Origin of the sequence: Actinoplanes sp. NPDC051513 (assembly GCF_044454685.1) — a bacterium.
Classification (GTDB): Bacteria; Actinomycetota; Actinomycetes; order Mycobacteriales; family Micromonosporaceae; genus Actinoplanes.
In genome coordinates this window covers 1-111,561 of the sequence record NZ_JBITDW010000003.1, presented here as the reverse complement: position 1 = coordinate 111,561, position 111,561 = coordinate 1, and the positions used below count along the sequence as shown (strand labels likewise).

The window sequence follows — 111,561 nt, the reverse complement described above, 5'->3', positions numbered from 1 at the left end:
CCAATGGGAGCGGACTGTAAATCCGTCGCGAAAGCTTCGAAGGTTCGAATCCTTCACCCGCCACCACTGGGACGGCAAGGCCCCTCATGCGCTTTCCGAAGCGGAGGGGCCTTCTTCGTTCACGCGTCCAGCCGCAGGATGGTCTCCTCGATCTTCGTTCCGCGCGCGGCGGCGTACGCGATCTCGGTTCCTTGGGGCTGGAAACCCGCCTTGCGCAACACGTGCAGAGAGCCGGCGTTGTCGCTCGCCGCTCGTGCGTGCAGCGGGCGCACGGTCACCATCTGCAGAAACATCGCCAAGGCCTGGCTGGCTATACCGCGGCCCCAGAGGGCGCGGTCGATCCAGTACGTGATCTCGGTGTCGCCCTCCATGACGAAGCAGGCGATGCTCCCGGCGAACCGGCCGTCGTAGGTGATCACCCGATTGGTGGTCGTGGGGTCGGTGCGGATGCGAGCGAGGTGGGCGTCGAAGCGGGCTCGATCCGACGGGTCCTCGGGGGTGAAGGCGGCCATCCGGACCGACTCGGGGTCCTGCATCATCCGGAAGAGGTCGTCGGCGTCGTCGTCGACCAGGGGGCGCAGCGCGATCACAGCCATGCGGGGCACGCTAGCGCGCCTTCAGCGAACTCACAGCCCGCGACGGATGAAAACGCAGGCCAGGAGCGTTTTGAAGGGTGCGAGCCCGAGAGGGCCGCAGACCAAGGAGCTCCTGTGCACAGCCATCACAACGGCCTCAAGACGGCCGCCCTGCTGGGTCTGCTGACCGCGATCATTCTCGCCGTCGGTTACTGGCTCGGTGGAAGCGCCGGCCTGGTGTTCGCGGTGATCCTCTCGCTGGGGATGAACGCCTTCAGCTACTTCTACTCCGACAAGCTCGCGCTGCGGGCGATGCGGGCCCGGCCGGTCAGCGAGGCCGAGTCCCCGGCGCTGCACCAGATGGTGCGGGAGCTGTCGGCGGCCGCGGGGCAGCCGATGCCGCGGCTCTACGTCTCACCCACCGCGCAGCCGAACGCGTTCGCGACCGGGCGTAACCCGCAGCACGCGGCGGTGGCCGTGACCGCGGGCATCACGCAGCTGCTCGACCGGCGCGAGCTGCGGGCGGTGATCGGGCACGAGCTGTCGCACGTCTACAACCGCGACATCCTGATCTCCAGCGTGGCGGGCGCTCTGGCCGGCATCGTCACCGCCTTCGCGCAGCTGGCGATCTTCCTGCCGCTGGGCGGCGGGTCGGACGACGACGACAGCCCGAACCCGGCGGCACTGCTGCTGATGCTGATCCTCGGCCCGCTGGCCGCGACGATCATCCAGCTGGCGATCAGCCGGAACCGCGAGTTCCAGGCGGACGCCTCCGGCGCCGAGCTCACCGGCGACCCGCTGGCCCTGGCCAGCGCGCTCGAGAAGATCCAGTACGGCGCGCAGCGCCTGCCGCTGCCGGCCGACGGGCAGCTCACCAGCGCCGCCCACCTGATGATCGCCAACCCGTTCCGGAGCGGCGGCATCTCGGCCCTGTTCTCCACGCACCCGCCGATGGAGCAGCGCATCGCCCGCCTGCGCCAGCAGGCCGGCGCCATCCAGTACCGCTGAGTCCCTCGTCACCAAGGGCCGCCCCCGGAGATCGGGGGCGGCCCTCCGCGTGTTGAGTGACGAGTCATTACCGAAGGGAACAGCGGTGCGTCAGTACCTTGGCGTTTGGCGAATGCCGGGCGGAAGGATCCTGCTCAGCGTGGGCATCCTGGCCCGCCTCGGCATCGGCATGACCCCGCTGGCACTTCTCCTGCTCGTCCAGCAGACCACCGGCCACTACTCGTCGGCGGGCCTGGCCGGCGGCCTCTACGCGCTGGCCGGCGCGGCCGTGAGCCCGATCGCCGGTCGCCTGGCCGACCGGATCGGACCGGCCCCGATCCTGCTCACCACGGCCGTGCTGCACCCGGTCGCGCTGATCGCGCTGGTGCTGGTCAGCCGGGGCGGCGAGCCGGCCCTCCCCTGGATCTTCGTGGCCTCGGCGGCCGCCGGCGCCACCTATCCCCCGCTGACCGCCGCGATCCGGCGCGGCTGGAACGACATGACCGAGATCGGCAGCGGGCAGCACCACCTGCGCGGCGCCGCGCTGGCCGCCGAGACATCGCTGTTCGAGCTGGTCTTCGTGCTCGGCCCGATGCTCGTTTCGGCGTTGGTCGTCCTTACCCACCAGCCCGAGACCGCCCTGATCGGCGCGGCGGGCGCCACCTTCGTCGGCACGGCGTGGATCGCCCGGCTGCCGATGATGCGCCGCTGGCACCGGCTGCGCGCCGAGCACGTGGCCAAGGGGCTCGGCCCGCTCCGCTCGGGCGGCTTCCCGGCCCTGCTGATCTGCGTGGTCGCGCTGGGCATGGCGTTCGGCGCGGCCGGCGTGATCGTCCCGGCGTACGCGAACCAGCACGGCGGCGGCGACGGGCTGGGCGGCGTGCTGCTCGGCGTGTGGGGCGTGGGCAGCGCGATCGGCGGCATCTGGTTCGGCACCCGGCGGCCGGCGATGCCGCTGTCGAAGCAGTTCGCCTGGCTGCTCGGCGCGGTCGCGGCCAGCTTCCTGATCCTGACCGTGATGCCGAGCCCGCTCTGGCTGGGCATGGCCCTGGTGCTCGGCGGCGCGACGATCGCCCCGGCGCTGACGGTGGAGAGCACGCTGGTGGGCCGGCTCGCCCCGGCCGCGCAGCTGAACGAGGCGTACACCTGGATGGTGACCGTCTCGGTGGGCGGCAGCGCGGCGGGCGGCGCGGTGGCCGGCGCCATCGTCGACCAGCCGGGCGGCCTGCCCTGGTCGTTCGTGTTCGCGGGCGGCGTGCTGATGATCGCGGCGTTGGTGGCGGCGGTGCCGCGCGGGTCGATCGCCCGGGCGGATCAGCGTGCCGAGGACCGGCTGCGGAAGGCGATGGCCGCGGCGGTCTAGGGGTATTTCCCCCTCCCTGGAACACGGTCCGCATGGGTAGCCTGACGGCGTGAAAGAGACCCGGGCCGAGGTCGAGCAGATGCGGGCTGCCGATGCCGACCGGCAGAAGGTCGCCGACCAGCTCAAGATCGCCCTCGACGAGGGCCGCCTCTCGCTGCACGAATACGACGATCGTGTGCGCCTCGCCTACGCGTCGAAGACGTACCAGGAGCTTCTGCTGCTCGTCACCGACCTGCCGCGGCCGGGCCTGAACGCGACCGATGTGGCCTCCCGCCGCCAGGCCGAGGAACGCCGCGCGGCGCGCCGCCTGCCGACCGCGCTGCTCGTCCTCTGGACTATCTGGGCCGCGTTCACGGTGGCCAACCTGGTGGTCTTCGGCCTGGTCAGCGCGACCACCGGCGGCGGGGTCTACCCGTGGCCGGTGTGGCTGCTGGTCCCGGGCGCGGCGCTCGGCGTGGTCACCGTCGGCACGCAGGCGATCCGGCATCAGCAGCGGTCGCGTTAGCGCCTGCGACGCGGGCGCTATGGTCGGGGGGTGACAGGCTCCACCCGTGTCCCGCTCTCCGTGCTCGACCTGGCAACGGTTCGCGAGGGACACACCAGCGCCGACGCGCTGCGCGGCACCATCGAGATCGCCAGGACGGCCGACGAGCTGGGCTACGCCCGGTTCTGGGTGGCCGAACACCACAACATGCCGGCCGTGGCGTCGACCGCGCCGCCGGTGCTGATCGCCTCGGTGGCGGCACATACCGGCCGCATCCGGGTCGGCTCGGGCGGCGTGATGCTGCCCAATCACATGCCGTTCGTGGTCGCCGAGCAGTTCGCGATTCTCGAGGCGCTGCACCCCGGCCGCATCGACCTGGGCATCGGCCGGGCGCCCGGCACCGATCAGGCGACCGCGGCCGCGCTGCGCGGCATCTCGCCGTACCTCACGGTCGAGAGATTCCCCGAGCACCTGCAGACGCTGATGGCGCTGCTGGGCGACGAGCGGATCGACGCGGGCGACGCGGCGCGGCTGCACGCCACGCCGGCCGCCACCAGCTACCCCGAGGTGTGGATGCTGGGCTCCTCGACGTACGGGGCCCAGGTCGCCGCCGCGCTCGGGCTGCCGTTCTGCTACGCGTACCACTTCGCGGCGAGCTCCGATGTGGACGGCGCCCTGCATCTGTACCGGTCGGGGTTCAAGCCGTCGCCGCGCTTCCCGTCGCCGCACGTCATGGTCAGCGCATCGGTGATCGCGGCCGAGACGGCCGAGGAGGCTCACTACCTCGCCGGGCCCAGCCGGATCATGGCGCTCAGCCTGCGCACCGGCCGCCTCGGACCGATCGTCTCGCCCGCGCACGCCGCCACCGTCGAGCTCTCCGACCTCGATCGGGCGATGCTCGACTCGTTGCCGGGCACCCAGTTCGCGGGCACCGCCGACGACGTGGTGGCTGCCCTCGACGAGCTGGTCACGCGCACCGGCGCCGACGAGCTGATCCTGGCGGGCACCGTCTTCGACCCCGCAACCCGGCAGGACACGCTCATCCGCGTCGCCAAGGCCTGGGGGCTTTAATCGGGTGCGTCCCGGCCCGGTGACGACAAGGATGAGGGCATGGTGTGGGAGCTGACCGACGACGTCGAGGCCTTCGCCTCGACGTCCGATGACTTCCTGAGATCACGGCCGGTCGAGCACACCGTCTTTCTTACGCTGGTCGACACCTTGCGCCGCCGGGGCTTGCACGCGTACGGGTCGGGAGCGCCGATTTTCGGCCAATGGCGCACGGATGACGGGGCCGTCGACGGGGTGCTGCTGCAGACCCCGCCGCACCCGATGATGTTCTCCCGCCTCCCCGGCGGCGCCGTCGCCGCGGCGCTCGACGCGCTCGCCGGCCGATCCCTGCCGGGGGTGAACATGCTGGTCGACGACGCCGCCACGTTCGTGGCCGACTGGCCCGCCCCGGCCGCGGCCGAGAAGATGCGCGTCCGCCTCTACCGCCTCGGCGAGCTGACCCCACCGTCCCCGCCCGCCGGGACGGCACGCATCGCCGGTCCCGGCGACCGCGACCTGCTGGTGCGGTGGTTCTCGGAATTCGCCGAGGCGATCAACGACGTCGCCGAGGAATCCCCGGGCCCCGTCGTCGACGACCGGCTCGCCTACGGCGGCATCACGCTCTGGGAGGTCGACGGCTCGCCGGTCTCCACGGCGGCCCGCTCCCGGCCCGAGGCCGGCATGGTGCGCATCCAGATGGTCTACACCCCCACCGTCCACCGTGGGCACGGCTACGGCGGCGCGGCCACCTCGGCCGCCAGCCGCGCCGCGCTCGACGAGGGCGCCTCCGAGGTCGTGCTCTTCACCGACCTGTCCAATCCGACGAGCAACGGGCTGTATCAACGACTCGGCTACCGTCCGGTGCTCGACCGCGTGGTGATGGAGTTCTCGTCATGACCGATGGCAAGGTTCTGCAGGTGAACGTCGGGGTGCCTCGCTCCAACCCGGCGAAGAAGCTGGCAATGACCGGCATCGACAAGCGGCCGGTCGACCACCCGGTCTACGTGCGCGCGCCCGGGCCCAAGACGACGGGGTTGCACAGCGGCCTGGTCGGCGACCCGATCGGCGACGTCGAGAGTCACGGCGGCGACGACCAGGCGGTCTACGTGTACGCCCGGGAGGACTACGACTGGTGGGAGCAGGAGCTCGGCCGTCAGCTGGCCGGCGGCGCCTTCGGCGAGAACCTCACCACCGCCGGGATGGACGTGAACGGCGCGCTGATCGGGGAGATCTGGCGGGTCGGCGACGAGCTGGAGATCCAGCCCACGTTCGGGCGCATCCCGTGCGCCACGTTCCAGGCCCGGATGGGTGAGCGGCAGTGGCTGAAGAGGTTCACCCGCGAGAACCGCACCGGCGCGTACCTGCGGGTGATCACGCCGGGCCACGTGCGGGCCGGCGACGAGATCTCGGTGGTGTACCGGCCGGCCAAGAGCGTGAGCATCGCCGAGGCGTTCGGTATCTACATGTTGGATCCGGCGTCGCTGGCGCGGCTGCTCGACGCCGAGAGCCTGCCCGACGATCTGCGCCAAGAGGTAGAGGACAGACTCACCCGCATGTGACAGTGTGCTGGGCATGGACGCGACGGGCGATCGGTCGGTCAGCGTCGGCGTCAACCTGGGGATCATTCAGACCGGCGACCGGGCGCGCGCCTTCCTGGGGCAACCGGTGCCGCTGGGACGGCCGCAAGAGGTGTCGGCGCCCGTTCCCGCGCTGGTGGGGCTGCCGAAACGTCCCGTGCGGACGTTCGTGGGGCGCGGCGATGAGCTCGCCCGGCTCGAGACGCTCGTCGCGGCGGGAACCGGGGTCGTGGCGCAGTCGCATGCGGTGCACGGGCTCGGCGGCGTCGGCAAGAGCGAGCTGGCGCTGCAGTTCGCCTATGCGCGGCGCGACCGGTACTCGCTGGTCTGGTGGGTGACGGCGGACGGGCCGGAGGCGATCGAGTCGGGGCTCGCCGAGCTGACCTACCGGCTGCACCCGGACGGGCAGATCGTCGCCACCGATCAGGAGGCGGCCGGCTGGGCGCTGACCTGGCTGCAGACCCACCCGGGCTGGCTGCTGGTGCTGGACAATGTGGAGCGGCGTGGCGACATCGAACCCGTTCTGGGCCAGCTCACCACCGGAAGCATCATCGTCACGACTCGTCGCGACGTCGGCTGGGACGAGATCACCGACGACACCCTGCGGCTCGACGTCCTGCCCCGCCGGGCCGCCGTCGACCTGCTGCTGCGTCTGTCGGGCCTGCCTGACGCCGAGACGGCGGCGGTGTTGGCGGAGGAGCTCGGCCACCTGCCGCTGGCGCTGCAGCAGGCGGGCGCGTATCTGCGCGAGACCCGGACTGACCTGCCGACCTATGTGGAGTGTCTGCGTACCGACCCGGCCGGGACGCTGGAGACCGTGGCCGCGGACGACGCCGCCGAACGGGCGGTGGCCAAGGTGTGGTCGCTGACGCTGACCCGGATCACCGAGCTGGATCCGCTCGCGATCGCGGTTCTCGCCGTGCTGTCCTGCCTGGCCCCGGACGACCTGCCCCGTGACGTGCTGCACCACCTCGGCGAGCCGCGGTCCCGTGTGGACAGGGCGCTCGGGGTGCTGGCGTCGTACCACATGATCACGTTGACCGGTACGACGGTGGCGGTCCACCGGCTTGTGCAGTCCGTCGTGGCCGCCGGTCAGCAAGACGACGCCGCGGCCTGGCACGAGACGTTGCACGCCGCCATGCAGGCGCTGGCGGAGACCAGGCCCGCGGGCGACGCTAGCGTGCAGCCGGAGACGTGGCCGACGTGGGCAGCGCTGAGCCCGCACGTCAACGCCCTCGCCGTAACCTGCCCGGACGACGTCGGCGGCGCCGATCTCGCCGCGCTCCTCGGTGAGCACGCCCTGTTCGACCAGTCCCAGGGCCGGTACCGCGCGAAATTCGAGGCGGAGGCCCGCGCCCTGCGGATCGAGGAGGCGGTGTTCGGCCCGGATCATCCCGTCGTCGCCGTCCGGCTCAACAACCTCGCGAACACGGTGGTCGCCCTCGGCTACCCGGCCGAGGCCGAGCCGCTCCAGCGGAGGTCACTCGCCATCAGCGAGACGGCGTTCGGCCCGGACCATCCCGACGTCGCCATCCGGCTCAACAACCTGGCTCTCACGCTGATCGACCTGGGCCGGTCGGCGGAGGCCGAGCCGCTGCAACGACGGGCCCTCGCCGTCACCGAGCATGCCGTCGGTCCCGAGCACCCGGCCGTCGCCATCCGCCTCGGAAACCTGGCCATCACCCTCAACGATCTCGGCCGGCCGGCGGAGGCCGAGCAGTTGCAGCGGCGAGCGCTGGCGATAGCCGAGAACGCGCTCGGCCCCGACCATCCCAACGTCGCGCTCCGGCTCACCAATCTCGCCGCCTGTCTCGACGCGCTGGACCGGCCGGCCGAGTCGGAGCCGCTGCTGCGCCGGGCGGTCCACGTCGTGGAGACGACGTACGGACCGGAGCACCCGCACGTCGCGATCACGATGGGCAGCCTCGGGGTCGTCCTGCTTCGACTCGGTCGCCCGGAGGAGGCGGAGCCGTTGCTTCGCGCCGCTCTCGCGGTCGGCGAGGCGGCGTTCGGCCCCGATCACCCGGAGACCGCCACCCAGCTGGCCAACCTTGCGGCCGCGCTGGAGATGCGGGGAGATCCGGCGGACGCCGTGCCGCTGCAGCGACGGGCGCTGGCGATCCTGGAGGCGCTGCACGGCACCGATCATCCCGCCGTCGGGCGTCTGACCAGCAACATCGCGCTGACCCTGGCCAAGCTGGAACGCTTCGACGAGGCCGAGGCCCTGCAACGGCGGGCCCTTGCCATCGCCGAAGCGACCCGCGACCCGGCGCACCCCGAGATCCGCCGCCGGCTTCTCCACCTCGCGGCAATCGTCGACCAGCGGAGGCGCCTAGCTCAAGGCGTCGAAGAGTAGCTGCGGGGCGAAACCCAGCACGACGGCGGCCGCGGCCGCGACGATCAGGGCCGCCGCCACCGGGCGGGCCACCGGCAGACGCGGGTGGGTGGCGGACTCCAGCAGGTTCGGGTCCACAATCTGGATGCCGGGCCGGGGCGGGGTGGCGTAGAGGTTCGCGGTGGCCCGCACGTAGTAGGCCAGACCGATCACCGCGTTCAGGGCGACCACGCCGGCCAGCCAGCCCCAGCCGTCGTCGATCAGGGCGTCGACGATGGTGACCTTGGCGAACAGGCCCGCCAGGCCCGGTGGAAGACCCGCGAGGCCGGCGAAGGCGAGCACCAGAGCCGCGCCCAGCCACGGCGAGCGGCGGCCCGCGCCCCGGTAGGCGAGCAGATCGCCGCCGTCGGAGGCGACCGGGCGCAGGGCCACGACCGCGGCGAACGCGATGAACTCGAGGATCATGAAGAAGACCGCGTAGACGATCGCGGCCTCCACCCCGGCGCCGCCGATGGCCAGGGCCGCCAGGACGTAGCCGGCCTGGGCGATCGAGGACCAGGCGAGCAGGCGCACCATCCGGGTCTGGCGGAGGGCGACCAAGTTGCCGACCGTCATCGTCAGCACGGCCAGCGCCGCGGTGATCGCGGAGGCGTCCAGGCGGGACACGATCGCGGCCAGGGCCAGCACGCCGCCCAGCTTGGAGGCGGTCGACAGGTACGCCGCTATCGGGAGCGGCGCGCCCTCGTACGTCGGTGCCGCCCACGCGTGCAGCGGCACCGCCGCGACCTTGAACGCGAAGCCGATCACCAGCAGCGCGACGCCGACCTGCGCGACCGGCTCGAGCGGGCCGAAGCCCTCGATCAGGCGGTCGAGGTGCAGGGCACCGGTCGCGGCGTAGTTGAGCGCCGCCCCGAGCAGCGCGATCGCCGTCGATACCACGCTGATCAGGAAGAACGTGATCGACGCGGAGGCGCCGGCGGTCGAGACCTTCTCCCGCGGGGCGAAGCGGCGCAGGCCGACCAGGATGTACAACGGCAGCGTGAGCGTCTCGAGCCCGACGATCAGCGAGATCAGGTCGCCCGAGTAGCCGATCACGACGCCGCCGGTCATCGAGGCGGCCAGCAGGAAGCAGAACTCCCCGGCCGGCGCGGCGCCCTCGCGCAACGCCGGGATCGAGAGCGCCAGCACGCCGACGGTCAGGCCGGCGAACAGGACCGCGGTGACCACCGCGACCGGGCTGGGCACCCATGAGCACTCGTCGCCGGCGCAGAAAGTCGCGGCGCGCGAGCCGCCCACCACGATCGCGCAGATCGCGGTGGCTGTCCCGCCGAGAGCGAACGCGCCGAAGGTCGCCGCGCGCCGGGCCACGATCAGGTCGGCCAGCAACACGAGGATCGCGGCGCCGGAGGCGGCGTAGAGCGGCAGCAGCGCGATGTGGTCGATCGTCATCGGATCGCTCCCGTCAGCGCCTCGACCGGCGCCGAGGTGGCGACGAGCACGAGCGCCGGCGCCAGCCCGACCGCGAGGGTCAGAGCGACCAGCGGCGACCAGGCGAACCATTCCGCCCCGGCGATCCCCGCCGGCACCGGCGTGCCGACCGGCCCGTGCGTCACCTTGCGCAACAACCTCAGGAAGTACGCCGCCGTCAGCGCGCCGCCGATCGCGGCCAGGACCGCGAGCGTCGTCCACAGCCCACCGCCGCGCTCCACGGCCGCGATCACCGCGAACGCCTCGCCCCAGAACCCGGCCAGGCCGGGCAGGCCGAGCGACGCGATCGCCGCGAACCCGAGGATGCCGGCCAGGCGCGGCGCGGTCTCCCGCAGGCCGCCGAGGTCGGCGAGGTCGCCGGTGTGCGCCCGGTCCTTGATCGCGCCGGCCAGGAAGAACAGCAGGCCGGTGATGAGCCCGTGCGCCACGTTCCCGATCAGCGCCGCCTGGATGCCGGTCGCGGTGAGCGTGGCGATGCCGAGCAGCACGAACCCCATGTGGCCGACGCTGGAGTAGGCGATCAGCCGCTTGAGCTCGGTCTGCCGCAGGCAGATCAGCGCGCCGGCGAGGATCGCGGCGGCGGAGAGGATGCCGAGCACGGGGGCGGCCCAGCGGGCGCCGAGGGGGGCGACGCCGACGCCGACCCGGATCAGGCCGTAGGTGCCCATCTTCAGCAGCACGCCGGCCAGGATCACCGAGCCGACCGTGGGCGCCTGGGTGTGCGCGTCGGGCAGCCAGGTGTGCAGCGGCCAGAGCGGGGCCTTCACCGCGAACGCGACGGCGAACAGCGCGAACGCCGCGTACTGCGTGTTACGGCCGAGGCCGGCGCCGCCGGTGAGGGCGGCCAGGTCGCCGGTGCCGGCTGTGACGGTGACCGTGATGACGCCCAGCAGCAGGAGCACCGAGCCGAACAGCGTGTAGAGGACGAACTTGCGGGCCGCGCGCCGGCGGTCCTCGCCGCCCCAGCCGGCGATCACCGCGTACATCGGCAGGAGGACAACCTCGAAGAACAGGAAGAACAGAACCAGGTCGAGGGCGAGGAAGGTGCCGAGGATGCCGGCCTCGAGGACCAGCAGAAGAGCGAGCAGCGTGCGCGCCGAGCCGCCCTCGGGGACCTTCCACATCGTGTACGCGCAGCAGAGCAGCGTGAGCAGCCCGGTCAGCGCGACCAGGGGGTAGGAGACGCCGTCGACGCCGAGGTGGAAGTCGAGGTGCAGGGCCGGGACCCAGGAGACGTCGAGGTCGGCCCAGGGCTTCAGCATCCCGGGCCCGGCCGGTCTCGGGGGGAACGCCAGCACGACGATCGGCACGAGCGTGACCGCGGCGACGGCCGTGGCGAAGACTTTGGCCATGCGGGCCGGCAACACGGCCAGCGCGGCGGCGCCGGCGGCCGGCAGCGCGAGGGTCGCGACAAGCATCACCTGGTAAGCGGTCACGAGGCGGCTCCGAACCAGAGGGTCAGCACCAGGGCGCCGCCGAGGACCAGGGTCGCGGCCCACGGCAGGGAGATCCGGTGCGCGGCGGCCAGCAGCTCGCCGAGCCGGGTCGTGGTCGTGCCGGCGCCCTCGACGGTGGCGTCGACCACCCGCTCGTCGGCGGTCTTGACCAGGCCGGCGAGCGCGCGGACCGGGCGGACGACCAGCCGGTCCTGCACCGCGTCGAGACGGAATCCGGCGGCCAGGAACGGCCGGGCCGGGCCGAGCGCGCCGGCCGGGTCGGCCTCGGGCGTCTCGCGCCACAGCCACCAGGCGGATGCCGCGCCGAGCGCGAGCAGCACCATCGGCAGCAGGATCGCGATGCCCAGGTGCGGCTCCTCCAGCTCGAGCGCGGTGCGGAAGCCCGGGGCGTACGCGGCCAGGCCGAGCAGCGCGGCCGGCACCGCCAGCAGGACGATCGGCCAGCGCATCGCGCCGGGCGGGTCGTGCGGGATCAGCGGGCGTGTGTAGCGGGCGTCGTCGAAGCCGATCTCCCAGTCCGGACCGTCGGGGCCGTGCTCGCGGGAAACGCCGAAGAACGCGCAGAGCAGCAGGCGCGTCGCATACCAGGCCGTGATCGCCACCGCGAACAGGGCGGCCAGCCAGACCAGCCAGCCCACCCAGACCGGCGCCGGGCCGCCGCCGTCGGTGGCGTGGGCGGCCGCGGTCAGGATGTTCTCCTTCGACCAGAAGCCGGCCAGCGGAGGCAACCCGGCCAGCGCGCCGAGGCCGATCACGAACGACCAGAAGGTCACCGGCATGTGCTCGCGCAGGCCGCCCATCCGGGACAGATAGTTCGTGCCGACCGCGTGGATCACCGCGCCCGCCGCGAGGAACAGCAGCGCCTTGAACGCGGCGTGGGTGAGCAGGTGGAACAGCGCCGCCGCGGGCGAGCCGACCGCGAGGGCCCCGGTCATGTAGCCGATCTGGCTCACCGTGGACCAGGCGAGGACCCGCTTCAGGTCGTCCTGGGCGGTCGCGCTCAAGGCGCCCAGGAGGATGGTGATCGACGCGATCACGCCGAGCACCGCGAGCGCGGCCGCGGACTGCTCATAGAGCGGGTACATCCGGAACACCACGTACACGCCGGCCGCGACCATGGTGGCGGCGTGGATCAGCGCCGAGATCGGGGTGGGGCCGGCCATCGCGTCGGGCAGCCAGGTGTGCAGCGGGAACTGCGCGCTCTTGCCGGCCACGCCGGCGAGCAACAGCAGCAGCGCGGCAGTGAGCGTGCCGGACGAGTAGTGGTGGGCGAGCACGTCGGCGATGCGGGCGGTGCCGGCCTCGACGACCAGCAGCGCGATGCCGAGCAGGAAGCCGACGTCGCCGACCCGGGTGACCAGGAACGCCTTCACCGCGGCGGCGGGCGCCTCGGGCAGCCGCCGGTCGTGGCCGATCAGCAGGTAGGAGCAGGCGCCCATCACCTCCCAGCCGACCAGCATGCCGATGAGGTCACCGGACGTGACGACCAGCAGCATCGCGCCGGTGAACAGGCTCACCTGGGCCGCGTACGGCGCGTAGCGGGGGTCGTCGTGCAGGTAGGCGGTCGAGTAGATCTGCACGAACAGGGCCACCACGCAGACCGCGAGCGCGATGTAGAGGGCCGCGTCGCCGACCGAGATGCCGAGCGTGATGTCGATGTCGCCGAAACTGACCCAGCTGTTGTTCGCCTCGATCGGCTTCGTTGTAAAGATCAACAACGCGAGGGTCACGGCGAGCGAGATGGCCGCGCCGGCGATGCCGAGCGCCGCGGCGGCCCGGCGAGGCGTGTGGTCGCCATCGTCGTCCCCCGCGCGCAGGGCGAGACCACCAAGACCGAACAGCAGGGGTACGCCCGGAACGAGCGCCCCGATAAGGCCCGCGGTCACCCGGCCACCTGCCCGGTTCCGGCGCGGCTATCGGTCTCGGTGCGGCTCTCGGTCTCGGCGCGGCTCTCGGCCTCGTGGTCGTGCTCGTGCAGCGAGACATCGTCGAGAATGACGTCCCGGCGCAGGCGGTAGTACTGCAGGACGATCGCGAGGCCGACGCCCACCTCGGCGGCGGCCAGCACGATCACGAAGAGCGCGAAGATCGCCCCGGCCCGCGGTTCGGGAATCGGATGCGCCCACGCCTCGGGCTGCACGCCGGTCAGCGTGGCCCGCACCGTGGAGTCGGCGGCCACCAGGATCAGGTTGACCGCGTTGAGCATGAGCTCGACGGCCATCAGCACCAGGATCGCGTTGCGCCGGCGCAGCACGCCGTAGACGCCGAGGCCGAAGAGCAGGGCGGCGATGACGTACGGGATGATCGCGTGCATCAGGCCTCCCCGTCGCCGTCATCGCTCGTGCGGCCGGGCAGCTCCCGCTTGGGGCCCTCGATGGCGCGGCTGTCGTCGACGATGTAGCTCTCGGCGTCGATGACGTCGGGCTCCTCGAACTTCGGCGACCTGGCCGGCTCGGGCCGGTGCTCGCCGACCCGGGGGCGGGCCTCGTGCGCGCCGAAGATGATGTCGTGGGCCTGGTCGCGCAGCGGGTCGTCCGGTTCCGGCTCGGGCTCGGCCACGGCGACCGTGCCTTCCGCCTCTTTCCCTGCGGCGTGTGCCTTGCGGACCCGGGCCTGGGCGGCGGCCTGCCGTGCGGCTATCCGTTCCAGACGGGCGACGACCGCGGCGGTCTCGTCGACCGGGTCGTGCGGCGGCTCGGCCGCGACGGCGGCCGCGTCGGGATCGGGGCGGGCGCCGAGGTCGGGGCGGGACAGCACGATCGCGCCGACCAGGGCGGCCAGCAGCAGGATCGAGAGCACCTCGAACGGCAGCACCCAGGCGCCGAAGACCTGCTCGCCGACCCGCTGGGCGGTGCCGGGCGGTGGCAGCTCGAACCTGGTCCAGCGGAACGCGTCGGCCAGCAGCGCGGCGAGTCCGAAGCCGACACCGGCGCCGATGATCGCGGCGGGCAGGGCGGGACGATCGAGATCGGGCGACGGGCCGATGGGTGCGCGGGTCAGCATCACCGCGAACAGGAGGAGGACCACGACGGCGCCGACGTAGACGAGCACCTGCACCCAGGCCACCAGCTCGGCGCCCATGACGAGGTAGAGGCCGGCGATCGCGCCCAGGCTCACCACCAGGAAGAAGCCGGCGCGGACGAGGTGGTCGGAGGTGACGACGAGCGCGCCGGAGCCGACCGCGATCACGCCGAGAGCCAGCATGAGCGCGTCCACGACGGTCACTTCGGCTGCTCCCGGTTTACCTCAGGCCCCGGAGGGGCTGGGGGACTGCCCGCATCGGGCTGCTCTGCCTCTTGCGCACGTGGGGCTGGGCGCTCTGCGGTTGTGGACGCGGATCGCCGTACGTTAGTCCTCGCCTGGGTCGCCGCCCCCGGACCCGCAGCTTTACGCGCGGCCGTCGCCTCTTCTTTCGAAGGCTCGCCGAGCACGTCGTGAGCCGGCGGCGGAGGCACCGTGCGCATCCACTCACCCAGCCGGTTCTTGTCGTGCAGCAGGTCGAGGACGTCGGTCTCGGCGTACTCGAACTCGGGCGTCCAATGCAGCGCGTCGAACGGGCAGACATCGATGCAGATGCCGCAGTACATGCAGAGAGAGAAGTCGATGTCGAAGCGGTCGAGCACGTTGCGCTGCCGGGCCCGTGCGGCGCCCGGAACGACGACCTCTTCCTTGTGCGAGTCGATGTAGATGCACCAGTCGGGGCACTCGCGGGCGCACAGCATGCAGACCGTGCAGTTCTCCTCGAGCAGGGCGATCACGCCACGGCTGCGCGGGGGAAGCTCGGGCTCGACGTCGGGATACTGCCTCGTCGTCGACCGCTTGGTCATCGTCTTGAGCGTGACGGCAAGCCCTTGCACCAGGCCCTTGCCGGGCGCGCCACGCTCCCCGTCGTCACTCACAAGGCCATATCCTGCCCCGTCGGGCGCTGCGGCGCGAGCACACCCCCCGGGTTACATCGCCAGCTTGACGCCGGCGGTCAGTACGAGCTGGGCCAGGGCCACCGGAACCAGGACCAGCCAGCAGAGACGCTGGAGTTGGTCTTCGCGCAGGCGAGGGTACGAGACGCGCAGCCAGATGATCACGAAGGACACGGCAAAGACCTTCACCAGCGTCCACAGCCAGCCGAGCTGGTCGGCGAACGGGCCGTGCCAGCCGCCCAGGAACAGGACCGTGGTGAGCGCGGCGATGACGACGATGCCGACGTACTCGGCGAGCAGGAAGAACGCGAAGCGCAGGCCCGTGTACTCGGTCATGTAGCCGAAGACCAGCTCGGAGTCGGCGATCGGCATGTCGAACGGCGGGCGGCGGATCTCGGCGAGCCCGGCGACGAAGAAGATGATCGCGGCGGGGGCCTGCCACAGCAGCCACCAGGGCTTCCACGCCTCGACGATGCCGGGGAGGCTCAGCGTGCCGGCGGCCATCGCGACGCTGGCGGCGGCCAGCACCAGGGGAAGCTCGTAGCCGAGCAGCTGGGCGGCGCCGCGCAGGCCACCGAGCAGGCTGTACTTGTTGGCGCTCGCCCACGCGGACATGAGCACGGCCAGCACGCCCACGCCGAGAACGGCGAGGACGAAGAACAAACCGATGTCCAACGGCTGGGCGACGAGGTTTCCCGGTCCGAGCGGAATGGCCAGGAGCACCAGCAGGTACGGGAAGAGGGCGACGATCGGCGCGAGCCGGAACACCCGGCGATCGGCTTCGCGCGGGGTGACGTCCTCCTTCTGCACGAACTTCACGCCGTCGGCGACCAGCTGTGCCCAGCCGTGGTAGGCGCCCGCGTACATGGGGCCGAGGCGGCCCTGCATGTGGGCCATGACCTTGTGCTCGGCCTGCCCCACCAGCAGCGGGAGCACGAGGAAGCCGACGACGACCGCGACCACCCGGATCAGCAGGTCGAGCCAGAGGGGCATCTACTCGGCCTCTTTCGCGTGGTCGGCGGTCGCCTGGTCGGCGTCAGCTCTGTTCGCGTGTGGGCCCCACTCCTGCGGGTCGGGGACGCCGGGCGGGCGCATGGGGGCACGCTTGGCGGTGCCGTGCTCGGACTCGCCGGGCTCCTTGGCCCCGGGCCAGGCCTTGGCGACGCGGGCGGCGAGGATGAACTCTTTGCGCAGGGGGTGGCCTTCGAAGCCGGGCGGGAGCAGCAGCGGCTTGAGGTCGGGGTGGCGGGCGAAGATGATGCCGAACATCTCGTACGTCTCGCGCTCGTGCCACGTGGCGCCGGGGAACAGCTCGACCACCGACTCGACGGTGGGGTCTTCGCGGGGGACCCGGGTGCGGATCAGGAGCGAGTGCTTACGGCGGGTCGAATAGAGGTGGCAGAGAACGGAGAAGCCGTCATCGAGCTCGTCGACGGCCGAGAGCCAGTCGAAGTAGTCGCAGCCCAGGGCGCCGTTGTGTTTCGCGGTGCCGATCGCCTCCCACCAGCGGGCGACCGGCACGTCGACGACGGCGCGCTCGTGGCCTTCGCCGCCGCCGGTGACGCTCGCTTCCGCGCCGACGACACCGTCGGTATCGGCCGTCAGGAGGGCCACCATGCGCTCGCCGACCTCTTCGGGAGTCATGGCAGCCATCCTATGGTCATGCCGGTCTTTACAGGCCGGGGAGCCTGCCGTTGCGGAAGAGGTCGACGAAGTCCTGGTGGTCTTCCCGGGCCTGGTCGCCGTAGCGGTGGGCGAACTCGACCAGGCGCTGCACGAAGCCCGCTTCGTCTTTGTCGACGGCCGTGACGATCGATTCCTCGGTGGAGAAGTCGACCAGGTCGTGGCTGGACTCGTCGTCGGCGACCGAGTGCATGCGGGCGACGGCGCGGCCGAGGTCGGTGATGACGCCGTCGAGCTCGTCGGGTTCGTTGACGTCGGACCAGTCGAGGTCGGCCGCGTAGGGCGAGACCTCGGCGACGAGCTGGCCGACCCCGTTGAGCGAGGTGTAGCCGAGCCATGGGTCGGCGTGCGCCTGCAGGGCCCGCTGCGACTCGGCGGTGCGGTGGCCCTGGTGCAGGAAGTAGGACCGGACCCGCTCGTCGTCGACCCAGCGTGCCACGGCCGGCACCTGCGCCTGCTTCATGTAGATGATCACGTCGTTCTCGAGCGCCTGGGTGTGGCCCTCGAGCAGCAGGTTGTAGGACGGCAGGCCGGCCGAGCCGATGCCGACGCCCTTACGCAGCTTGATGTCCTTGATGTTGGTGGCGATCGGGCGGGTCGCGTCGGGCAGCGTCGCGAGGTATTGCTCGAAGGCGGTCATCACCTGGCCGGCGGTGGCGTCGTCGACGTCGTAGACGCCGTCGAACAGGGCGAAGCGGCGCTCGTAGTCGTCGATCGTGGTCTGGCCGCCGAGCAGGTCGACCCGCGTGTTGAGCCGCGCCTCCTGCAGCACCCGGCGCAGCACGCCGTCGGCGTTCTCGAGGGTGATCGAGCCGATCGCGTCGTCGCCGCCGGCCGCGATGGCCCGCAGCTCGGTCAGGTAGGACCGGGCGAACGCGGTGACCAGCGCCGAGATGTTGTCGTCGGACAGTGCCTTCTGGTAGCCGATCAGGGCGACGCTGGCCGCGAACCGCTTGAGATCCCACGAGAAGGGCCCGACGTAGGCCTCGTCGAAGTCGTTGACGTTGAACACCAGCACGCCGGACGAGTTCATGTAGGTGCCGAAGTTCTCGGCGTGCAGGTCACCGTGGATCCACACCCGGCTGGTCCGCTCGTCGAGGAAGCTGTCGTCGCGGTAGGCCCCGGTCTGGTCGGCGTAGAACAGGGACGCGCTCCCCCGGTAGAACGCGAACGGCGACGCCGCCATCTTGCGGAACTTGCGCCGGAACGCGGCCGGGTCGAGCGCCATGAGCTCGCCGAATTCCCTGGTCAGAACGTCGGTGATGAAGTCGGCGCGGGACTGTTCACTCATAAGGCGGAGATTAGTCGCCGGAGGCCACCGGCGGGGCGACCATCGGGGCAGTCAACGAGGAAGCGTCCCGCAGCGGGTCGGGGCGGTTGACGCCGCCGGGACCGGCCTGCTCGGCGGCGATCTTCTCCTGCAGGCGCAGGATGCCGTGCAACAGGGCCTCGGGGCGGGGCGGGCAGCCCGGCACGTAGACGTCGACCGGGATGAGCTGATCGACGCCCTTGGTGACCGAGTAGGAGTCCCAGTACGGCCCGCCGCAGTTGGAGCAGGAGCCGAACGAGATCACGTACTTCGGCTCGGGCATCTGGTCGTAGAGCCGCTTGATGGCGGGGGCCATCTTGTCGGTGACCGTGCCGGAGACGACCATCAGGTCGGCCTGCCGCGGACCGTGCGCGAACGGGATGACCCCGAGCCGCATGAAGTCGTGCCGGCTCATGCTCGACGCGATGAACTCGATCGCGCAGCACGCCAGCCCGAAGTTGAAGACCCAGAGCGAATAGCGCCTCCCCCAGTTCAGCACGAACCGGATGGGCTCCCCGAGAACTCCTGGCAGACCGGCCACGACGTCAACCTACTCCGTGGCCGTCGCCGGCCGCCGCGGCAGGCTCGGTCGCGGGGCGCTGCAGCAGGCTGAGGAACCCGGTCAGCAGCGCCTCGCGCAGCGCGGGCGGCGTGACGTCGAGCAGCGAGTTGACCGCGGCCATCTGGGTGAAGTCGCCCCCGCCGAGACCGAGCCCCTCGGCCAGCCCGGCGACCAGCTCGGGCGTGACCATCTCGGGCGTGAGCGCCCCGGCCGCGGCGACGAGCGCCTCGGGGAGAAGCACCGGGCCGCGGGCGCGGGCCGCCGCCACGGCGTCGGCCAGGCCGGCGGCGAACTCGTCGGCGGTCGCCCGCACCGCCGCTGTCACGGTGAGGTGGATGGTCGCGGGCAGATCGCCGAACGCCATCTGCGGCTGGGTGTGCCACCCGCGGGCGGCCAACTCGTCGGCCAGGACGAAGAGGTCGACCGGGCCTGCCGTGTTGACCGTTGCGGTGTCGTTGTCTGCCGTCAGGCAGACGACGGTGGTCTCGGGCGGGGCGAACAGCCTGACCCCGTCGGTGGCGGTGACGGCGGCGGCGAGGATGGCGACCGCCTCGCGGGTGCGCTCGGCCAGCTCGAGGTAGCCGGCATCGCCGATGGCGCGCAGGGTGGCGACGGCCGCGGCGATCGGGCCGCCCGAGCGGGTGGAGGAGATGACCGGGTTGATCATCGTGTAGCCGGGCCAGCCGGCGTAGGCGAAGTATTGCGGGAGGCGCAGCGCCTCGTCGCGGTGGAGCAGGACCGAGACGCCCTTGGGGGCGTAGGCGTACTTGTGCAGGTCGACCGAGATGCTCGTGACGCCGGGGACCGCGAAGTCGAACTCGGGCAGGCCGGCGCCGAGGCGTCGCAGGTAGGGCAGCACCCAGCCGCCGAAGCAGGCATCGACATGGAAGCGGACGCCGCGCTCGGCGGCGACCGCGGCGAGCTCGGGAATCGGGTCGACCACGCCGTGCGCGTAGGACGGCGCCGAGGCCGCCACGAGGACGGTGTCAGGCGTGATGGCGGCCGCCATGGCCGCCGGGTCGGCCCGCAGGTCGTCGCCGACCGGCACGACATCGAGCGCGACGCGCAGGTAGTGGGCCGCCTTGGCGAACGCGGCATGCCCGGTCGACGGGATGACCAGGCGCGGGCCGGACAGCTCGGGGCGGCTGTCGCGGGCCGCCTTGACCGCCAGGATCAGCGACTCGGTGCCGCCGTTGGTGACGCTGCCGACCGCCTCGGCGCCCCCGCGCAACAGCTTGACCGCCGCCCCGACGAGGGCGTTTTCCATCGCGAGCAGCGACGGGAACGCGGTCGGGTCGAGGCCGTTGACGTGTGCGGAGATCGCATGCGCCGCCCGGGCCAGGTCGTCGAGCCCGTCGAGCGCGGGGTCGTAGACGTAGGCGAACAGGCGGCCGCCGTGCGTCGGCAGATCGGCCCGCCGGAGCTCGCGGAGCTCGTCGAGGATCTGCTCGCCGGGAACGCCCTTGCCGGGCAGCGCTTGGAACATGCGACGACGCTATCGGACCGGCGCGGGGCAGCACCGGTCAGCGCGAGATGTCGCGATAGGCCCGCAGCAGCAGCACGGCGCCGCCGACCAGCACGGCCGGCACCAGCGTGAAGCCGAGCAGCACGCCCAGGCGGGCCGTGTCGTCCTGTGCCGCCGCCTCGCCGGTCGACGAGGAGACGTAACCGAAGACCTGGAGGATCAACGCGTAGATGCCCGGCCCGAGGGCCAGACCGAGGGTCTCCCCCGCCGTCCACACCCCCGTGAAGACGCCGGCCTGGCGGCGGCCGGTCCGCTCGGTGTCGTAGGCGATGCAGTCCGGCAGCATCGCCATGGCGAAGACCTGCTGACCGGCGTAACCGCAGCCGATGAGCGCCACGACCAGATAGATCGGCGCCGCGGGCAGGGTGGGCGCGGCGAGCAGCGCCAGTGCGCCCACCGCGAACAGCAGTGACGCCGCGACGAGGGCGCGTGGCTTGCCGATCCGGGCGCCCACGCGGCTCCAGAGCGGCATGACCAGCAGGGCCGGGCCGACGAAGGCGGCGAACAGGAACGTCGCCCCCGACTCGGCGCCGACCACATGGTCGGCGAAGTACTGGACGCCGGCGAGCATCGTGCCGATGCCGACGGCTTGGAGCACCCAGCAGAGGAGGAGAGCGCGGAAGGGACGGTTGGCGGCGGCGACGCGCAGTTGGGCGCGCAGGTCGGGCTCGGATTCGCCGGCGGTGTGGGTTTCCGCGTTGCGGGTACCTATGTAGACGCCGAGCGTGCCCACCACGATGAGCGCCCCGACGAACACACCGGCCCACCGGTGTCCGGCGATACCGCCGCCGGTCTGGTCGACCACCAGCGGGGCGAGCGCGCCGGAGATGAGGATCGCCAGCGCGAGCACGGCGACCCGCCAGGTCATCAGCCGGGTGCGCTCGTCGTACCCGTCGGTGAGCTCGGCCGGCATGGCGACGTAGGGCACCTGGAAGAAGGCGTACGCGGTGGCGGCCGCGAGGAAGGCGAAGGCCACGTACGCCCCGGCGCCCCCGCCGCTGCGAATCGGGCCCGCGAAGATGGCGGCGAAGAGAACGCCCAGCGTGAGGCCGGAACCGAGCAGGAACGGCCGCCGGTCACCGCGGCGGTCGGAGACCCGGCCGGCCACGGGATTCACCAGGACGTCCCAGGCCTTCGGGAGCAACACCAGCAATCCCGCCGCACCCGCCGCAACACCTAAGGTATCGGTCAGATAAGGCAGCAAGAGCAAACCGGGCACGGTGCCGAACGCGCCCGTGACCAGCGAACCCAGCGAGTAACCGGCAAGGACCCGGCGCGGCAACACGCCGGTCGGCCGTACTTCCGGAGAGGGACCGGCGGTCGTCATGGACGCGCATGCTAACCACGATCATGCCCCTGCGCCTACGCTTCGCCGCATGAAAAGCGTTGCGGCCGGGGTCGCCGCCAGCCATCCGGCGACCGCACGGGCCGGCCTGCGGGTGCTGCGGGACGGTGGCACGGCGGCGGATGCGGCGGTGGCGGCGGTTCTGGCCTGCTGCGTCGCCGAGACGATCTTCACGGGGCTGGGCGGCGGCGGGTTCGCCACCTACTTCGAAGCGGCTACCGGCCAGGTGACCTGCCTCGACTTCTTCGTGGCGGTACCGGGCACCGACGGCGACCGCGAGCCGGGCCCGATGATCAAGATTGACGTGTTCTTCGGCGGGCTGCCCCAGGTCTACTCGATCGGCGGCGCGAGCGTGGCGGTGCCGGGCGTCCCGGCCGGGTGCGGCGAAGTGCACCGGCGCTGGGGACGACTGCCCTGGGGCGACGTGGTGGCGCCGGCGATCGAGCTGGCCAAGACCGGGGTGCCGATCCCCGCCGCGCACGCCCGCACCCTCGACTCCTGCGCGCCGGCGCTGGCGTGGGGCGATGGCGCCGAGATCTACACGCCGGGCGGGCGCCAGCTGGTCGACGGAGAGCTGCTTTTCCACCCCGGATTGGCGACCGCCCTCGACGCGCTGGCCGTGGTCGGGCCGTCGATCTTCTACACCGGGGACTTCGCTCCGGTCCTGGTCGAATCGGTGCGCGCAGCGGGCGGTTCGCTCGGGCCGCGCGATCTGGCCGGCTACCGGGTGCTCGAGACCCACGTCGACCGGGCACGGCTGGCCGGGTACGAGGTGCGCGCCCGGCACGACCTGAACCGGGTGGTCGACACGATCGGCCGGTTGCCCGCCGATCTGTCCCGGCCGGGCCGCGCCATCGGGCTGGCGGAAGCGCTGCGCGACCGGGGACGGCAGAAGATCGGTGACACCACGAACGTGTCCGTGGTGGACACCGAGGGCAACGCCTGCGTCATCACCACGACGCTCGGGCTGGGCTCCGGGGTCTGGCTGCCCGGCCTCGGCATCAACCTCAACTCGATGCTCGGCGAGGGCGAGCTGATCACCGACGACCTGGCGCCGGGGCGCCGGATGTCGTCCAACATGTGCCCGCTGGTGGTGATCGACCCCGACGGCCGGCTGGCGGTGGCGGCCGGCTCGGCGGGCGCGTCCCGCATCCGCACCGCCCTGATCGACACCCTGCTCGGCGTCCTGGTCGACGGGGTCGACATGGCTACCGCGATCGGCCGCCCCCGGTTCCACATCGTCGACGACACGGTGCACGTCGAGCCCGGCTACCCCCGCGACGAGCTCGCCGCGCTGGCCGGCGCCGGCTACCACATCAAGCAGTGGCCCGACCTCAACCACTACTTCGGCGGCGCGAACGCGGTCGGCCAGGCCGGCGCCGCCGGCGACCCCCGCCGCGGCGGCGTAGGCATGCTGCTCTGACGAACAGCACGGCACAGCACGCGGGCCGGCGCCATGAGGCGCCGGCCCGGAGCGGTGGAGCGCCGGCCCGGAGCGGTGGAGTGCCGGCCCGGAGCGGTGGGGTCAGTTCATGCGGCGGGCCTGGGTGGCGTTGGCCGAGGCGGCGGTCTCGTGCAGGGGGACGTCCAGGCTGGTCGGCTTCAGGCCGAAGGTCTGCTCGGTCAGCGTGCTGTCGAGGCGGAACGGGGCGTAGAACTGGTAGTCCATCTCGGCCAGCTCGCGGGCCATGGGGACGACCAGGCCCGCCGTGCGCATCACGAAACGCGGGAGGGCGCGCAGCTTGAGGCGGGGCCGGCCCGTCATGTCCGTGTAGCGGTTGGTCAGGTCGCGGATGGTGACGGCGGGGTTGGTCGGCGCGTGCCAGGCCTTGCCGTAGGCGCGCTCCTCGCCGGCCAGGGCGACCATCGTGCGGGCCATGTCGCCGGTGTAGGTGAAGCTGTGCGGCAGGTCGGGGTTGCCCGGAGCCCACGCGGTGCGGCCCTTCTCGATCGCGGGCAGCAGCACCGAGGAGAAGATGCCCACCGCGCCGGCGCCAAGGTAGTCGGAGCCGCGGACCTCCAGGGTGCGGACGCCGCTGTTCAACGCGTCCTGCCACATCTTGATACGGACCTTGCCCTTGCGGCCCACGGCGGCCATCGGGGTGTTCTCGTTCATGTGGCCGCCGGGCTGCGGGCCGTAAACATAGAGGTTTCCGGTGATCACGTAGACCGCGTCCGTCGCCTTCGCCGCGGCGATCATCGCGTCGTTCATCGGGAACCAGAGCTTCTCCCATTGCGTGTACTTGGGATTCGCGCAGTTGAAGACCGTCTCGGCGCCCTCGGCCAGGGTGGTCAGGCGGCGCGCGTCCGAGGCGTCGGCGGCGGCCAGCGTGATCTGCGGGTGCGAAGGGCCGCGGCCGCTGCGCGTGACCATCGTGACCGTGTCGCCCCGGTCGACCAGGAGGCCGGCGACCGCGCTGCCGATGGGACCCGAGCCGATGATGACGTGGTTCGACATTGCTGTTCTCCTTCGCGAGCAGTGCTCTCTGTTGAGAACAACGATTACACGAATGCCTTGCGATTGCAAGAGCAGTGCTCTCGTTATGGCACACTGGTCCGTATGAGCGCCTCAGGAGTACGCGCCCGGGTGCGGGCCGAGATGACGGAAGAGATCAAGACGGTGGCCCGCCGGCACCTCGCCACCGACGGGGCCAACCTGTCGCTGCGCGCGGTCGCGCGGGACATGGGGATGGCCTCGTCCGCCGTCTACCGGTACTTCGCGAGCCGCGACGACCTGCTCACGGCGCTGATCATCGAGGCGTACGACTCGGTGGGCGACGCCGCCGAGCGGGCGGCCGCCGCGGCGGGGGACGCCGGCTTCCCCGATCAACTGGTGGCGGTCGGGCACGCCGTACGCGAATGGGCCCTTGCCGAGCCGCACCAGTGGGCGCTGATCTACGGAAGCCCGGTGCCCGGCTATCAGGCGCCGCAGGACACGGTCGGGCCGGCCACCCGGGTGATCTTCCAGATCGCGGCGATCGTGCGCGACGCCCACGCGGCCGGGCGGATCGGCCCGCAGCCCGAGATCAGCGGGCGGTACAGCGAGGAGCTCGCCGCGGTCGCCGAGCAAGTCGGGCCGAACATCCCCCCGCGGCTGGTGGGTACCGCGATGGCGGCGTTCATCCAGCTCTGCGGCGCGGTCAGCGCCGAGCTGTTCGGCCAGCTCAACAACTCCGTCGACGAGGACCGCCGCGGCTTCCTGGAGTTCCAGATGCGCGGCGCGGCGGCCTTCATCGGGCTTACCTGACGGCTCGCAGCAGGTGGCCGCCGGGAGTGTCCGGCGGCAGGTCGTGGCGGTTGAAGAAGCGGGCCGCGAGCTGGGCCGGCCCGAGGTCCTCGATCTCGCGGAAGCCCAGCCCCGTGAGCAGGCCCGCAATCTCGGGAGGCTCGAAGTAGGTGAGCCAGGGCTCCCCGATCTTGGCCACCCGCGCGGCGCGCTCCTCGAGAGCGGCCCGCCGCGCCGGGGGCATCGCCGACGGGGACTGGGCGTAGTCGAACACCACCTCATTGCCCGGCAAATCAGAAATATACGAGAGTGTCGTGTTAAAGCCGTCGAGCGTCAGGTAGGGCACCACGCCGAGCCAGACGAAGAAGGCCGGCTCCTCCAGCTTCACGACATCGCCCAGCGTGTCCTTTTCGAAGTTCACACCCGCATAGGACACGGACGAGGGAATCGCGATGCCGGTCTCCGCAAGCCGCTCCCGCTTCCAGGCCTGGGTGTCGGGGTGGTCCACCTCGATGACCCGCACACCCTCGAAGCCGTTGCGGTAGGCGAAGGTGTCGAGCCCCGCGCCCAGGACCACGACCTGCCGCACCCCGCGCGACACGGCCGCGGCCAGGGCGTCCTCCGCGAACCGGTGCCGGGCCGCGATGAAGACGCGCATGGCCCGCCGCGGGGCGTCGGCGACCAGTTCGTCCGGGGGAACGCCCAATATCCGTACGGCGAAAGGGTCTTGAAAAATCGCGCCGTGCTCGATGAGCTGGTGCGCCGCCCGGTAACGTGCCGCACTCCACGCCGTGCGGCTCGGCTGTCCGGTCTCCATCACGGCATCCAGGACGCGCGCGACATGTCCACGTGATCACCCTTCAGGGGGACGCCCTCGCTCAGCAACTGCTGGCGGGCCTCCTGCTCGTGCCCGGGCGGCATGCGCCCGGAGCTGGTCACCACCCGATGCCAGGGCACGCCGCCACCGTGCCGCGCCATGATCGTGCCGACCTGGCGGGCCGAGTTGCGCCCGGACATCTCGGCGAGAGTGTCGGCGATCGCGCCGTACGACATGACCCTGCCCTCCGGGATGCGCTCGACGAGCGAGAGCACCTCTTCGACGTACTCCTGCGGTGTCACCCGGGCCACGATATGGGATCTCGGCGCGGTTCGGACGCCCCACCCGAGCAGAATGGGCCAGGTGCGCGAAGTGGTGACCGGCGCCCGCCGCATCGTGGTCAAGGTGGGCTCGTCCTCGCTGACCACCGCGGCCGGCGGCATCGACGAGCAGCGCGTCGACTCCCTCGTCGACGTGCTCGGCGGCCTGGCGACGAGCGGGCGCGAGGTGGTGCTGGTCTCGAGCGGCGCGATCGCCGCCGGTCTCGCGCCGTTGCGGCTGCGCCGCCGGCCGCGCGACCTGGCGACCCAGCAGGCCGCGGCGTCGGTGGGGCAAGGGCTCTTGATCGGGCGGTACGCGACGGGTTTCGCGCGTCATGGCCTCACGGTGGGCCAGGTGCTGCTGACCGTCGACGACGTGACCCGGCGCGCGCATTACCGGAACGCGTACCGGACGCTGCGCAAGCTGCTCGACCTCGGCGCGCTGCCGATCGTGAACGAGAACGACACGGTCGCCACCGAGGAGATCCGCTTCGGCGACAACGACCGGCTGGCGGCGCTGGTGGCCGCCCTGGTCGACGCCGACCTGCTCGTTCTCCTGTCCGACGTGGACGCCCTGTACACCGGCAGCCCGTCCGATCCGTCCTCCCGGAAAATCACCTACGTGGGTGACGAATCAGATTTGTCGGGAATAACCGTTTCCAAGCCGGGCAAATCCGGCGTCGGCACGGGCGGCATGGTCACCAAGGTCGAAGCGGCCCGCATAGCGACCGGCTTCGGCATCCCCGTGGTGCTGACCGCGGCCCCGATGGCCGCTCACGCGCTCGCCGGTGACGAGGTGGGCACGCTCTTCAAGAACGCGGCGAAGAGGCCGGCCGCCCGCCTCTTCTGGCTCGCCCACGCCACCAGCCCGCGCGGCCGCCTCCACCTCGACCCCGGCGCGGTCACCGCCGTGGTGGCCCGGCGCAAATCGCTGCTGCCCGCCGGCATCACCGCGGTCGACGGCTCGTTCGCCGCCGGCGACCCGGTCGACCTGGTCGACAGCGACGGCGCGCCGGTCGCCCGTGGCCTGGTCAACTACGATGCGGTAGAGCTGCCCGCGCTGCTCGGACGCTCCACACCCGAGTTGGCCGCGGCCCTGGGCCCGGGATATGAACGAGAGGTCGTCCACCGGGACGATCTGGTTCTTCTCTGATACGAGGTGCACCGATGACGACCGTCCTGCAGCAGGCCGCCGACGCCCGCGGCGCCTCGATCGACCTGGCCGCCGCCACCCGCGGCGAGAAAGACCAGGCGCTGCTGCTGATGGCCGACCGCCTGGTCGAGCGCGCCGAGGACATCGTCGCCGCGAACGCCGTGGACGTGAACAACGCCCGCGACGCCGGGCAGAGCGAGGCCATGATCGACCGGCTCACGCTGACCCCGTCCCGGATCGAGGGGATGGCCGCGGGCCTGCGCCAGCTCGCCGCGCTGCCCGACCCGGTCGGCGACGTGGTGCGCGGCTCCACCCTGGCCAACGGGCTCGAGCTGCGGCAGGTCCGGGTGCCGTTCGGGGTGGTCGGCATCGTCTACGAGGGCCGGCCCAACGTCACCGCCGACGCCGCCGGCATCTGCCTCAAGTCGGGCAACGCGGCGCTGCTGCGCGGCTCCGGCTCGGCGTACAGCTCGAACGCGGCGATCGTCTCGGTGCTGCGCAAGGCGGTGGCCGACGCGGGCCTGCCGGCCGACTCGATCCAGCTGCTCGATGCCACCACGCGCGACTCGGTCAAGGAGCTGATGCGCGCCCGCGGCCTGGTCGACGTGCTGATCCCGCGCGGCGGCGCCGATCTGATCAAGACGGTCGTCGAGGAGTCCACGGTTCCGGTGATCGAGACCGGGGTGGGCAACTGCCATGTGTACGTGGATCAGTCCGCCGACCTGGAGAAGGCGCTGGCCGTCACGATCAACTCGAAGACCCAGCGGCTGTCCACCTGCAACACCGCCGAGTCGCTGCTGGTGCACATCGACATCGCCGACTCGTTCCTGCCGCTGGTGATCGAGGAGCTGGTCTCGGCCGGGGTCACCGTGCACGGCGACCCGCGGGTGGCCGCGTACAGCAACGACGTCGTTCCCGCCAACCACGAGGACTGGGGCAAGGAATACCTCTCGGCCGACATCGCGGTGGCGATAGTCGACTCGATGGACGACGCCCTCGACCACATCCGCCGCTACGGCACCGGCCACACCGAGGCCATCGTCAGCGAGTCGGTGACCGCGACCCGCCGGTTCGCGGCCCGGGTCGACGCGGCCGCCGTGATGATCAACGCCTCGACCCGTTTCACCGACGGCGGCGAGTTCGGCTTCGGCGCCGAGATCGGCATCAGCACGCAGAAGCTGCACGCCCGCGGCCCGATGGGCCTGCCCGAGCTGACCTCGACGAAGTACATCGTCAGCGGCAACGGCCACACCCGCTGACGGCCACACCCGCTAACGGCAGGCGCGCAGCACCGTCAGGGTCGTGTTCACGTCGAAGTTCGGGCCTTCCGCGCTGTCCCAGCCGCCGTCGGTGCGCTGGGTCGCGGCCAGCCGTTTGCGTGCGGCCTGCAGCAGCCAGTCGTCGCCGAGGTTGACCCGGCGCAGCGCGGCCCCCATCGACGCCACATCGGCGGGCGCCATGTCGTGCAGCCGGTCGCCGAGCACCAGCTGCACCCGCGCCGACTCGTAGAAGTACTGCTCGGCGTGCAGCAGGCCGGCCGCGTGCCAGCCGGCCGCGAGGAACGACGGCCAGGTGCCGTCGGGGCGCAGCTGCGAGTTGACGAACCCGGCCGCGGCGGCGAGCGTCTGACCGTAGCGGGCCGGGAGGTCGAGGTGCGGATGGAGCTCGACCTCGGCGACCGTGAACCAGAAGCCGGCCAGCGCGGTCAGGTAGAGGGTGGCCTCGGGGTCGCCGGGCATCGCCCAGGCGGGGGCCTCGGCGGCGAGCGACTCGTTCTCCTGCCAGGTGCCGTCGGGGCGCTGCACCGACGCGAGCCAGCCGAGCGCCCGGTCGACGACGTCGCCGTGCAGGCCGCCCAGGTCGTCGAGCTCGTTGAGCCGGAAGCAGGTCGCGTCGATCGACGGGATCACCCCGTCGGTGGACGCGGGCCAGCCGCCCGCGGCGGTCTGCCCGGTCGCGATCCGGTCGACAACCTCCGGCGGCGGGGGCTGACCGGTACGCAGGTACAACAGCCGGGCACGCTCGACCGGGTCGCCGTGCGCAACCACGTACCCGATCGCAGCGTCTATATCGACCACGACGGTGACGCTACAACGCGCGGCGCAAAATCGCTCCCGCGTCTCGACGCTGGGGAGCCATATCGGCTCCCCAGCGTGACGAGTCAGTAGGACGGAAGGGACGGATCGACCGTGTTGACCCAGGAGACGATGCCACCCTGGACGTGCACGGCGTCTTTGAAGCCGGCCGCCTTGAGGGCCGCCAGCGCCTCGGCCGAGCGCACGCCCGACTTGCAGTGCAGCACGATCTGCTGGTCTTGCGGGAAGCGGGACAGCGCCTCGCCCGAGAGGATCTCGCCCTTGGGGATCAGCGTGGCGCCGGGGATACGGTTGATCTCCCACTCGGCGGGCTCGCGCACGTCGACGAGGAAGAGATCTTTGCCCGAGTCCTGCCAGTCCTTGAGCTCACGAGCGGTGATGGTCGAGTTGGCGGTCGCCTCCTCGGCCTCGACGGAGATCGCGCCGCAGAAGTCGTCGTAGTCTTCCATCAGCTCGGTGAGCGTCGGGTTCTCCCCGCAGAGCACGCAGTTCGGGTCCTTCCGGACCTTGATCTTGCGGTACTCCATCTCGAGGGCGTCGTAGACCATCAGCCGGCCGACCAGCGGCTCGCCGATGCCGGTGATCAGCTTGATCGCCTCGTTGACCTGGATCGAGCCGATCGACGCGCAGAGCACGCCGAGGACGCCGCCCTCGGCGCAGCTCGGCACCATGCCGGGCGGCGGGGGCTCGGGGTAGAGGCAGCGGTAGCAGGGACCGTGCTCCTCCCAGAACACCGACGCCTGACCGTCGAAGCGGTAGATCGAACCCCACACGTACGGCTTGCCGAGCAGCACCGCGGCGTCGTTGACCATGTACCGCGTCGCGAAGTTGTCGGTGCCGTCGACGATCAGGTCGTACTGGCTGAAGATCTCCATGACGTTGTCGCGGTCGAGCGCGGTGTTGTGGATGACCACGTTCACCAGCGGGTTGATCTCGCGGATGCTGTCGGCCGCGGACTCGGCCTTGGGCCGGCCGACGTCGGAGACGCCGTGGATGACCTGGCGCTGCAGGTTGGACTCGTCGACCGTGTCGAAGTCGATGATGCCGAGCGTGCCCACCCCGGCGGCAGCCAGGTAGAGCAACGCCGGCGAGCCCAGGCCACCCGCGCCGACGGCGAGCACCTTGGCGTTCTTCAGCCGCTTCTGGCCATCCATCCCGACGTCCGGGATGATCAGGTGGCGCGAGTAGCGGCGGATCTCGTCGATGGTCAGCTCAGCGGCCGGCTCGACGAGCGGGGGCAATGCCACGGTTCACTCCCCGGGTTGGTAGTAAGGATCGCCTGCCATTGTTGCTCGTTCATCGTCGCCGTAGCCATGACGTTGCCCACCGGCCCGACATGCGGGACACGGGAATTTTCTCGCGGTCACGGCGCGGGCGGGCCGGAATAGCGCCTGCCGCCCGGATAGGGCCAGGAGTTGGCCGTGCAGCCCTTGAGGCCGAACGTCTGCTGCATCATCACCGGCGCGGGACGCCCCTTGCCCGGGCAGGCCTCGTGCCCGTGTCCGAGCTGGTGGCCCACCTCGTGGTTGATCGCGTAGGCGCGGTAGGTGGTCAGCGGCGCCCCGTACCCACGCACCGAGCGCTCCCAGCGGTCGTCATTGATGATCACCTTTCCCGGGAGGCGGCAGGAGGTGTACGCCCCGGTCTCCAGCCCGCCGCCGTGGCACATCTTCTCCGAAGTGCGCGCGGAGGCCAGGTAGATCGTGAACTCGGCGCGGGCGCCCGGCGGGACCCGTTGGAGGCGGAACCGGCCGGCGGCGATCCAGCTGCGGCGGTCGCCGAGGGTGCGGTCGACCACGGCCGCGAACGCGGTGGGCGCCAGGGACGCGGCCGGCTTCTCGACCGCGATGCGGAAGCGGCGGATCGGTCCGGCGCCGCCGAGGACCTGGCCGTAGCCGGTGACGTAGGCGAACGTGCCGCTGGCGCCCACGGCACGGCCCGTGGTCGTGACTTTCGAGGGAAACGGCGCCGTCGACGGCCGGGCGACGACCACCGGGACCACGATGCGATCGGCGGCGCTGTCGTCGGCGCGGAGGTAGCGGCCGAGGAACACCACGGCCGCGGCGAGCAGCAGGTAGGCGAACACAGTGAGGACCCGGCGGCGCCGCCGGCTGCCGCGCGTCTCCTCGTCGAAGTCCGGGAAGAGGTCCGGCGGGGACGGGGGCGCGGGCCGGGCGAGCGGGGCCTGGCTCATCGCCGGCGGGTTCCGAGAGGGATCCCAGACGGGCGTACGGGGTCCGGCCTGGCGCGTCATGACATAGCCGAGACTGCCACGCCGCTACGGGCGATATGTGACGTTTGCTCGGCTACAGAGTGGGGCCGCTGAGGAAGCCGTTTCCCCGGCGCGGCCACGGGTAGGGCGTGCAGCCGCGGGTCGTGAGCGTCTGCTGCACCATCACCGGCGCCGGGCCGCCCGCCCGCGGGCACCCCTCGTGCCGGTGGCCGAGCTCGTGCCCGACCTCATGGTTGATCACGTACTCGCGGTAGGTGGCGAGCGGGATCCTGGCGTACAGGTAGGGCTTCGCCGAGAGCCGCCAGCGGTCCAGGTTGATGATCGCCTTGCCGGTGGTCCGGCAGGACGTGTACGGGACGCCGTTGATCCGGATGTTCGTGCCGCCGCGCTCACACAGCCTGCCGGCCGTCTCGCGGGTGGCCAGATACACCGTGAAGTCGGCCGCCTCGCCGCCGGGCACCATCTGCAGGCGCACCTGGCCGCCGCCGATCCAGCTGCGCGCGTCGCCGAGCGTCGACACCACCTGCTCGGCGAACGCGGTCACGTCCTCGTTGCTGCCCTTCTCGACGGCCACGTGGAAACGGCGCAGCGGGCCCGCGCTGCCGAGAACCGGGCCGCGCGTGGTCGCGTACGCGAAATCGCCGGAACCACGCGCCGGGACCGCGCCCGGGAGACTCAGCTGATCCCGGGTCATCGAGGGCGCCGGCTCGGCGCTTTCCAAGATCGGCGAAGGGGATGCGGACGGCGACGCCGACAACGACGGCGCGGGAACCGGGACCTGGGCGGCATCCGACTTGATCGTCCGGCCGAGCAGCAGGCCCGACGCCACGACGATGGTCAGCACGAACAGCGCCAGCCACCATCGGCGCCAGGCATCGCGCGACTTGACTTCCTCGATCATCGGCCGCCAGCGTTCCATACGCCGCGATCGCTGTCTCCCCGGGCGGATCTTGGGTGAGCGGGGTCGCTAACCAGCGACCGGCGCCGGTGTCTCCTCGAGCATGCCGACGATGGCCCGCGCCACCAGCCGCGGGACCTCCATCTGCGCCACATGGCCGACGCCCGGCAGCATCAGCAGGCGGCTGTCCGGGATCGCCCGGGCCACCTGCGCGTTCACCCGCGGATCGACGAGCTTGTCGTTCAGGCCGCCGATGACCAGCGTCGGCGCGGTGATCTCGGTGGCCAGCCGCCACTGCGAGTTGCGCCCGGGCAGGTAGGCGCGCAGGAAGCTGGAGACCAGGCCGCGCAGGGTGGCCAGGTAGGCGCGCGGATAGTGCGACACCGTGTAGCGCAGGCGGATCTCCTCGAGTGCCTCGGCCCGGCGCTGCTCGGTCGCCTTGCGGCTGTCGCCGAAGCACGCCTCGAGCACCTGGTCGGCCATCTCCTCGACGGTCAGCCGGGACATCCCCCACGCGAAGATCCGGTCGGCCCGGGGAAGCGCCAGAATCGGCAGATAAGGGCCATGCGCCGTCCGGCGGGGATCAAGGAAGGGCATCGCGGGCGAGATCAGCGTGAGCGTGCGGATCAGGTCGGGGCGCAAGGCGGCTACGCGTACGGCGATGGAGCCGCCCAACGAGTTGCCCACGAGGTGGACCGCGCCGCGGCCGGCATGATCCAGGTAACCGATCAGGGTCGCCGCGAACGACGCGATCGAGTAGCGCGGGCTCGGGTCGCTGTACCCGAAGCCGGGCAGGTCGACCGCCTGCCCGTCGAAGCGGTCGGTGAGCAGGCCCGCGACGTCGGTGAAGTTCTGCGAGGAGCCGCCCAGGCCATGCACGTACACGGCCGGCTCGGCGCCCGGCGCGGTGGCCGGGGTGTCGCGGACATGCAGCATCGCCCCGCCGATCACGACCCGGCGCGCGGGCCACGGGGATGGTGCTTCGCCGTCCGGAAGCAAGAGGCCGTCGTCGGCCAGGAGGGCGCCCTTCATCGGGACAAGAGTGCCTCAAGCCGCCGGTTGACAGCCGCCAAAGTGGCCCGAACCATCGCATGCCGGTCGTCACCGGTCACGACGGCCGAGCCGGCCAGCTGCTCCACCCAACCGTTGCAGGACAACAGCATCACGACCACCGCGACCTGCGAATTTCCGAAGGGGACGGCGGCCGCGTGCTCGACGAAGCAGCGGGCCGGGCCATCGGGGTGCTGCGAGGTGGCGAGCAACTGGTCGACGGCGCCGGCGGTGGCCGACGCGCACAGGCGCAGCAGGTAGCCGTCGACGGACGGGCCGCTGGCCGAGCCCGAGGCGGAGCGGCCACCGACGGCGAGGCGCACCTCGACCGTGGCGTCCGTGCCGAACGTGTTGACGTGCACGTTCTCGATGACGACGCGGGGATAGGGGTGCTCGCCGGGGTAGAGCGGGCGGGGCGGGCCGGGCTCGTCGACCGGGACGACTTCGCCGACATGCTCGGTGGCGGCCTCCTGGGGACGCTCGGGCTCCTTGTGATGTTCCGGCTCGGGCTGCGGCGGGGCGATCGGCGCCGGCTCGGTGACCCGCTCGGCATCGGGCGCGGCGCGGTGGCGCTCCTCCGGCGGTGACGGAGAGACCGGGGCCGGGGCCGGCGGTGCGCTCTGCGGCCGGGGCGGCGGTGCGCTCTGCGGCCGGGGCGGGGGGGCGCTCTGCGGGCGAGGCGGGGGGGCGCTCTGCGGGCGAGGCGGGGGGGCGCTCTGCGGGCGAGGCGGGGGGGCGCTCTGCGGCCGGGGCGGCGGCAAGGTCTGCGGGCGGGGCGGCGGCAAGGTCTGCGGGCGGGCCGGCGGCAAGGTCTGCGGGCGGGCCGGGGACAAGGGTGCCGGGGCCGGCGGGGCTATCGGCGCGTCGCCCTTCATCGCCGCGTCCAGGCCCATTCTCTCCTGGAGCAGCCGGGCCACGCGCCGGCTCACCTCGGCCGGGTCGGCGCCCTCGGCGAGGTCCAGCCGCAGGCTGTGCGCGCCGGACGGGGTCGAGCGCAGCGACGCGTCGCGCACGCCGTCCACCCCTCGCACGGCCGCCAGGATCGCCTGCACGTCGAAGCCCTCCTGCCGCTCGCGCGGCTGCACATCGCCGCGGCGCAGATGCGTCGCGATCCGGGCCAGCGCCGGCGTCTCGGCCGTGGGCTCCGTCAACGGAGGCTCCGGAACTCTCGACACGTCCGGCTGGGCCGGCACGCGCTGCGGCAGTACCCGCGAGCCGGGGTCAGCCGGTCCGCTCGTCCCGCCACCGGCCGGTGGCCGGTTGCCGAAGGCCGCGTACGCCGCGGGCGGGGTGTAGCCGGGCGGGTCGGCGGGCGGCGGCGCCGGTTCGTACGAGATCCGGCGCGGGAAGCTCGACGGATCGTACGACGGGCGGGCCGGTTTCGGTTCATCCGTGGTGGAGGGCTCGGGCGCGGTCCAGTCGGCGCGGGGCGCGGCCGGGCGCACGAGCGGGACCGCGGCGCGCTGCTGCGGGAGCGGCGGTTCCTCGAGGTCACCCTCGTACGGGTACGGCGGCGCGCTGTTCGGCGCCGGCAGGTCGTAGGCGCGCAGGCCGGGGCGGGTGGGCTCGGCCGAGCGCAGGCCGGGGCTGGTGGGCTCGACCGAGCGCAGGCCGGGGCTGGTGGGCTCGGTCGGACGCAGGCCGGGGCTGGTGGGCTCGGTCGGACGCAGGCCGGGGCTGGTCGGCTCGGCCGAGCGCAGGCTGGTGGGGCGGCCCGCGCGCGAGGTCAGCCCCGCCTCCCGGCCGATCGACCCGGTGGTCTCGCCGGGGGGCGGCTCGAAGGGAGCCGGCTCGAAGAGGGCCGGCTCGAAGGGGGCCGGCTCGAGGCGCGGCGCCGGTGGGCGGGCCTGCTCGGCGCCGGGCGGGGTCAGGTGGGCCAGCAGGTCGGAGTAGCGCGGGCGGGCCTCGGCCCGGCGGGAGGGCGCCTCGTCCCCGGAAGGGGGAATTTCACCCGGCTGCCTGGCATCGGCGAAGCCGGACGGCTTGGCATCGGCGAAGCCGGCGGGCCTGGGATCGGCGAAGCTGGACGGCCTGGCATCGGCGAAGCCGGCGGGCCTGGGATCGGCGAAGCTGGACGGCCTGGCATCGACGAAGCCGGACGGCCTGGCATCGACGAAGCCGGACGGCTTGACGTCGTAGCCCGGCTGCCTCTCGCCGACGAAGCCGGGCGGCGCGGGCGCCGGGACGGGCGGGGCCGAGGCGGGCTGGGCGGTCGAGGGCTGGGCCGGGGCGGGCTGGACCGGGCCGTACGGGCGCTCGACGGGGGGATATGCCTGATTGCGCGGAAACGGTGTGGGCCGGCGCCACGCCGGGATGTCGGTGTCGGTGTCGAGCGCGGCGCCGGTATTGGACCAAGGACTATCCTGCGTCGCCCAGCCGTTCACCCGAGTGCGCTCACGCGATTCGGCACTGTTGCCACCCTCGGCAGCCCCAGTGTCACCGGAATGCCCTGATTCATCCACCGCGTGCTCCTCGCTCGCCCGTGCTGAGGCTACCGTGTGGGTGCAGTGGCGATAAGTTGCAGCGTCGCGACAATTGACTGAGCGGCTGCGAGACCGCGGGGACAGACCGAACCCCCTGGAGGGTAGAGAGACATGACCGCTGCGTCCGGCGGGGCACAGACCACCCGGCCCACCCGTCTGCCCCGCTCCGCGCGCCGCAAGCAGTTGCTGGCCGCGGCCCAGCAGATCTTCGTGGCGCACGGCTATCACGCCGCCGCGATGGACGACATCGCCGAGCGGGCCGGCGTCTCCAAGCCGGTGCTCTATCAACACTTCCCCGGCAAGCTCGAGCTCTACCTGGCTCTGCTCGACACGCATTGCGACGCGATAATCGCCAAGGTTCGCGACGCGATGCTGGGCACGCACGACAACAAGGAACGGGTCAAGGGCGCCGTCCAGGCGTACTTCGACTTCGTCGACCACGAGAGCGAGGCGTTCCGCCTGGTCTTCGAGTCCGATCTGCGCAACGACCCGCAGGTGCGGCAGCGGGTCGAGCGGGTCGAGCAGGGCTGCATCGCCGCCGTCACCGACACGATCATCTCGGACACGGCGCTCAGCACCGAGGCCGCCGAGTTGCTCGCCTCGGGCCTCGTCGGGGCGGCCGGACAGTCGGCCCAGTTCTGGCTGGCGAACGGACGGCGTACGCCTAAAGCTGAAGCCGAAGCGCTCGTAGCTGCTCTTATCTGGCGCGGGATCGCCAGCTTCCCCCTCCAGGACGGCGCAACCAGCGGTTCGACCACCGAAATCGGATAGCCTTGCCCGCGTAAGACCCGTACAGAGGGAGGGCCCCGTGGAGGTCAAGATCGGCGTGCAGCACACGCCGCGCGAGCTGGTGCTCGAGAGCGCTCAGACCCCGGCGGAGGTCGAGCAGGCCGTGACCGAGGCGATGGCCAAGGACAGCGTGCTGACGCTTCAGGATGAGAAGGGCCGCAAGGTGATCATCCCGATCGCCAAGGTTGCCTACGTGGAGATCGCCGAGTCGTCCAACCGGCCGTTCGGCTTCACCACGCGCTGAGGTTCCGTACCGGAGGGCACCCTCGTATCGATGGTGCCCTCCCGTAACTCTGCTCTGAGGTGCACGATCTCTCAGTCGGGTAGACTGGGTTGGTCGCCCGTCGACGTCGATCCGGTTCGTTCGCGATTCACCCCGCGAATCCGTTTCGCCGCGGGCGACCCGCGCGCGTGCGGCCCGCTTTACAGCGTGTGGCCCGCGCCCTACCCAAAGCGCGCCCAGCACTACGACGGGCGCACCACGAGAGGCACCCGTAAAACTTCATGACAGACATCGAAAACTCCGAACCCGCACTCGTACCAGTCGTGAATCGCGCCCCCGTCCGCCCGGACAGCCCGACTTTCGCCGAGTTGGGCGTCCGCGCCGAGACCGTGGAGGCGCTGGCGAAGGCCGGTATCACCCGGGCCTTCGCGATCCAGGAGTACGCGCTGCCCATCGCCCTGCGCGGCACCGACCTCATCGGCCAGGCCCCGACCGGCACCGGCAAGACCCTCGGCTTCGGCCTCCCCCTGCTCGAGCGCGTCCTCGCCCCCTCCGAGGGCGCCGACGGCAAGCCGCAGGCCCTGGTCGTCGTTCCCACCCGTGAGCTGGGCCTTCAGGTCGCGCGCGACCTCGCGGCCGCGGGCAGCACTCGCGGGGTCCGGGTGCTGCCGATCTACGGCGGCGTCGCCTACGAGCCGCAGGTCGACGCGCTCAAGAAGGGCATCGAGATCCTGGTCGGCACCCCCGGCCGGCTGCTCGACCTGGCCAAGCAGAAGCAGCTCAAGCTCAACTCGATCAAGGCGCTCGTGCTCGACGAGGCCGACCGCATGCTCGACCTGGGCTTCCTCGACGACGTCGAGAAGATCCTCGCGATGCTGCCCGAGCAGCGGCAGACCATGCTGTTCTCGGCGACCATGCCCGACCCGATCGTGGCGCTCTCCCGCCGGTTCCTGACCCACCCGGTCACCATCCACGCCGGTCACACCGCCGACACGGGCCCGTCGCCGCTCACCAAGCAGGTCGTCTACCGCACCCACCCGCTGAACAAGCTGGAGATGGTGGCCCGCATCCTGCAGGCCCGCGGCCGTGGCCTCACCATGGTCTTCTGCCGCACCAAGCGGGCCGCCGACCGCGTCGCCGAAGACCTCGACTTCCGCGGGTTCGCGGTCGCCGCGGTGCACGGCGACCTGGGCCAGGGCGCTCGCGAGCGGGCACTGCGGGCGTTCCGCACCGGCAAGATCGACGTACTGGTCGCCACCGACGTCGCCGCTCGCGGCCTCGACGTGTCCGGCGTCACCCACGTGATCAACTACGACTGCCCCGAGGACCCCGACACTTACACGCACCGCATCGGCCGCACTGGCCGGGCGGGAGCGACGGGTGTCGCGGTGACCTTCGTCGACTGGGAGGACATGCCGCGCTGGGTGCTCATCGACAAGTCGATGGGTCTGTCCATGCCGCAGCCGCCCGAGACGTACCACACGAGCCCGGCGCTCTACTCCGATCTGGACATTCCGACCGACGTGTCGGGCACGCTGCCGACCGCCGAGCGCAACCGGGCCGGCCTGGCCGCCGAAGTCGAGGAAGATCTCGGTGGCGGGCGTCGCCGCCGCGAGACGGGGCGTGGGCGTGAGCGTGAGCGCCGTCCGCGTGGCGGGGTTCCGCGGTCCGGCTCGTCCCCGTCGCCGGCCTCCGATGGCGCCGGCGCCTCCAACGCTCCCGATGCCTCCGATGACGGAGCTGAGCGGCCCAAGCGCCAGCGTCGCCGCCGCCGGGTCGAGGATGAGGATTCAAGCCTTTCCCGTACGCCGTCAGCAGACGTTCCCGCGTCCGCACCCGAGGCGGCGCTGACCGATGCTCCGGCCGGCACGCTGACCGATGCTCCGGCCGGCACCTCGTCCGACGCTCCTTCCGGCGCGCCGGAAGAGGCCGCGCCGAAGCGGACCCGCTCCCGTCGTCGCGCCGCTCCCACGACGCTGCAGTTCTCCGACACCGAGTCCGCCTCGTCCTCTGCCTCCGCCGGCTCCTCCGCGGGCTCCTCCTCCGCCGGCTCGTCCGCCGGCTCGTCCGCCGGTTCCTCCGCCGCCGACTCCTCCTCCGCCGGTTCCTCGTCCGTCGCCGAGATCGACACCGCGTCCGACGTGGCCGCGGATTCGGATTCGGATTCCGACGACGCCGGCGCTACGCCGCGCCGTCGTCGCCGTGGCGCCCGGGGCAGCCGCGGTTCCGGCAGTTCGTCCTCGCCTTCCGCCGAGACCGGCGAGGGCACGGCCGACATGTCCGGCGGGTCGGAGGCCGGCGTAGGCACCACCGCCGAAGCCTGATCTTTGATCGCAGCGCCCGGCCGTCCCGGCCGGGCGCGGTGGGCCGGCGGCCGCCGACGGCCTCGCCTCGCACTCAGCCGGGGCGCCGCGGCGGGTGCTCGTCGTTCCTCGTACGTCGAAAGATGCGTGACCGAACCACCGGGAGTTAGTGGCTCGGGGTTACACCGAGTGCCGCGCAGGCGTCGCGATACATGCGGACCGCCTCGGCGCGGACCTGACGGCGCCCGGCCAGCCGCTCGCTGAACGGAATGCGGACCGGCACCTCGATGCCGTCGACGACCGCGGCGAATTCCATGGCGTCGGCGTCCATGCCGGACATGCGGGCGGCCGTCGCCGCTGGAATGCCGCCCAGAGCGCGAACGATGAGGACATTGTCGTCGCTGTGGTCGTCGTTCATGTGGCGGGCGATCTGCTCGACCACCTCGGGCGAAAATGGGTCGGTCATGAGTCCTCAGATCCAGCGACGGGCCAACTCGTCCAATACCGCGACGTTCAGGCGATAGGCCTCGATCACCTCGGTCACGAATTCGTCCTGCTCCTCCGGTGACCAGGGAAGCGTGTCGAGGAGCCGGCGGTAATAGCTTTTGAAGGCGGCGATGTCGATGCTCGGGAACACGAAGAAGCGGTTGCCGTCGCCGTTCAGGCCATAGACGCGAGCCACCGCGTCGCCCAGGTATTGCCCGCCGGAGAGGTCGCCGAGGTAGCGCGTGTAGTGGTGGGCGATGAAACCGACCGGGTGCGAGTTGGCGGCGTACCGCACGCGGGTGCAGTACGTGGTCGTTGCGGGCAGCGCGGCGATGCGGTCCGGCCAGCGCGGGCCGTGCAGGAATCGCAGATCGGCCTCGATCGAGGGCAGCCGCACCAACTCGGGAAAGACGAACGCGCGGGCGACCGGATCGTCGGCCATCGTGTGCCCGGCCAGTTCCAGCGTCTCATAGAGAAACCAATGCTGGGCGGCCAGGTCGGCGTAGGCCACCCAGGAGAGGCGGCCCGCGGCGAGAGCGTCCAGGAATCCACTCGCCTGGGCGGCGTCGTGCGCGGCGCGGGTGTCCCGGCGCAGCCGGGCGGAGAGCCGGTCCGCCCCGGGTGGGTCGGCCATCAAGGACATCGGTGGCGCACCTCGCTTCTCGCGCCGACAGCGTATCTATAGATCCACTTCTCGGCCCAGTAGTTGAGCGGAGTGTGTTGGGCCACCGGTCGGTTCCATGCGCCGGTCGGTCGCCCGGCGCGCGGCACAATTGAGGGATGCCACAGCCGCTTACCGACGTTCTCGCCGAGGTCCGCACCCTTTTGCTCGAGCCCGGCCTCACCCGGGCCGTCGCCGCCGGCCGCCGCCGGGGCCAGACACCCTCGGTGACCAGGGCGGAGTTACGGCCGGTGGCGTTGAAGGGTGGCCCACACCTACAGATCGTGACCGACGATGGCGCGCGGCCTTTCACCAGGAATGTCGCTCGCGGCGCGGAGGCGGAGGCAGCGATCGACTCGCTGCTCGCCGAGCCGTTCGGCAACTGGCACGTCGAGACCTCGACGGCGACGGTGCAGGTGCGAATCACCAAGAAGGGTGACGCCCAGGTGCATCGCGGCGCCCCGGTCGGCGCCGCTGCTGCCGCCGCCGGTCACGATCGCGAGAAGCAGTGGCTGCTCGATCCCGGCGATCCGCTGTTCCAGGTTGTCGGGGGCACGGCGGCCAAGCGGCGGCAGGTGGATGCCTTCTTGCGCGCTCTGGCCGCGACGCTGCCCTCGTCGTTGCCGTCGCCGCTGCGTGTGGTCGACCTGGGCTGCGGCAACGCTTATCTGACCTTCGCCGCCTATCGGTATCTGGCCGCGCAGGGCGTGGAGGTCCAGGTCGTGGGCGTCGATGTCCGAGAAGACCAACGCGTACGCAACACGGCCGTCGCTTCGGCGCTCGGCTGCTCCGACGACGTGACCTTCGTGGCCGGCACGATCTCGTCGGCGTCGCTGCCCTTCACACCCGACCTGGTGCTGGCCCTGCACGCCTGCGACACGGCCACCGACGAGGCCCTGGCGCGGGCTGTGCAGTGGTCGGCCCGCTGGGTGCTGGCGGCGCCGTGCTGCCACCACGACATCGCCGCCCAGCTCAAGGGCAACACGGCGCCGTCACCGTTCGGCGAGCTGACCCGCCACCCCATCATGCGGGAGCGCTTCGCCGACGTCCTGACCGACACCCTGCGGGCATCGCTGCTGCGCCTGCACGGCTACAAGGTGGATGTGGTCGAGTTCATCGACTCGGCACACACTCCGCGCAACCTGCTGCTGCGAGCCCGCCGCACGGACAGCGCCCCCACCCCCGCCCAGCGCGACGAGTACGAGTCCCTGACCACTCAATGGTCGGTGACGCCCGCGCTGGCGAAGCTTCTCTAACCGACCCGCAGCTTTCCCCTAGTCGACCCGCATGGTCCAGGCGGCGGTGTGGACCATGCCGGCGACCTGGAAGTCGAAGAACATGCGATAGACGCCGCTGCTAGGAACCGATAGCCAGAACTTCACTTTGCCGTCGACCAGCGTGGCCTCGGGGTGGACGTGCACGTAGGCAAGGTCGCCGTCGCGGAGCACGACCAGGTGACCGTAGGCGCCAAGGTACGGCTCGAGCATGGCCGGCCGCCGGTCGGGCCCGGCCACGCTGACCAGGATCGGCTGGGTGGACTGGATGCTGGGCGTCCCCTCGTACCCCACCGCGAACCCATCCGTCGCAACGGCATGCGCCGGCGCCGGCAGGGCCGCCGGCGCGTAGCTGCCCGCGACCGTGAGATCGCTGCCCAGCGTGGTCGCCACCGGCTTGCCGCCGACGAGGGCGGTGAAGTCCGCGATCATCCGATAGATCCCCGGCTGCGCCAGGGTGAGGTCGATCCCCCAGGTGCCGGCCGCGTCCATGGACGGGTGCAGGTGCTGGAACCCGCTCAGGTCCCGCCGGATGACCACGAGATGCAGAAGCTTGTCGTGCACGACCGCGTAGCTCGTGACCGGTGCCCCGCCCGCCCCCGTGATCCGGAACGCGAGCCGCTGCCGCTGGCCGGCCACGAAGGTCGTCCGCAACGGCACCAGCGTGAGCCCGCCCGAGCTCAGCGAGAGCCCCCCGACGGATGCTCCCACCGAGGTCGCGGCCGCCCCACTCTGACTGACCGTGCCATCGTTGTTGTGCGCGTGCGGTTGGCTCTCATCCATGACCATGCCCGGCATGGCTCCGCCTGTAGTTCCCCCGTCCGCAGCTCCCCGGTCCGTGGCTCCCCCGTCCGTGGCTTCCCCGTCCGTGGCTTCCCCGTCCGTGGCTTCCCCGTCCGTGGCTTCCCCGTCCGTGGCTTCCCCACCAATGGCTCTCCCACCAGTGGCCGCCCCATTGGTGGCCGCCGCCGTGGGCGGCGCCGACGCCGAGGTGGTCCCGTTGTTGAGACGCCCGATCCCGTATCCCGCGAAGAGCACCACGACGAGCACCGCTCCGAACGCGGCGAGCCGGAACCCGGCCCGATCCCCCACCACGGTTGTCTCCTGGATGCCCACGTCAGTGAGGTCATGCTCCCGCCCCGCGACGGCTTCGTCGTTCCCACCGCCGGATTTGGCCGCCGGCCCGATTCGCCCGCCCTCGCCGCCCTCGCCGCTCTCGGCAGTCGGGCCGCTCCGCTCCACGTTCCCGCCGGACTCCGCGGTCGGCTTGCTCGGCCCGGCGCCTGAGCTGCCCTCGGCGGTGGGCGCGCCCGAGCCCGACCCGCGTTCGCCGTCGGCGGCTTTGGGATTGGTCCAGCCCTGATAGGTCCAGCCGCCGGTCCGCTCACCGCCGGCCCGGCCGCCGCCGGTCCCGCCGGGTGTTGCGGCCGGCTGGTTCCACAGGTGGTTGAGGTCGGTGGTCGGTTGGTCGGGGGCAGTCGCCGAGCCGTCGGCCGGGGAGCCGTCAGGCATGCGCGAGCTCGTAGCCGGCCTCGTCGACCGCCGCCCGCACGTCGTCGTCGGCGAGAGGGGTCTCGCTGGTCACCGTGACCGCGCCGGAGGCGAGGTCGACCCGCACGTCCGCCACACCCGGCAGGGTGGAGAGCTCCCCGGTCACGGCCTGGACGCAGTGCGAGCAGGTCATCCCGGTCACGGTGTAGGTGCTGGTCACAGCCATGGCATTGCCTTTCAGGAGCGTTCGTCAGGACTTGACGAGCCGGGCGATCGCGTCGGACGCCTCTTTGACCTTGGCAGTCGGGTCCCCCGCGCGGGCCGCGTCGACGACGCAGTGCGCAAGGTGGTCCTCGAGGAGACCGACCGCCACCGCCTGCAGAGCACTCTTGGCGGCAGAGATCTGCGTCAGGACGTCGATGCAGTAGGTGTCCTCGTCGACCATCCGCTGAAGCCCGCGGATCTGCCCTTCAATGCGACGCAGTCGCCCAAGCAGGGCGGCTTTGTCACCGGAATACCCATGCGGACCGTGCTGCGGAGTCGACTCTTCGGACATGACGTGAGCATACCCCCTCCCCGTATACGGCCATCCCGCCGGGTGAGCCATCTCCCTGACCCATTCTGTCCGTTACATGCGCCTTTGTCACCACCGTGCACCCGCCCGCGCGACCGGAAACCCTCGACCGCGCCCGACCTGAGGCCGCAAAGCCGCAGGATCGCGCGGGCGCGGACGGCGAGGAACAGACGGCGATCACGCGGAGACGGCCAAGGCCAGCGGCAGCACCCCCTCGGCGCCGGCCTGGCGGAGTGCCCGCCCGGCCAGCGACATCGTCCAGCCGGAGTCGACCAGGTCGTCGACCAGCAGGACCGGGCCGTTCAGGGTGGGCAGCGCCTCAGCCACCTCGGGCGGCACCTCGAACGCGTCGTGCAGCGCCCGCACCCGCTGGGCGCTGTTGCCCCGCGACGCGGTGGTCGTCGGCCCGGCCGAGGTCACGGTGCCGAGCAGGGGCAGCCGGCCGACTCGGGCGATGTGCTCGGCCAGGGTGTGGATGAGCTGTGGATGACGCTGCGAACCGACCTCCACAACGGCGGCCGGGCGTTGCGGCCACGCGTCGTCGCCGTGTGCCCAGGCCTTGAGAATCTCGACTACCGCGCCGGCCAGATCGTCGGAGATCGGGCTGTCGGGCGACTCGGGGGAGACCACGGCCCGCAGCCGGCCGCCCCAGCCGAGGTCGGAGAGCCGGCCGACAGCGCGGCCCGAGGTGATCTGCTCGGATGGGCCGATTTTGCCCTTCAGGGAAATGCCGACCGCCGCCATGCCGGTGGGCCACATCTTCTTCGGGGCGATCTCGACGCCGGGCCGGCCGAGGAACGCGTCGGCCGCGGCGAGCGCGGCGGGCGACACCTCAGCGTCGAACAGCGGCTCGGCGCAGTTGTCGCAGCGGCCGCACGGGGTCGCCTCGGGATCGTCCAGGCAACGGCGAAGGAACTCCATGCGGCAGGAGCTGCTCTCGGCGTACTCGATCATGGCCTTCTGCTCTGCCGAACGCGCCTCGGCAACGCGACGCAGGCGGGCGGTGTCGTAGGCCCATGGCTCGCCGGTGGCCAGCCAGCCGCCGCGGGCACGCCGGACCGCGCCGTCGACGTCGAGGACCTTGAGCATCATCTCGAGCCGGGTGCGACGCAGGTCGACCAGCGGCTCGAGCGCCTGCGTCGACATCGGACGGTCGGACGCGAGGTTGGCCAGCACCAATCGGACCTGATCTTCGGGCGGGAAGGCCAGCGACGCGAAGTATCGCCAGATCGCCGCGTCTTCCCGGCCGGGAAGCAGAACCACCTCGGCGTGCTCGACCGCGCGACCGGCCCGGCCGACCTGCTGGTAGTAGGCGATCGGCGAGGGTGGCGCGCCCAGGTGGACAACGAAGCCGAGGTCGGGCTTGTCGAAGCCCATGCCGAGCGCCGAGGTCGCGACCAGCGCCTTGATCTTGTTGTCGAGCAGGGCCTGCTCGGCGGCGCGGCGGTCGGCGTCTTCGACCTGGCCGGTGTAGGAGGCGACCGGGTAGCCGCGGGACCGCAGGAAATCGGCGGTCTCGGTGGCCCCGGCGACGGTGAGCGTGTAAATGATTCCCGAGCCGGGCAGCCGGTCGAGGTGGTCGGCGAGCCAGGCCAGGCGGTGCGCGGGGTTGGGCAGGTCGAGCACGGCCAGGCGCAGCGAGTCACGGTCGAGCGGGCCGCGCAGGACCAGCGCGTCGCCGAGCTGCTCGGCGACATCGGCGGTCACCCGGGCGTTGGCGGTCGCGGTGGTGGCCAAGACCGGCGTACGACCCGGAAGGCCGGCCAGGAAGGTGCGGAGCCGGCGGTAGTCGGGGCGGAAATCGTGCCCCCAGTCGGAGACACAGTGCGCCTCGTCGACCACGAGCAACCCGGTGCTCGCGGCCAGGCCGGGGAGCACGTTGTCGCGGAAGTCGGGGTTGTTGAGCCGCTCGGGACTGATCAGCAGCACGTCGATCGCGCCGGCCCGGATCTCGGACTCGATCTCGGACCACTCGTCGAGGTTGGCCGAGTTGATCGTGCGCGCGGTGATGCCGGCCCGGGCGGCTGCCTCCACCTGGTTGCGCATGAGGGCCAGCAGCGGCGACACGATGACGGTCGGGCCGGCCGGCGGCTCGCCCGGCTGCGCCGTGACGCCGCCGCGCAACAGGGCGGTGGCGACGAAGTAGACCGCCGACTTTCCCCATCCCGTACGTTGGACGCAGAGCACCCGCCGCCGGTCGACGGTGAGCGCCTCGATCGCTCGCCATTGATCGTCACGCAGGGTCGCGTGGTCGCCGGCCAGCCGGCGCAGCACCCCCTCGGCGCGCTCGCGCACGGCTGCCCGCTCGGCTTCGTCGGCCCTCATCCGCGTCGTCTCGGTCACCCGGCATGTCTATCAGCCCGCACCGACAAAACCCGGAGTTATCCACAGGGCGATGGTTGTCCACAGGCGGGTAAAAAGTTGGGCACGGCGCGGTCGGCGGGGTCCAGAATCGGGGTCTCTCGACGGCGGAAGGAGCCAGTCTTGTCGCTTCAGTCCAGGTCAGCGCTTCAGCAGGTTCTCGATCCGGTCGCCCGTCCGCGCGAGGCGATCCGCATTCGGCCCGCCTCTCCGCCGGGCGCGAGGGAGGAAGGCGGCGGCCCGCGCGTTCGCGGGCAGCGCGATGTTGGTGTCCTGACTGGTGGCGGCGCCGAGGGTGTCGTGTTCCGCGTCGGCATTGCCGCCGCGCGGGGGCTTGCCGTCGCCGAACTGCGGAAACGTCGTCGCTAGGCCGGCGTTGTCGAAGCCGATCGCCGTTGATCTCGTTGCCGTCGAGGTGCGGCAAGTTCCTTGACAACTTTATTTGTCGGTGACACGCTCGGGTCATGTCGAAGACGATTGCCGAGAAGCTCCTGATCAAGCCCAACTCGACGGTGTGGTTGTCCGACCCGGCCCGGCTGCCGCTGCTGACGCCGATGCCCGACGGGGTGCGCGAGGTGGAGACGCTCGCCACCGCCAGCACCGCGGTGGTCTTCGCCGAGGACGGCGCGAGCGCCCGCAAGCTGCTCGAGGAGCACGTCGCCGATCTGGCGAAGCCCGGGGTGTTCTGGGTGGCCTATCCGAAGGGCAACAAGGCCGACATCAACCGGGACACCCTGTGGCCGATCGTCGCCGACTTCGACATGCGTCCGTGCGGCCAGGTCGCGATCGACGATCGCTGGTCGGGCTTGCGCTTCCGCCCCAACCGCGAGGGCGAGGGCCGCTTCACCGGCGGAGCCAAATAGCTGCGGCGGGTCAAGCCAGCCGCGGCGGGTCAAGCCCGGCGGTGGGTCAAGCCGGCTGCGGCGAGGGTCAAGCCCGCGGCGGGCTGAACAGCTGGCGGCGAGGTCAGCGGCCGAGCACCGAGCCGCCGTTGACGTTGATTATCTGGGCGGTTACGTAGGCGCCGCCGGGGCCGGTCAGCCAACGGACCGCTTCGGCTATGTCTTGGGGCTCGCCAGGGCGTTTGAGCAAGGTGGCGTCAACGCGGGTTTGGTGGCCCTCGGGGGTCATGCGGTCGGCGAAGAACTCGCTGTCGGTCACGTAGCCGGGCGAGATGACGTTCACCGTGACGCCTTCGTCGCCCAGGTCGACCGCCAGGTCGAGGGCGTAGCCGTGCAGGGCCGCCTTGGCCGCGGAATAAGGGCCGCATCCACCCTTCTGGGCGGCTATCGAGCTGGTCAAGATGATGCGGCCGCCGGGGCGGCGCAGGGACGGGAGCAGGGCCGTCGTCAAGAGCACGGCGGTCAGGACGTTGGAGTCGAAATTGGCCCGCCAGTGCTCGGCCACCCGGTCGAGTGTGGAGTCGGCCCCGGGCGGGGAGTCGGCGCTAGGGACGTAGGCTCCGGCGTTGTTGACCAGGACGTCCAGCGGGCGGGCGCCCACCGCCTCGACCACGGCGGGGATCTGGGTGGGGTCGGCGACGTCCGCGGTCACGGCGGTGGCCTGGGGGCCGATCCACTTCACGGCGTCGGCGAGCACGTCGGCTCGCCTGCCCACAATGATGACGTCGTAGCCCTCGCCCGCCAGCATGCCCGCTGTCGACCGGCCGATGCCGGTCCCGCCACCGCTGACCACCGCAAGCCTCGACATGTCCCGACCATAACGATGAGGGCGGATGCTCGCAGCCCACTTCGCCTCGCCGCCCACCTCGCTTCGCCACCCACTTCACCTCGCCACCCACTTCACCTCGCCACCCACTTCACCTCGCCACCCACTTCACCTCGCCACCCACTTCACCTCGCCACCCACTGCTCCCGGCCACCGCGACCCCGGGGCCGAGGTCGCCGTGGTGATCGGGCTCCCGAGCCGGCGAAGGCGTTGCGGAGCGTTCAGAGGTCCAGGGAGAAGCCGGGAGCCTTGCGGGACTTGGGCGGGGGCGGCAGCGAGGGCTCGGCGGGCGCCGTTGTGGTGGGCTTCGCGCGGTGGAACTGCTTTCGCGGGGAGTTGCTCTTTCGAGGCGGGCGGTTCCGCTTCGAGTCTTGGCCGCGGACGCTTCGGGCGGGGGGATCCTTCTGGGCGGCGTCGCTGATCGGCTCACTGCCGGCCTCGCTGCCGGCCTCGCTGCCGGCCTCGCTGCCGGCCTCGCTGCCGGCCTCGCTGCCGGCCTCGCTGCCGGGCTCGGTGACGGTGCTGCCCAGGACCTCGGCCCGGCACTTGCGGCCGTCCAGGGTGAAGGAGAGCGGCAACGGGTTGTAGCCGCGGTAGGCGCCGCGCAGGGTGAAGGTCTTCCGGGTGCCGTGGCCCTTGGCGACCACCTTCCGGCCGTGCTGGGAGACCGCCTTGGGAGCGTCGGTCAGGCGCTGGGAACCGGGATAGGCGAACATCACCCGCCAGGAGGAGCGGCCCGCCTCGTCGGTCGTCACCACCGTCAGCAGGGCCTCGTATTCACGGCCCGAATCGCGCCTCAGCTGGTAGCGGACGGCACAGACGGAATTCGTGGAGCCGATCGCGCCGGGGGCGGCGCCGGCGGCCTGTGCCTGCTCCACGTCCGGGGACTCGCGGGTCGTGGCCCAGCCGACGCCGGCCACGGCCACAAGGGCCGCGGTGACGAGGGCGGCGTGGAGCCGGTGGCGGCCGGCCAGGGCGCCTCGGACCAGACCTCCGCCGGTGAAGAGGCCGCCGCCCAGCGGGCGCACACCGCCCAGGCGCAGCCAGCCGGCCAGCTTGAGGCTCGCCCGCAACCGGAAGGCAGCCAGCCCCGCCCGGTCGCCGAGAGACTGGTCACTGCGCGACCGGCCACCGCGGAACTGGCCACCGCGGAACTGGCCACCGCGGAACTGGCCGCTACGGAACAGGCCGCTACGGAACAGGCCGCTACGGAACAGGCCGCTACGGAACAGGCCATTGCGCGACCGGCCGCTACGGAACACGCGGCCGCGAAACCGACGGCGGCCCGACAACCCCGGGCCGCCCGAGATCGGCGCGGCATCGCGGTGAGAGCCCAGAACGGCATCGCGGTGAGAACCCGGAGCAGCCTCGAGGTCAGGCGCAGAACAGGGCTCGCGATCAGAAGAGCGCCCGCCATCAGAAGAGGGCCCGCCATCAGAAGAGGGCCCGCCATCAGGAAGGGAAGCCCCGGGAGCGATCGGAGTGATCAGGCACCGGCGGCCGGGAGCGGGCACCGCGGCCCGCACCGGTGGCGGTGCGTCGTCGGGGAGTTCCCGCAGCGGCGGCAGGATCGGCTGGATGCCTACCGCCTCGGCCAGGGCTCGGGCCACCGAAGCGGCGTCGGGACGGTCTGCGGGGGTCTTGGCGAGGCAGAGCCGGCACAGTTCGGCCACCGAGGGCGGCATCGACGGCTGCGGCGGGAGCGGGTCGGGGTCCGCGTACAGATGGGCGCGCAACGCCTCGGCGGTGGTCTCCGCCGGCCAGGGCAGCCGGCCAGTCAGCAGGCGAAAGAGGAGCAGGCCCAGCGCGTACACATCGGTGGCGGCCGAGACCTGGCCGCCGGCCAGGCGTTCGGGGGCCAGGTAGGCCGGCGTTCCCAGCAGGCTGCCGTCGGGAGCCGCGTCCCGCTCGCCGACGATCGCCGAGATGCCGAAGTCGACCACCTTCGCGCCGGCCGCCGTCAGCATCACGTTCGCGGGGGTGACGTCGCGGTGCACCACCCCGCGTGCGTGGGCCGTGGCCAGGGCCGACGCCACCTCGGTCGCGATCGTCACCGCCTCCCGCCACGGGAGCGGGCCGCGGCGGGTCAGGCGGGCCGCCACCGACTCGCCGTCGTTGAGCTCCATCACCACGTACGGGACGGTCAGGTGCTCGTTCAGCGGTGACTCGCCGAAGTCGAAGATGCCGGTGATGTGCGGATGGCTCAGCCGGGCCGCGGCCAGCGCCTCCTGCCGCAACCGGTCCCGGAAGCTCTGGTCGTCGGCCAGCCGGGGAGACAACACTTTGACGGCCACCGAGCGGCCCAGAGTCTCGTCGTAGCCGCGCCAGACGACCGACATGCCGCCCGTGCCGAGCTTCTCGACGAGGCGGTACCGTCCCCCGATCCGGGGCGGGGCATCCTGACCGTTTCGCTCCGTCCGCCCCATGTGCCGATTGTGACCCGAGGTGCGGCCCGCCCGACGCCGCACGGAGAAACCCGGGAGATTCAACGGGACAAAAGCTGATCCACCGGGGCAAAGTCGTCGGTAAGGACCCGGGCGCCGGCGGCGAAGGACGCGGAGGGCTGCAGGGTCACCGGCTCGGGCAGGCCGACCAGGCGGGAACGGATCGCGTCCAGCGGAAGCGGCGCATGGGAAGCGACGATCACGAAGTTGGCGCCGACCTCGCCGGCGAGCGCCTTGGGCGGGGCGATCAGCGCCACGTACGGGAACACCGCCGCCACCGTGGCCAGCTCGGACCGGATGAAGCGGTCCGGCGGATAGTCGATCACGTTCTGGGCGTACACGCCGCCCGGACGCAGCACCCGCGAGATGTCCGCCATCATCTCCTTGGTGGCCAGGTGCCACGGCACCACGAGGTAACCGAACGCGTCCCCCACCACCAGGTCGAACGCGGCAGAAGGCTGAGCTGCCAGCCCGACCCGGGCGTCGCCCACCCGGACCCGCAGGTCGGGCCCGGTCACCAACCCGAGCTTCTGCCTGTCGAGCTCGACCAGCCCGCCGTCGAGCTCCACCACCTGCTGCCGGCTCCCCGGCCGGGTCGACCGCAGATAACCCGGCAGGGTGAACCCTCCCCCACCCAGGTGCAGCGCGTCGATCGCGCCGGCCGGGAGGGAGTCGGCCACCGCCGCGATCCACTGCACGTAGGCGAACTCCAGGAACCGCGGGTCTTGCAGGTCGACATACGAATGCCGGGCCGAGTTCAAGATGAGCGTCCGCCCACCCGGCACCGCGGGATCCGGCGAGATCCGCGCGCAGTGATAGGCCGTCTCGATGTCGCACGGGTTCGGCCCGACCGCCCCGAGCCCCGCCCCGGCCATCCCCAGCGCCGCGAGCGCCGCCCGCGTCTTGGGCCGGCCCGGCAGCGTGGGTCGCCGCAACCACAGGTGCAGCGCTGTTCCGCCCGCCGCCAGCAGCCCGGCGAGCGTCAGCACGATCCAGCTGGTCGGCATCGCCGCCACGAAGACGAACCCGGTCGCCAGCGTCGCCGTGATGGCGCCGAGCGTGCCGATGCTGGACAGCCGTCCCACCACCGACCCGGTCCGGTCGAGGTCGCTGAGCTGGAGCTTCACCACCATCGGGGTGATCGTGGAGAGCAGGAACGCCGGCAGGAAGACGGCCATGGCGGCGAGCAGGAGCACGGCGGGAGCGGCGCCGCCGCGCAGCAGCGAACCGCCGTAGCGGACCAGCGGCAGGGTCACGGCCGTGCCGATCGCCCCGAGGAGCAGGGCCGGCGCGAGCAGCAGGCGCGGGTTGAAGCGGTCCGCGAGGCGGCCGCCCAGCCACGTCCCGTACGCGATGGCGGCCAGCGAGATTCCGATGACCGAGCTGCTCACCTGGAGGGTCACGCCGACGTACGGCCCGACGAGGCGCAACGCCACGATCTCCAGAACCAGGACAGCGCCGCTTGCGGAGAAGACCAGCGCGGTCGCGAGGCCCGACGGCAGAGCGCGTGGGGTCACAGAATCGACAGATGGACGTGGTTCGTGTGCACTACCGACGGTCCTCCACTGGCGCTGTACGCCTTCCACCCGGTGCCCGGCATCCAGATCTGGCGATACCAGATTACGTACATCACGCCGAGCCGATCGGCGTTCTTCACCAGGAACGCCGCCAGGTTGCTGCCGTACGTCTTGTCGCTGCCGGAGGCCGCCACGTTCTGGAAGCCGGACTTGTTGGCGGAGAAGTCGCAGGCCCGGCCCTTGGGGTGCTCGCCGGAGGAGCGCTCGCTGAAGCAGGACGTGTAATGGGTGAAGCCGGCCGCCCGCGCTTGCTGATAGGCGTTGAGCAGGCGCGGCGTGATGCACCCGGAGGTGGTCGGGTCGTCGACCGTGCACGACTCCTTGGGCCACGAGCCGTCCGAGTTGCGCGGCGCGGGCTTGGCGAGCGGCGAGTTCGCGCTGACGAAGCCGCCGGCCGCGCCTCCGCCGCCGACGCTGCCGAGGGCGAGCTCGGCTTCCTTCTTCTTCTTGGTGAGCGCCGTGACCTGCTTCTGCTGCTCGACGATCTCTCGGTCGACGGCGGCCTTCGCGGCCTTGGCCCGGGCCAGGTCGGCCTGGTACTGCGCCAGGATCTGGCCGTCGAGCTGGGCGAGCATGTCGATCTGCTGGATGCGCTCGAGGAACGAGTCGGGCGAGGTCGCGTTGAGCAGCAGGCTCATCGTGCTGGTGCGGCCGAGCCGGTAGGAGCGGTTGGCGATCTCGCCGACCGAGCTCGCCAGCGTCTTGGCCGAGGCCTCGGACTGCTTGACCGTGGCCTGGAGCTGGATCTGCCGCTTCTTCGACGCGTTGAGCTTCTGGATCGCGTCGGCCTGGCCCTTGGCCGCGGACTCCAGCGCGTTGCGCAGCGTCTTGGAGCCGCCCTCGTCGGGGTCGGCCATCGCAGGCGTCGCCCAGAGCACGGATGCGGCAATGAGCAGCGCGATGACAGCGCTGAGCCGCCGCAGGAAAACCGCCGCCACGGATACCTCCCAAGAGTCAGCGCGGGAGACTTTACCGCGCCTGTCCAGGGATCGGCAGATCGATCAAGTTGCCGAGTATCCGCCGTCGACGAAGAGTGTTTGACCGGTTACCGCGACGGCAGCGTCACTGGCCAGAAAGACCGCACAAGCACCAAAATCTTCCGGTACGCCGTTTCTGCCGATCATCGTGCGCGCCGCGTGACCGGCCACCTTGGCCTGATCGGCGAAGACCGCCTCGGTGAGCGGGGTGTGCACGACGCCCGGGGCGATCGCGTTGCAGCAGACGCCGCGCCGCGACCAGGCCTCGGCCTGCGACCGGGTGAGCCCGACCAGTCCCGCCTTCGCCGCGCCGTATGCACCACTGTTCCCATATGCCCGGAAGGCTTGCTGGGAGACCACGTTGATGATCCGGCCCCAGCCGCGGACGGCCATCCGCGGGCCGAACGCCTGCCCGAGCAGGAACGGCGCGGTGAGGTTGGCCGCGAGCGTCACATCCCAGTCGTCCTCGGTGAGGTGATCCATCGGCGGGCGACGGTTGACGCCGGCCGAGTTCACGAGCACGTCGGGTTCGCCGTACCCATCAAGGATCTTCTCGATGACCTGCGCGACGGCCGCGCGGTCGGCGAGATCGGCTGAGATCGCGTGCCCTTGGGCGCCGTGTTTCTCCAGCTCGGCGACCACCTCGGCCATCGGCGCCGCGCGCCGGGCCACCAGCACGATCCGGGCGCCCGCACGGCCCAGCGCGATCGCCATGGCCCGGCCGATGCCCGAGCTTCCCCCGGTCACCACGGCGGTGCGGCCGTCAAGACCGAAGACCTCTTGCAGGTACGACGACACGCGCGGCCCCTAAAGAATCGAGGAATCCGGGAACAGCGTGTCGCGGACCGTGTGCCACACGTCGTCGTTGGGCGCCACGAGCAGGCCGCGTTCGCTGTCGGTGGGACGGTAGGGCGTGCCGTCGAGATGCAGCGCGGTGCCACCCGCCTCTCGGATGATCAGCGAGCCGGGCGCGTGGTCCCAGGGCAGGATCCGCCAGAACATCGCGAACTGCTGCTCGTCGGTGGCCACGGCCGGGTATTCGTACCCGGCGCAGTGATGCCCGTTGGTGACCTCGCCGAGCTTGCCGAAGTTGGCGTTGGCGACCTCTCGCAGGCGTGGCGGCAGGTAATGCCGCGCGACGACGCCGCGCAGACGGGCCGCGCCCGGATCATCGGTGCGGGTCTTGACGCGTACGCCGTCGCGATAGGCGCCCGCGCCCGCCTCCGCCACCGTCAGGTGGTCCCCCGGAACGTCGAGGATCCACGACGCCGCGAGCTCCCCGCTCTGCACCAGCGCTACCATCACGGCGAACGGCGTCTTGCCGGCGGCGAAGTTGTTGGTGCCGTCGACCGGGTCGACGATCCACACCGCGCCGTCGTCGCCGACCCGCTCGAGCACCCGCGGATCGGCGGCGACGGCCTCCTCGCCGACCACGGCCGAGCCGGGCAGCAGCGCGGTGAGCCCGCGGGTCAGCGCCCGCTCGGATTCCTGGTCGGCGATCGTGACCATGTCGCCCGGCGACTTCTGGTGGATGTCGGCAGCGGCGAGATGACGGAAGCGCGGCAGCACGATGGTCGCCGCGACCTCCCGGATGAGATCCGCGACCTGATCAAGCACGCGGCGGCAACTTCACGACGCTGACGAAGAACTCGTCGATCTGCCGGATCACCGTGATGAACTGCTCGAAGTCGACCGGCTTGGTCACGTACGCGTTCGCGTGCAGCTGGTAGCTGCGCAGGATGTCCTCGTCGGCGGCCGAGGTGGTGAGCACGACGACCGGGATGCGACCCAGCTCGTCGTCCTTCTTGATCTCCTCGAGCACCTCGCGGCCGTCGCGCTTCGGCAGGTTCAGATCCAACAAGATCAAATCGGGGCGTACGGAGTCCGCGTACTGGCCCTCGCGGCGCAGGTAGGCCAGCGCCTCGGCGCCGTCGGAGACGACGTTGAGCCGGTTGCGGACCTTGTGCTCCTCGAAGGCCTCCTGCGTCATCAGCACATCGCCCGGATCGTCCTCGACCAGCAGCACCTCGATCGGTGTGCCATCGGCCCTTACCGCTTCAGTCACGCGTTGACCTCCGTCTTCGCTGTGCCGTTACCGGCGCCCGGTCCTTCGGACGGCGCCGAGAACCCGGGCTCGACAGAATCGGCGGCCGACGGTGCGCCCGGCAACACCGGCAGGGTGAAGTTGATCGAAGTGCCTTCCTCGACGTCGAGGTCAAGCCAGATTCGGCCGCCATGGTATTCGACGATCTTTTTCACGATAGCCAGTCCGATGCCGGTGCCCTCGTACGCGTCGCGGGCGTGCAGCCGCTGGAAGATCACGAAGACCTTGTCGGCGAACTCGGCCTCGATGCCGATGCCGTTGTCCCGGACGTTGATCGCCCACTCGTCGCCGTCGCGCTGCGCGCTCACCCGGACCACCGGCGGGACGTCGGGGCGGCGGAACTTGAGCGAGTTGCCGATCAGGTTGACGAAGAGCGTGGTGATCAGCGGTTCCTCGCCCTCGACCGTGGGCAGGTCGGTCCAGCTGATCTCGGCATCCTCCCCGGCTCGGACCTCGAGCTGGGAGCTGACGTCGGTGAGCACCCGGTCGAGGTCGACCTCGGTGAAGCCGGCGGTGATCCGGCCGATCCGGGAGAACGCGAGCAGGTCGTTGATCAGCCGCTGCATGCGCTGGGCGCCGTCGACCGCGAACGCGATGTATTGATCGGCGCGCTCGTCGAGCTGACCGGAGTAGCGCCGCTGCAGCAGCTGGCAGAAGCTGGCCACCTTGCGCAGCGGCTCCTGCAGGTCGTGCGAGGCCACGTAGGCGAACTGCTCGAGGTCGCGGTTGGACCGGGTGAGCTCCTCGGCCTGGGCCTTGAGCTGCTCGTTCACCCACTCGATCTGGCTGCGGGCCTCGCGTACTTCGGCCAGCTCGGCCGCGATCTTCTGCCGCATGCCGTCGACGTCGGCCGCGAGGCTGGTCAGCTCGGGCGAGCCGGCGCTCTCGATGCGCCTGCCGTAGGCGCCCGCCGCGACCTCGCGCACCTGCTCGGCCAGTTCGACCACCGGGCGGCTGACCAGGCGGTCGAGCAGCAGGAGCAGGCCGGCCCCGGCCAGGATGATGATCGCGGCGGCGGCGATCTGGATGGCCACCATGGTCTGGCTCGAGTCGCGCGCCGCGGTCGCCGACTTGGTGCGCAGCACCTGGATGTCGTCCTGCATGTCGCCGATGGCCTGGCGTAGCGCGTCGAACTCGGTGGTCGGGCCCGCGATGATCAGTTGCTGTCCGGCCGCGGTGCCCTTGGTGTCCACCGCCTCGATCACCGGTTCGGCGACCTTGGCGTGCCAGGCCTGCGCCCGCTGCTGCACCAGTTGGAGCGACGCGCGGATGTCGGTGTCGCCGGGGTGCAGCAACGCCTCGATCCGGGAGACCTGCGCCTTCTCGTCGGCGAGTCCCTGGTTGTACGGGCCGAGCGAGCCCTGCTGGCCGGTGATCGCGTAGCCGCGGACGCCGGTCTCCTGGTCGACGTACGCCGTGTTCAGCGACTCGCCGGCGGCCCGCATCGGGCTGGCCCGGTTGAGCACGTCGTCGAGATGCCGGTTGTTCTGCGCCGCGGTCAGCGCCGCGAACACGGCCAGCGCGCCGAGCACGATGCCGGTCGCGACGCACAGCGCGGCTATCCGGGCCCGCAGGGTCCAGCCGCCCCAGCTCAGCAGCCTCATCGTCCGCTCCCGTGGGAGATCAGCAGCATGGCCACGTCGTCGGCGAGCGGGCCGCCGTTGGCCTGCTCGGCCTGCCCCACCAGCCAGGCCGGCAGCGCCGGCAGCGGCACCCCGCGGGCGGGTGGCTCGTCGAGCAGCGAGCACAGCCCGTCGACGTCGAGACGCTCGGCGCCCACGCCGGTGTGCCCCTCGATCAGGCCGTCGGTGTACATCAGCAGCGACCAGTCGTCGCCGGCCAGTTCCAGCTCGGTCGCGGGGGCCGGTTTGGGGCGCACGCCGAGGACGATGCCGGGCCGGGCCGCGACCGGCTCGGCCCGCCCGCCGGAGAGCAGCACCGGCGGCGGGTGGCCGGCGAGGCGCACGGTCGCGCGGTTGGCCGGGATGTCGAGCGTCACCGTGGCGGCCGTCGCGAACACCTCGCGGGCCCGGCGCTCGCTCATCAGCACCTGCTCGAGCGAACCGAGCACCTGATCTTCGGGCACACCGGCCAGCACCAGCGCCCGCCAGGCGACCCGGAGCTCGACGCCCAGCGCCGCCTCGTCGACGCCGTGCCCGCACACGTCGCCGACGATCACGTGCAGCCGGTCGTCGCCCACCTGGACGACGTCGAAGAAGTCGCCGCCGAGCAGGCCCATGGCCCGGCCCGAGCGGTAGAACGTGTGCACCTGCACGGCCTCGGTCGACATCAGCGGCTGGGGCAGCAGGCCGCGCTCGAGGCGGGCCGACTCGGCCTGGCGCAGCTCGACCTCGCGCAGCCGCTGCGCGTTCTCGTCGGCGCGCTTGCGCTCGACCGCGTAGCGCAGCGACCGGGTCAGCAGCACGCCGTCGACCTGGCCCTTGACCAGGTAGTCCTGGGCGCCCTCGGCGACCGCCGCGACGCCCAGGTGCTCGTCGGAGCGGCCGGTGAGCACGCAGACCGCGGCGCTGCCGGCCACCGCGAGCAGCTTGCGCAGCCCATCGATGCCCTCGGCGTCGGGCAGCCCCAGGTCGAGCAGGATGCACTGGACGCCGCGCATCTTGGTCTTGGCCTCGCGCAGCGTGGTCGCCACCGCGAGGTCGAACGGGGCCTCGGCCTCGTTCAGCAGCTCACGGACGAGGAAGGCGTCGCCCTCGTCGTCCTCGACGAGCAGGACACGCAACCGCTCCACGGCGGCCGCGGAACTCGTCCGGGCGCGGGGCGCGACCGACCGCTCAGTCATGCCGTTACCCCACTCGCCTTCACCCGACCGGACTGGACGATCGTGTACCACTCCCGGCGAGCGCACAACTCCGCGAGTATCACGTGTGATCCTCGGCGGGCACCGAATCGTGGGCGGCCACGCGGCGGGCGTGCTCGGCGATGACCTGCCCGAGGATGCCGTGCAGGCGCCCGCAGTCGGGACAGTGCAGGTTCTCGTCGAGGCGACGGCTGCCGCATTCCGCGCAGGTGCCGCGGTCCTCCGGATCGTGGTACTGCTCCAAGGCCCGGCACATCGCGCGGATCACGTGGTCGTTGACCGCGAACACGCCCTCGCCCAGGGCGGTGCGAACGCCCACCATGGCAACCGGGTCGGCCTCGGGATTCGGGTCAAAAGGGGCAACGTTGTCGATGAACTTCGCGATCACGGCGGCGGGATCGAACGGCGTGCTCACGCCGACAACGCTATGCCACGCCAGAAACGATCTTCGGGCTACCCGGTGTCATACGCCTCCGCTTAGATATCACCCATGAGTGACGTGGCTCTCGTACGCGGGGCGAGTCGGCTGGTGGCCGCCCTGGCCATCGTGATCGTCCTGGGCCTGGTCGGGTTCGCGGCGGTCTGGTCGGTGCGCCCGCCCGCCGCCCGCGACGCGGGCGCTTCCGGGTTCAGCGCGCAACGCGCGTTCGAGCAGGTCGAGGCGATCGCGACCGAGCCGCATCCGGTGGGCAGCGCCGCGCAGGGCAGGGTGCGCGATCACTTGGTGAGCGCGCTTCGCGGGCTCGGGCTGTCGCCCGAGATCCAGGACACGGTGTCGATCGAGGGCGGCGAGCTGTCGTCCAGCGCGGGCGGGGCCGCACTGGCACACGTACGCAATGTGGTGACGCTCATCCCCGGCAGCGATTCCACCGGCCGCATCTTCCTGGTGGCACACACCGACTCGGTGCAGATCGGCCCGGGCGCCAACGACGACGCGGCCGGCACCGCCGCGATCCTCGAGATCGCCCGAGCGCTGGCCGGCGGCCCCCGCCTGCGCAACGACGTCGTGCTGGTGCTCACCGACGGTGAGGAGGCCTGCCTCTGCGGCGCCAAGGCGTTCGTCGACCAGCACCCGCTGGCGCAGAGCTTGCCCAACCAGCGAAGCGGCATCGCGCTCAACCTCGAGGCCCGCGGCAGCAGCGGCCCGGCGATCATGTTCGAGACCGCGGCCGACAACCGCGCGCTCGTCGACGTGTACGCGCACGCCCCCAAGCCGGTCGGCACGTCGTTCGCGGTCGAGATCTACCGCCTGCTTCCCAACGACACCGACTTCACCGCGTTCCGCGAGGCCGGCTTCACCGGGCTGAACGCGGCGTACATCGACGGCGCCGCCGTCTACCACGCCCCCACCGACCTGCCCTCGGCGATGGATCTCGACAGCCTTCAGCATCACGGCGACAACGCGCTGGCGGTGACCCGCGATCTCGGCGGTCGCGACCTGTCCGCGCTGACCTCCTCCGACGACGCCACGTATTTCCCCGCGCCCGGCCTGCTGGTGCGTTACCCCGGCGAGCTGGTCTGGCCGTTGGCCGGGCTCGCGCTGGTGGCGGTGATCGTGCTCGGCTGGCTGGCCCGGCGGCAGGGCCGCACCACCGGACGCAAGCTGGCCGGGGCGTCGATCGTCACGCTGCTGCCGATCATCGTGGCGCCGGTGCTGGCCCAGCTGTTCTGGCCGCTGCTCGAAGCAATTCGCCCCGAGTACGCCGCGATGCCGATCGACCCCTACCGCCCAGGCTGGTACCGCCTGGCCGTCCTCGCGCTGACCGCCACCGTCGTGTTCGCCTGGTACGCGTGGTTCCACCGCTCCCGCCGGGCCGGCCCGGTCGCGCTCGCCGTCGCCGGCCTCGGCTGGCTGGCCGTTCTCGGCCTGGCCCTGGCCGGCACCATGCCCGGCGGCTCCTACCTGGGCGCCCTGCCCGCGCTGGCCGGCGCGGTCGCCGGCATCGTGGCGCTGCTCGTACGCGGCCGGTGGCCGGTGCTCGCGATCGCGGCCGGCGGCGCGATCGCGGTGATCATCCTGCTGCCCACGGTGATCATGCTGTTCCCGGCGCTCGGCATGCCGACGGCCGGCGCCGGCGCGTTCCTGGCCGTGCTGCTCGGGCTCGCCCTGCTCCCGGTGATCGAGCTGCTCCACCCGGTAGCCGCCGGCCAGCGCGGGCTCGACGCGCTGCGTGCCCGGCGCCGCGCCACCGCGCCCACCCTCGCGGCGCTGCTCGCGACCGTTCTCTGCACGGCCGTCGGCCTGTCGGTCGACCGCTTCGACGCCGAGCACCCGGCGCTCACCCAGCTGATGTACGCGCTCGACACCGACAGCAACACGGCCCAGTGGCTCAGCGACGAGCCCAGCGTGCAGAAGTGGACCTCGCAGTACGTCTCCGGCGACCCGCACACGGTCAACGCGACGCTGCCGGCCTTCGGCCCCGAGAAGATGCGCACCGGCCAGGCGCAGGCCGCCTCGGTCCCGGCCCCGAACCTCACCCTGGAGTCGGACACCCGATCGGGTGACCGCCGAGTGCTGAAGCTGCGGCTGCAGCCGCGGCGGCAGGTCCGGCTCACCACGCTGCACGTCGAGTCCGGCGTCACCGTCACCGCGGCTACCGTCGGCGGGCGCGAGCTCCCCGCCGACAAGCTGGAGGTGAAGGAGAAGGACGGCCCGTGGGGTTTCGGGATCGTCTTCCACGCTCCCCCGGCCGAGGGAGTTGAGGTCACCCTGACGGTGAAGGCGAGCGGCCCGGTGAAGTTCCGGGCCATGGACGGCAGCGACGGCCTGACCGCCCTGCCCGGCTTCCAGTCCCGGCCGGCCGCCGTCGGCATCGCCGCATCGCACACCAGCGAGTTGCTGGCGGTCGCCAAGACCTACACGCTGTGACTCATGGCAAAGGTGCTGTACTCCGCGACCATGTCCCTCGACGGCTTCATGGCCGGTCCGAGCGGCGACATGTCCTGGCTGGCCGACTATCTCGGCCCCAACGAGCTGGCCGAGAGCCTGGTCGACCAGATCGGCGCGCTGCTGGTGGGCCGGCGGACCTTCGAGGGTGACGACCCCAACCGCGGCACCGAGAAGGAGGGCGCGCTCGAGGGCGCGTGGCACGGCCCGCAGTTCGTGCTCACCCACCGGCCGACGGTCCCGCCGCCCCCGGGCACGACCTTCGTCACCGACGTGGCCAGCGGTGTCGCGGCGGCGAGCGCGGCCGCCGGCGACAAGTACGTGAACATCCTCGGCGCCGAGGTCGCCCGGCAGGCCCTGGCCGAGGGCCTGGTCGACGAGATCCTGGTGTTCATCGCCCCGCTCCTGCTCGGCGACGGCACCCGGCTGTTCGCCTGGCCGGGCGGCGCCAAGATGCGGCTGGAAAGACTCAGTCAGTCGGAGTTCCCGCTGGCCACCGGCATCTGGTACCGCGTGATCAGGCCGTGAGGGTCGTCGGCGACGCGGCGCCGCGCTGACTCACCGGCCGCGACCCCGGCGGCCGGTGGGGGCGGCGTGACGGAAGTGGACGAACAAGCGGCCCCAGTTGTCGCCGTCCTTCTCCACGCGGTGGTAGAGCTGTTTGATCTCGCGCTGGTCCAGGAAGCGCAGCACCTTCTTCTTCAACGCGCCGCTGCCCTTGCCGGGGATGATCTCGACCATCGAGGCCTTCTTCTCGATGGCCTCGTCGATGATGCCGCGCAGGGCCCGGTCGATCTCCTGGCCCCTGTTGAAGATGTCGTGCAGGTCGAGCTTGAGTTTCACCTGATGCTGCCTTTCAGCCGGCTCGGCCTATTCTTGCTCGGATTTGCCGAGCCATTCCTCGACCCGGTGGACGGCCTCGTCGTAGTCGGCGTGCTGCTTCATCGCCGCCGCCAGCCGCAGGTGCGGCAGGGCCTCACGAAAGCGGCCGGCCCGCTCCAGGGTCCGGCCGAGCACGTGGTGCGCGTAGTGATCCGATGGATCATGCTCGATCAGCGCTCTGAGCTGCGCTTCGGCGCGCGCTAACTGGGCCGAGTTGAAATACGCGCGGGCCAGCAGCTGGCGGACGGCGGCGTTGTGCGGCTCGGCCTCGACGATGGGCTCGAGCAGGCGGGATGCGCCGAGCGGGTCGCCGGACTCGAAGAAAAAGGTGGCCCTGCGGTATTCCTCGAGAAGATCCACGTGCACGCTCCCCACGTCCTCGCGCCCGACACCAGACAACGCTGGCACAACATCGAGCGAACGGCGAGTGTTCCGATGATCCAAGCTTCCCGACAAATCACCGCATACGGCAACTCGCACGTCGGACAATGCCTGCGTGGGGGACTTTCCGAGTCATGTGGTGTCCGTTCCGGCCCGTCCACGATTCGGGCGGGCCCGTGCCGGCGCGATCGGGGTGTTCACCCTCGTGCTGTGCCTGATGATGGCGGGCGGCAGCTCGTCGCCGGCGCTGCGCTCACCGGCCTACCTGATCGCGGGGATGAAGGACATCCCGTCCCCGCCGTCGGGCCGGCCATGGACGCCGGCGCCGATCGACGCGGACGGCCTGGCGATGGTGGCGAGCGCCGACGGGCAACGGTTCGTGCTGCACACCACGGCCGGTGACCAGACGTTCCTGCCGGGGGTCGACCTGGGCGACACCACGCCGGGACACGTGCCGGGCGACCCGTCGATCTCGGCGGCGCAGTACCGGGCCTGGTTCGCGGCGATGAGCATGCTGGGCATCCGGGTGGTGCGGACGTACACGATCCACCGGCCGGCCTTCTACCAGCAGCTGGCGCAGTACAACGGGGAGAACCCGGATCGCCCGCTCTACCTGATGCAGGGGGTCGCGCTGCCGACGTCGTACGTCATCCGGCGGAACCTCTACGACAAGCAGGTCACCGAGGCCTTCACCGGCGAGCTGCGGGACGCGGCGAACGCGGTCTCGGGCAAGCTCACCACCACCGACGGGGACTGGGACGCCGACGTCACGCCCTGGCTGTGCGGGTGGATCATCGGCGCCGAGCTCGACCCGTACGCGTCAAAGGCCTCTGACCAGCGCAACCGGAACGCCAAGCCGGTCTCCGGCAGGTTCTTTCGCAGCGCCACGGGCGCCAATGCGACCGAGAAGTGGCTGGCGGCGCGGATGAACGAGCTCGCCGGATTTCAGGCGGCGAAAGGGCTGAGCGAGCCGATCGCGTTCGTGAACTGGCCGACCACCGACCCGCTGCGGCACCCGGAGGAGCCGCTCGCGCAGGAGGACATGTACCAGCTCGACGCGAACCACGTGCTGCCGACCGCGAACTGGCCGGCCGGCACGTTCGCCAGCTATCACGCGTTCCCCTACTACCCCGACTTCCTGCGGCGGGAGCCAGGACTGCAAAAGGCCGGTGATCCGTACGCGTCCTACCTCGGCGCCTTGCACAAGCACCACGCCACGATGCCGACGATGATCACCGAGTTCGGCGTGCCCTCGTCGCTCGGCTCGGCGCACGCCGGACCGCTCGGCCGCGACCAGGGCGGGCACAGCGAGACCGATGCGATGCGGATCGACGCCGAGCTGCTCCGGCTGATCAAGGATCAGGGGCTGGCCGGCGGGTTCCTCTTCGAGTGGGCCGACGAGTGGTACCGGCTCGCCTGGAACACGATCACCCACCAGGACGCGAGCCGCCGCCAGCTGTGGCACGACCCGCTCACCAACGAGCAGCACTTCGGCCTGCTGGCGACCGACCCGGCCGGGGCCTCCGAGCCGAAGTCCCTGATCGACGCCGATGGCGGATGGCCGGCCCGCGACGTCACGGCGTACACCGACGAGGCCTGCCTGCACCTGGACGTCCGATTGGGCGACTCGCCGCCGGGCTCGCTGCAGCTGGGGTTCGACGTGCTGCCGAGCCTGACCGGCACGCCGATGGCCGGCAGCGCCGACCGGCGGCCGGACGCGGTGTTCGCGCTGAATCTCGTGGGGAGAACTGGGCAGGCGTACGTGCGGGAGCAGCTCGACCCCATGCCGCTGGACCAGGCCGTGCCCGAGGCGCAGCGCGGGCCGGCGCCGAGCGGCTGGCGGGCGTACGAGCTGCTGGCCGACCGCAAGCCGGTCGAGCTGCAGAACGCGGGCCTGCTGCGGGAGGGCACCCTGTGGCGCTTGAACAAAGACCGGCTCACCGTGCGCGTGCCATGGGCGATGCTGGGTATCGCCGATCCGTCGTCGCACGAGGTCGGGGTGCCGAGGGCGGGAAAGCTGACCTTCCAGACCAGTCCGGGGGTGAGCGTCTCGCTGGCGGCGTCGGGCCGGGATCAGGTGGTCGGGCAGGTCGCCTGGGACGGGTGGGCCACGCCGTCGTACACCGAGCGGCTCAAGCAGGGGGCTTCGGCGTTTCGCGACGCCGCGCTGTCGGTGACGGCCGGCTGAGCATCAGCAGCGTGGTGCCGGCGGCGACCAGCAGCGCGCCGACCGTGATCAGCAGGAGGGGGTTGCGGGCGGGCACGTGCGGGTCCGGGTAGTCCGCGCTCCAGCAGTAGACATCGCCATTCTCGGTGAGGGCGCAGGTGCTCTCCCCGTCGGCGACCAGCTGGACGACGCGGCCCTGGAGGCCGACCCGGCAGAAGCCCTCGCACCCGTCCGCCCGAGCCGGCGCGGGCGCGACCAGGAAGAGCGACGCGACCACGGCCAAGATCGCCAATACCCGACGGGTGATCCACATGCAACCATTATGAGCGTTTTGTACGCTTTAGGGGTTTCGACACGCTTTCATGCCGCGGCCACCCCGTCCAGAATCCCGTGCCTGGTGATCGTGTCGGCGGCCGAGACCGTCGCATAGCCCGCCAGATCGCTGGTGGCGCCGAGCCGGGTCGTCGCCAGCGTTTCCGGGCCTAGGATCGCCGCCACCGCGACGACGGCGCCGAGCACCGCCAGGCCGCTGCGCCGCCGCCAACCGAGCATCTGGTGCTTCATCGTCTGCGTCATGACCACCACATTCGGGGCGTACGGTGTCATGCGGCTGTGCGAAATCCTTGCGTTTCCTGTGGGTGCCTTGCACAGGTGCTACACAGGAATCGGAAAGGCGGCGCAAAGCGTGACCCGTGACAGTAGGGGCATGACGATGGCGAACCAAGAATCCGGCACCGAGCTCCGCCGCCCCGACGGTGGCCCGGTTCGAGTCCTCGTGGTCGACGACGAGCCGACGCTGGCCGAGCTGCTCTCGATGGCCCTGCGCTACGAGGGCTGGGACGTGAAGAGCGCCGGCGACGGCCAGACCGCCGTGCGCACGGCCCGCGATTTCCGGCCCGACGCCGTCGTCCTCGACATGATGCTCCCCGACATCGACGGGCTCGAGGTGCTGCGCCGGCTGCGCGGCGAGTCGCCCGAGGTGCCGGTGCTGTTCCTGACCGCCAAGGACTCGGTGGAAGACCGGATCACCGGCCTCACCGCCGGCGGCGACGACTACGTCACCAAGCCGTTCAGCCTCGAGGAGGTCGTGGCCCGGCTGCGCGGGCTCATGCGCCGGATGGGGCACTCGCCGATGCGTACGGAGTCGCAGCTCGTCGTCGGCGACCTGACGCTCGACGAGGACAGCCACGAGGTCCGCCGCGGCGGCGACCTGGTCACGCTCACCGCGACCGAGTTCGAGCTGCTGCGCTACCTCATGCGCAACCCGCGCCGGGTGCTCAGCAAGAGCCAGATCCTCGACCGGGTGTGGAACTACGACTTCGGCGGCCAGGCCAACGTCGTCGAGCTCTACATCTCGTACCTGCGCAAGAAGATCGACGCGGGACGCGCACCTATGATCCACACCATGCGCGGGGCCGGCTATGTCCTCAAGCCCGCTGACTGACGCCCCCGTCGACCGCCCCGCCCGCTGGCGCAGCCCGGCGGGCTGGCCCCTGCGTACCCGCATCGTGGCGACCATGATCGTCCTGCTGACCGTACTGGGCCTCGCGGTCGGCGGCACGGCCGAGATCTTCCTGCGCAAGCAGCTGTACGACCAGATCGACACCCGGGTCAACGACGCGCAGAACCGCTCCCACTTCATCTTCAACCAGCAGCAGGATCCGGGCGGCGACCCGCGCGGCCCGGGCGGCGGCAACTTCCCCGGCGGCACCCCGCCCACCGGCGTCCAGTCCCGGACGATCATCGTGCAGCTCTCGCCCACCGACAAATCGGTCCTGTACGGCGGCATCCTGCGCGACTCGAGCACCGACTTCAACCTGAAGACCGACCCCCTCCCGGACGACGCGCAGAGCGTGCTGAAGACCATGTCCCTGGACCGACATCCCCGCGACGTCGACCTCGGATCGCTCGGCGACTATCGCCTGGTGGCCGGCGTCGACAAGGACGGCAAGATCGTCGTCACCGGCCTGCCGCTCACCGAGTTGCACACCACGCTGTTGCGGGTCGCCCTCGTCACCGGCGGCGCGACGCTCATCGCGCTGGTCATCGCCGGATGGGCCGGCGCGCTGACCGTCCGCGGCACCCTGCGCCCGCTCGGACGCGTGGCGTCCACCGCCACCCGGGTCTCCGAGCTGCGGCTCGACCGCGGCGAGGTGCAGCTGGCCCAGCGGGTCCCCGACGCCGACACCGACCCGCGCACCGAGGCCGGCCAGGTCGGCGCGGCCCTCAACCGGCTGCTCGACCACGTCGGCAACGCCCTCGAGGCCCGGCACGCCAGCGAGATGCAGGTACGCCAGTTCGTCGCCGACGCCAGCCACGAGCTGCGCACGCCGCTCGCCGCCATCCGCGGGTACGCCGAGCTCAGCCGCCGCAGCCGGGCGCCGATCTCGGAGGAGATCGCCCACGTGCTCAACCGGGTCGAGTCCGAGGCCAAGCGGATGACGCTGCTCGTCGAGGACCTGCTGCTGCTCGCCCGCCTCGACGCCGGGCGGCCGCTCGCCCACGACCCGGTCGACCTGACCATGCTGGTCGTCGACGCGGTCAGCGACGCGCACGCGGCCGGCCCGCGCCACTACTGGCAGCTCGACCTGCCCGAGGAGCCGGTCACCGTGATCGGCGACGGGGCACGGCTGCACCAGGTGCTCGCCAATCTGCTGGCCAACGCGCGTACGCACACACCCGACGGCACGGCCGTGACCGTCTCGGTGCGCGCCACCGACGAGGCGGCCGTGGTGCACGTCATCGACGGCGGGCCGGGCATCCCGGCCGAGCTGCAGCCGCACATCTTCGAGCGGTTCGCCCGCGGCGACAGCTCGCGCTCCCGCGCGGCCGGCAGCACCGGCCTCGGCTTGTCGATCGTGCACGCCGTCGTGACCGCCCATCGCGGGAACGTCTCGGTGCAGAGCGTCCCCGGCCAGACCGTGTTCACCGTGGTCCTGCCGTTGGTGCCACCCGGCCTCGTCCCAACAGCTGGTCCCCAACTGGCTCAGCGGGCCCGATGACGCGTTATGCTTGCCGACGTGTCCAGGAGCTATCGGTGGTTTACCGGGCCGGCCTACGCCGGTGCCTCGGTTGTCACCGCATGACCTGAGACACCAGCCAGAGCCGGCCCGAGGCAGCGACGACGTCGCTGCCTTTTTGTTTGCCACCCAGTGTTTTGCCCACCAGCAAAGCCGGCTCTCGCCCCGGGCGCCGGCCCGAAGGAGATGAACCACCGTGACCATCCCCGAGGTGCAGCGCGTCCGCGATCAGCGTATCGCCGCCGTCGTGCCGCTGATGAGCCCCGCGCTGCTGCACCACGAGCTGCCGCTGACCGCCGACCTGCACGACAACGTGCTCGACGGCCGCCGCCAGGTCGAGGACGTGCTCAACGGCCGAGATCCACGGCTGCTCGTCGTGGTCGGCCCGTGCTCGGTGCACGACCCGGTCGCCGCCGGCGAGTACGCGGGGCTGCTGCGCGAGCAGGCCGACCGGCTCGCCGACGACCTGCTGGTCGTGATGCGGGTGTACTTCGAGAAGCCGCGCTCGACGGTCGGCTGGAAGGGCCTGATCAACGACCCCAAGCTGGACGGCACCGGCGACGTCGGCGCCGGCCTGCGGATCGCCCGCAAGCTGCTCCTCGAGATCGTGGGCAAGGGCCTGCCGACGGCCGTGGAGTTCCTCGACCCGATCACGCCGCAGTACATCGCCGACACCGTGGCGTGGGGCGCGATCGGCGCCCGTACGGTCGAATCGCAGGTCCATCGGCAGCTGGCCTCCGGTCTTTCCATGCCGATCGGCATGAAGAACCGCCCGGACGGGAGCATCAGCACCGCGGTCGACGCCATTCAGGCCGCCGCCGTGCCGCACGTCTTCCCCGGCATCGACTACTCCGGGACGCCGGCGATCCTGCACACCACCGGCAACCCCGACACCCACCTGGTGCTGCGCGGTGGCGGCGGCCGTCCGAACTACAGCGCCGTGGACGTCGAGGCGGCTCTGCAGCTGCTGCGCAAGGCGGAACTGCAGGAGCGCCTGGTGATCGACTGCTCGCACGGCAACAGCAACAAGGACCACCTGCGCCAGCCGCTGGTCGCCGACGACGTGGCGGGGCAGGTCGCCGAGGGGCAGCGCGGGATCAGCGGGGTGATGCTGGAGAGCTTCCTCGTGCCGGGGCGTCAGGAACTCGGCGGCTCGCTGACCTACGGCCAGTCGGTGACGGACGCCTGCATGGGCTGGGACACGACCGTCGACGTGCTTTCGAAGCTCGCGTCGGCAGCTCACAGCAGGCGCACAGTGCGGGCATAAAGACGAGACAGCGGGCGCGTCGAAGGTTGGTTCATGACCTCGACGCTGCCCGCTCCTCCGGTGGTGGTTCCGCCGCCGGCTCCTTCGGAACCAGCCAGGACCCGGTGGCGCCTGCTGCGGGGACGCCCGGGTGATCCCGTCTGGGCCCGGCCCGCGCTTTACGTCCTTCTGCTGCTGACCGGTGTCCTCTACATCTGGGGACTGAACGAATCGGGCTGGGCGAACGCGTTCTACTCCGCCGCTGCCCAGGCCGGCTCGGCGAGCTGGAAGGCCTTCTTTTACGGCTCCTCCGACGCCGCCAACTCGATCACCGTGGACAAGACGCCCGCCTCGCTGTGGTTCATGGCGCTCTCCGCACGGATCTTCGGGGTCAACTCCTGGAGCATCCTCGTGCCGCAGGCGCTCATGGGCGTGGCCAGCGTCGGGCTGCTCTACACCACGGTCAAGCGCTGGTTCGGCCCGGCGGCCGGTCTGATCGCGGGTGCGACGCTGGCGCTCACCCCGATCGCGGTGCTGATGTTCCGCTTCAACAACCCGGACGCGCTGCTCGTGCTGATGATGGTCGCGGGCGCCTGGGCGACCACGCGGGCCATCGAGAACGGCTCGACGAAGTGGCTCGCATTGGCCGGGGCGTTCGTCGGGTTCGGCTTCCTGGCCAAGATGCTGCAGGCGCTGCTGGTGGTGCCGGCGTTCGCGCTCGCGTACCTGATCGCCGGTCCGCCCAAGCTCGGCAAGCGGACCGTGCAGTTGCTGATCTCGGGGCTCGCGCTGGTCGTCTCGGCCGGGTGGTACATCGCGATCGTCGAGCTGGTGCCGGCCTCGATGCGGCCGTACATCGGCGGATCGCAGAACAACAGCATTCTCGAGCTTGCCCTCGGCTACAACGGGCTCGGCCGGCTCTCCGGCGACGAGACCGGCAGTGTGGGCGGTGGCGGCGGAGGCGGCGGCTGGGGCGAGACCGGGCTGCTGCGGATGTTCGACAGCTCGCAGGGCGGGCAGATCTCCTGGCTGCTGCCGGGGGCGCTGATCGTGCTGGTCGCGGGGCTGGTTCTGACCGCGCCCCGGATGCGGACCGACCGGGCCCGGGCGGCGCTGGTGCTGTGGGGCGGCTGGCTGGTCGGGACCGGGCTGGTCTTCAGCTACATGCAGGGGATCTTCCACGCCTACTACACGGTGGCGCTCGCGCCGGCCATCGGCGCGGTGGTGGGCATCGGGTCGGCGCTGCTGTGGCGCGAACGCCGCAACATCGTGGCGGCCTCGGCACTGGCGGTGGCGATCGCGGTGACGGCCTGGTGGAGCTATCACCTGCTGGGCCGCAGCGCGGACTTCCTGCCGTGGCTGCGCTGGGTGGTGCTGATCCTGGGGCTGGCCGCCGCGGTCGCGGTGGTGACGGTGGTGGCGGCGACCCAGCGCCTGGCGGCGCGGCTCGCGGTGGTGGCGGCCGGGGTTGCGCTGGTCGCGGTGCTTGCTGGTCCTGCTGCGTACGCGGTGCAGACCGCGTCCGAACCGCACACCGGGTCGATCCCGTCCGCGGGGCCGGCGACGACCACCGGGTTCGGCGGGCCGGGCGGCGGCCGTGGCGCCTTCGGCGGCGGCAACCCGGGTGGAGGCTTCGGGGGTGGCGGCTTCCCGGGCGGCAACCAGAACGGCGGCACCACCCAGAACGGCGGCCTCCCCGGCGGTGGCGGTGGCGGCGGGATGCGCGGGGGCGGCGGCATGGGCGGCCTCCTCGACGGCGTGACCGTCAGCGACGAGATGAAGGCTCTGCTCCAGGCCGACGCCGACAAATACACCTGGGTCGCGGCCACCGCCGGCTCGCAGAACGCCTCGAGCTACCAGCTGGCCACCGAGGACCCGGTGATGGCGATCGGCGGGTTCAACGGCACCGACCCCTCCCCCACGCTCGCCCAGTTCAAGGAGTACGTGGCGGCAGGAAAGATCCACTACTTCATCGGCGGTGGCAGCCTCGGCGGCGGCAGCAACACGGGCGGGAGCAACGCCAGCTCGGGGATAGCCCAGTGGGTGGCCGACAACTTCACGGCCACGACGGTCGGCAACACCACTGTCTACGACCTGGCCTCGTAGGTTCTCTCCGCTTGTGGGCGGCATCCCCTCACCGGGGGTGCCGCCCACTTCGTCGTTCACGCACCCGAAAACACACTCACAGCGCGGACACAGGGTGGCCTAACGTATCCCCCAGTTGTGTGGCCGAACTTTGACGGCATGAGCCTTGAGACGCTGCCATCGCACGCCGCCGACCCGTCCCGGATCGACGCTCCGGTGCTCGATGTGGTCGTCCCCGTCCACAACGAGGAGATCGACCTCGAGCCGTGCGTAAAGCGCCTGCACGCGTACCTGTCGGCGCATTTCCCCTATCGGTTCCGGATCACCATCGCCGACAATGCGAGCACCGACTCCACGGCCGACGTGGCCCGCCGGATCACCGAGGAGCTGCCCGGCATCGCGTCGGTGCACCTGAGCGAGAAGGGCCGGGGCCGCGCCCTCAAGCACGTCTGGACCCACTCCGACGCCGCCGTCCTCGCGTACATGGACGTGGATCTCTCCACCGACCTCGGCGCCCTGCTCCCCCTGGTCGCACCGCTGATCTCGGGCCACTCCGACCTGGCGATCGGCTCCCGCCTGGCCCGCGGCTCCCGGGTGGTCCGCGGCGCGAAGCGCGAGTTCATCTCCCGCAGCTACAACCTGATCCTGCGCGGCACCCTCTCGGCCCGCTTCTCGGATGCACAGTGCGGTTTCAAGGCGATCCGCGCGGACGTGGCGGAGCGACTGCTGCCGATGGTCGAGGACACCGGCTGGTTCTTCGACACCGAGATGCTGGTGCTGGCCGAGCGGGCCGGCCTGCGCATCCACGAGGTGCCGGTCGACTGGGTGGACGACCCCGACAGCCGGGTGGACATCGTGTCGACCGCCGTCGCCGACCTCAAAGGAATCGCGCGCCTGCTGCGCGCCCTCGGCTCGGGCCGCCTGCCGCTGGCCACCCTGCGCGAACAGCTCGGTCGCAACCCCCTGCCGGTGGCCGGCGTCCCCGCCGGCCTGACCGGCCAGCTGATCCGCTTCGCCGCCGTCGGCGTCGCGAGCACGCTGGCCTACTTGATTCTGTACGCGCTCCTGCGCACCGCCGTGAGCCCGCAGTGGGCCAACCTGGCGGCGTTGCTGGTCACCGCGATCGCCAACACCGCCGCGAACCGCCGCGTCACCTTCGGCGTCCGCGGCAACGACGGCGCCGTCCGCCACCAGGCCCAGGGCCTGATCGTCTTCGGCATAGGCCTGGCCCTGACCAGCGGTTCGCTGGCCGTCCTGGACGGCATCGGCACCAGTCCCGCCAAGCACGTGGAGCTGGTGGTCCTGATCCTGGCCAACCTGCTGGCGACCGCGGTCCGTTTCCTGATGCTGCGCATCTGGGTCTTCCGCTCCCGCAGAGCCGGCCAAGCCCGGGCTTGACGAGTGCTGCCCGCGATGCGGGGGCGCTTCGCGGGAAATCCCCGGCACAACTCAGCCCACCGAGAGGCGGCGCCGAATTCCCATTCGGCGCCGCCTTTCTTACGTCGATCGCTACTCTCTCGACGCTCAGAGCCAGCCGGGCGTTGGGGCGAATCTCTCGACGCTCAGAACCGGCCAGGCGTTGGGGCGAATCTCTCGACGCTCCGAGCCGGCCAGGCGTTGGGGCGAATCTCTCGACGCTCGGAACCGGCCGGGCGTTAGGGCGAACGTGGTCAGGTGGGGTCGGGGCGGCGGCGGAGCAGGCGGAAGGTCAATGTGGACGCCACGGTGGTGGCGCACAGGGCGGCGATCACGGCGGCTATCCACCAGCCGAGCACCGCGAGGATGATGGCGGCCGTCCAGATGACGATCGCGGTGAGGACCAGGGACAGGGTCGCGCCTCGGCGGGCCGCCGGGCGGGCGACCGGTCCGCCGCTCATGCGGGCGCAGAACTCAGGGTCCTCGCGCCTCAGCTGCCGTTCCAACTCTGCCAGCCGACGGCTGTCTTCCCTGCTCAGCATGTCGTCACCTCCGGTCGGCACCGCGCCTGCCCGCGATCGAGCAAGAGCCATCTCGATCTATCTCATTGTTACTCGCGCGTTGCCTTCGTGATACCTCCGGAGATGCCAGTTCCCGCCAACTGCCCGACTTACGCCCGCGAATGGTGAACCTTCACGCGCCACGCCCAGCGATGGCCCTGGGATGGCCCGCCCGGGACGACTCGCGCGGAGAAGGCACGCCGAACCGCCCGAGGGTTCCCCGGGATGGCACGCACAGCGACGGCACCGGCAGGGCAGCAGGCTCGGGACCGCGGGCGCGGAAGGCGCAGGGTCGCGGACACGGGCGCGGGCGCGGGGACACGGGCGCGGGCGCGGGGCGCGGGCGCGGGGCGCGGGCGCGGGGACACGGGCGCGGGGCGCGGGCGCGGGGCGCGGGCGCGGGGCGCGGGCGCGGGGCGCGGGCGCGGGGCGCGGGCGCGGGGACACGGGCGCGGGGACACGGGCGCGGGGACGGCGTGCACTGCGGACAGCGAGCGTCGCGGGCGGCACGTGGGAGTGCGCGCGTCGATCAGTCGAAGGCGACGGTGGCCTCGGGGACGCCCCTGGCCCGGGCGACCGCGGCCGCCTCGGTCTCGATCTGTTTGCGGCGGGTGGCGGGGAGGGGGACGAACGAGGTGACGGTCAGGTCGACCCGCTTGCGGCCCGCCATCTTGGCCCGCCAGACGCCTAGGATCTCGCCGTCGAGCAGGAGGACGCCGGGGTTGCCGAGGATGCGCCACACCTCTTTCTGTTGTGGGCGGTCGGGGACCAGCAGGTCGCGGTCTCTTGCCTGGAGCAGCGGGTCCATTCCGGGGAGCAGGCGCACGCCCTCGGGCTGCTCGGCCTTGGACAGATCGTCGGCCGCGGACTCGGGGAGCCACGCCTTGCGGCCGTCGACCTTGACCTCGGCCAAGCCCGTGGTGGGCCAGACCCGCTTCATCTCGGCGGTGGTGCTGCCCAGATATTTGCCCAGCTCGGCGGGGGTTGCTGGGCCCAGGAAGCGCAGGTACGTGGTGATCAGATCGCCGATGCCCTCGTTTTCGGTGGGCTGGGGTGGGGCGTCGGGGATCGGGGCCAGGGTGGCGTCGCGGCCGCGGGACTCGACCTCGATGCCGCCGGGCAGGCCGGAGTGTTGCCAGACGTTGCCGGCGATGTGCTGGGCGCCGCAGCTGCGGCAGTAGTAGGTGAGCTCGCGCGGCACCCGCTTGCTGACCTGGGTGCTCACCTCGCCACGCGGCATCGAATCGTGCACCACCTCGCGGAACGCGGCGGCGGTCTTGGTGAACGCGGCGATGCCGAGCCGCATGCCCTCGCGGATCTGGCCGCTCTGGATGCGCGACGTGGCGTCGGCGTCGCTGACCGGCCACAACTGTTTGACCAGGGTGGGCAGGTCGGCTCGACGATGCAGGTGGGGCGCGCCGCGGGCGGCCCAGACGGTGATCAGCCGCTCGTCGGCCGGATCGGCCGTGGTGCGGGCGGCCAGGGCGACCTGCTGGGAGCCAGGGCTGTATTCCTGCACGCCGAGATCGAGCAGCGGCAGGTCGGCGGGGCGCCGACCGGAGCGCTCGGCCAGGCCCAGGGCGGCCACTCGGTAGGCCATCACCTGTGCACGGTCGACGTTGACCATGGCAGCCTCCCGGATTCTCGGGAGCGCCCCTAGCGGGGCGCCTTTGTTCAGGTGCGACGACCGTACCGCCGGGCTGCGACATTTTTCAGTCGATCAAGACGGCTGCCGGGATGGCCGGTCATCATCTCCCAGGTGTCGAGGCTGCTCGGGCCGTGCGGGCCGACCTGGAGGATCGGGGCGTCGCCGGTCAGGGTGTAGCCGCAGCGACGGGCCACCGCGGTGCTCGCCGTGTTCGCGGGGTCGATCCGCAGCAGCAGGCGACTCAGTTTCAGGGTGCTTCCGGCGTACGCGGAAAGCAGTGACAATGAGCCCGACGCGAGCCCGAGGCGACGATGGCGCGCGCCCACCAGATAGCCCAGTTCGGCCTCTTTGAGGCCGGCGTCGATGCCGAAGAGCAGGACCTCGCCGAGGGGACGGCCACCGCGCTCGGTGATCGCGAGCTGGATGCGCTGACCGCTGGTGCGGCCGTGGTGGGCGCGTTTGAGGTAGGCGACGCCGGCCTCCATGTCGAAGGGCGAGGGCATCGGCGTCCAGCGGGCGATGCCGGGGTCGTCGAGGAGGTCGATCAGATCGACGAGATCGTCGGACCGCCACTCGCGCAGGACAAGGCCGTCCCCCGTCAACGTGATCGGGAAAGGAAGACGGCTGGCGGCCACGACTTGATCCTGCCCGAATGAACCCGGTTCAAGCCAGTCCGTCATGTTGCCACCCCGCGATCGATCGACGATGACCGAGGTGTGCTGCGTGGCGCGGAGGCCTAGGCCTACTTTGATCTCGTGGACGAGCACACTGCGTTGGTGACGCGGCGGGGCGAGAATTACGGCGGGCGGTCCCGTGAGGAGCGCGCGACGGATCGACGCGACCGGATCCTCGCGTCGGCGCTGCATCTGTTCGGCACGCACGACTACGACGACGTCACGGTCGCGGCGGTCTGCACCGGCGTCCGGGTCTCGAAAAGATATTTCTACGAACATTTCGTCGATCGGGAAGATCTGGTACGGGCGCTGCACCGGCAGCAGAACGCATGGCTACTCGCCGGAGTCTCCGAGGCTGCTCCCGAGGCGCCGGGCAGTCTCGAGGAGATGCTGCGGCCGGCGGTGCGCCGCTTGCTGGGCATGCTTCAGACCAATCCCGAGCGGGCGCAGGTCATCTACATCAACGCGCCGCGCATGGAGACGCGGCGGCGGGGCGTGCTCCGCGAGGACGCGCAGTTCCTGGCGGGCATGTTGCGGCGGGCGGGTGGTCGCCCCACCACCGAGATCCGGTACGAGCGATTGCTGCTCGCCCTGGTCGCGGGGCTGAGCGAGGTCATCATCGACTGGCTGTCGCGCGGCATGACCGACGACGTCGACGCCCTGGCCGACCATTTGACCGATTTCTGCACAGCCGTGCTGGCTCGCTTGGAAAGCTGACCGTCGCAGCGCCCCTCAGCTCTTGCGGGCGGCGATCTCCATGCCGGCGGCGCGCAGGCGGGTGACCAGGGCGTCGCCCAATGCCGTGGCCGGGGTGAGGACGCCGCCCTCGGACGGAGGCAGGGCGTCGCGATCGTGGGCGAGGGCGAGGGCTGACTCGCCGAGCATGACCGCGGTGGCCGCATAGCCGGGGTCGCCCTTGGCCCGGAACCGCGCCGCGTAGCGGGCGCCGGACGTCGTGGTGGCGAACAGGTCCATCGTGAAGTGGCCGTTCTCCCGGGCCTCCGCACTCGGGCCTTCGCCCGGCTTGGGCAGGATCTTGTCGAGGAGGAAGCGGGTCGGCGGTAGCGACAGGCCGACCATCAGCGCGCCGAGGCCGAGCCGGGTGCCGTGGGCGATCACCGGGGAGAGCGGGGAGGCGCCGACGCTCATCGTCTCGCGGTAGCGGAACGCCCGGCCGTACTCCCAGCCGCGCAGGGCGTTGCTGCGGCGCACCACCCGGGTGTTGTAGGAGGCCATGAAGAACGGCGCGAGCGTGCCGCGCAACCGGGGGTGCACGGCGGGACCGGACACGATGGCGGTGTCGTCCTGCCGGCCGAGATCGGGCTCGGCGGCGCGGTCGGGGCTCAGCGAGTAGGGGCTGGCGGCGACCCGGCGCAGCTTGCCGTCGTTCTTGACCACGTCGAGCTGGTGCCGCATCGAGTCGATCGTGCCGCCGCTGATCCCGCCGCGCAGGCTGGTGACGACCAGCGTGGTGTCGGTGAGCTCGCCGGCGCCGTCGGCCTTGACCTGCTGGTCGAGCACATGCACGCCGATGTCGGACGGGATCGAGTCGAAGCCGCAGGAGTGCACTATGCGGGCGCCGGTCGAGCGGGCGAGCTCGTGGTTGTCGTCGATGCTCGCCCGGGCGAACAACACCTCACCGGTGAGGTCGACGTAGTCGGTGCCGGCGGCGGCGCAGGCCCGCACGAGCGCTTTGCCGTATCTCGCATATGGCCCGACGGTGGTGACGACGACCCGGGTCGCGGCGGCCAACCGCTCGAGGGCAGGCACGTCGGTGGCGTCGGCCACCAGGACCGGCCAGTCGACGCCGAGACGCTGCTTGACCTCGGCGATCCTGGCCTCGGAGCGGCCGGCCAGGGCGACCCGCGTGCCGGCCGGCGCGTGCTCGGCCAGGTACTGCGCCACCAGCGCTCCGACGAAACCGGAGGCGCCATAGACGACGATGTCGTGATCGCGGGGGTGGTCGCTCATGGCAGCAGATTCTCCACCAGGTTTCCGGCGGCGGCCGGACAAGTTACCGATCGGTAATGCCAGAGCGTTACCAATCGGTCATTCTCGACATAAAGCAAGATCAAATAGGGCAATAGCTGAGAACAACGTCACCTTTCCCGGGCTGAGCTTGGGTGAATTCGCGGACCCGTGGTTACCGTCGGCCGGTCCCGCGATGCGGGCACCGCGGGTGGAACGCCGAGTCCCTGCCACCGCCCGCCGGACATTAACCCGTGGCAGGGAGCGGGGGACCCAAACGTTCCTCGGCGCGCGATGCGCGCGCCTCGGGGTGAAGCCGCAGGATGGCGGCCGGGCACCTCAGCCCGAACCCGACAGCTGACCTCGTAGGCGTGGAGGGTTCTCTGTCATGGCACAGATCCGCAAGCATGCCCGCACGCCGCGGGCGCGCAAGCACGCCCGTTTCGCGCTGGGCCTCACGGCCGTCGGCGTGGCGGGCACGGCCGCCCTGCTCGGCCCCGCTTCCCCCGCGCAGGCGTCCAGTGTGAACTGGGACGCGATCGCGCAGTGCGAGTCGGGCGGCAACTGGAGCATCAACACCGGCAACGGCTTCTACGGCGGGCTGCAGTTCACCCGCGGCACGTGGAAGGCCTACGGCGGCACGAAGTACGCCAGCACCGCGAACAAGGCGAGCAAGGCGGAGCAGATCCGCATCGCCGAGAAGGTGCTGGACGGCCAGGGCATCGGCGCGTGGCCGGTGTGCGGCAAGAAGGCCGGCTCGTCGAAGCACTACAAGGGCTCGAACACGAGCGGCTCCAAGTCGTCGTCGAAGTCGGCCCACAAGTCGAAGTCGACCACGCACAAGGCCACCAAGAAGGCCACCAAGAAGCCCACGACGTCGTCGCACAAGGTCACCCGCACCACGACCGCGAAGGCCACCGGCAAGACCTACGTCGTCCGCTCCGGCGACACGCTGTCGGCCATCGCCACGCGCAACCACGTCAAGGGCGGCTGGCACACCCTCTACCAGCTGAACGGCAACACCATCAGCAACCCCAACCTGATCTTCCCCGGTCAGCGGATCGCACTCTGATCCACTCGTAGCGACCCGGCCGCTCATCCCCCAGGGCGGCCGGGCCGCGCCCCACCGGCGACGAAGTGGCGGTTGTGCCACAGTGGCGGCATGGCCACCGACCCGCATCTCGAGCCGCACTGGGACCGCTCGGCGCTGATCACCATCGACATGCAGCGCGACTTCCTTTCCGATGGCCCGTTCGGGCTGGCCGGCACCACCGAGATCCTCCCCAACCTCACGAAGCTCACCGAGACGTTCCGGGCGACCGGACGGCCGATCGTCCACGTTGTCCGCCTCTATCCGGCCGACGGCCAGGACGTCGACCGCGTGCGGCGCACCCTCGTGCAGGGCGGCGCCGAATTCGCCCGGCCCGGCACGCCCGGCCGATTGCTTGCGCCGGGCCTGGCGCCGGCCGGCGACCTCGACGACAACCTCGACGACGAGGCCCTTCTGCGCGGCGAGCCGCAGCTGCTCGGCCCCGGCGAATACGCGCTCTACAAACCGCGCTGGGGCGCCTTCTATCGCACGCGGCTCGAGGAGCTCCTCGCCGCGCACAGCGTCGACACCCTCGTCTTCGCCGGCTGCAACCTGCCCAACTGCCCGCGCGCCAACATCATCGAGGCCCACGAGCGCGATTACCGCGTCGTGCTGGTCACCGACGCCGTGTCGCAAGCCAGCGACCAAGGTTTCCGCGAGGTCGCCGGCCTCGGCACCGTGCTCCGCACCACCGCCGAAGCCATCACGCCGACGGTCTGACGCCGCCTCGACCTCTTGGTGCGCCGTCCACGGGGCTCGCTGCCGCGCGAGGCCGAGCGGGCGGCCACGTCGAAGCCGAGCGGGGTGGCCACGTCGAAGCCGAGCGGGGTGGCCACGTCGAAGCCGAGCGGGCGGCCGCGTCAACGCCCCGGCGTGACGAACTCGGGCTGGTCGAGGACGCGGAGCCACGTGCCGTCGGGCTGCCGGCGCACCACCTGCGCGCGGGCGCCGGCGCCATCCTTGGGCGGGGTCGCGGTCAGCGCCAGGTCTCCGCTGATCAGCGTCGGCAGCGGCTGCTCGGGCTCGAAGGCCGGCATGTGCGGGAGCGCCTCTTCCCACAGTTTCTGGATCGCGGCGCGGCCCACGGTCTGCCGGCCGGGCGGATAGGCCATCACCGCGTCTTCCTCGTAGAGCAGGGCGAGACCCTCCGCGTCTTTCTCATTGGCGCGCTCGACGAACAGGCGGGTCAGGTCTTCTGGCTTACGAGCCTTCTCGCGTTCGGTCATGACTCCAGCCTCGTCGGGCGGGGAACAGAAGTCCAACGCATAGTTTTTATGCGAACTAGAATCTGTGGTTATGGAACTGCGGCAGCTCGCGTACTTCGTGGCGGTGGCCGAAGAGGCCGGCTTCACCCGTGCCGCCCAGCGCGTGCACATCAGCCAGTCGGGGGTGAGCGCCCAGGTCAAGGCGCTGGAGACCGAGCTGGGCGCCGAGCTCTTCGACCGGTCGGGACGGGTCGCGCGACTCACCGAGGCGGGCAAGGTGGCTCTCCAGTACGCCCGGACGGCGCTGAACGCCGCCTCCGAGCTGCGCGAGGCGATCGACGAGGTGAAGGGCCTCGTCCGCGGCCATCTCACGATCGGCATGGTGACCGGCTGCGAGATCACTCCCCTGTTCGCCGCGCTGGCCGCGTTCCACCGCGAGCACCCGGCGATCGAGCTCGAGCTGCTCGAGAACGACTCCCGCCGGCTCGTCAACTCGGTGCGGACCGGGCTGGCCGACATCGCCCTCGTCGGCGTGGCCGGCGCGCCGCCGGAGCACCTGTCCGCCCAGGTGATCGCCAGCGAGGGCCTCGTGGCGCTGGTCCCGCCCGATCATCCGCAGGCGGGTGAGCCAGGGCTGCCGCTGACCGAGCTGGTGGCGCACGCTCTCGTCACCTTGCCCGAGGGGACCGGTATCCGCGCCGCTTTCGATGAGGCGTGTGTGTCCGCGAGCTTGATCCCGGACGTGGTGCTGGTCGCGTCGGCGCCGGCGGCGGTCGCCGACATGGCGGCGCGCGGCCTCGGAATCGCGGTGCTGAGCGAGTCGATGGGGAAGGCGCACGCGGACCTCGTAGCCGTGCCGATCACCGGAGTGACGATCCCGGCGCTGCTCGCGCTGGTGTGGCGCCCGCGGACGAGCACGGCGCTGGCCGCGCTGCTGCCGCACCTTCGCCGGGAGTTCGGCGAAGGCTGAACAGCGTCGGGCTGAGCGAAATGAGTTTCCGGGCTATAGCGTCGCGGTCATGACGGAGATCTCCCTGCGGCAGCGGCTTCGTGCGGCGCTGCCGGCTGCCATGAAGTCGCGGGACCGGGCGGCGACGGCCGCGCTGCGCGCCACCCTGGCGGCGATCGACAACGCCGAGGCGATCGTGCCGGCCGAGGAGGCGACGGGCACGAGCCTCGCGATCGAGCACATCGCGGTGGGCGTGGGAACGACCGAGGTCGCCCGGCGGGCGCTGACGGAGGCCGACGTCGAGCGGATCGTGCGGGACGAGGTGGAGGAGCGGGAGACCGCGGCCGGGGAGTACGAGCAGGCCGGGTACGCGGACCGCGCGGAACAGCTGCGCAACGAGGCCCGCGCGCTGGCCGCCCACCTTCCCGAAGCGTAGAGCGCCGGGCGGGCCTAGAGGTTCAAGGCCTCGGCGATGGGGGTCTCGCCCGCGAAGAGCTCGAAGGTGACGCCGATCGTGGCGGGGGTCCACAGGCAGGCGGCCAGCACCGCGGCCACGTCGTCACGCGGGATCGGCCCCCGGTTGCCCAGCGTGCGGGTGGCCTTGACCAGGCCGGTGCCCGGGTCGTCGGTGAGGTGCCCCGGGCGGACGATCGTGTGGTCGAGGCCGCTCGCCACGACGTACGCGTCAGCTTCTGCCTTTGCCTCGAGGTAGGGCTGCATGGCGCCGCCGGCCGATGGATTCTCGGCGCCGATCGACGAGACCATCACGTAGCGGGAGACGGACTCGGCCATCGCCGCGTCGGCGAGCTTGATCGCGCCGCCCAGGTCGACCGTGCGCTTGCGGGCGGCGCCGCTTCCCGGCCCGGCGCCTGCGGCGAAGACGACGGCGTCGGCGCCCTTCACGTAGGGCGCGAGCGACGGGTCGTTCTCCAGGTCGCCGACGACCGGGACAGCCCCGACCGCCCGCAGGTCGCCGGCCTGCGAAGGCGTACGGATCAGGCCTCTCGCGGTGTGGCCCTCGGCGGCGAGCAGCTTCAACAGGCGGAGGGCGACCTGGCCGTGGCCGCCGGCAACGAGAATGTCCATGCCTCAGTCATACTCCTGAAAGCCCTAAGGGCGATCACCGATTGAGGGTCGCGAATCGGCTGCATAGCGTCACCAGTGTGCTCAACGACCTGCTCGGCAGCCTGCCGCCGATCCTGGTGTACGCCGTCGTGGGCGTGCTCGTCGCGGCGGAGTCGGCGATCATCGCGGGTCTGGTGTTGCCGGCCGCGACCGCGCTGATCGCCCTCGGGCTGCTCGCCAACGCGGGGACGGTGCCGATCGTGCCGGCCCTGGTCGTGGGGGTCGCGGCGGGGATCCTCGGCGGGACGGCCGCCTTCCATTCGGGGCGGCGGCGCGGGCCCCGGCTGCGGACCGGCAAGCTCGGGCGGCGGGTGGGCAAGAAGCAGTGGGACCGGGCCGAGCGGCTGTTCGCGAGGCACGGCGGCCGGGCCGTCTTCCTGGGTCAGTGGATCGTGGGGGCGCGCACGCTGATCCCGCGGCTGGCCGCGGTGAACGGGGTGCCGTACCGGCGGTTCGCCCTGTGGCACACGCCGGCCGCGGCGCTCTGGGCATTGTGGATGGTCGGCGCCAGCTACCTGGCCGGCGCCTCCTACGACCTGCTCGTGGCGCGGGCCGGCCGCGCCGGTGGCGCCGTGGCCGTGCTCGCCGCCCTGGTCGTCGCGCTCGTGCTGCTCGGCCGCTGGCTGGGGCGCCACCCGCGGCCCTTCTACTCGCTCGCCACCACCTTCGCCCGGCGGCGATGGCCGGCGCGCCTGCGGCTCGGGCACAAGCCCGAGCGGCTGGGGCCACGGCTGGGGCTGGGGCGCGGGCAGCTGGGGCGCTGGCTGGGGCGCGGGCGGGACGCCGGCCCGGCGGTGGAGCTCGGGCTGGGCGCCGGCCTGCTCTTCGGGCTCGCCGCGCTGCTCGTGCTGGTCGTGCCGGTCGTGGTGCGCTTCAGCGGGCTGGCCGACGCGGACGCCGCGATCACCAACTGGGCCCGGTCCCAATGGACCTCGGACGGCTACCTCTTCGCGCTCGACACCGCGACCTTCGGCGACCCGGCGTTGCTGTTCGGTGTCGCCGCGGTTGTCTCCCTGGGTCGGTGGTTGTTCCGGCGGTGGCTCGGCGAGCGGGAAGGGCTGATCACCGCGGTCGGCCCGGTGCTGCCGATCGTCGTGCTGGCCGCGGCCTTCGCCCTGACCACGCCGCCGGCCTGGGAGAGCTGGCGGGAGCCCAGCTCGGTCGTGTTCCCGGCGTCGAGCGAGTTCGGCGGTTACATCCCGTTCGACCTCGCCGGCCCGATGGCGACCATGGCCGCCGGGCACACCGCGCAGCTCGCCGGGGCGGTCGGCCTGCTGGCCTGGATGCTCACGGGGCGGCTGCCCTGGAAATGGCGGGTCACGGTCTGGACGGCGGCGGCGATCTACGTGGTCGTGTTCGCGGGATCGTGGGTCTACCTCGGGTGGAGCCGCACGAGCGAGACTGTCGCGGCCGTGCTGATCGGCGCGGCGTGGGCGGCGCTCACCGCCGCGATCTGGTCGGGGCCCCGGGCCGCGGTCCGGCAAGCCGAGTTCGTTGAGAACTCAAGTAGCGTGCCGGCCGCGCGATAGGTGATCCGCACCGCGGATAACCAGGAGGCACGGCATGCGGGCGCACGTGGCGGCGTACCCACGGGAACAGATCGAGAAAGGCCTCAGCGTGACCATCAGCCTGGGCGTCGCGAATGTCGCCGAAGGCGACGAGCTGCCGGAGGTCATGACGCTGGCCGACCGGCGGCTCTACGCGGCGAAGCGGGCCGGCCGCAACCGGGTGGAGGCGGGCAGTGCCCAGAGCAGCGGGCAGGCGCCGTCGCGGTCCTGCACGCCGGCGCCGGTGACCAGCACCGCGAGCAGCAGTCCGCAGGTGTCGACGGCGATATGACGTTTGCCGTTGATCTTCTTGCCCGCGTCGTAGCCGCGGTCCGGGCGTGCGACGGTCTCGGCGCCGCGCAACGACTGGGAGTTCGCGCAGACTGTCGTGGATGCGGGCCAAGATCCCGGGCCACCTCATGTACGGCGGCTGCCGTACTGGTCGGCTTCGCGGTGACCTGCCAAAGCCTGGCGAGCGCAACGCGCTCCCTCATCATTCAGCCGAAAGTAGACACGCGGGGCCCTGCGGATACGTTGGCTTCCAACATTTTCGTCACGCCGGTCGACCCAGCCGGACTCATCGTGCAGCCGGCCAAGGATGCGGTAAACGGTGCTGAATCCCAGACCGAGTTCTTCACACAGCTGCAGGCCATAGATCTCCCGATTCGGATCGGCACGGTGAACGTCGAGCAGCACACGCAGCACTGTCCGCATCTGCTCGGTCATCCTCGGCGCCATGCGTACCCCTCAAACTAGACGATCTTGCGATTCGGCGACCGCTGTCACCGATCTCGGCCACGCGCCTGGCCGGCGGGCGGGTGCCTGCCGGCCAGGCCTCGTAGCGGGGGTCAGCTCGTCGGCATCAGTACCGTGTCGATGAGGTACACGGTCGCGTTGGCGGTCTGGATGTTGCCGCAGAGGATGGTGGCGTCGTTGGCGGTGTAGGTCCCGCTGGACTTCGCCGTCTTGATTTCGCCGCCCTGCAACGTGGTCACGCTGGCCGAGTCGAGGTTGGTCGGGCGCTGCCCGACGACGTGGTATTTGAGGATGTTCGTCAGCGCCTGCTGGTCGGCCAGCACCTGGTTGAGGGTGGCTTGCGGTACCTTCGCGAATGCGTCGTTGACAGGCGCGAAGACGGAGATGTTCTGGGCGTTGTTCAGGGTGTCCACCAGGCCCGCCTTGGTCACCGCGGTGACCAGAGTGGACAGCGCCGGCGTCTGCGCGGCGGCGCTGGCTACCGGCTGTTTGGCGAGCTCGGCGGGGCTTCCCGGGCCGACCGACGGCAGACCGGCGCAGGCCGGGCCGAACGGGGCGGCCTGCGCCGGCGCGGCCGGGGGTGCGGAGCTGGCCGGTGCGGCGGTCGCGCCGGCGCTGGTCGTGTCGGAGCCGGCGGAGCTGCACCCGGCGAGCGCGACGAGGGCGGCCACAGCGGCGATGGCGAGGCCACGATTGGCGCGGGGAGAGGGCATGGTCTTTGTCCTTCCAGGTCGGACGGATCGGTCAGTGGACCAGGGCATGGGCGGTGACGGGCGACCGGACCGCCCAGCGCCGCGGCAGGGCGCGCACCTGCGTGACCAGATAGACCGCGGACAGCCCGACGAGGCCGTAGACGATCCGGGTCACCGGGTTGGTCTGCCCGAAGTCGAGCCCGAAGACGGCCGCGACGAGGTCGAAGCTCGCGATCGCGACCAGTCCCCAGTTGAGCGCGCCGACGATCACGAGCACCGCGGCGAGTACATCCAGCTTTTTCATCTCTGTCTTACCTCCGTCTAGGTTTTGTCTAGACTGTGATTGATGCCGAGCAGCTTGTCAAGGGTGCGTCTAGGGGTCGTATAGTGTTGGCATGATCGAGCCGCCCCTGCTCCGGATCGGTGAGCTCAGCCGCCGGCTGGGCGTCAGCGAGCACGTGCTGCGCGCTTGGGAGCGCCGGTACGGGGTGCTACGGCCGGTCCGCTCGGCCGGTGGCTTCCGGCTGTACTCCGAAACCGATCTGCAGCGGATCCGCCGCATGCAGGCATTCCTCTCCGACGGTCTCTCGGCGGCCGAGGCGGCCCGGGCCGCGGTCAACGAGGAACGCTCCCAACCGGTCGCACCGGTCGGGCCGACCTCCGGGCTCGCGGCGGAGGCGGCGACGCTGGCCCGAGCGCTGGACGGGTACGACGAGCCGGCCGCGCAGGCCGCCCTCGACCGACTGTTCGGCACGCTGACGGTGGAGACCGTCCTGCGCGACGTCCTCCTGCCGTACCTGCACGAGCTGGGCGAGCGCTGGAAAAATGGGGCGGCGAGCGTCGCGCAGGAGCACTTCGCCAGCAACGTGATCCGGGGCCGGCTGGCCGGCCTCGGGCGCGGCTGGGGACACGGCCAGGGCCCCCAGGCGGTGCTCGCCTGCGCGCCCGACGAGCAGCACGACATCGCGCTGCTCGCGTTCGGCGTGGTCCTCAACCGCCATGGCTGGCGGATCGGCTACCTCGGCGCCAGCACCCCGGTCGACGACCTTGTCCGGCTCGCCGCGGCGACCCATCCCGACCTCGTTGTGGTATCCGCAACCCGGCCTGAACGCCTCGCCCCGCTCACCGCGCAGCTGACCCGATTGGCCGGTACAGCGCCGCTCGCCCTCGCCGGACCAGGCGCGACCAGCGAACTCGCCGACACGGTCGGCGCCCGGCTGCTCACCGGAGACCCGGTCACCGCCGCGCAAAACGTCAGGGCGCGATAACCGAACCACGCTGCCCGGTCACCGGGCCAGCGGGTACGTCCGCCGCCAGTTGTCACCTCCGCGGGACCCTGGCGGAGGTGCCTCGCTCCTCCGGAGCGCGCCGGGACTGCGGACCCCGGGCCCACCCCCAATCCAGCCGACGACCCTCTTCGAGATACGGGTCGGGTGGGGTGTCGCGACGTTTCTGGCGCTGTCGGCCCTGGCACATCTCGTCGTCGCTTCACCGACGTTCTTCTCGCGCTACGTCTCTGGGCTGCGCCGGCACCGCACCATCTTCCGCTGGGTCGAGTACTCGATCTCGGGCGTCCGCGGCCGGTCCCGGCAGGCACGTGCGGGGCGAGGATCGCCCACTCGGCGTCGCTGGTATCGGACAGATCATGCCGGCGCCGGGCGGTGGGCAGGTGATCGGCGAGGGCGGCCGGGGTGGCGGACACGGCGATCCCGGCGACAAGGTATACAGACAGGGTTGGGCCTTCGGTCGAGCTGCTGGCTAGTCACCGTTGCTCGTACCAGGGTCTAAGGCTTCCGGCCGACCGCACCGTAGATGGCGACGTCTTGCGCGGTCGGCCGCTCGTCGTGGGCGGGGCGCCAATCGCTGGCCGCCACGATTCCCGGCTCGACGAGCTCGAGCGTGTCGAAGAACCGGGCAAATTCCGATTTGTCGCGGGCGCGGGCGTCGGTGCGGCCCGACGCCAGCAGTTCCTCGTGCTTCGCCACCTGCTCCGGCGGCGCGAAGTCGAGCGTCAGGTTGCTCGCGACCAGATAGCTGCCCGAGGGCAGGGCGTCGAGCAGCCGTCGCACCACCGTGATTGCCTGCGCGTCGTCGTGGAGGAAATGCAGGACCGCGACCAGCAGCAGGGCCACCGGCTCGGTCAGATCGAGCACCGACCGCAACTCGGCGTGATCGAGGATGGCCTCCGGCGAACGCAGGTCGGCCTCGACGTAGCCCGTGCGCCCTTCGGGGGTTCCGATGGTCAGCGCGCGCGAATGCGTCATCACGATCGGATCGTTGTCCACATAGAGCACCCGGGACTCGGGCGCGACCCGCTGCGCGATCTCGTGCGTGTTGTCGGGAACCGGCAGCCCCGTGCCGATGTCGAGAAATTGCCGGATGCCGCTGTCGGCCAGAAATTTCACGGTACGCCGCAGGAACTCGCGATTTTCGAGGGCGGCTACGCGCGCGGTAGGAAACGCCTTGGCCAGCAGATCGCCGGACTCCCGGTCGGCCGCGAAATGATCCTTGCCGCCCAGCCAGTAGTTGTACCGGCGAGCCGGGTGCGCCACCGAGGTGTTCATCCGATCCACGCCTGCACTCTAAGCCCCAAGATTTCCGCGCACCATGGCCTCCAGCCGGGCCTCGAGGTCGCCGGCCAGGTCGGGGTAGGCCAGGTGGTGCAGGATCAGCCCGTCCACCGCGTCGAGGAGCAGCTCGCACGCCAGGCCGGGGTTGGGGGCGCCGATCGAGCGCAGCCAGTCGGCACCCCACCGGCGGATCTCGCGGGCCGATTCGGTGAGCTGCTCGCGAGCCTCCGGCCGCAGCGCCGCCTCGATGAACACGCTGTAGCGGGCGATGGTCATCACCCGGTCGGCCCCGACGGCCCGTCGCACGTATGCCGCCAGGACCGCCGAAAGCTCCTGCGGGCTCTGGGGCGTGATCATCCCGGCGAGCCCTTCCCATGCCGCCCGCTCGCGCTCGGCGAACCGCACGATCATCGCGTTGACCAGCGCCTCGCGGGTCTTGAAGTAGTTGGAGGCCGACCCGGCGGGGACCCCGGCGGCCGCGTCGACCGCGCGGTGGGTGAGCTGACGACTCCCCTGGCTGCCGAGGACAGCGATGGCGGCGTCGAGCAGCTGCTCCTGACGGGATGGCATGTCGGCAACACTACAGGAGTAGTCTCGAAACTACATCTGTAGTAGCGTCGCGGGCATGACGAAGACGGCGGGAATCATCGGTGGCGGCATCGGCGGCCTCTCGGCCGCGATCGCCCTGCATCAGAACGGCTGGCGGGTCACCGTCCACGAACGACAGACGACCACGCCGGCCGTCGGCACCGCGCTCGGCATGTGGCCGGCCGCCCTGAAGGCTCTGGACGCGCTCGGGGTCGGCGACCGCGTGCGGGGGCAGGGCGTTTCCCAGCGCGCCGGCGAGCTGCGCCGGCCCGACGGCGGCCGCATCGTGGCCATGGACCGGATGGAGCGCCGCCTCGGCGACCGGATCCACCTGATCTCCCGGCCGGCGCTGCTCACGATCCTGCGCGAGGCGGCCGCCGAGGCCGGCGAGCTGCGGTTCGGCGAGCCGGTCGACGATCTCGAGCCGATGCGGAAGGGCTTCGACCTGGTGGTGGCGGCCGACGGCGTGTTCAGCCGCACCCGCGAGGAACTGTTCGGCGATCGCTACCGGGCGCGCTATGCGGGCAGCACCGCCTGGCGCGGCGTCCTCGACTTCCCCACCGACACGTTCGCCGAGATCTGGGGCGCGGGCGTCAAGTTCGGTGTCACCCCGCAGGACGGCGGCCGCACCAACTGGTTCGCATCGGCCGGGCTTCCCGAGGGCAGCTTCCGCCCGGGCGCCGAGCTCGCCGCGCTGCGCGAGATCTTCGGTGGCTGGCGCGATCCCGCGGTCGCGCGCGTGCTCGGCGATCTCCGCGAGGAGGGCATCCTGCGCCACGACATCTTTGTGACGCCGCGTCTGCCGTCCTATGTGTCCGGCGACGTGGTGCTGATCGGCGACGCCGCGCACGCGATGGCGCCCGACCTGGGTCGCGGCGCCTGCGAGGCGATCATCGACGCGGTCAGCCTTGGGCGGCACGGCCCGGCCGGGTACGACCGGGACCGTCGCCGCACCACCCAGCGACTGGCCCGGATGGCCGCCGTCGCCGGCTGGGCGACGCGGCAGCGGCGCGGCGTGGCGTTGCGCAACGCCGCGCTCAGGATCGCGCTGTAGATCAGCCCAGCAGGTCGGGCAGGGCGACGCCGGAGTCGGCGAGCCGGGCACGGTCGATCTCGCGTTCCGAGCGGATCAGCGCCTCGATCGGGTCGGTCACGTCCCAGACGTTGACGTTCATGCCGGCCGCGACCTTGCCGTCGATCAGCCAGAACGCGATGAACTCGCGGGTCGCGAGATCGCCGCGGACGACCACCTCGGTCTTCGCGCCGGGCGCCACCCAGCCGGTGTACTCCATGCCGAGGTCGAACTGATCGGTGTAGAAGTACGGCAGCTTGTCGTAGGAGACGTCCTGGCCCAGCATCGCCTTCGCCGCGACCGGGCCGGTATTGAGAGCGGTCGCCCAGTGCTCGACGCGGACGCGGTGCTTCAGGAACGGGTGGTCGACGTTGGCGATGTCGCCGGCCGCGAAGATGTCGGGGTCGCTGGTGGCCAGCCTGCGATCGACCAGCACGCCGTTGTCGACGGCCAGGCCAGCGTCGGCGGCGAGCCCGGCGTTCGGCGCCACGCCGATACCGGCGATCACCACGTCGGCGACGAGCGTCGTGCCGTCGGCAAGGCGTACGGTGTCGGCGTCGACGGCCTCGACCTGGGCGCCCAGGTGCAGGGTGACGCCGTTGGCCCGGTGCAGGGCGGCGAAGGCCGCGGCGATCTCCGGGCCGAGCACGTTCAGCAACGGGAGGCGGGCTACCTCGACGACGTCGACGGTCGCCCCCCGGCTGCGCGCGGCCGCGGCGACCTCGAGGCCGATCCAGCCGGCGCCGACGACCACGACCCGGCTGCTGCCGGTGACTGCCTCGGAGATCCGGTGCGAGTCGCCGAGCGTGCGGAGCAGCAGCGCGCGCCGGCCGCCGGGCACCGGGAGCGGCCGGGGCGTCGAGCCGGTGGCGAGCAGGAGCTTCTCGTACGCGACCTCGTCGCCGCCGTCGAGCCGCAGGAGTTTGGCCGCCCGATCGATGGAGGTCACCGTCGTCCCGCCGCGCAGCGTGACATCGTGCTCCGGGTACCACTCCGCCGGGTGGACGTAGGTGCTGTCCACCGAATCGGTGCCGAGCAGCAGGCCCTTGGAGAGCGGCGGCCGCTCGTACGGAATCTCGGTTTCCGTCCCGATGAGCGTGACGGGGCCTTCGAAGCCCTCGTCGCGCAGGGTTTCCACTGCCTTGGCGCCGGCCAGGCCGCCGCCCACCACGACATACGTCATGGACCTATCTTGGCCCCTCGGAGCGGTCTTCGCGCCTCGGGGGCCATTCGGGCGGTGGATGCATCACCACCGTGTCGTCCTGCCAGTGCTTGCCGGTCAGGCGGCGATCGTCGAACCGGCGCTCGTCCGGCCGGGGTTCCGCGTGCGGCCCCGACCGGCGCCGTTCGCCCACCCGCCGGTCGGGGATGATCGCGGACATCTCGATGGTCGCGCCCACCCAGAGGATCTCGGCGGGGACGGGCTGGGTGCGTTCTTCCGTCTCGCGGTTCTCGCTGCCGATCGTGCGCAGAACCCGGACGAACCAGAGAAGCGTGCCGGCTCCGGCGGCCGCGCGCAGGGTGAGGGTCAGCGCGTTCTCGGTCACCCAGGCCGAGGCGAGGGCCAGCACGGCGGCCCCCGCGAGCTGGAGCCGGAGACTTCGCGGCGACGGCGGCACCTTCGCGGCGCGGCCGATCACTTCAAGGGCGACGTAGAGAGACACGTACGCGGCAAGGGTCGCGAAAGCGCACCCCTCGAGCCCGAACCGCGGCACGAGCGCCAGGTTGAGCCCGACGTTGAGGACCGCGGCGAGCAGGGTGACGGCCGCCGAGGCCCCCGTCCGGCCGTCGGCCATCAGCGTCCGCGTGACGGCGAGCTGACCCGCGTACGGAATCGCGGTTATCAGGACGAGGCACACGACGAAATGCAGCTGCGAAGGGTGGTAGGAGCTCGGCGCCCAGACCCGGAGCACCAGGGGCGCGCCGCAGGCGAACCCGACCACCACCGGAAGCATCAGCCGGTACAGCGCGTCCCGGCTCGAAGCCAGCACGTTGCGCCGCTCCGACTCGTCGGCGATGCCGAAGAACCGCGGCATCCAGGCCGAGTTCAGCACCGACAGCAGCAGCATCGGCATCGACGCCACGTTGTAGGCGACCTGGTAGCGCGCCACCGCCTCGCTGCCCATCTGCGCCTCGACGATGAGCCGGTCGGAGACGGACAGCACGAACGTGCTCAGCGCGGCCGGCACCAGCGGAAGGGCGAACCGCAGCGACCGGTCGAGCACGTGCCGGTCCCGCCAGAGCAGCAGGGCCGGCGGCGCCACCACGAGGCCGAGGAACGCCGCCACGAACTGGGCGACGACCTGCCCGCCGAGGAAGACCTCGGCGGTCGGCTTGTAGTACTTCACCAGGCCCAGGGCGAGCGCCTCGGCCACCACCGACTGCAGGAAGCTGACCGCGCTGAACATGAGCAGCTTGTCGAGGCTGCGCAGCAGGCCGAGGGAGATCGTGGTCATCGCCGACGACCCGGCCCACAGCACCGCCCAGCGCAGCGCGGTCCGATCGTCGCCCATCTCGAGCGCACCGGCCCAGAGCGGCACGGTGAACCAGGCCAGAGCCGAGATGCCGATGGTGATCAGCAGCGAGGCGAGGATCAGCTGATGCGCGCCGCGCGGGTTCCCGAAGGTGGAGTACTCCCGCTGCACGGCGGTCTGCAGGCCGAGTCCGGCGAAGACGAACAGCACCTGCATGACCGCGTTCGCCGAGGTGATCGTGCCGAACTCGGACAGGCCGAGCACGCGGGTGGTGATCGGGGTGAGCAGCGCGGCGCAGATGATCTGCACGGCCCACATCAGCATGTAGAGCGAGTCGCGCCCGAACAACTGGGCGACGTGACCCTTCTGGTGAGTCATCACGCGCCCGTGTATTCGAAGAGCACCGAGCCGCCCTCGGAGTAGACGACCTTCCAGAGCGGCGAGTTGCTGAAGTCGTCCCGCAGCGCCGCGAAGCGGGCCGGCGTGTGCAGGCCGTACTCCCAGCCGTAGTAGGAGGACGTCGGCGACCAGAAGGCGAACAGGCGGTCGGTCGGATCGTTGGAGCCCGAGTAGTCGATGAGCGCCCCGGTCAGCGTGTCGACCATGCCGGAGTTGGGCGTGGTGGCGATCGTGAAACCGTCGGTGGTGTCGACGTCGCCGCGGTAGACGGAGAGGTGCGTGAGCGGCCCGGTGATCGGCCCGCTCGGCACGTCGCCGGGCCCGATGATCAGGCAGTAGTTGACGGCGCCCTCGGTCGGCGTCTTCGCGAACACCTGGAAGGCGTCGCGGTCGCCCTGGCGCATGACGTTCGAGGCGTCCAGGGCGAACGTGCCGACCAGGAAGTTGGCGGTGAGCACCGTGACGACGGCGAGCTGGGCGATCCTCGGAAGGGTCTGGGCGGCGAGCACGGCCAGCCACGGAATCGCGAACAACACCGCACGATAAAGACCTTCTTTTCCGTACGGGTGAGCGACGACGATCGCCAGGCCCGCGCCTGGACAGGCGACCAGCGCCCAGGTGCTCAAACTGCGACGTTCCCGCCACACCACGACCAGGGCCAGCGCGCTCAGGATCAGCAGGCTCAGCACGAGGGCCGCCTCGGTGGCGAGGAAGACCGGCAGCCGGCTCAGGCCGCTGGAGGTGGTGGGTGTCGGCGTGGTCAGGTTGCCCGAGCTGCCCAGGTCGCTGAGGCTGACGAACCCGTTGAGGTCTTTCCAGTTGACGAGCGCCCAGAGCGCGGCGGTGCCGAGCACGGTGGCCGGCAGCCACCACGGCCGAAGCCGGCGCAGCACGACCAGCAGGCAGAGCGCGCCGCCGACGATGTACGGGCTGAGCTGATGCGTGATCGCGATCGTCACGCCCGTGACGGCCATCGCCGGAACCTTGTGGCGCAGCGGCAGGTCGGAGAGCGCGAAGCCGAAGATCAGGACGCCGAGGACGTATCCCACCGACTGCGGCGAGAAGTAGTCCTGCCCGATCGTGTTGGGCAGCACGCAGAACACGACGGCCGTCCAGACCAGCCCGCGGTCCCGGATCACCTGGCCGGCGAGCCAGCGGGCGGCGACGACGCCGTACAGGCCGATCAGCAGCTGCCACGCCGTCGCCAGGTGGATCGAGTCGCGGATGCCGGCCGCGTCGGAGGTCCAGGCCATCGCCGAGAAGAAGCCCGGCCAGCCGTTGTAGACGTCCACACTCGACTGCAGGAGATGCTGGTGCCGGATCTGCTCGACCAGCTCGACGTGCTTGGCGGCGGACTGGATCCGCGGCATGTCGTAGACGATCGCCGGGGTGCCGGTCAGCACCAGCACCAGCGCGAGCACCCCGATCGCGCGCGACCGGCCGATCGCCAGCGACAGTACGATCAGCCCGAGCCCGATGTACCACAGCGGCCCGATCCGGACCAGGAACCCCCACAGGCCTGGGTCGGTGTGCCGGTGGGCGAGCGCCGAGATCAGGCAGATCAGCGCGCCGGTTCCGCCGGCGAGCTCACCCGGGCCGAGCGCCGGCGGTGACAGGCGCTCGAGGCGGACCCGGAGCAGGCCGGCGATGTGCAGCGGCACGGTGACGGCGCAGACCAGGGCGGTGGCGACGAAGGTCTGCCACAGGCCGGTCTCGAGCATCGCCGTCGAGACGATCACCAGCGTGGCGAACGCGGCGCCGATGCTCAGCGCCAGCCGGAGCGGCAGCTCGAGGCGCGGGAACAGCGCCCACGGCGCGGCGCCGACGCCGAACAGGAAGTACGCGACGAAGCCGACGACCCGGGGACCGTGCAGGCCGAGGAGGAAGCCCACCAGGCCGAGGGCGAACGCGAACAGGCTCAGCGCCGAGATGACCAGCCGGGCCCGAGCAGTGCCCGACCCGGCGCGATACGTGCCCGTACGCGCCCCCGGCCGGTCGCGGACGGCTGTCACCTCGGTCTTTCCAAGGCGCGCCGGGCGCGCAGGTAGAGCAGGGGGCCGGCGAGGAAGCCGGTGAACTCGCGGCGCATCGCCCCCTGCGGCGCGGCCACGGTGTCGCCGAGCCGCTCGTTGGTCCGGGTACGGATCTGGGCGATCTTCAGGAGGCCGGCGGGTACCCGCCTGAGTAGCTGGGCGCGGGTCGACGGGTCGAGCAGAAGCTTGGTCAGGTACGCGGTGAGGCCGCTGCCGTAGCCGTACATCTGCTTGAGCAGCGACTCGTCGTCGGCCCGGTGGTGGTGCCAGACGACCGCGGCCGGCTCGTACGCGATCGCCCCGCCGTCGAGCAGGATCCGCACGAAGATGTCGAGGTCCTCGCCGCCGCGGGTGGGCGTGCCGGCGCCCAGCGCCTCGTCGAACCCGCCGGCGCGGACCAGCCGCTCCCGGTCGAAGGCGAAGCTCGCGCCGGTGCCGAAGATGCCGGCCGAGAACGGGTAGAGCACGCCGTACCGGTCGCTCATCGACATGTCGAAGAACTGCGGCCGGCACCGGGTCGACCAGGAGGCGAGCCGCGCATCGAAGTACGCCTCCGCGCCGTTGCTGATCGCCGCGGTGCAGACCAGGCCGGTCACGCAGGCCACGTCGTCGCGCCGCTGGAAGCCGCGGATCAACCCGTGGATCCAGCCGCTGTCGACCGCCACGTCGTCGTCGGTGTAGGCCAGGTACGGGCCGCGGGCGGCGGCGAGCCCGGCGTTGCGGGCGCAGGACAGGCCGGGCCGCGGCTCGCGGACGTAGCGGAACCGGTCGTCCGCCGCCGCGTACCGCTCGACCACTGCCCGGGTGGCGTCGTCGCTGGGCGCGTTGTCGACGATGACGAACTCGACGGGCCGGTACGTGACCGCGGCGAGGCGGTCGAGGCAGTCGGGGAGCGACTCGCTGCGGTCCCGGGTGCAGACCACGACCGAGACCAGCGCGTCGGAGACCACGTGGTTGGGGCAGTTCCGGGTCTGCCCGGCGGGGCGCCACCCGTACCGCTCGTTCTCCTCGGGGATCGCGGCGCCCTCCTCGATGAGGTGCGCCACGAGCGGGTCGCCGAGCTCACGCCAGGCGGCGGCGCGGATCTCGTCGAGGTCGCGCGGGGTGCCGGTGCGCGGCAGGGTCACGTAGCCGAGCGGTTCGCCGTGCAGCCGGACGAGCACCCGCATGATGGTCTCGTCGCGCGGCGGCACCATCGACGACGTCGCGTCGCCGGCCAGGTCGAAGTCGCCGCACCAGATGGCGGTCACCCCGGGGCTCTCCCCGCCCGGGTGGATCCTGGCGCGCCGGAAGGACGCCTGCACGCCGCTCGCGAGGCCCAGCAGCTCGCGCCGCACGACGTCGCGCGGGTCGAGCCGGGCCGGGTGGGCCAGTGCGTGCAACAGCTCGACGGGGGTCGTGTCGCGGCGCACCTCGACCCGGGGCAGCGCGTACCGGTTGCCGCGGAAGGGGTGGGCGCGGGCCGTGGCCAGCGCGAACGCGGCCGCGTAGCCGGCCCGGCGGGTGCGGGCGCGGACCCGGCGGTCGTGCTCGCCGTACGGGTACGCGAGGAAGCGTGCCTCGCCGTGCCCGAGCGCGGCCACCGCGGTCCGCGAGCCGGTGAGGTCGGCGCGCAGGTCGGCGTCGCGCAGCGCGGTGAGGTGGTCGTGGCGCCGGCTGTGCGAGGCCAGCTCCCACCCGCCGCCGTTGATCTCGCCCAGCTGCTCGGCGGTGAGCAGCGGCAGCTTGCCCGCGCCGTGGGCGACGTCCCACGCGTTGTAGCCGCCGATCTCGTCGCTGACGACGCAGACCACCGCCGGGATGCCGTGCCGTTCGAGCACCGGCGCGGCGTGGGTGAGCATGCTCTCGTACGCGTCGTCGAAGGTCAGCAGGACGCTGCGGGGCTTGAGCGGCCGCCCCTCCAGATGCTCCAGCAGGTCGTCGCCGTCGATGAAGGTGTAGCCGGCCTCGACCAGCGCCGAGATCTGCGCCGCGAACCGCTCGGGCGCGACGCTGTACCGCGCCACCCGCGGATCGTCGATCTCCTCGATCGCGTGGTAGGCGAGGATGCTCACCCCGGTGGGCGCGTTGCGGACGATCCCGCCGCGCGTCCGCACCCCGTTCCAGTAAGCGATGTCGCGCACCTTGGCGAAGACGAACTCGGTCGCGAGGTCCATCCGGCCGCGGTTGACCCGCCGGACGACCCGGCTGCTGAGCGCCCGGACCGGCGCCTGCGGCAGCGTCGACAGCGCCTGGGCGAGGCGGCCGTCGATGGTGTCGCCGCGGTGCCCGGCGCTGAGCACGGCGCCCAGGCCGGGGTGCTTGCGCGAGAGCATCGCGTCGGACTGGCCGGCCTGCGCCCACTGGCGGATGTTCTGCTCGGCCGATACCACGTACCGCTGGTAGGAGACGGCGTTCGGGGCGAACCGGGCCCGCGCGCCCTCCTGCAGCAGCCGGTAGACGAGGTCGGTGTCCTCGCCGCCGAACGTGCCGTGCGCGGTGAGGGCACGGTCGAACCCGCCGACCTTGGTGAACCATTCCGTGCGCACCGAGAGCTGCCCGGTGAGGAAGTCCTCGACGCCGAGCCGGCCGCCGGACAGGTCGAGCCGGACTCGCCGCTCGGTCGCCCACCGCTCCACGCCGCGGGTCAGGATGTTCACCGGCGATCGATCGTCGATCTGGATGTGCCCGACCACCGCGTCCGCGCCGGCGAGCAGGGTCTTGTCGTGCTCGATGATCAGATCCGGCTCGACGATCATGTCGTCGTCGAGGAACAGCAGAACCCGGCCGCGGGCGACGGCGGCCCCGGCGTTGCGGGCCGCGGCGGCGCCCCGGTTGGGCAGGTCCAGCACCTTGATCGGCAGCGGCAGCACCAACTCGCCCAGCGCCTCGGCGGTGCCGTCGGTGGAGCCGTCGACCACGACGATCAGCTCGCACGGCCATGGGCGCACGGTCGCCGCTACCGACGCCACGGTGTCCAGCAGGATGTCCCGCCGGTTATAGGTGGGAACAATGATGCTGAAGCGAAATGGTGTTGCGTTCACGGCCCTTTTTCCCCGATCGCTCGTGCGATCAGGATCCGACGCTTTCGCCGCCCGCCGGGTCTATTCCCGGAATTGCGTCACCGGTCCGCGCCGGAACGACTCGACGACGTATCCGGCGACCGTGCTGCCGAGACCGATGAGCACGACGCCCGCCTGGAGCAGACCGGCCGGGTGGCGCGCCGCGCCCGCGACCCCCTTGAGCACGGCGGAAGGCAGCGTGACCCGCACGTACCGGCGCTCCGAGGACAGGCCGGCGTCGATACCCTGGAGCAGCGAGACGATCCGCTTCGACCGCCCCTCGTGGTAGCAGCGGCTCAGGAAGTAGCTCATCGTCTGCCGGGCCGCCGGCACGTAGTGATCAACGGCGGTCAGCGGGTCGAAGACGACCTGGTTGTTCGCGTCGTGTGCCGCCACCCGGATGCAGAACTCGGTCTCCTCGCAGCCGACCGGCTTGGTGCCGACCCGCCCGATCGCGTCGGAGAAGCCGCCCACCTGGGCGAAGACCGAGCGGCGCACCGCCATCGACGCGCCGATCGGGTTGCGCACCGGGCTCTTGACCTCGGGCAGGCCGCGATAGCTGCACCCGACCACCCAGCCGAACTCGTCGGGGAACCAGCGCGGCGGGTGCCCGCCCTCCCAGTTCGGCCGCACGGCGGTGCCGGCCACCGCCACGTCGTCGTTCGCGAAGGCCGCACGCAGGCCGGCCATCCAGCCGGGGGCGGCGACCGCGTCGTCGTCGAGGAACGCGACCACGTCGCCACGAGCGGTCTCGACGCCCGTGTTGCGCGCGTCGGAGAGGCCCTGGCGGCCGGCGTTGGCGACCACCCGGGCGCGGGGGAACTCGGCACGCGCCCGCTCGAGCAGCGCGTCGTTGTGGTCGATCACGAGGATCAGCTCGTCGCGCTCGCCCAGCTGCGCCTCGACCGAGGCGGCGGCCCGGCGCAGATCCTCCCAGCGCCAGTCGGCGTAGCTGCAGATCACGACGCTGATCGAGGCGTACAGATCGACCTTGTGCATGGCGACCAGTACGGCGGGCGATCATAGGTACTTGAGGAATGCCTGTTCGGCGGTTACCAAAATCACCGCCGATCAGTCGAAATTCAGCCCGCCTGTCCGGGTTCGCTTCAGCTCGAAGAAATCGGGGTACGACGCGAGCGCCACCGCGCCGTCGAAGACCCGCAGCGCGTCCTGGCCGCGCGGGATGCTGGAGAGCACCGGCCCGAAGAACGCGACCCCGTCGATGTGAATGGTCGGGGTGCCCACGTCGTCGCCGACCGGGTCCATCCCCTCGTGATGGCTGCGGCGCAGCTCTTCGTCGTAGTCGGTGCTCGTGGCGGCCTCGGCCAGCTCGGCGGGCAGGCCCACCTCGGCCAGCGACTCGCGCACCACCGCGTCGAAGTCTTTGTTGCCCTGGTTGTGGATGCGGGTGCCGAGCGCGGTGTAGAGGCCGGCGAGCACCTCGTCGCCGTGCTTCTCCTTGGCGGCGGTCACCACCCGGACGGTGCCGAGCGATCGGTCGATGAGCTCGCGGTAGCCCTCGGGGAGGTCGCGGCCCTCGTTGAGCACGTACAGGCTCATCACGTGCCAGCGGAGGTCGAGGTCGTCGCGCAGGCTCTTGACCTCGAGCATCCAGCGAGAGGTGATCCAGGCGAAGGGGCAGGCGGGGTCGAAGTAGAAGTCGACTGTTGTCACGCCTCGAAACTACGCCCGCCGAGGCCCGTTCCGCTGATCCAATTCTGTGGCGTTCGACTGGGCCATCGCCTCGACGCCCGCCATCACGAGATCGACCCCGAAGGCGTAGTAACGCTCGGTGTCGGGCGCGCGGGAGTAGGTCGCGGCGAAGGCGACCACCATGGGGTATTTGTCGGCCGGCAGGCTCTCCATCGAGAGCCTCTTCTGCCGGCGCCACTCGCCGGCCTGATCGGCCGGCACGTTCATCGGGCAGTCGGGCTGGGCGTGCACCAGGCCGATCGCGGCGTGCAGCAGGTGTGACGCCACCCAGTACGCCTCCTCGATGCCGAACCCGGCCGCGGTGAGCAGGGTGAGCGCATCGTTCGTGGCGCGGGTGAAGCTCTCACCCTCGGTCTTGTCGACCGCGTGCATGAGCTCGGCCAGGCTGGGGTGCTCGCGCATCACTGTGACGAGCGCCTCAACCATGGCGCGGAGCTGCTTCTGCCACGGGTCGGCGGCGGAGCGGTCGGCGCGGACGGTGGAGAGCGCGTGGTCGACGATGCCGAGCAGCAGCTCGTCCTTGTTCTTGAAATGCCAGTACAGGGCCATGGGCGTGACGCCCAGTTCCTGCGCGAGCCGGCGGATGGTGACCGCCTCCACGCCCTCCTGGTCGCCGAGGCGCAATGCCCGCTCGGCGACCGCCGCCCTGCTCAATTTCTCGCCTGCCACTTGACAACTATACAACGTATAGGTCTCATGTACCTAGTACATGTACGTTGTACAAGGACGCCGTACAGGGGGAATTCCATGGAAAAGAACCGCAGGTGGTGGGCGCTGGTAGCGGTGGCGCTCGGCACCTTCATGACCTACCTCGACAACAACGTGGTCAACGTGGCCCTCCCGTCCATCCAGCGGGACCTCGAGCTGAGCATCTCCGGCCTCGAGTGGATCGCCAGCGCGTACGTGCTGGTCTTCGCCGGCCTGCTGCTGGCCGGCGGCCGCATCGCCGACGTGCTCGGCACCCGCACGGCGTTCTTCGCCGGCCTCGCCGTCTTCACCGCCGCCTCGGTCGCGGCCGGCCTCGCGCAGAGCCAGGAAATGCTGATCGGCGCCCGCGCGGTGCAGGGCATCGGCGCGGCGCTGCTCACCCCGGCCTCGCTGGCCCTGCTGCCCCAGCTCTTCCCCAACCCGCGCGAGCGGGGCACGGCGGTCGGCATCTGGGGCGCGGTCGGCGCGCTGGCCCTCGCGATCGGCCCGTTCACCGGCGGCTGGCTCAGCCAGCACGCGTCCTGGGGCTGGATCTTCCTGATCAACGCGCCGATCGGTGTGGCCACCGCCGCGCTGACCGCGTGGAGTGTCCCGGCCGTCCGGCGGGGCGCCGCCCGCGGCTTCGACGTGCCCGGCGTGCTCACCTCGTCGGTGGCGCTGTTCGCCCTCACGTACGCGCTCATCGAGGGTGAGTCGCGCGGCTGGACCTCCGGCGTCATCCTGGCGTCGTTCGCCGTCGCCGCGGCGGCGGCCATCGGCTTCGTGGTGATCGAGCTCCGCTCGGCCAACCCGATGATGGACCTCGGGTTCCTGCGTCAGCGGGTGTTCAGCGGCGGCCTGCTCGCCATGGGCCTGTGGGCGTTCGGCGTCTTCGGCATCTACTTCTACACCGCCATCTACCTGCAGAACGTGCTCGGCTTCTCGCCCACCGAGGCGGGGTCGGCGTTCGTGCCGATGGCGCTGGTGATGGCCGTGACCGCCACGCTCGCGCCGCGGCTGGAGGTGCGCTTCGGCGCCGGCCGCACGGTGGCGCTGGGCCTGGGCCTGATGGCCGTCGCGATCTTCGGCATCTCCGGCTTCGGCGAGGGCACCACCTACACCGACCTGCTCCCCTGGTTCCTGCTCTACGGCGTGGGCGGCGGCATGCTGGTCCCGCTGAACAACGTGATCGTCGGCGCGCTGCCGGCCGAGCGGGCCGGCGTCGGCTCGGGCATGCTCAACGTCTCCCGCGAGGTCTTCGGCCTGCTCGGCATCACGATCCTCGGCGCGATCCTCACCAACCGCTCCAACGCGGCGAGCGGCGCCGAGCTGCACCGCTACCTGGCCGGCTACCAGTTCTCGCTGGTGGTGGCCGCGGTCCTGGTCGCCGTGGGCGTTCCGGTGGCGCTCTGGTCGCTGCGCTCGGCACGCCCGGCCGTGGAAGAGAAGCCGGCCGAGCCGCAACTCGAGCTGGTCTGAGGTCAGGACGCGGCGGCGAGCTCCACCTGAAGCGGCAACGTGATGCTGAAGGTGGTGCCGCCGCCGTCGCCGGGCCGGGCCGCGAGGACCCCGTCATGAGCCTCCACAATGGCCTTGGTCACCGCCAGGCCGAGGCCGGTCCCCTTGATGCCGTCGCGGGTCGCGTTGCTGGCCCGGAAGAACCGGCTGAACAGGTGCTGGTACTGCTCGGGCGGGATGCCGATGCCGGTGTCCGAGACCTCGATGACCACCTCGTGGCCCCGCCGTCGCGCCGTCACCGTGATCGCGCCGCCCTCGGGCGTGTACTTGATCGCGTTGGAGAGCAGGTTGTCGAGGGCCTGCCGGAGCCGCTGCGCGTCGCCGAGCACCGGCAGATGCGGCTCCAGCGTCTCGGTCACGGTCAAATTCTTCGCGTACGCCCCCGGGCGGTGATTGTCGACGACGTCGCGCAACAGTTTGCCGGCCGGCATCGGGCGCGGCTCGATGCTGATGTGCCCCGCGTCGAGGCTTGCCAGGTCGAGCAGGTCGTCGACGAGCCGCTGAAGGTGCAGCACGGTGCGGTCGATCACGGCTGCGTGCCGCCGGGCCAGGTCCTCCAGCTGCGGGTTCTCCAGCAGCATCTCGGTGTAGCCGCGGATCACGCCGACCGGGTTGCGCAGCTCGTGGATGACCACGGCGACCAGCTCGTCCCTCATCCGGTCGAGCTCGTGCAGCTGCTCGACCTGCCGTTCGCTCTGCTCGGCGACTTCCCGCCGCTCGCTGACGTCGGTGCTGATCCCGTCCACGAACAGCCGGCCACTCTCGCGGCGGGCCGCCGCCCGGGTCCAGATCCACCGGGTGACACCGTCGAAGCCGACGAACCGGCACTCGATCTCGCCGGACCGGCCGGCGGCGAGCTCGTGGTGGAACGCGACGAATCCGGGCCTGTCCTCGGGGTGCACCCGGCCGAGGACCGTCGCGTTCATGTCGCCGCCGGTGGGCAGGGCGCCGCCGAAGACACCGAGCGCATTCGGGCTCGCGTACACGGATCGGGTCTTGCCGCTCGGCCTGACCTCCACCGTCCAGACGTAATCGTTGAGCTGCCCGATCACCCGGTCGAAGTCGCGGCGGGCCGCGGACAGGGCGAGCGTGAGATCCTCGGCGCGGCGGCGCTCGACGAACCGGCCGAGGTGCGCGCTGACCGCGTCGAGCATCGCGACGACGTGCGGGTCGTGCGTGAGCTCGGCATCGGTGAAGAACGCGAGCACGCCGACGACGCGGCGGCCGGAGCGCACCGGCAGGCCGATCGCGGTGCGGATGCCGGCCTTCCGGGCGGCCTCGACGCGGGCGCCGGTCAGCGCGTCGCCGGGGTCCGTGCCGGACCACACCTCGGTGCCGCGCTCCCAGGCCCGGCCGGCCAGCCCCTGGCCGCGAACGAAGCTCAGCGGCGCCTCGCCGGTGAAGCCGGAGAGGTCGCGGTCGCCGGCGGTGCGCGAGCTGAGCCGGTCGATGTGCCGGCGCCCGTCGGCGACCTGCCAGTACTCGCCGCAAAGCCAGCCGAGTTCGTCGGTGATCGCCTCGACCACGCGGATCGCGGCCTGCTCGGCGTTGGTCGCCTCGGACAGCACCTGCGCCACCGTGTGCCGGGCGCGGCGCAGCTCCTCGGCCTTGTGCGCCTCGGTGATGTCATGCATGGCGGCCACGGCGCCCAGGCGGCGGCCATCGGCGGTGTCGATCGGCCGGGCGTTGCTGACGAACCGGCGGGCGCCGTTCGGGGTGTGCACGACCAGGTGCTGACCGCGTACGGCTTCGCCGGCATGGGCGCGGGCCAGCGGGATCTCGTCGGGGCCGAGCAGAGTGCGCCCGTCCGGCGCGTACAGGTCGTACGCCTCGGCCCAGGTCTCCCCCGTCTCACCGCGACCCGCCTCGCGACCGTGCACATCACGCAGCGCGCGATTGAAGAACGTGAGCCGGCCACTGCTGTCGCAGGCAGCCACGCCGGTGTCGAGGCTGTCCAGCAGTGCCTGCAGGAAGGTGTGCTCGTCGTCGAGCTCCTGGCGCTGGCGCTCGAGCTCGGCGAGCGCGACCATCCGGTCGGTGATGTCGTGCAGGAACGCGTGGAAGACCGGCTCGCCCCGCTCCTGGCCGACCTGGAGCGTCATCTCGGCCGGGAACTCGCGCCCGGAACGGTCGATCGCGGCCAGCTGCAGGCGCTGCCCGGCGAGGTGCGACCGGCCGGTGCCGCGCACCCGGGCGAGCCCGGCGAGGTGCATCTCGTGGTAGCGCTCCGGAATGATCAGACCGGTGACCTGACGTCCCATCGCCTCGGCCGCGGGGTAGCCGAACAGCCGCTCCGCGGACCCGTTCCAGGCGATCACCCGGCCTTCGCCGTCGATCGACACGTACGCGTCGTGCGCGCTGTCCAGCACGGCCTGCATCCGGGCGGCGACCCGCTGCTGCTCGCCGTGCGCCAGGCGCAGCGCGATCTCGGCCTCGGCCGCCGCGGCGAGGTCGGACAGGGTCGCGAGCTCGTCCTCGGTCCAGTCGCGGGGCTTGTCGTCGAACACGCAGAACGAGCCGAGGACGTGGCCGTCCGGGGAGCGCAACGGGAAGCCGGCGTACGCGATCGCCTGGTACTCGGCGATCGCCGGGTTCTCGCGCAGCCGCTCGTCCAGCCGGGCGTCGGCCACCACCAGCGGGGCGTCGTCCTCGACCACGTAACGGCAGTACGAGTGGGAGAGCGGCGTCTCACGCGTCTCATCCAGCTCGCCGGTGAGGCCACACGCGCTCGGGAACCGCTGCCGGTCGGCATCGACCAGAGACACCAGCGCGGTCGGCGCCCCGACGATCCGGGCGGCCAGCCCGGTCAGCCGGTCCAGCGACGGCACGCGGCCGGCGTCGAGCAGACCGGTGGCCCGCAGAACGCTCAGCCGCTCGTCCGTCACCCGCGGGTCCCGCATGACCATTCACATCGGCGGCCAGGCGCGGCATCTGAGCGGTCGGTGCGCGGCCGCTCAGTGGTGCCACTTTTGGTTGGCGGTGCCGGCGCAGTCCCAGACCTGGGCCGCAGTGCCGTCGGCAGTGTTGCTGTCAGGCACGTCGGTGCACCTGGTGACCTTGAGGTTCACGAGGTCGTGGCGGCGCCGGCGCCTCGGCAGTGGCGCCTTCTCTTCCGCGCCCGCAGCAGCGTGAGCAGGGCCGGGCCCTGCAGTCCGGCACCGATTCCGGCGAGAAGACCGCCCGGGACGTACGTGTCGGCCTGGGCGGGAATCGCGTAGACGAGCAACCCGATGCCGGTCAGGTAGACGGCCCCACCGACGATCGCCCTGGCCAGGGTTCGCCCTCGGCGGGGCGCGGCGTAGCTCACCCGGAGAGTCAACCAGGCGGTGGATCACCCGGCCAGAGCTATCTGCTGGATTCGCCGGATCTCACTGCCCTGCTCGACGGACATCTCGCCGGCCACCTCGCGCAGTCGCTCGTCGGCGCCGCCGCGCACCACGTCGCCGGCCATCTGGAGGGCGCCGCGGTGGTGGGCGATCATCATGGCCGCGAACTTCCGGTCGAAGGCCGCGCCGCGCAGACCCGCGAGGGCGGTGAGGTCGGCGGGGCTCTGCATGCCGGGCATCGAGCCGTGGTCGTGCCGCGGGTCGCTCGCGGGCAGCTTGCGGTCGCGCAGCCAGGCCCGCATCCAGGCGACCTCGGGGGCCTGGGCCGCGCCGATCCGGGCCGCCAGCGCGCGAAGCTCGTCGTCGCCGGCGCGGTCGGCGGCCAGCGCCGCCATGTCGATCGCCTGTCCATGGTGGACGATCATCATCTGGACGAACGTGGCGTCGATCGTGTTGTACGCGGGGGCCTTCGGCGCCGTGACGTGCTCCTGATCGGTCACCCGGGCCTGGTCGCCGGGTTTGCCGGGCAGCACCACACGTACGTCCGCGGCAGTGCTGCTTTTTTGCTCCGCGCTCTTCTGGTCGGCACGCGGGTTCTGTGCCGCAATCGCCAGGCCACCCGCGGCCACGACGGAAACAACGGCGGCGAACAACATCGATGACCGTCTAAGCATTCCGCTACTGTAGCGACTCAGACCGACACGTACGGTATTCGGAAGGGAGCTTCATGAAGCAGCCTGCCTCACGAGGGTGGATGCTCGGGTGCGCGGCCCTGGTCATCGGCGTCACCGCGTCGCTCGCCGGCACCGCCGCCAGCGCCGCGCCGCCGTCGATCCCCGGGGTCGACGAGATCGTCAGCAGCCCGAACCTCACGCAGATCGCCCACCTGGACAAGACGGGCCCGTTTGCCAACTCCACCAACTCCGACTGGGCCTTCCAGGGTCACTACGCCTTCGGCGGGAACTACAACGGCTTCGCTGTGTACGACATCAGCAAGCCGTCGGCGCCGACCGTGGCCGCCCAGGTGCTCTGCCCCGGCTCGCAGAACGACATCTCGATCAGCGACAACCTGCTCTTCCTCGGCACCGACAGCCAGCGCACCAACGACACGTGCGAGAACGTGGCGTCGACCACGGCCGAGCCGGGCGACCGCTGGGAGGGCATCAAGATCTTCGACATCACCGACCCGACGACCCCGCAGTACCTCAAGTCGGTCAAGACCGATTGCGGCTCGCACACCCAGACACTCGTGCCCGGCAAGCGCCACGACCCGAACGTCTACCTGTACGTCTCGTCGTACAACCTGGCCGGCGTCGACCAGCCGAATTGCGCCCTCCCCCACGACAAGATCTCCATCGTCAAGGTGCCCCGGCGCAACCCGGCGGCCGCCACTGTGGTCGCCGCGCCGATCGTCTTCCCCGACGGCGGCTACCCCGGCAGTCCCGGCCATTACGAGACCACCGGGTGCCACGACATCACCGCGTACGCGGAGAAGGACATCGCCGCCGGCGCCTGCATGGGCGATGGTGTGCTCTTCGACATCTCCCGCCGCTCCGCGCCGCGAGTGATCACCACGGTCCGCGACACCACGAACTTCGCGTTCTGGCACTCGGCCACGTTCAACAACAGCGGCACCAAGGTCGTCTTCACCGACGAGTTGGGCGGCGGCGGCCAGGCGACCTGCAATCCCACCATCGGCCCGAACCGCGGCGCCGACGCCATCTACGACATCCTCGGCGGCCGCAAGCTGCAGTTCCGCAGCTACTTCAAGATCCCCCGCACCAACGCCGACACGGAGAACTGCGTGGCCCACAACGGCTCGCTGATCCCGGTGCCCGGCCGCGACATCATGGTGCAGGCCTGGTACCAGGGCGGCATCTCGGTCTGGGACTTCACCGACTCGCGGCGGCCGCGCGAGATCGCCTACTGGGAGCGCGGCCCCATCTCGGCCACCGAGTTCATCGGCGGCGGGTCGTGGTCGGCGTACTGGTACAACGGCAACATCTACTCGAACGACATCGCCAAGGGCGTCGACGTACTGGCATTGAAGGACCCGCGTACGGCGGCGGCGCGCTTCTTCCGTACGGATGAATTCAATGCCCAGACCCAGGACAATTTCCTGCGCTGGCGTTGACCGGATGGTCCGGGGTTGCGGTCTCGCGACCCCGGGCCTTCATCGCACGACCTCGTAGTGGAGGTGGGTGACGCCGGGCGCGGGGACGGCTTCGAGAAGACGGAGCCGGACGTGGTGGGGCAGGGACTGGAAGAACGGCCTCCCGCCGCCGAGCAGGATCGGCACCTGATGCAGGATCACCTCGTCCACGAGGCCGGCCGCCAAGGCAGCGGTCGCGACGCCACCGCCCATGAGGGCGACATCCTTGTCGCCGGCCAGCTCCTTTGCGGCGGCGACGGCGTCCGCTATGCCGGTGCTGACGAAGGTCTGGCGCGCGTTGCGCTGCGGCGCCGGTCGATGGCTGAGCACCACGAGCGGAGCTGCCGGGTGAGGTGTTCCGCCTTCGGCCCAGCCGGAGTCGTCGTAGGTGTTGCGGCCGGCCAGGCTGGCGCCAACGCGGGCGGCTTGGGTATCGAAGAGGCGGGCGCTGGGCTCGCTCAATCGGAAGCCGTCGAACACTTGGCTGGGCGTATCGCCGTCGAAATACCAGTCGAAGAGCATCGAGGCGTCGCCCAGTCCTCGGCCGGCGCCCGGATCGCGCCCGGTGATGTAGCCGTCGACCGAGACCGACAGCGCGATTAGCACTCTGCTCATTGCCATCCCTCCCCTCAGTTCCTTCAAGGAACTATGCGACGGTAGCAGCCATAGTCTCTTAAGGGAACTCTCGTGAGGGAACTCCTGGATCATTTGGAGCGCCGGCTGCATCCGAGGCGCGGGAGTCCGTTATCGATGAGCACACCGGTCTGAAGCAGATCGTCGACCGCATTCAGGTGCAGGGTCGAGCTTGCCTCGGCGTTCAGTGGCGGCCGGCTAGACCGGCCCGCTGGTGAGGGTGCCCCCGGTAGGAATCGAACCTACGACACACGGTTTAGGAAACCGATGCTCTATCCCCTGAGCTACGAGGGCCTGCGGCCCACATCTTACCTACCAGCGCAGACGCAAAAGTGCCCAGGCGTCCCACCCGGCACCAGCCGGTCCTGAGCGACACCGCGAGCACGCGTGGGAGCGATCCCGTCGCTGGTCGGAGCACACCTCGAGCATCGGACGGAGCAAACGTGTCCCAAATGCTGATCCCTTCCAGTCATGCACCACCGCTGACGTCGGATGCCATCGGCTCGCCGAGCACCTACGGAGCGCCCGAGTCGACTTGACCTTCGAGAACGTCGAAGCGACTGTTCGTGCACCGGTACCGCGGGGTGCGTTTCCTGCGGCAGCGCCGCCGGGGCGCCTCACGCACGGGGTGCCCCGGCGCGTGGCTTCGACCGGTGACGGCTCCAACAGGCCGCGGCGTCAGCGAGCCGGGCCGAGGTGACCGGCGGACGGCGTTGCTGTTCGCGCTCGCAGCTCAGGGTGGCAATGCCGGCGGCGAAAGCATCGACGGCCTCGCGACGAGCCGCTGACCACACGGGGATCCTGCCGGCCCACGTCCTGGTCGGGCATGCGGCGCGCGGCCGGATACCCCTGCAGATCGTGCTGCGCTGGCACGTGCAACAAGGGCTCGTGCCGATCCCCATGTCGAGCGACCCGCAGCGCCTTCGGAGCAATCTCGACGTGTTCGGCTTCGCGCTGTCCAACGCCGAGATGGCCGACGTGAGCGCGCTCGACCGAGGCGAACAGGCGGCCGTCGACTCCGACGAGTTCGGTCACTGACTCGCCGAGTGCCGGCGCGTTGTGCCCGGCACGCCGGACACCGGGTGCGCAGCCGCACGAACGACCCCCGAGCGGCGGAGCGGTCATACGCCGTGGCGTACGCCTCACCGGGTGCAGGAGCAACAAACCGGAACTAACCGCCCAGGTACTTCCCAGGCTCGGCCTGCGAGTACCGCCCCTGTTGCATCGACAGTTAGCAATGTTTACGTAATACTTATGTCACGCCTCGCAGTAGATCGACCACTCCGTACGAGAGGACGTTCTCCGTGACAATGAATGCAGGTTTCGCGGACCGAGCGCTGTCACGCAGCCGGCGCCTCATGGTCCTCCTCACTGCGGCCGCCACTGCACTCGTCGGCAGCGTGGTCGTCCAGCAGCAGCCCGCACACGCCGCAACGTGGAACCTCGTGTGGGCCGATGAGTTCAACGGGTCCGGCGCGCCCAGCAGCGCCAACTGGAACTACAACGTCGGCAACGGCCTCAACCCGGGCCTCAACGCTTTCGACGGCTGGGGCAACGGCGAGTGGGAGTGGTACCGCCCCGAGAACTGCACGCAGTCCGGCGGCAACCTCGTGATGCGCGCCAACTGGCTCACCACGCCCATCACGGTCAACGGCCGCAACTTCTACCAGACGTCGTGCCGCATGACGACAGACACGAAGAAGTCCTTCCAGTACGGCCGCATCGAGGCGCGCATGGCGCTCCCGACCGCCACCGGCTCCTGGCCGGCTTTCTGGATGCTCGGTGACTCGTGCGACGAGACGTCCACGAGCGCCTACAACCCGGCGCAGACCTATTACGACCGCCTGCCCACCAACTGGGCCAGTTGCGGCGAGGTCGACATCATGGAACATGCGAACGCGAACGCGACCGTGACGAACAACATCTTCTGGGATCTCCGGACCGGCGTGTTCCCGTGGACAGCGGGTCAGAACGCCAACTACGTCGCGAACCCCGCCGTCAACAACGCCGCGGCCTTCCACGTCTATGCGATCGAGTGGACGGCCGCGCAGATCCGCTGGTACATCGACGGTGTGCAGACGCACGTAATCGACACGACACCGGCGACCTTGGAGGAGTTCCGCAAGCCGTTTCACCTCATCTTCAACCTGGCGCTGGGCGGCACGTACCCCGGACAGAACCCCGTGCAGAGCCAGTTCCCGCTCACCGCATCGATCGACTACGTGCGCTACTACCAGGACGGCGGGGGCACGACGCCGCCTCCCACGGGCGGACCCGCGACGCAGATCAACGGGCCGGGCGGGAAATGCGTGGACGTGGGCGGAAACGACACGGGCGGCAATGGCGCGGCCGTTCAGCTGTGGACGTGCCAGGGGCCTTCTGTTTCGAAGGACCAGCAGTGGAGCTGGGACGGCCAGACCCTGCGGACGTTGGGCCGGTGCCTCGACGTCGCCAACGCGGGTACGGCCAGCGGCACGAAGGTGCAGCTCTGGGACTGCAACGGCAGCGGCGCACAGAACTGGGTCCAGGAAGGTAACCGGTTGCGCAACCCGAACTCCAACAAGTGCCTGGACTCCCCGTCAGGCTCGACAGCGGACGGCGCGCGACTGCAGATCTGGGACTGCAACGGATCGGCGGCACAGTACTTCGTGAAGGCCGCGTGACGGCCGGCCGAGGGGCACGCTGACGGTCAGGGCGCGGCAGCGGACAGGCTCCCGCGCCCTTTCCGCGCGTTCCGCGATACGACCCGCGCCGGGTTTGTCCGGCGCGGTCTTCAAGAAGGGCAAGCTCGTCGAACGAAGCACCGCCCGCGGCCTCACCGAGACGGCTGCATAGTCAAGATCCCATCCACCGGTACTGACAATTGCTCGTGCGCTCCGCCGCACGTCGCTCAGAGCTAGCGGTTCGGTTCGTTCGAGTCCCAATTGACGGCCGTACGACGGATGGCCCGCGTTGCCGGGGTCGACGTAGGAACAAGTGCATGGACACGCCGCGTCGTACCCGCACCTACCGCAGCCAGCACCTCGACAGCGAGCGGTGGGATCATGTCACGCTGCGGCCGGGCGACGTCGTCATCTCGACCTCGATGAAGGCGGGTACCACCTGGATGCAGCGCATCATGAGCCTGCTGGTCTTCGGCACGGGCCCCTTGCCTGCACCGCTCGTCGCGTTGTCTCCGTGGATCGACGCGGCCTTCCTGGGCGACGTGGATGGCGTCGCGGCGAGCATCGAGGCCCAGGAGCACCAGCGGTTCCTGAAGAGCCACTTGCCATTCGACGCTCTGCCGTACGACCCGGCGGTCCGTTACGTGTACGTCGGCCGCGACACGCGGGACGTGTTCATGTCGGCCTTCAACCACTACAGCGCCTACACCGAGTTCGCCTACTCGCTGCTGGACGCCGCGGGTGGCGCGGCTGGCCCGATGCCCCGATGCCCGGCCACTGAACGAGAGCTGTGGGCCGATTGGATGACCCGCAGCCTTTTCGATTGGGAGGCGGACGGCTGGCCGTTCTGGTCTCACCATCACCACGCCGCGACCTTCTGGCCGCATCGGGACCTGCCCAACGTGCTGATGGTCCACTACGCCGATCTGCTCGCCGACCTCGAGGCGCAGATACGCTGCGTCGCCGCCTTCACCCACATCGAGGTGGCCGAGGATGCTTGGCCCGAGCTCGTGGCGGCCGCCCGGTTCGACGCCATGAGGCAGGACGCGACCCGCAACGAGGAGTCCATCAGGCCGCTCTTCTTCGAGGGCGGCGCCCGTCGCTTTTTCTACAAGGGCACCAACGGACGTTGGCGCCATGTCCTCACCGAGGAAGACCTGGCCCTCTACGAGACAGCAGCCGATCAGCTCGACCCAGAGCTGCGCTCATGGCTCGAAGCCGATTCAGCGCCAACGCTTGACTCCGGCGTTTGATGCGAGCGGCCCTCGCACACCCTGATCTTCGGGCAGGTCCGACTTCCGTCGCGGGCATGACGGGGATACGGCCGCAGGCCGTTGATCGAGCGTCGAGGATTCTGGACGACTTCACGATGGACGTCGATGGCCGCGTGATCCACCTCCTCGACGCGCCATCGCGCTGCGGGCAAGCCGTTCGTGAAAGGGGATCCACCAGCTAGGCGGCGTCCGCGCAAGGGGAAGGGTCGAACCACTGGTCAGGAAGTACGTCGCTTGGGCGCGACGCTATCCCTGGGAATCCATCACCGTGGCCGCAGGCGCGATGCCCAAGACGCTGGCTGGCCTGCCGACGAACACAGCTACCCAAATACCCCGATACGACCAGAAGCTCTGGGAGCGCCTTCAAGAACCCGACATTGAATTCGGCGACTACGGGATCGGCCATCCTGCCATGAGCCTCAAAGGATGGCCCCCACCCCGGAACCTCAGGTATACCGACGACGACGCGTGGTGGATATATCGAACGCCGCGAGACGGCAACGGCAACCAAGCGATGCACGATCTTTGCGACTCACTGGTCGCATCAAGTCACTGGCCAGCCGAGGGCGCTGACCTTTCGTGGGGCGACCGCCAGATCGCACGGTGCGCCGAAGCCGTCGGAGGTCCTGGAACTCCAATGTTGTGGCGTGCTTGGGGGCACGTCTCATCACCTGGCCCACGTACTCAGAGCGCTGGAAGATCGACTTGGAGAACCTGTGAGTTCCCCCCGCTTCGACGGAGCGGTGGTTACCTGCCTCCGGTCGGGGCAGGGGTGAGGTTATCTGGCTCGGTCTGAGCGTGCCAGGCTGCCTCGTATTCGTCCGGGCTGAGGTAGCCGAGCTCGCGTTGGATGCGGCGGGTGTTGTACCAGGTGTCGATGTAGGTGAAGATCGCGTTCTCGGACTCGTCGCGGGTCCGCCAGCTGGTGCGGTAGACGAGTTCGATCTTCAGCGTCGACCAGAAGTTCTCCATCAACGCGTTATCGTAGGAGTCGCCGACCGACCCCATAGACGGCCGGATTCCGTTGTCCTGCAAGCGTTGCGAGAAACGGAAGCTCGTATAGTTGGCGAGTTCAACCTGTCGTTGCAACATCGGCCTGTTGGATCGAGCGTAGCTGCTCCTCGAAACCTCGGCCGGGGTGCGCCAGCCGAGGATCTTGCGAGGGCGGTTGTTGAGTGCCAGGGCGACGGCTTCGAGGTCGTCGGCGGTCCACCTCGACAGGTCGGTGCCCTTCGGGAAGTACTGACGCAGCAGTCCGTTCGTGTTCTCGTTCGTGGGCCGTTGCCACGGGGAGTGCGGGTCGGCGAAGAACACCTTCGTGCCGGTCTCAAGCGCGAATTGCACGTGGGCCGACAGCTCCTTGCCCCGGTCCCAGGT

The 111,561-nt window shown here is 71.2% G+C and carries 104 protein-coding genes, 2 tRNA genes, 5 pseudogenes and 1 riboswitch (1 of these 112 only partly in view); of the genes and pseudogenes, 42 read left to right on the top strand and 69 right to left on the bottom strand.

The genetic code is table 11. The annotated features are described in order from the left end of the window. Positions 1-66, top strand: a tRNA-Tyr gene (locus ACIA5D_RS10450) (it extends 18 nt beyond the left edge of the window). 53 nt (positions 67-119) lie between these two features. On the opposite strand, the gene ACIA5D_RS10445 is transcribed toward ACIA5D_RS10450, so the two are convergent. Continuing rightward, positions 120-596, bottom strand: coding sequence for a GNAT family N-acetyltransferase (locus tag ACIA5D_RS10445; protein ID WP_396029607.1), 477 nt, complete (start codon positions 594-596; stop codon positions 120-122). Positions 597-710: 114 nt separating this feature from the next. Here ACIA5D_RS10445 and htpX point away from each other — a divergent pair, with 114 nt between their 5' ends. From htpX to ACIA5D_RS10410, 7 genes are all read left to right on the top strand, one after another. Further along, a complete protein-coding gene (htpX, locus tag ACIA5D_RS10440; protein ID WP_396029606.1) occupies positions 711-1,583 on the top strand; it encodes a zinc metalloprotease HtpX in 873 nt (290 codons plus the stop codon). A gap of 112 nt (positions 1,584-1,695) precedes the next feature. Beyond that, positions 1,696-2,925, top strand: a complete 1,230-nt coding sequence (locus ACIA5D_RS10435) for an MFS transporter (RefSeq protein WP_396029605.1) — start codon at positions 1,696-1,698, stop codon at positions 2,923-2,925. Positions 2,926-2,974: 49 nt separating this feature from the next. Continuing rightward, positions 2,975-3,430: a DUF1707 domain-containing protein gene (locus ACIA5D_RS10430; RefSeq protein WP_396029604.1), complete on the top strand. Its 456-nt coding sequence runs from the start codon at positions 2,975-2,977 to the stop codon at positions 3,428-3,430. 30 nt (positions 3,431-3,460) lie between these two features. Then, complete coding sequence (locus tag ACIA5D_RS10425; RefSeq protein WP_396029603.1) at positions 3,461-4,480, top strand: LLM class flavin-dependent oxidoreductase; 1,020 nt, start codon at positions 3,461-3,463, stop codon at positions 4,478-4,480. Between the two features lie 39 nt (positions 4,481-4,519). Further along, positions 4,520-5,353 (top strand): GNAT family N-acetyltransferase, encoded by an 834-nt coding sequence (locus tag ACIA5D_RS10420; protein WP_396029602.1) that lies wholly within the window; start codon positions 4,520-4,522, stop codon positions 5,351-5,353. Further along, positions 5,350-6,015, top strand: a complete 666-nt coding sequence (locus ACIA5D_RS10415; RefSeq protein WP_396029601.1) for an MOSC domain-containing protein — start codon at positions 5,350-5,352, stop codon at positions 6,013-6,015. The genes ACIA5D_RS10420 and ACIA5D_RS10415 overlap by 4 nt, the downstream gene beginning before the upstream one ends. 13 nt (positions 6,016-6,028) lie before the next feature. After that, the gene (locus ACIA5D_RS10410; protein WP_396029600.1) at positions 6,029-8,389 is read left to right on the top strand and encodes a tetratricopeptide repeat protein; all 2,361 of its coding nucleotides are present in this window, start codon (positions 6,029-6,031) and stop codon (positions 8,387-8,389) included. On the opposite strand, the gene ACIA5D_RS10405 is transcribed toward ACIA5D_RS10410, so the two are convergent. The 12 genes and pseudogenes from ACIA5D_RS10405 to ACIA5D_RS10350 form a co-directional block, all read right to left on the bottom strand. Then, positions 8,366-9,817 carry an NADH-quinone oxidoreductase subunit N gene (locus ACIA5D_RS10405; RefSeq protein WP_396029599.1) on the bottom strand — a complete coding sequence of 484 codons (1,452 nt, stop codon included), beginning with the start codon at positions 9,815-9,817 and terminating at the stop codon, positions 8,366-8,368. The two genes, ACIA5D_RS10410 and ACIA5D_RS10405, sit on opposite strands and share 24 nt — an antisense overlap. After that, positions 9,814-11,292, bottom strand: coding sequence for a NuoM family protein (locus ACIA5D_RS10400; RefSeq protein ID WP_396029598.1), 1,479 nt, complete (start codon positions 11,290-11,292; stop codon positions 9,814-9,816). Before ACIA5D_RS10400 ends, ACIA5D_RS10405 begins: the two co-directional genes overlap by 4 nt. Continuing rightward, on the bottom strand, positions 11,289-13,199 hold the full coding sequence (locus ACIA5D_RS10395) for an NADH-quinone oxidoreductase subunit L (protein WP_396029597.1): 1,911 nt from the start codon (positions 13,197-13,199) through the stop codon (positions 11,289-11,291). Before ACIA5D_RS10395 ends, ACIA5D_RS10400 begins: the two co-directional genes overlap by 4 nt. Continuing rightward, a complete protein-coding gene (gene nuoK, locus ACIA5D_RS10390) occupies positions 13,196-13,627 on the bottom strand; it encodes an NADH-quinone oxidoreductase subunit NuoK (RefSeq protein WP_396029596.1) in 432 nt (143 codons plus the stop codon). Before nuoK ends, ACIA5D_RS10395 begins: the two co-directional genes overlap by 4 nt. Before the next feature lie 329 nt (positions 13,628-13,956). After that, positions 13,957-14,538: pseudogene (locus ACIA5D_RS10385) on the bottom strand (NADH-quinone oxidoreductase subunit J); the annotation flags it as partial. After that, on the bottom strand, positions 14,535-15,212 hold the full coding sequence (locus ACIA5D_RS10380) for a NuoI/complex I 23 kDa subunit family protein (RefSeq protein WP_396029595.1): 678 nt from the start codon (positions 15,210-15,212) through the stop codon (positions 14,535-14,537). The pseudogene ACIA5D_RS10385 and the gene ACIA5D_RS10380, both read right to left, overlap by 4 nt. A 51-nt stretch (positions 15,213-15,263) precedes the next feature. After that, positions 15,264-16,223: an NADH-quinone oxidoreductase subunit H gene (locus tag ACIA5D_RS10375; protein WP_396029594.1), complete on the bottom strand. Its 960-nt coding sequence runs from the start codon at positions 16,221-16,223 to the stop codon at positions 15,264-15,266. After that, positions 16,224-16,874 (bottom strand): NADH-quinone oxidoreductase subunit C, encoded by a 651-nt coding sequence (locus tag ACIA5D_RS10370; RefSeq protein WP_396029593.1) that lies wholly within the window; start codon positions 16,872-16,874, stop codon positions 16,224-16,226. It lies immediately after the preceding gene. Positions 16,875-16,902: 28 nt separating this feature from the next. After that, on the bottom strand, positions 16,903-18,204 hold the full coding sequence (locus tag ACIA5D_RS10365) for a DUF2252 domain-containing protein (protein ID WP_396029592.1): 1,302 nt from the start codon (positions 18,202-18,204) through the stop codon (positions 16,903-16,905). 10 nt (positions 18,205-18,214) lie between these two features. Continuing rightward, positions 18,215-18,763, bottom strand: a complete 549-nt coding sequence (locus tag ACIA5D_RS10360) for an NADH-quinone oxidoreductase subunit B (RefSeq protein ID WP_396029591.1) — start codon at positions 18,761-18,763, stop codon at positions 18,215-18,217. Between the two features lie 4 nt (positions 18,764-18,767). Next, positions 18,768-20,270, bottom strand: a complete 1,503-nt coding sequence (locus tag ACIA5D_RS10355; RefSeq protein ID WP_396029590.1) for a pyridoxal phosphate-dependent decarboxylase family protein — start codon at positions 20,268-20,270, stop codon at positions 18,768-18,770. Positions 20,271-20,307: 37 nt separating this feature from the next. Continuing rightward, complete coding sequence (locus ACIA5D_RS10350; RefSeq protein ID WP_396029589.1) at positions 20,308-21,636, bottom strand: MFS transporter; 1,329 nt, start codon at positions 21,634-21,636, stop codon at positions 20,308-20,310. A 49-nt stretch (positions 21,637-21,685) separates the two neighbouring features. Here ACIA5D_RS10350 and ACIA5D_RS10345 point away from each other — a divergent pair, with 49 nt between their 5' ends. Continuing rightward, complete coding sequence (locus ACIA5D_RS10345) at positions 21,686-23,077, top strand: gamma-glutamyltransferase (protein WP_396029588.1); 1,392 nt, start codon at positions 21,686-21,688, stop codon at positions 23,075-23,077. Positions 23,078-23,179: 102 nt separating this feature from the next. Here ACIA5D_RS10345 and ACIA5D_RS10340 read toward each other — a convergent pair whose 3' ends face one another. Continuing rightward, complete coding sequence (locus ACIA5D_RS10340) at positions 23,180-24,112, bottom strand: NAD-dependent epimerase (protein WP_396029587.1); 933 nt, start codon at positions 24,110-24,112, stop codon at positions 23,180-23,182. Between the two features lie 102 nt (positions 24,113-24,214). Here ACIA5D_RS10340 and ACIA5D_RS10335 point away from each other — a divergent pair, with 102 nt between their 5' ends. Then, positions 24,215-24,901 carry a TetR/AcrR family transcriptional regulator gene (locus tag ACIA5D_RS10335; protein WP_396029586.1) on the top strand — a complete coding sequence of 229 codons (687 nt, stop codon included), beginning with the start codon at positions 24,215-24,217 and terminating at the stop codon, positions 24,899-24,901. Here the strand turns inward: ACIA5D_RS10335 and ACIA5D_RS10330 are convergent. Both ACIA5D_RS10330 and ACIA5D_RS10325 read right to left on the bottom strand, forming a co-directional pair. Next, positions 24,894-25,697 carry a class I SAM-dependent methyltransferase gene (locus ACIA5D_RS10330; RefSeq protein WP_396029585.1) on the bottom strand — a complete coding sequence of 268 codons (804 nt, stop codon included), beginning with the start codon at positions 25,695-25,697 and terminating at the stop codon, positions 24,894-24,896. The genes ACIA5D_RS10335 and ACIA5D_RS10330 overlap by 8 nt on opposite strands. Next, positions 25,697-25,999: an MGMT family protein gene (locus tag ACIA5D_RS10325; protein ID WP_396029584.1), complete on the bottom strand. Its 303-nt coding sequence runs from the start codon at positions 25,997-25,999 to the stop codon at positions 25,697-25,699. The genes ACIA5D_RS10330 and ACIA5D_RS10325 overlap by 1 nt, the downstream gene beginning before the upstream one ends. A 61-nt stretch (positions 26,000-26,060) precedes the next feature. On the opposite strand from ACIA5D_RS10325, the gene proB reads away from it, so the two are divergent. Both proB and ACIA5D_RS10315 read left to right on the top strand, forming a co-directional pair. Beyond that, positions 26,061-27,170 carry a glutamate 5-kinase gene (gene proB, locus ACIA5D_RS10320; protein WP_396029583.1) on the top strand — a complete coding sequence of 370 codons (1,110 nt, stop codon included), beginning with the start codon at positions 26,061-26,063 and terminating at the stop codon, positions 27,168-27,170. Positions 27,171-27,184: 14 nt separating this feature from the next. Then, positions 27,185-28,429 (top strand): glutamate-5-semialdehyde dehydrogenase, encoded by a 1,245-nt coding sequence (locus ACIA5D_RS10315; RefSeq protein ID WP_396029582.1) that lies wholly within the window; start codon positions 27,185-27,187, stop codon positions 28,427-28,429. Between the two features lie 12 nt (positions 28,430-28,441). Here ACIA5D_RS10315 and ACIA5D_RS10310 read toward each other — a convergent pair whose 3' ends face one another. From ACIA5D_RS10310 to ACIA5D_RS10285, 6 genes are all read right to left on the bottom strand, one after another. Continuing rightward, positions 28,442-29,248, bottom strand: coding sequence for a prenyltransferase/squalene oxidase repeat-containing protein (locus tag ACIA5D_RS10310; protein WP_396029581.1), 807 nt, complete (start codon positions 29,246-29,248; stop codon positions 28,442-28,444). A gap of 83 nt (positions 29,249-29,331) precedes the next feature. Then, positions 29,332-30,513: an adenylyltransferase/sulfurtransferase MoeZ gene (moeZ, locus tag ACIA5D_RS10305; RefSeq protein WP_396029580.1), complete on the bottom strand. Its 1,182-nt coding sequence runs from the start codon at positions 30,511-30,513 to the stop codon at positions 29,332-29,334. A 116-nt stretch (positions 30,514-30,629) separates the two neighbouring features. Continuing rightward, positions 30,630-31,460, bottom strand: a complete 831-nt coding sequence (locus ACIA5D_RS10300; RefSeq protein WP_396029579.1) for a DUF3152 domain-containing protein — start codon at positions 31,458-31,460, stop codon at positions 30,630-30,632. 112 nt (positions 31,461-31,572) lie between these two features. Beyond that, positions 31,573-32,400, bottom strand: coding sequence for a DUF3152 domain-containing protein (locus ACIA5D_RS10295; protein WP_396029578.1), 828 nt, complete (start codon positions 32,398-32,400; stop codon positions 31,573-31,575). A 66-nt stretch (positions 32,401-32,466) separates the two neighbouring features. Continuing rightward, entirely contained in the window at positions 32,467-33,429 is a 963-nt protein-coding gene (locus ACIA5D_RS10290; RefSeq protein WP_396029577.1) for an alpha/beta fold hydrolase, read from the bottom strand. After that, entirely contained in the window at positions 33,426-35,831 is a 2,406-nt protein-coding gene (locus tag ACIA5D_RS10285; protein ID WP_396029576.1) for a hypothetical protein, read from the bottom strand. The genes ACIA5D_RS10290 and ACIA5D_RS10285 overlap by 4 nt, the downstream gene beginning before the upstream one ends. Positions 35,832-36,041: 210 nt before the next feature. Between ACIA5D_RS10285 and ACIA5D_RS10280 the strand changes: the two genes are divergently transcribed. The 3 genes and pseudogenes from ACIA5D_RS10280 to ACIA5D_RS10270 form a co-directional block, all read left to right on the top strand. Beyond that, on the top strand, positions 36,042-36,701 hold the full coding sequence (locus tag ACIA5D_RS10280) for a TetR/AcrR family transcriptional regulator (RefSeq protein ID WP_396029575.1): 660 nt from the start codon (positions 36,042-36,044) through the stop codon (positions 36,699-36,701). 37 nt (positions 36,702-36,738) lie between these two features. Next, on the top strand, positions 36,739-36,963 hold the full coding sequence (locus ACIA5D_RS10275; protein ID WP_396029574.1) for a DUF3107 domain-containing protein: 225 nt from the start codon (positions 36,739-36,741) through the stop codon (positions 36,961-36,963). Between the two features lie 260 nt (positions 36,964-37,223). Beyond that, a pseudogene (locus ACIA5D_RS10270) lies at positions 37,224-38,600 on the top strand (DEAD/DEAH box helicase); the annotation flags it as partial. Positions 38,601-39,411: 811 nt separating this feature from the next. Here ACIA5D_RS10270 and ACIA5D_RS10265 read toward each other — a convergent pair. Together ACIA5D_RS10265 and ACIA5D_RS10260 are read right to left on the bottom strand one after the other, a co-directional pair. Next, a complete protein-coding gene (locus tag ACIA5D_RS10265) occupies positions 39,412-39,711 on the bottom strand; it encodes a DUF2470 domain-containing protein (RefSeq protein ID WP_396029573.1) in 300 nt (99 codons plus the stop codon). A gap of 6 nt (positions 39,712-39,717) precedes the next feature. After that, positions 39,718-40,374, bottom strand: a complete 657-nt coding sequence (locus ACIA5D_RS10260) for a heme oxygenase (biliverdin-producing) (protein ID WP_396029572.1) — start codon at positions 40,372-40,374, stop codon at positions 39,718-39,720. Positions 40,375-40,511: 137 nt separating this feature from the next. Between ACIA5D_RS10260 and ACIA5D_RS10255 the strand changes: the two genes are divergently transcribed. After that, the gene (locus tag ACIA5D_RS10255; RefSeq protein WP_396029571.1) at positions 40,512-41,648 is read left to right on the top strand and encodes a class I SAM-dependent methyltransferase; all 1,137 of its coding nucleotides are present in this window, start codon (positions 40,512-40,514) and stop codon (positions 41,646-41,648) included. Positions 41,649-41,666: 18 nt separating this feature from the next. Here ACIA5D_RS10255 and ACIA5D_RS10250 read toward each other — a convergent pair whose 3' ends face one another. The 4 genes from ACIA5D_RS10250 to ACIA5D_RS10235 form a co-directional block, all read right to left on the bottom strand. Then, entirely contained in the window at positions 41,667-43,178 is a 1,512-nt protein-coding gene (locus tag ACIA5D_RS10250) for a hypothetical protein (protein ID WP_396029570.1), read from the bottom strand. Beyond that, positions 43,171-43,383 carry a heavy-metal-associated domain-containing protein gene (locus ACIA5D_RS10245; protein WP_396029569.1) on the bottom strand — a complete coding sequence of 71 codons (213 nt, stop codon included), beginning with the start codon at positions 43,381-43,383 and terminating at the stop codon, positions 43,171-43,173. The genes ACIA5D_RS10250 and ACIA5D_RS10245 overlap by 8 nt, the downstream gene beginning before the upstream one ends. A gap of 24 nt (positions 43,384-43,407) precedes the next feature. Beyond that, positions 43,408-43,713: a metal-sensitive transcriptional regulator gene (locus ACIA5D_RS10240; protein WP_396029568.1), complete on the bottom strand. Its 306-nt coding sequence runs from the start codon at positions 43,711-43,713 to the stop codon at positions 43,408-43,410. A gap of 195 nt (positions 43,714-43,908) precedes the next feature. Beyond that, positions 43,909-46,056 (bottom strand): DEAD/DEAH box helicase, encoded by a 2,148-nt coding sequence (locus ACIA5D_RS10235; protein ID WP_396030338.1) that lies wholly within the window; start codon positions 46,054-46,056, stop codon positions 43,909-43,911. Positions 46,057-46,215: 159 nt separating this feature from the next. On the opposite strand from ACIA5D_RS10235, the gene ACIA5D_RS10230 reads away from it, so the two are divergent. Together ACIA5D_RS10230 and ACIA5D_RS10225 are read left to right on the top strand one after the other, a co-directional pair. Continuing rightward, the gene (locus ACIA5D_RS10230; RefSeq protein ID WP_396029567.1) at positions 46,216-46,461 is read left to right on the top strand and encodes a hypothetical protein; all 246 of its coding nucleotides are present in this window, start codon (positions 46,216-46,218) and stop codon (positions 46,459-46,461) included. 95 nt (positions 46,462-46,556) lie between these two features. Next, positions 46,557-46,955, top strand: coding sequence for a hypothetical protein (locus tag ACIA5D_RS10225; protein ID WP_396029566.1), 399 nt, complete (start codon positions 46,557-46,559; stop codon positions 46,953-46,955). Between the two features lie 103 nt (positions 46,956-47,058). On the opposite strand, the gene ACIA5D_RS10220 is transcribed toward ACIA5D_RS10225, so the two are convergent. From ACIA5D_RS10220 to ACIA5D_RS10175, 10 genes are all read right to left on the bottom strand, one after another. Then, positions 47,059-47,802, bottom strand: a complete 744-nt coding sequence (locus ACIA5D_RS10220) for an SDR family NAD(P)-dependent oxidoreductase (RefSeq protein ID WP_396029565.1) — start codon at positions 47,800-47,802, stop codon at positions 47,059-47,061. A 239-nt stretch (positions 47,803-48,041) separates the two neighbouring features. Beyond that, the gene (locus tag ACIA5D_RS10215; protein ID WP_396029564.1) at positions 48,042-50,246 is read right to left on the bottom strand and encodes a serine/threonine-protein kinase; all 2,205 of its coding nucleotides are present in this window, start codon (positions 50,244-50,246) and stop codon (positions 48,042-48,044) included. Positions 50,247-50,305: 59 nt separating this feature from the next. Next, positions 50,306-51,781, bottom strand: a complete 1,476-nt coding sequence (locus tag ACIA5D_RS10210; protein WP_396029563.1) for a fused MFS/spermidine synthase — start codon at positions 51,779-51,781, stop codon at positions 50,306-50,308. Next, positions 51,778-52,779, bottom strand: a complete 1,002-nt coding sequence (locus tag ACIA5D_RS10205; protein ID WP_396029562.1) for a coiled-coil domain-containing protein — start codon at positions 52,777-52,779, stop codon at positions 51,778-51,780. Before ACIA5D_RS10205 ends, ACIA5D_RS10210 begins: the two co-directional genes overlap by 4 nt. A gap of 63 nt (positions 52,780-52,842) precedes the next feature. Next, a complete protein-coding gene (locus tag ACIA5D_RS10200; RefSeq protein WP_396029561.1) occupies positions 52,843-53,616 on the bottom strand; it encodes an SDR family NAD(P)-dependent oxidoreductase in 774 nt (257 codons plus the stop codon). A gap of 9 nt (positions 53,617-53,625) precedes the next feature. Beyond that, positions 53,626-54,435, bottom strand: coding sequence for an inositol monophosphatase family protein (locus ACIA5D_RS10195; RefSeq protein WP_396029560.1), 810 nt, complete (start codon positions 54,433-54,435; stop codon positions 53,626-53,628). Beyond that, on the bottom strand, positions 54,428-54,808 hold the full coding sequence (locus ACIA5D_RS10190; protein ID WP_396030337.1) for a response regulator: 381 nt from the start codon (positions 54,806-54,808) through the stop codon (positions 54,428-54,430). Before ACIA5D_RS10190 ends, ACIA5D_RS10195 begins: the two co-directional genes overlap by 8 nt. 71 nt (positions 54,809-54,879) lie before the next feature. Continuing rightward, a complete protein-coding gene (locus ACIA5D_RS10185) occupies positions 54,880-56,526 on the bottom strand; it encodes an ATP-binding protein (RefSeq protein ID WP_396029559.1) in 1,647 nt (548 codons plus the stop codon). Beyond that, positions 56,523-57,725 (bottom strand): PP2C family protein-serine/threonine phosphatase, encoded by a 1,203-nt coding sequence (locus ACIA5D_RS10180; protein WP_396029558.1) that lies wholly within the window; start codon positions 57,723-57,725, stop codon positions 56,523-56,525. The genes ACIA5D_RS10185 and ACIA5D_RS10180 overlap by 4 nt, the downstream gene beginning before the upstream one ends. Positions 57,726-57,804: 79 nt before the next feature. Further along, the gene (locus ACIA5D_RS10175; protein WP_396029557.1) at positions 57,805-58,158 is read right to left on the bottom strand and encodes a hypothetical protein; all 354 of its coding nucleotides are present in this window, start codon (positions 58,156-58,158) and stop codon (positions 57,805-57,807) included. 75 nt (positions 58,159-58,233) lie between these two features. Here ACIA5D_RS10175 and ACIA5D_RS10170 point away from each other — a divergent pair, with 75 nt between their 5' ends. Then, positions 58,234-60,612 (top strand): M28 family peptidase, encoded by a 2,379-nt coding sequence (locus ACIA5D_RS10170; RefSeq protein WP_396029556.1) that lies wholly within the window; start codon positions 58,234-58,236, stop codon positions 60,610-60,612. 3 nt (positions 60,613-60,615) lie between these two features. After that, a complete protein-coding gene (locus ACIA5D_RS10165) occupies positions 60,616-61,158 on the top strand; it encodes a dihydrofolate reductase family protein (RefSeq protein ID WP_396029555.1) in 543 nt (180 codons plus the stop codon). A gap of 30 nt (positions 61,159-61,188) precedes the next feature. Here the strand turns inward: ACIA5D_RS10165 and ACIA5D_RS10160 are convergent, their stop codons facing one another. Together ACIA5D_RS10160 and ACIA5D_RS10155 are read right to left on the bottom strand one after the other, a co-directional pair. Beyond that, positions 61,189-61,473, bottom strand: a complete 285-nt coding sequence (locus ACIA5D_RS10160; RefSeq protein ID WP_396029554.1) for a Smr/MutS family protein — start codon at positions 61,471-61,473, stop codon at positions 61,189-61,191. A gap of 27 nt (positions 61,474-61,500) precedes the next feature. Beyond that, complete coding sequence (locus ACIA5D_RS10155; protein ID WP_396029553.1) at positions 61,501-61,872, bottom strand: tetratricopeptide repeat protein; 372 nt, start codon at positions 61,870-61,872, stop codon at positions 61,501-61,503. A 136-nt stretch (positions 61,873-62,008) separates the two neighbouring features. Between ACIA5D_RS10155 and ACIA5D_RS10150 the strand changes: the two genes are divergently transcribed. Next, the gene (locus ACIA5D_RS10150) at positions 62,009-64,081 is read left to right on the top strand and encodes a hypothetical protein (RefSeq protein WP_396029552.1); all 2,073 of its coding nucleotides are present in this window, start codon (positions 62,009-62,011) and stop codon (positions 64,079-64,081) included. Here ACIA5D_RS10150 and ACIA5D_RS10145 read toward each other — a convergent pair. Further along, complete coding sequence (locus ACIA5D_RS10145; protein WP_396029551.1) at positions 64,026-64,373, bottom strand: hypothetical protein; 348 nt, start codon at positions 64,371-64,373, stop codon at positions 64,026-64,028. The two genes, ACIA5D_RS10150 and ACIA5D_RS10145, sit on opposite strands and share 56 nt — an antisense overlap. A 47-nt stretch (positions 64,374-64,420) precedes the next feature. After that, positions 64,421-64,636, bottom strand: coding sequence for a hypothetical protein (locus tag ACIA5D_RS10140; protein ID WP_396029550.1), 216 nt, complete (start codon positions 64,634-64,636; stop codon positions 64,421-64,423). A 130-nt stretch (positions 64,637-64,766) separates the two neighbouring features. On the opposite strand from ACIA5D_RS10140, the gene ACIA5D_RS10135 reads away from it, so the two are divergent. The 5 genes from ACIA5D_RS10135 (at position 64,767) to ACIA5D_RS10115 (ending at position 71,809) form a co-directional block, all read left to right on the top strand. Beyond that, entirely contained in the window at positions 64,767-65,504 is a 738-nt protein-coding gene (locus ACIA5D_RS10135) for a response regulator transcription factor (protein WP_396029549.1), read from the top strand. Then, on the top strand, positions 65,482-67,062 hold the full coding sequence (locus ACIA5D_RS10130) for a sensor histidine kinase (protein WP_396029548.1): 1,581 nt from the start codon (positions 65,482-65,484) through the stop codon (positions 67,060-67,062). Before ACIA5D_RS10135 ends, ACIA5D_RS10130 begins: the two co-directional genes overlap by 23 nt. 214 nt (positions 67,063-67,276) lie before the next feature. After that, entirely contained in the window at positions 67,277-68,347 is a 1,071-nt protein-coding gene (locus tag ACIA5D_RS10125; protein WP_396029547.1) for a 3-deoxy-7-phosphoheptulonate synthase, read from the top strand. Between the two features lie 33 nt (positions 68,348-68,380). Then, entirely contained in the window at positions 68,381-70,432 is a 2,052-nt protein-coding gene (locus ACIA5D_RS10120) for an ArnT family glycosyltransferase (protein ID WP_396029546.1), read from the top strand. Positions 70,433-70,570: 138 nt separating this feature from the next. After that, the gene (locus tag ACIA5D_RS10115; RefSeq protein ID WP_396029545.1) at positions 70,571-71,809 is read left to right on the top strand and encodes a glycosyltransferase; all 1,239 of its coding nucleotides are present in this window, start codon (positions 70,571-70,573) and stop codon (positions 71,807-71,809) included. 272 nt (positions 71,810-72,081) lie between these two features. Here the strand turns inward: ACIA5D_RS10115 and ACIA5D_RS10110 are convergent, their stop codons facing one another. From ACIA5D_RS10110 to ACIA5D_RS10100, 3 genes are all read right to left on the bottom strand, one after another. After that, the gene (locus ACIA5D_RS10110) at positions 72,082-72,369 is read right to left on the bottom strand and encodes a DUF3040 domain-containing protein (protein ID WP_396029544.1); all 288 of its coding nucleotides are present in this window, start codon (positions 72,367-72,369) and stop codon (positions 72,082-72,084) included. 547 nt (positions 72,370-72,916) lie between these two features. Further along, positions 72,917-74,014 (bottom strand): DNA glycosylase AlkZ-like family protein, encoded by a 1,098-nt coding sequence (locus ACIA5D_RS10105; protein ID WP_396029543.1) that lies wholly within the window; start codon positions 74,012-74,014, stop codon positions 72,917-72,919. Positions 74,015-74,061: 47 nt separating this feature from the next. Continuing rightward, complete coding sequence (locus ACIA5D_RS10100) at positions 74,062-74,670, bottom strand: GNAT family N-acetyltransferase (RefSeq protein WP_396029542.1); 609 nt, start codon at positions 74,668-74,670, stop codon at positions 74,062-74,064. A 120-nt stretch (positions 74,671-74,790) separates the two neighbouring features. Here ACIA5D_RS10100 and ACIA5D_RS10095 point away from each other — a divergent pair, with 120 nt between their 5' ends. After that, positions 74,791-75,426 (top strand): TetR/AcrR family transcriptional regulator, encoded by a 636-nt coding sequence (locus tag ACIA5D_RS10095; RefSeq protein ID WP_396029541.1) that lies wholly within the window; start codon positions 74,791-74,793, stop codon positions 75,424-75,426. Between the two features lie 15 nt (positions 75,427-75,441). On the opposite strand, the gene ACIA5D_RS10090 is transcribed toward ACIA5D_RS10095, so the two are convergent. After that, on the bottom strand, positions 75,442-76,680 hold the full coding sequence (locus ACIA5D_RS10090; protein WP_396029540.1) for a saccharopine dehydrogenase family protein: 1,239 nt from the start codon (positions 76,678-76,680) through the stop codon (positions 75,442-75,444). 204 nt (positions 76,681-76,884) lie between these two features. Then, a riboswitch (cyclic di-AMP (ydaO/yuaA leader) is annotated at positions 76,885-77,064 on the top strand. 1 nt (position 77,065) lies between these two features. On the opposite strand from ACIA5D_RS10090, the gene ACIA5D_RS10085 reads away from it, so the two are divergent. Beyond that, entirely contained in the window at positions 77,066-77,749 is a 684-nt protein-coding gene (locus tag ACIA5D_RS10085; RefSeq protein ID WP_396029539.1) for a transglycosylase family protein, read from the top strand. Between the two features lie 90 nt (positions 77,750-77,839). Further along, on the top strand, positions 77,840-78,487 hold the full coding sequence (locus ACIA5D_RS10080) for a cysteine hydrolase family protein (RefSeq protein WP_396029538.1): 648 nt from the start codon (positions 77,840-77,842) through the stop codon (positions 78,485-78,487). A 140-nt stretch (positions 78,488-78,627) separates the two neighbouring features. Here ACIA5D_RS10080 and ACIA5D_RS10075 read toward each other — a convergent pair whose 3' ends face one another. Continuing rightward, a complete protein-coding gene (locus ACIA5D_RS10075; RefSeq protein ID WP_396029537.1) occupies positions 78,628-78,993 on the bottom strand; it encodes a YybH family protein in 366 nt (121 codons plus the stop codon). Between the two features lie 70 nt (positions 78,994-79,063). On the opposite strand from ACIA5D_RS10075, the gene ACIA5D_RS10070 reads away from it, so the two are divergent. Together ACIA5D_RS10070 and ACIA5D_RS10065 are read left to right on the top strand one after the other, a co-directional pair. Beyond that, on the top strand, positions 79,064-79,942 hold the full coding sequence (locus tag ACIA5D_RS10070; RefSeq protein WP_396029536.1) for a LysR family transcriptional regulator: 879 nt from the start codon (positions 79,064-79,066) through the stop codon (positions 79,940-79,942). 49 nt (positions 79,943-79,991) lie between these two features. Next, positions 79,992-80,357 (top strand): hypothetical protein, encoded by a 366-nt coding sequence (locus ACIA5D_RS10065; protein WP_396029535.1) that lies wholly within the window; start codon positions 79,992-79,994, stop codon positions 80,355-80,357. Positions 80,358-80,371: 14 nt separating this feature from the next. On the opposite strand, the gene ACIA5D_RS10060 is transcribed toward ACIA5D_RS10065, so the two are convergent. Beyond that, complete coding sequence (locus ACIA5D_RS10060; RefSeq protein ID WP_396029534.1) at positions 80,372-81,007, bottom strand: SDR family oxidoreductase; 636 nt, start codon at positions 81,005-81,007, stop codon at positions 80,372-80,374. Between the two features lie 77 nt (positions 81,008-81,084). Here ACIA5D_RS10060 and ACIA5D_RS10055 point away from each other — a divergent pair, with 77 nt between their 5' ends. Continuing rightward, positions 81,085-82,575 carry a VTT domain-containing protein gene (locus tag ACIA5D_RS10055; protein WP_396029533.1) on the top strand — a complete coding sequence of 497 codons (1,491 nt, stop codon included), beginning with the start codon at positions 81,085-81,087 and terminating at the stop codon, positions 82,573-82,575. Positions 82,576-82,609: 34 nt separating this feature from the next. Beyond that, positions 82,610-82,885 (top strand): GGDEF domain-containing protein, encoded by a 276-nt coding sequence (locus tag ACIA5D_RS10050; RefSeq protein WP_396029532.1) that lies wholly within the window; start codon positions 82,610-82,612, stop codon positions 82,883-82,885. Here the strand turns inward: ACIA5D_RS10050 and ACIA5D_RS10045 are convergent. The 4 genes and pseudogenes from ACIA5D_RS10045 to ACIA5D_RS10030 all read right to left on the bottom strand — a co-directional run. Further along, positions 82,810-83,056: pseudogene (locus ACIA5D_RS10045) on the bottom strand (transposase); the annotation flags it as partial. The gene ACIA5D_RS10050 and the pseudogene ACIA5D_RS10045 sit on opposite strands and share 76 nt — an antisense overlap. Then, positions 83,011-83,319, bottom strand: a complete 309-nt coding sequence (locus ACIA5D_RS10040) for a PadR family transcriptional regulator (RefSeq protein ID WP_396029531.1) — start codon at positions 83,317-83,319, stop codon at positions 83,011-83,013. The pseudogene ACIA5D_RS10045 and the gene ACIA5D_RS10040, both read right to left, overlap by 46 nt. Before the next feature lie 122 nt (positions 83,320-83,441). After that, complete coding sequence (locus ACIA5D_RS10035; RefSeq protein WP_396029530.1) at positions 83,442-84,062, bottom strand: fasciclin domain-containing protein; 621 nt, start codon at positions 84,060-84,062, stop codon at positions 83,442-83,444. 31 nt (positions 84,063-84,093) lie between these two features. Then, the gene (locus ACIA5D_RS10030) at positions 84,094-84,345 is read right to left on the bottom strand and encodes a DUF378 domain-containing protein (protein ID WP_396029529.1); all 252 of its coding nucleotides are present in this window, start codon (positions 84,343-84,345) and stop codon (positions 84,094-84,096) included. 91 nt (positions 84,346-84,436) lie between these two features. On the opposite strand from ACIA5D_RS10030, the gene ACIA5D_RS10025 reads away from it, so the two are divergent. Both ACIA5D_RS10025 and ACIA5D_RS10020 read left to right on the top strand, forming a co-directional pair. Then, positions 84,437-85,309, top strand: a complete 873-nt coding sequence (locus ACIA5D_RS10025) for a MerR family transcriptional regulator (protein WP_396029528.1) — start codon at positions 84,437-84,439, stop codon at positions 85,307-85,309. A gap of 49 nt (positions 85,310-85,358) precedes the next feature. Continuing rightward, complete coding sequence (locus ACIA5D_RS10020) at positions 85,359-85,829, top strand: hypothetical protein (protein WP_396029527.1); 471 nt, start codon at positions 85,359-85,361, stop codon at positions 85,827-85,829. Here the strand turns inward: ACIA5D_RS10020 and ACIA5D_RS10015 are convergent. Both ACIA5D_RS10015 and ACIA5D_RS10010 read right to left on the bottom strand, forming a co-directional pair. Beyond that, a complete protein-coding gene (locus ACIA5D_RS10015; protein ID WP_396030336.1) occupies positions 85,826-86,605 on the bottom strand; it encodes an SAM-dependent methyltransferase in 780 nt (259 codons plus the stop codon). The genes ACIA5D_RS10020 and ACIA5D_RS10015 overlap by 4 nt on opposite strands. 18 nt (positions 86,606-86,623) lie before the next feature. Then, on the bottom strand, positions 86,624-87,181 hold the full coding sequence (locus tag ACIA5D_RS10010) for a TetR/AcrR family transcriptional regulator (RefSeq protein ID WP_396029526.1): 558 nt from the start codon (positions 87,179-87,181) through the stop codon (positions 86,624-86,626). Between the two features lie 55 nt (positions 87,182-87,236). Here ACIA5D_RS10010 and ACIA5D_RS10005 point away from each other — a divergent pair, with 55 nt between their 5' ends. After that, a complete protein-coding gene (locus ACIA5D_RS10005; RefSeq protein WP_396029525.1) occupies positions 87,237-88,253 on the top strand; it encodes an FAD-dependent monooxygenase in 1,017 nt (338 codons plus the stop codon). A gap of 1 nt (position 88,254) precedes the next feature. On the opposite strand, the gene ACIA5D_RS10000 is transcribed toward ACIA5D_RS10005, so the two are convergent. The 7 genes from ACIA5D_RS10000 to ACIA5D_RS09970 all read right to left on the bottom strand — a co-directional run bounded on the left by ACIA5D_RS10000 (position 88,255) and on the right by ACIA5D_RS09970 (position 98,600). Next, positions 88,255-89,454, bottom strand: coding sequence for an NAD(P)/FAD-dependent oxidoreductase (locus ACIA5D_RS10000; RefSeq protein WP_396029524.1), 1,200 nt, complete (start codon positions 89,452-89,454; stop codon positions 88,255-88,257). 4 nt (positions 89,455-89,458) lie between these two features. Then, entirely contained in the window at positions 89,459-91,123 is a 1,665-nt protein-coding gene (locus ACIA5D_RS09995; protein WP_396029523.1) for a lipopolysaccharide biosynthesis protein, read from the bottom strand. Next, complete coding sequence (locus ACIA5D_RS09990; protein WP_396029522.1) at positions 91,123-93,156, bottom strand: hypothetical protein; 2,034 nt, start codon at positions 93,154-93,156, stop codon at positions 91,123-91,125. The genes ACIA5D_RS09995 and ACIA5D_RS09990 overlap by 1 nt, the downstream gene beginning before the upstream one ends. After that, positions 93,153-96,200, bottom strand: a complete 3,048-nt coding sequence (locus tag ACIA5D_RS09985; protein WP_396029521.1) for a glycosyltransferase — start codon at positions 96,198-96,200, stop codon at positions 93,153-93,155. The genes ACIA5D_RS09990 and ACIA5D_RS09985 overlap by 4 nt, the downstream gene beginning before the upstream one ends. 60 nt (positions 96,201-96,260) lie before the next feature. Next, positions 96,261-97,217 carry a glycosyltransferase family 2 protein gene (locus ACIA5D_RS09980; RefSeq protein ID WP_396029520.1) on the bottom strand — a complete coding sequence of 319 codons (957 nt, stop codon included), beginning with the start codon at positions 97,215-97,217 and terminating at the stop codon, positions 96,261-96,263. A 72-nt stretch (positions 97,218-97,289) separates the two neighbouring features. Continuing rightward, a complete protein-coding gene (locus tag ACIA5D_RS09975) occupies positions 97,290-97,892 on the bottom strand; it encodes a DsbA family protein (RefSeq protein ID WP_396029519.1) in 603 nt (200 codons plus the stop codon). 9 nt (positions 97,893-97,901) lie between these two features. Then, on the bottom strand, positions 97,902-98,600 hold the full coding sequence (locus ACIA5D_RS09970) for a TetR/AcrR family transcriptional regulator (RefSeq protein WP_396029518.1): 699 nt from the start codon (positions 98,598-98,600) through the stop codon (positions 97,902-97,904). 78 nt (positions 98,601-98,678) lie between these two features. On the opposite strand from ACIA5D_RS09970, the gene ACIA5D_RS09965 reads away from it, so the two are divergent. Further along, the gene (locus ACIA5D_RS09965) at positions 98,679-100,097 is read left to right on the top strand and encodes a DHA2 family efflux MFS transporter permease subunit (RefSeq protein ID WP_396029517.1); all 1,419 of its coding nucleotides are present in this window, start codon (positions 98,679-98,681) and stop codon (positions 100,095-100,097) included. Positions 100,098-100,099: 2 nt separating this feature from the next. Here the strand turns inward: ACIA5D_RS09965 and ACIA5D_RS09960 are convergent, their stop codons facing one another. From ACIA5D_RS09960 to ACIA5D_RS09945, 4 genes are read right to left on the bottom strand one after another with little or no spacing between them, the layout of a single operon-like run. Beyond that, positions 100,100-103,036 carry an ATP-binding protein gene (locus ACIA5D_RS09960; protein WP_396029516.1) on the bottom strand — a complete coding sequence of 979 codons (2,937 nt, stop codon included), beginning with the start codon at positions 103,034-103,036 and terminating at the stop codon, positions 100,100-100,102. Between the two features lie 54 nt (positions 103,037-103,090). Beyond that, positions 103,091-103,174: a hypothetical protein gene (locus ACIA5D_RS09955; RefSeq protein ID WP_396030335.1), complete on the bottom strand. Its 84-nt coding sequence runs from the start codon at positions 103,172-103,174 to the stop codon at positions 103,091-103,093. Positions 103,175-103,200: 26 nt separating this feature from the next. Further along, complete coding sequence (locus ACIA5D_RS09950; protein ID WP_396029515.1) at positions 103,201-103,443, bottom strand: hypothetical protein; 243 nt, start codon at positions 103,441-103,443, stop codon at positions 103,201-103,203. A gap of 24 nt (positions 103,444-103,467) precedes the next feature. After that, positions 103,468-104,136: a DUF305 domain-containing protein gene (locus tag ACIA5D_RS09945; protein ID WP_396029514.1), complete on the bottom strand. Its 669-nt coding sequence runs from the start codon at positions 104,134-104,136 to the stop codon at positions 103,468-103,470. Between the two features lie 80 nt (positions 104,137-104,216). Between ACIA5D_RS09945 and ACIA5D_RS09940 the strand changes: the two genes are divergently transcribed. After that, on the top strand, positions 104,217-105,596 hold the full coding sequence (locus ACIA5D_RS09940) for an LVIVD repeat-containing protein (protein WP_396030334.1): 1,380 nt from the start codon (positions 104,217-104,219) through the stop codon (positions 105,594-105,596). A gap of 39 nt (positions 105,597-105,635) precedes the next feature. Here the strand turns inward: ACIA5D_RS09940 and ACIA5D_RS09935 are convergent, their stop codons facing one another. Both ACIA5D_RS09935 and ACIA5D_RS09930 read right to left on the bottom strand, forming a co-directional pair. Then, the gene (locus ACIA5D_RS09935; RefSeq protein ID WP_396029513.1) at positions 105,636-106,229 is read right to left on the bottom strand and encodes a dihydrofolate reductase family protein; all 594 of its coding nucleotides are present in this window, start codon (positions 106,227-106,229) and stop codon (positions 105,636-105,638) included. Positions 106,230-106,468: 239 nt separating this feature from the next. Next, a tRNA-Arg gene (locus tag ACIA5D_RS09930) sits at positions 106,469-106,541 on the bottom strand. 450 nt (positions 106,542-106,991) lie between these two features. Here ACIA5D_RS09930 and ACIA5D_RS09925 point away from each other — a divergent pair. The 4 genes from ACIA5D_RS09925 (at position 106,992) to ACIA5D_RS09910 (ending at position 110,980) form a co-directional block, all read left to right on the top strand. After that, positions 106,992-107,285 carry an aldo/keto reductase gene (locus ACIA5D_RS09925; protein ID WP_396029512.1) on the top strand — a complete coding sequence of 98 codons (294 nt, stop codon included), beginning with the start codon at positions 106,992-106,994 and terminating at the stop codon, positions 107,283-107,285. A gap of 320 nt (positions 107,286-107,605) precedes the next feature. Continuing rightward, positions 107,606-108,910: a ricin-type beta-trefoil lectin domain protein gene (locus ACIA5D_RS09920; protein WP_396029511.1), complete on the top strand. Its 1,305-nt coding sequence runs from the start codon at positions 107,606-107,608 to the stop codon at positions 108,908-108,910. A 317-nt stretch (positions 108,911-109,227) separates the two neighbouring features. Continuing rightward, positions 109,228-110,163: a sulfotransferase domain-containing protein gene (locus ACIA5D_RS09915; protein WP_396029510.1), complete on the top strand. Its 936-nt coding sequence runs from the start codon at positions 109,228-109,230 to the stop codon at positions 110,161-110,163. Between the two features lie 190 nt (positions 110,164-110,353). Then, the gene (locus ACIA5D_RS09910; RefSeq protein ID WP_396030333.1) at positions 110,354-110,980 is read left to right on the top strand and encodes a hypothetical protein; all 627 of its coding nucleotides are present in this window, start codon (positions 110,354-110,356) and stop codon (positions 110,978-110,980) included. On the opposite strand, the pseudogene ACIA5D_RS09905 reads toward ACIA5D_RS09910, so the two are convergent. Then, positions 110,932-111,198, bottom strand: a pseudogene (locus ACIA5D_RS09905) (transposase); the annotation flags it as partial. The gene ACIA5D_RS09910 and the pseudogene ACIA5D_RS09905 sit on opposite strands and share 49 nt — an antisense overlap. A 58-nt stretch (positions 111,199-111,256) precedes the next feature. After that, positions 111,257-111,561: pseudogene (locus ACIA5D_RS09900) on the bottom strand (IS30 family transposase); the annotation flags it as partial.

Bases quoted from the DNA above. Each gene is read 5' to 3' on its own strand.
- ACIA5D_RS10445 (WP_396029607.1), bottom strand. From the start codon at position 596: ATGGCTGTGATCGCGCTGCGCCCCCTGGTCGACGACGACGCCGACGAC.
- ACIA5D_RS10435 (WP_396029605.1), top strand. From the start codon at position 1,696: ATGCCGGGCGGAAGGATCCTGCTCAGCGTGGGCATCCTGGCCCGCCTC.
- ACIA5D_RS10420 (WP_396029602.1), top strand. From the start codon at position 4,520: ATGGTGTGGGAGCTGACCGACGACGTCGAGGCCTTCGCCTCGACGTCC.
- ACIA5D_RS10415 (WP_396029601.1), top strand. From the start codon at position 5,350: ATGACCGATGGCAAGGTTCTGCAGGTGAACGTCGGGGTGCCTCGCTCC.
- ACIA5D_RS10410 (WP_396029600.1), top strand. From the start codon at position 6,029: ATGGACGCGACGGGCGATCGGTCGGTCAGCGTCGGCGTCAACCTGGGG.
- ACIA5D_RS10405 (WP_396029599.1), bottom strand. From the start codon at position 9,817: ATGACGATCGACCACATCGCGCTGCTGCCGCTCTACGCCGCCTCCGGC.
- nuoK (WP_396029596.1), bottom strand. From the start codon at position 13,627: ATGCACGCGATCATCCCGTACGTCATCGCCGCCCTGCTCTTCGGCCTC.
- ACIA5D_RS10375 (WP_396029594.1), bottom strand. From the start codon at position 16,223: ATGCCCCTCTGGCTCGACCTGCTGATCCGGGTGGTCGCGGTCGTCGTC.
- ACIA5D_RS10370 (WP_396029593.1), bottom strand. From the start codon at position 16,874: ATGACTCCCGAAGAGGTCGGCGAGCGCATGGTGGCCCTCCTGACGGCC.
- ACIA5D_RS10365 (WP_396029592.1), bottom strand. From the start codon at position 18,204: ATGAGTGAACAGTCCCGCGCCGACTTCATCACCGACGTTCTGACCAGG.
- ACIA5D_RS10355 (WP_396029590.1), bottom strand. From the start codon at position 20,270: ATGTTCCAAGCGCTGCCCGGCAAGGGCGTTCCCGGCGAGCAGATCCTC.
- ACIA5D_RS10350 (WP_396029589.1), bottom strand. From the start codon at position 21,636: ATGACGACCGCCGGTCCCTCTCCGGAAGTACGGCCGACCGGCGTGTTG.
- ACIA5D_RS10345 (WP_396029588.1), top strand. From the start codon at position 21,686: ATGAAAAGCGTTGCGGCCGGGGTCGCCGCCAGCCATCCGGCGACCGCA.
- ACIA5D_RS10340 (WP_396029587.1), bottom strand. From the start codon at position 24,112: ATGTCGAACCACGTCATCATCGGCTCGGGTCCCATCGGCAGCGCGGTC.
- ACIA5D_RS10335 (WP_396029586.1), top strand. From the start codon at position 24,215: ATGAGCGCCTCAGGAGTACGCGCCCGGGTGCGGGCCGAGATGACGGAA.
- ACIA5D_RS10330 (WP_396029585.1), bottom strand. From the start codon at position 25,697: ATGGAGACCGGACAGCCGAGCCGCACGGCGTGGAGTGCGGCACGTTAC.
- ACIA5D_RS10315 (WP_396029582.1), top strand. From the start codon at position 27,185: ATGACGACCGTCCTGCAGCAGGCCGCCGACGCCCGCGGCGCCTCGATC.
- ACIA5D_RS10300 (WP_396029579.1), bottom strand. From the start codon at position 31,460: ATGAGCCAGGCCCCGCTCGCCCGGCCCGCGCCCCCGTCCCCGCCGGAC.
- ACIA5D_RS10295 (WP_396029578.1), bottom strand. From the start codon at position 32,400: ATGATCGAGGAAGTCAAGTCGCGCGATGCCTGGCGCCGATGGTGGCTG.
- ACIA5D_RS10290 (WP_396029577.1), bottom strand. From the start codon at position 33,429: ATGAAGGGCGCCCTCCTGGCCGACGACGGCCTCTTGCTTCCGGACGGC.
- ACIA5D_RS10280 (WP_396029575.1), top strand. From the start codon at position 36,042: ATGACCGCTGCGTCCGGCGGGGCACAGACCACCCGGCCCACCCGTCTG.
- ACIA5D_RS10265 (WP_396029573.1), bottom strand. From the start codon at position 39,711: ATGACCGACCCATTTTCGCCCGAGGTGGTCGAGCAGATCGCCCGCCAC.
- ACIA5D_RS10260 (WP_396029572.1), bottom strand. From the start codon at position 40,374: ATGTCCTTGATGGCCGACCCACCCGGGGCGGACCGGCTCTCCGCCCGG.
- ACIA5D_RS10255 (WP_396029571.1), top strand. From the start codon at position 40,512: ATGCCACAGCCGCTTACCGACGTTCTCGCCGAGGTCCGCACCCTTTTG.
- ACIA5D_RS10250 (WP_396029570.1), bottom strand. From the start codon at position 43,178: ATGCCTGACGGCTCCCCGGCCGACGGCTCGGCGACTGCCCCCGACCAA.
- ACIA5D_RS10245 (WP_396029569.1), bottom strand. From the start codon at position 43,383: ATGGCTGTGACCAGCACCTACACCGTGACCGGGATGACCTGCTCGCAC.
- ACIA5D_RS10240 (WP_396029568.1), bottom strand. From the start codon at position 43,713: ATGTCCGAAGAGTCGACTCCGCAGCACGGTCCGCATGGGTATTCCGGT.
- ACIA5D_RS10235 (WP_396030338.1), bottom strand. From the start codon at position 46,056: ATGAGGGCCGACGAAGCCGAGCGGGCAGCCGTGCGCGAGCGCGCCGAG.
- ACIA5D_RS10225 (WP_396029566.1), top strand. From the start codon at position 46,557: ATGTCGAAGACGATTGCCGAGAAGCTCCTGATCAAGCCCAACTCGACG.
- ACIA5D_RS10220 (WP_396029565.1), bottom strand. From the start codon at position 47,802: ATGTCGAGGCTTGCGGTGGTCAGCGGTGGCGGGACCGGCATCGGCCGG.
- ACIA5D_RS10215 (WP_396029564.1), bottom strand. From the start codon at position 50,246: ATGGGGCGGACGGAGCGAAACGGTCAGGATGCCCCGCCCCGGATCGGG.
- ACIA5D_RS10190 (WP_396030337.1), bottom strand. From the start codon at position 54,808: ATGACGCAGGAGGCCTTCGAGGAGCACAAGGTCCGCAACCGGCTCAAC.
- ACIA5D_RS10185 (WP_396029559.1), bottom strand. From the start codon at position 56,526: ATGAGGCTGCTGAGCTGGGGCGGCTGGACCCTGCGGGCCCGGATAGCC.
- ACIA5D_RS10180 (WP_396029558.1), bottom strand. From the start codon at position 57,725: ATGACTGAGCGGTCGGTCGCGCCCCGCGCCCGGACGAGTTCCGCGGCC.
- ACIA5D_RS10170 (WP_396029556.1), top strand. From the start codon at position 58,234: ATGAGTGACGTGGCTCTCGTACGCGGGGCGAGTCGGCTGGTGGCCGCC.
- ACIA5D_RS10165 (WP_396029555.1), top strand. From the start codon at position 60,616: ATGGCAAAGGTGCTGTACTCCGCGACCATGTCCCTCGACGGCTTCATG.
- ACIA5D_RS10145 (WP_396029551.1), bottom strand. From the start codon at position 64,373: ATGTGGATCACCCGTCGGGTATTGGCGATCTTGGCCGTGGTCGCGTCG.
- ACIA5D_RS10140 (WP_396029550.1), bottom strand. From the start codon at position 64,636: ATGACGCAGACGATGAAGCACCAGATGCTCGGTTGGCGGCGGCGCAGC.
- ACIA5D_RS10135 (WP_396029549.1), top strand. From the start codon at position 64,767: ATGACGATGGCGAACCAAGAATCCGGCACCGAGCTCCGCCGCCCCGAC.
- ACIA5D_RS10130 (WP_396029548.1), top strand. From the start codon at position 65,482: ATGTCCTCAAGCCCGCTGACTGACGCCCCCGTCGACCGCCCCGCCCGC.
- ACIA5D_RS10120 (WP_396029546.1), top strand. From the start codon at position 68,381: ATGACCTCGACGCTGCCCGCTCCTCCGGTGGTGGTTCCGCCGCCGGCT.
- ACIA5D_RS10115 (WP_396029545.1), top strand. From the start codon at position 70,571: ATGAGCCTTGAGACGCTGCCATCGCACGCCGCCGACCCGTCCCGGATC.
- ACIA5D_RS10110 (WP_396029544.1), bottom strand. From the start codon at position 72,369: ATGCTGAGCAGGGAAGACAGCCGTCGGCTGGCAGAGTTGGAACGGCAG.
- ACIA5D_RS10105 (WP_396029543.1), bottom strand. From the start codon at position 74,014: ATGGTCAACGTCGACCGTGCACAGGTGATGGCCTACCGAGTGGCCGCC.
- ACIA5D_RS10090 (WP_396029540.1), bottom strand. From the start codon at position 76,680: ATGAGCGACCACCCCCGCGATCACGACATCGTCGTCTATGGCGCCTCC.
- ACIA5D_RS10085 (WP_396029539.1), top strand. From the start codon at position 77,066: ATGGCACAGATCCGCAAGCATGCCCGCACGCCGCGGGCGCGCAAGCAC.
- ACIA5D_RS10080 (WP_396029538.1), top strand. From the start codon at position 77,840: ATGGCCACCGACCCGCATCTCGAGCCGCACTGGGACCGCTCGGCGCTG.
- ACIA5D_RS10075 (WP_396029537.1), bottom strand. From the start codon at position 78,993: ATGACCGAACGCGAGAAGGCTCGTAAGCCAGAAGACCTGACCCGCCTG.
- ACIA5D_RS10070 (WP_396029536.1), top strand. From the start codon at position 79,064: ATGGAACTGCGGCAGCTCGCGTACTTCGTGGCGGTGGCCGAAGAGGCC.
- ACIA5D_RS10065 (WP_396029535.1), top strand. From the start codon at position 79,992: ATGACGGAGATCTCCCTGCGGCAGCGGCTTCGTGCGGCGCTGCCGGCT.
- ACIA5D_RS10060 (WP_396029534.1), bottom strand. From the start codon at position 81,007: ATGGACATTCTCGTTGCCGGCGGCCACGGCCAGGTCGCCCTCCGCCTG.
- ACIA5D_RS10050 (WP_396029532.1), top strand. From the start codon at position 82,610: ATGCGGGCGCACGTGGCGGCGTACCCACGGGAACAGATCGAGAAAGGC.
- ACIA5D_RS10040 (WP_396029531.1), bottom strand. From the start codon at position 83,319: ATGACCGAGCAGATGCGGACAGTGCTGCGTGTGCTGCTCGACGTTCAC.
- ACIA5D_RS10035 (WP_396029530.1), bottom strand. From the start codon at position 84,062: ATGCCCTCTCCCCGCGCCAATCGTGGCCTCGCCATCGCCGCTGTGGCC.
- ACIA5D_RS10030 (WP_396029529.1), bottom strand. From the start codon at position 84,345: ATGAAAAAGCTGGATGTACTCGCCGCGGTGCTCGTGATCGTCGGCGCG.
- ACIA5D_RS10025 (WP_396029528.1), top strand. From the start codon at position 84,437: ATGATCGAGCCGCCCCTGCTCCGGATCGGTGAGCTCAGCCGCCGGCTG.
- ACIA5D_RS10015 (WP_396030336.1), bottom strand. From the start codon at position 86,605: ATGAACACCTCGGTGGCGCACCCGGCTCGCCGGTACAACTACTGGCTG.
- ACIA5D_RS10010 (WP_396029526.1), bottom strand. From the start codon at position 87,181: ATGCCATCCCGTCAGGAGCAGCTGCTCGACGCCGCCATCGCTGTCCTC.
- ACIA5D_RS10005 (WP_396029525.1), top strand. From the start codon at position 87,237: ATGACGAAGACGGCGGGAATCATCGGTGGCGGCATCGGCGGCCTCTCG.
- ACIA5D_RS10000 (WP_396029524.1), bottom strand. From the start codon at position 89,454: ATGACGTATGTCGTGGTGGGCGGCGGCCTGGCCGGCGCCAAGGCAGTG.
- ACIA5D_RS09995 (WP_396029523.1), bottom strand. From the start codon at position 91,123: ATGACTCACCAGAAGGGTCACGTCGCCCAGTTGTTCGGGCGCGACTCG.
- ACIA5D_RS09980 (WP_396029520.1), bottom strand. From the start codon at position 97,217: ATGCACAAGGTCGATCTGTACGCCTCGATCAGCGTCGTGATCTGCAGC.
- ACIA5D_RS09965 (WP_396029517.1), top strand. From the start codon at position 98,679: ATGGAAAAGAACCGCAGGTGGTGGGCGCTGGTAGCGGTGGCGCTCGGC.
- ACIA5D_RS09960 (WP_396029516.1), bottom strand. From the start codon at position 103,036: ATGCGGGACCCGCGGGTGACGGACGAGCGGCTGAGCGTTCTGCGGGCC.
- ACIA5D_RS09945 (WP_396029514.1), bottom strand. From the start codon at position 104,136: ATGCTTAGACGGTCATCGATGTTGTTCGCCGCCGTTGTTTCCGTCGTG.
- ACIA5D_RS09940 (WP_396030334.1), top strand. From the start codon at position 104,217: ATGCTCGGGTGCGCGGCCCTGGTCATCGGCGTCACCGCGTCGCTCGCC.
- ACIA5D_RS09935 (WP_396029513.1), bottom strand. From the start codon at position 106,229: ATGAGCAGAGTGCTAATCGCGCTGTCGGTCTCGGTCGACGGCTACATC.
- ACIA5D_RS09925 (WP_396029512.1), top strand. From the start codon at position 106,992: ATGCCGGCGGCGAAAGCATCGACGGCCTCGCGACGAGCCGCTGACCAC.
- ACIA5D_RS09920 (WP_396029511.1), top strand. From the start codon at position 107,606: ATGGTCCTCCTCACTGCGGCCGCCACTGCACTCGTCGGCAGCGTGGTC.
- ACIA5D_RS09915 (WP_396029510.1), top strand. From the start codon at position 109,228: ATGGACACGCCGCGTCGTACCCGCACCTACCGCAGCCAGCACCTCGAC.